Below are 112564 nucleotides of genomic sequence, written 5' to 3'. Positions count from 1 at the left end.
CGTGCAATGCATCCAGGCTTCGGCCAAAGACCTGGGCTTGCCTGTTCCTGGCGATTTGCTTGCTTCCCATGTGATCGGCCTGGGCTTGCAGGAAGCCATGCAGGCGGTGATGCCCGATGTTGAGCCGAAATACCATGCGCGCATGGCGGAACGCTACCGCTATCACTATCTGTCGAGCGACCATCAGTTGAGCTTGTTTCCTGGCGTGCATGCAATGCTGGAAGATTTGTCGCAGCAAGCCTATTTCCTGGCGGTCGCCACCGGCAAGAGCCGCGTGGGCCTGAACCGTTCGTTGAATGCCGTTAAGTTATTGTCCCTGTTTGATGCAACGCGTTGTGCCGATGAAACGTTTTCCAAGCCGCACCCTGCCATGTTGCAGGAATTGACGCGCGAATTGGGGCAGGATATCCGCCGTACCGTGATGATCGGCGATACTAGCCACGATCTGCAGATGGCCAACAATGCTGGCGCGGCGGGGGTAGCAGTGCAGTATGGCGCCCATCCCATGGAGCAATTGCAAGCTTGCAACCCTTTGTATTCGGCCGCCAGCGTAGCCGAGCTGCATCAATGGCTGAACGAGAACGCATGATGAGCGAAGTTGTCGATATGTTGATCTGCGCCGCCGAGGCGGTGCAAGAGGGCGGCAAGGGCGTGCGTTTCCCTGTTTCTGCTGGCGGCGAAGCGACCACCGGTTTTGTCGTGCGCTATGACGGCAAGGCTTATGGTTATCTGAACCGCTGCGCCCACGTGCCGATCGAACTCGATTGGGCCGAAGGCGAGTTTTTCGAATCGAGCGGCTTGTACCTGATGTGTTCCACGCATGGCGCTGTCTACGTGCCCGATAGCGGTGTGTGCGCTGGCGGACCCTGCAAGGGGGGGCGTTTGCGTCCGATACCGGTGGCCGAGCGCGACGGCCAGTTGTACTGGCAGCCCGACGATTATGTCAGGCCACGCCAGGCATGATGCCTGGCGCTGGTCTTTATTTAAGCAAAGTGAATTATGAGCGATAACACGAATGACACGCCGGTTTCTGCCGCCGCCGGTCCTGGCGCCAACGGCAACTGGGAGCGCGAGGTGCTGGAAAAGCTGGTGTTTGCCACCTTGCAGGAACAGCGCGCACACCGGCGCTGGAGCGTGTTTTTCAAGGTGACAAGCTTGCTGGTCGTGTTGTTTGCCCTGTGGGTGTTTTATGACTACAACAATACCGACGATAGCGAAACCTTGGGGCGTCACACGGCCCTGATCGATATCACGGGCACCATCGATGCCGACGGCAGCGGTTCGGCTGGCGTGGTGATCCCTGCACTGGACAAGGCATTTTCAGATAGCGGTTCGGTCGCAGTGATACTGCATATTAATAGTCCGGGCGGCAGTCCCGTGCAGGCCGGCATGATCGTCGATGAAATGCAGCGCTTGCGCAAAGGGTATCCCGACAAGCCCCTGTATGTGGTGGTCGATGAAATGTGCGCCTCCGGTGGTTATTACATTGCCGCTGCGGCCGACAAGATTTTCGTCAACAAGGCCAGCGTGGTCGGCTCCATCGGCGTGCTGATGGATGGCTTCGGTTTCACGGGGGTGATGGAAAAGGTCGGCGTCGAGCGCCGCTTGCTGACGGCCGGTGAAAACAAAGGTTTCATGGACCCGTTCAGCCCGCTGTCCGAGAAACACAAGGCCTATGCCCAGGGCATGCTCAATGAAATCCACCAGCAATTCATCGACGTGGTGCGCGCCGGGCGCGGCAAGCGCCTGAAAGAAACGCCAGAGATGTTCTCGGGCTTGTTCTGGACCGGCGCCAAAGCCGTCGAAATGGGCCTGGCCGATGATTTCGGCACGGTCGACAGCGTGGCGCGCGATGTCGTCAAGGCCGAAGACATCGTCGATTACACGCAACGCGAAGGCTTGCCTGAACGCGTGCTGAAAAAATTCGGTGCTTCCCTGGGCTCCGGCGCCATGAAGGCGGCCATGGACGACGTCAAGCCGATGTTGCGGTGAAGGAAATGACGCTGTCATTCTGATAGCGTCAGCAAGTATGCCCATGCTAAAAGAGGGTAAATCGCCTTGAAAATGACAGGCTGTGGTCTATATTGACACTGTAGTTCATGTCAAGGGAGGGGCGATACATCATCTATGTTATCGGAAGGCTGGCGGTAATTTGTCAGTACGAACTTGAGCCAGGTTAGTCTTGGAACTACTTGCTGCATCGACGATGCGGTTTTGAGTGAATTTACATTCCTCACTAAAGTCCCGATGGGGCTTGGTAACGGCGGCGCAATGCCGCCGTTACCTTTTGTGCGAATACTGTGTTCAGGGCGGGCAGTGCAGGCTGGAGCTTGCCTGACTGCCATGCTCTTCCGGGCTGCTTCCTGCAGCGATGTTCTCTTGCGCCGCGTCCTGGGCAAAGCCGCCCGCTTCCAGCCAGCACATGAAATGGCATTGCGTCTGTGCATGCCAGCGCGACTGGCAAGGGAGGGGCGGGCAATTATCATGGCAGGATGGGCTCTCCTGCTTTGCCTGCAGGGCTTGCGCTGGCGGCGCGCCTCGCCAGCGCGCCACGGCTAGCCGTACTTTATGCATCGCGCTCTGTTCGATGGCGAGACGCAGCCGCATCTCGTGGATGCTGCCCTCCAGGGCAATATGGTCTATATCATGCATACGAAGCTCTTCTTGGTTCTACCGTTATTCCTAAAGGTCGTTAGGCGGATTCCTAACGTGATTTCAGTCTAGCAATCCAATATTCCGAGCGCTTGATATATCTCAAATGAATTTGCCGCCTGGCTAAAAAAGATGCCTTGAATTTTGCCTGTTTTTTTGCTTTACCCGCGTGTTGAGGGCCGCAGCCCTGCTTCCCGCTGCAGATGCGCGGCGTCTTCACGCTGCAAGCGCCATCTGTTAAAGTCACGCCCATGAGTAAATTATCCCTAGACCGCATCCTGCAATCGCAGGGCTTTGGTACCCGCAAGTATTGCCGCTCCCTCATCGACGATGGCGATGTCGTCATCGATGGCGTGACCCAGACCAATTACCGCACCACCGTCGAAACCGAAGGCCTGGTGCTGCACGTGTTTGAAGAAGAGTGGGTGTATCACGCACACCTGTATCTGGCGCTGCACAAGCCGGCCAACTTCGAATGCTCGCGCAAACCCAGCCACCACCCTGGCGTGCTGACCCTGCTGCCGGAACAGTTCAGCTGGCGCGAAGTGCAGCCGGTCGGCCGGCTCGACCATGATACGACCGGTATGCTGCTGATGTCCGACGATGGCCCGTTTATCCATGCGCAATCGTCGCCGAAACGCCATGTCCCCAAGATTTACCAGGCCACCACCCAAGAACCCGTGACCGATGAGCTGGTGGCGCTGCTGCTGGCTGGCGTGCAATTGCACGACGAGCCTGCGCCGCTGGCCGCCTTGACTTGCGTCAAGCGCGGTGAGCACCAGCTGGAAATCGTGCTGGAACAGGGTAAATACCACCAGGTCAAGCGCATGCTGGCTGCCGCAGGCAACCATTGCAGCGCCTTGCACCGTTCCGCCATCGGCAGCCTGACCCTGGAATCGCTGGGCATCGCCGAAGGCGAGTGGTGTTATCTGACAGCCGAGCAACTGGCGCTGCTGGCCTGATTTCTTCCTGATAATAAAAGCCGGGAATTCCCGGCTTTTTGGCGTCTGATTGGCGCCTATAGCCTGCATCTGACAAATTCCACACATGAAATTAGCCACCTTGAATGACGGCACGCGCGATGGTCAGCTGGCCGTCGTCTCGCGCGACCTGAAAACCGCCCATCTGGCCGACGGCATCGCCTCGACCCTGCAGCGGGCGCTCGACGACTGGACCTTTATCGCGCCGCAACTCGATTTGCTGTACCAGACCCTCAATAGCGGACGCGGCCATCGCGCCTTCGAGTTCGACCCTGCCAACTGCATGGCGCCGCTGCCGCGCAGCCACCTGCGCGTGGCGGGGGTATCTTATTTGCAGCAGGTCGAGCGCGCCTGCAAGGCGGCGGGCCGCGACGTGCCGGCCAATTTGCGCGACACGCCGCTGATGTACCAGGGCGCCAGCGACCGTTTCCTGGGCGCCCAGGATCCCATCGTGCTCGCTTACGAACAGTGGGGCATCGATTATGAAGCGGGGATTGCCGCCATCACGGACGACGTTGCCATGGGCTCGACGGCGGATCAAGCCCACATGGGCATCAAGCTGCTGATGCTGGTCAATGACATCACCCTGCGCAACCTGGCGCCAGATGAGCTGGCCAGCGGCCATGGTTATCTGCAAGCTAAGCCTGCCATGGCTTGCTCGCCGGTGGCGATTACGCCCGACGAGCTGGGGGACGCCTGGCGTGGCGGCAAAGTGTGTTTGCCGCTGCGTTCCAGTCTGAATGGCAAGTTGACGGGCCAGCCTGCCGCAGGCGCCGACATGACTTTTAACTATCCGCAATTGCTGGCCCATCTGTGCCAGACCCGTTCTGCCGGCGCCGGCAGCGTGGTCAGTGCGGGCGGAGTGGCGAATAAGGAGATGAAGAAGGGTTTTTCCAGCATTGTTGAGCGACGTAATCAGGAGATCATGGTCGATGGCGTGGCCATCACGCCGTTCATGTTGTTTGGCGATACCATCCGCATCGAGATGCTGGCAGATGATGGCAAGTCGCTGTTTGGCGCCATCGAACAGAAGGTGGAGCAGGCGGAAGCACGAAAAGGCCGCTAGGTCTTATCGAGATTTGAAAAGCAGGGCATTTACTGCCCTGTTCCGCCGATGGCATGTGGGCTGCAGACTCGATAATGTCTCATGCCCAGTCCCTCATGCGCCTAGCCAGGCCGCAGGACACCACCGGAGTTGATTGATGTCGGAAGACAGCGACGCAGAAAAGACCGAAGCCGCGTCACCGAAGCGCCTCGAGCAGGCGCGTGAGGAAGGCGACGTTCCGCGATCGCGTGAAGTGGCCACGTTTACGGTGCTGATGGCGTCTGGCTGCTGCCTGTGGTTTGCCGGCGATTCCATCGTGCGGCGGCTGTCTGCCGTGATGGTGTCCGGGCTGTCGATGGACCGGGAACAGATAGTGAATCCCAATGCGATGATCTTGCGCATCGCTTACGACATAGGCGCGGTGCTGCTCACCTGCCTGCCGTATGCGGTGGTGATCATGATCGTGGCGCTGGCGTCGCCCTTGCTGGTGGGCGGCTGGCTGTTCAGCTCGAAAGCGTTTACGCCGAATTTCGGCAAGCTCAACCCGATCAAGGGCCTGGGCAATATGTTTTCCAAGAATGCCCTGGTGGAGTTGCTCAAGGCGATAGCCAAGACCATCGTGGTCGGCATCGTCGCCTGGCTGGTGATGCAGCATCACAAGGAAGCGGTGCTGGGGCTGACGGTGGAATCCTTGCGTGTCGGCACGGCGCATCTGGTCAGCCTGCTGATCAGCGCTTTCCTGATCATCGTTGGCGCGCTGGGCTTGATCGCCGCCATCGATGGCCCGTACCAGATGTGGCACTACGCCAATAAAATGAAAATGACCCTGCAGGAAGTCAAGCAGGAGTCGAAGGAATCGGACGGTAATCCGCAGATCAAGGCAAAGATCCGCCAACTGCAGCGCGAAGCCTCGCGCCGCCGCATGATGGCCGATGTGCCGACCGCCGACGTGGTGGTGACCAACCCGACTCACTACGCGGTGGCGCTCAAGTATGGCGCCAATTCGCGCGGCGCGCCGCAAGTGGTGGCCAAGGGCGTCGATGAGGTGGCGGCCAAGATCCGCGAACTGGCTGGCGAACACAAGGTCGCCATCCTGGAAGCGCCGGCCCTGGCGCGTGCCCTGTACAAGCACACGGATATCGGCGACGAGATACCGGAAGCGCTGTACGGCGCCGTGGCCGAAGTGCTGGCCTACGTGTTCCAGTTGCGCTCGTATGGCAATGGCCACGGCCAGCGCCCCGACAAGCCCAGGCAGTTCGATGTGCCGCCCGAGCTTGATCCGCTCAATCCTGCATCACAGAATCAGACTCCACCCGCGCCCGGCGCGGACGACAAGAATAAAGGAAACACACCATGAACGGCGTCACCATGCCAGCCTGGCTGAGCGGATTGAAGGGCAGTGCCAGCAAGGGCCTCGCCGCGCCTGTGATCATCATCATGCTGCTGGCGATGATGGTGCTGCCGCTGCCGGCCTTTATCCTCGACATTTTCTTCAGCTTTAATATTGCCCTGTCCATCATCGTGCTGCTGACGGCGCTGTACACCGTCAAGCCGCTCGATTTCATGGCTTTCCCGACGATTTTGCTGGTATCGACCATGCTGCGGCTGTCGCTGAACGTGGCCTCCACGCGCGTGGTGCTGACGGAAGGCCATACGGGCGCGGATGCGGCCGGTAAGGTGATCGAGGCTTTCGGCCACTTCCTGATCGGCGGCAACTACACGGTCGGTATCGTCGTGTTCATCATCTTGACCATCATCAACTTTACGGTGGTCACCAAGGGTGCGGGCCGTATCGCCGAGGTGGGCGCCCGCTTCGCGCTGGACGCCATGCCCGGTAAGCAGATGGCGATCGATGCCGACTTGAATGCGGGCCTGATCGGCGAAGACGAAGCGCGCCGCCGCCGCACGGAAGTGGCGCAGGAAGCGGAATTCTATGGCGCCATGGACGGCGCCAGTAAATATGTGCGCGGCGATGCCATCGCCGGCATCATGGTTACCGTGATTAACATCGTCGGTGGCCTGATTGTCGGCCTGGTGCAGCACGACATGGGTTTTGCCGATGCATTGAAGAACTACACCTTGCTGGCCATCGGTGATGGTCTGGTGGCGCAGATTCCTTCGCTGATCATTTCCACGGCGGCCGGTATCGTCGTCTCGCGCGTGGCCAGTGAGCAAGATATTGGCACCCAGCTGGTAGGGCAGTTGTTTGCCAAGCCGCAAGTGCTGTACATCACGGCCGGCATCATCGGCGGCATGGGTTTGATACCCGGCATGCCCAACCTGGTGTTTTTGCTGCTGGCTGCCTTGCTCGGTGGTTCGGCCTATATGATTACCAAGGCGGCGGCGAAGAAGAAATCCGATGCCGAGAAGCCTGCCGATGTGCCGCAAGCCACCGTCGCGCCCGAGCAGGAAGAAGCCAGCTGGCAAGACATCATGCCGGTCGACACTCTGGGCCTGGAAGTGGGTTATCGCTTGATACCGCTGGTGGATAAAACGCAGGGCGGCGAATTGCTCAAGCGCATCAAAGGCATCCGCAAGAAATTTGCCCAGGAAGTCGGTTTCCTGGCGCCGCCGGTACACATCCGCGACAACCTGGAATTGAAACCGTCGGCTTACCGCATCACGCTCAAGGGTGTGGAAGTGGGTGTTGGCGAAGCCTATAACGGCCAGTTCCTGGCGATCAATCCCGGCATGGCCAGCGGCACCTTGCCCGGTATTTCCACCAACGATCCGGCTTTCGGCCTGCCTGCCACCTGGATCGAGGCCAGCTTGCGCGACCAGGCGCAATCGATGGGCTATACGGTGGTCGATGCGGGTACGGTGGTCGCCACGCACCTGAATCACTTGATCACCTCGCATGCCTCCGAATTGCTGGGCCGGGCGGAAGTGCAGTCCTTGCTCGATCACCTGGGCAAGGAGTCGCCGCGCCTGGTGGAAGACCTGGTGCCGAAGATGCTGTCGCTGTCGACCCTGCAAAAAGTGCTGCAGAACCTGCTGATGGAAGGCGTGCACATCCGCGACATGCGCACCATTATCGAATCCTTGGCCGAGCACACCGTACATACGCAAGACCCCAACGACTTGACGGCGCTGGTGCGCGTGGCGCTGGGCCGCGCAATCGTGCAGCAATTGTTCCCTGGCGCGGCCGAGTTGTCCGTGATGACCCTGGACAACCGCCTGGAACGGCTGCTGATGCAAGCCATGGGCAATGGTGGCGATGGCGCGGGCATCGAGCCCGGCCTGGCCGATACCATCGCCCAGCAGGCGGGACTGGCTGCCCAGCAACAGGAAGCGATGGGATTGACTCCCGTGCTGCTGGTGCCTGCGCCCTTGCGTGCGCTGCTGTCGCGCTTCCTGCGCCGCGCCTTGCCACAGCTGAAAGTGCTGTCGCATGCCGAAGTGCCGGAAACCAAGACCATCCGCGTGACGAATCTGGTTGGTGCCCAATAATTGTTCAATTTCCCCATGGCAAACTGAATAACGGGTACTTTCCCATCCTGTTCCTTCGATCATTTGCCCATGAGATGGACAATAATCGACACTGTCCGAGTGATCCGTGTCTCATATTGAAGACTGCACTCAAGCAACAGGAGTCGATGATGGTCACACAGTCCAGTCCAGCGCGTGTTATCCCGATGATGGGAGGCCGGCCATGAATGTGAAAAAATTTACCGCCGCGACCTCGCGCGATGCCTTGCGCCGTGTGCGCGAAGCGCTGGGCCCGGATGCCGTGATCCTGTCGAACCGCCAGGGCGACGGCGTGGTGGAAATCCTCGCACTGGCCAATGATGACGCCGCTTCGCTGGCCTCGCCGCCGGCCGCCTCGGAAATGGCCCAGCCGCGTCCCCAGTTGCAAACCCAGTTTACAACGCCGCAGCGCCCGGCTGCCAGTGCAGCCCATCATGCGCCGCGCCATGCACCGGCCAGCGAGCCCATGGACATGGCCCGCATGCAGCAGATGATGGCCAGCGCCCTGGCGCACGTCAAAGAGAACGCGGCCGCCGAAATGAGCGGCATGATGAATGAAATCCGCGCCATGCGCGGCATGATGGAAACCCAGCTGGCAGAAATCTCCTGGGGTTCCACCCAGCAGCGCCAACCGCAAAAAGCCGTGGTGCTGCGTGAAATGCTGGCGGCCGGTTTCTCGGCCAGCCTGGCGCGCTACCTGATCGACAAGCTGCCGGCCAACCTCGATGGCGCGCAAAGCATGCGCTGGATCAAAACGGTGTTGAACCGCAACCTGAACACCATGGCCAATGAAGACGCCATGCTGGAACAGGGCGGCGTGTTTGCCCTGGTCGGCCCGACCGGCGTCGGCAAGACCACCAGCACGGCCAAGCTGGCGGCCCGCTGCGTGATGCGCCACGGTCCTGAAAAGCTGGCCCTGATCACCACCGACGCCTATCGTATCGGCGCCCATGAGCAATTGCGCATCTACGGCAAGATCCTCGGCGTGATGGTGCATTCGGTCAAGGACGAGGCCGACTTGCGCATCGCCCTGAAAGAATTGAAGAACAAGCACACGGTGCTGATCGATACCGTGGGCGTGAGCCAGCGCGACCAGATGGTGACCGAACAGGTGGCCATGCTGTCGGGCGCCGGCGCCGACGTCAAGCGTTTGCTGTGCCTGAACGCCACCGCCACCCAGGAAACCCTGAACGAAGTGGTGCGCGCCTATCAGGGCAGCGGCCTGGCCGGCTGCATCATGACCAAGCTCGATGAAGCGGCCTCGATCGGCAATGTGCTCGACGTGGTGATACGCCAGAAGCTCAATCTGTTTTATGTCTCGAATGGCCAGCGCGTGCCGGAAGACCTGCACCTGGGCGACCGTGGCTATCTGGTCGACCGCGCCTTCAAGCTCAAGCGTGACGCCGCCGCCACCCAGTTTTCCGACGCCGAACTGCCGCTGCTGATGGCGCAGGCAGTCGCCCGCAACCATGAAGCGCGCGGGGCCCACCTTGGCTAATTTTGATTTCGATCAGGCAGAAGGCTTGCGCCGCATGCTGGGCGGCCCGCAGCCGCGCGTGCTGACGGTATTATCGGCCACGCCGCAGGACGACAAGGGGGCCATGCTGATCAACCTGGGCGCCTCGCTGGCCTACACGGGCAATGAAGTGCTGCTGCTGGACGCCTGTGGCAGCAGCGAAGGCGTGGCTGCGCGCCTGGGCCTGGCGCACGGCGCCAGCCTGCTTGACGTGGCGCGCCAGCAGTGCGGCTTGAACCAGGTGATACACCAGGTGCCGCAGGGGTTTGGCGTAGCCACCCTGGGTGCGCGCAACTATCAGATGGATAGCCCCGACTTTGCCACCAATGACGAGTCGCGCCGGCTGGCCAAGACCTTCGAGGTGATGGCGCGCCAGACCGGCATCGTGCTGGTCGACGGCGTGGTCGGCGAGAGCGGCGCCTGCTTTCCCGTGCCGTTGATGGCCACCTCCGATATCGTGGTGCAGGTGTCGAGCAGCGCCGCCTCGATCACGGCGGCGTATAGCCTGATCAAGCGATTGAGCCAGGAACTGGGGCGCCGTCCATTCGGCATCCTGGTGACCGGTGCTTCCGAACTCGAGGCAAAAGTGGTATACGATAATATGGCGCAGGCGGCGAACCGCTACCTGGCCGTGAAACTGACATCGATGGGCTCGGTACCGGCCGATGAATACCTGCATCGCGCGGCGCGGCTGGGCCGCAGCGTGATCGACGCGTTTCCGCTGGCTGGCGCGTCGGTGGCGTTTCGCGCACTGGCCGAACGGCTGGCCCGTTCTGCGGCGCCCGTGCTGGGTTCCACTTTGTGTCAGACGGGGAGTGCACACCATTTCAGCGCCTGAATCGATTAGCAGCACATATATAGAACAATAAGCAGCCTATGTACACGGTTAAAGGAAAATCGAACAAAGACTACTTGCTGACGGAGCATATTCCGCTGGTGAAGCGTCTGGCGCACCATATGAAGGCCAAGCTGCCTCCATCGGTCGAGGTCGACGATCTGATCCAGGCGGGCATGATCGGGCTGCTCGATGCGATCAGCCGCTATGAAGAAACCCATGGCGCGCAGTTCGAGACCTATGCCGTGCTGCGCATCCGCGGCGCCATGCTCGATGAGCTGCGCACCAGCGACTGGCTGCCGCGCAGCATGCGCCAGAACATGCGCAAGATCGAAGAAGCGATGAGCACTTTGCAGCAGCGCCTGGGCCATCCGCCGACCGAGTCGGAAGTGGCCAAGCTGCTGAAAATGCCGCTGGCCGATTACCAGGAAATGCTGGGCGAGGGCGGTGGCCACCAACTGGTGTACTACGAAGATTTTCATGACCCGGACGGCAATGACAGCTTCCTCGACCGCCATTGCGTGGACGAAGACAGCGACCCCTTGCGTTCCCTGCTCGATACCGATTTCCGGCAGTCCGTGATCGACGCCATCGACGCGCTGCCGCCACGCGAGAAAATACTCATGGGCCTGTACTACGAAGAAGAGCTGAACCTGAAGGAGATCGGCGCGGTGATGGGCGTATCGGAATCGCGCGTCTCGCAGCTGCATACCCAGGCCGTCGCGCGCCTGCGCGCAACCTTACGGGAGCAGGCGTGGACTGGTCCAGCGTAATCGGGCTGCTGCTGGCCGTCGCCGGCCTCCTGGTCGGCCAGGCGCTCGAAGGCGGCAAGATGGCCTCCTTGCTGCAGCCGGCCGCTTTCGCCATCGTGGTGATCGGCACCTTCGGCGCCGTGCTGCTGCAAACGCGCTTGCGCACCTTCGTGCGAGGCCTGGAAATGCTGCGCTGGGTCTTCATGCCGCCGCCTGATACGCGCGCTGCGCTGTCGCGCGACATCGGTATATGGAGCTTGACGGCGCGCCGCGACGGCCCGCTGGCGCTGGAGCGCCTGATGGAAAACACCTCTGACCGTTTCAACGCCAAGGGCCTGCGCATGATCGTCGACGGTATCGCGCCCGACAAGCTGCGCCAGCTGCTCGACGTGGAAATCACCGCCTATGAACTGGCCGAGCGCCAGGCCGTCAAGGTGTGGGAATCGGCGGCCGGCTATTCGCCCACCATCGGCATCCTGGGCGCCGTGCTGGGCCTGATACACGTGATGGAAAACCTCACCGACCCGAGTAAACTCGGTGGCGGCATTGCGGTGGCTTTTGTTTCCACCATCTATGGCGTGGGCCTGGCTAATCTGCTGTTCTTGCCGGTAGCCAACAAGCTCAAGGCCATCGTCACGCGCCGCGTCACCCAGTATGAAGTCACCGCTGCCGTGTTTTACGACATCGCCACCGGCGACCATACGCGCATCATCGAAGAGCGCGTATCGAGCCTGCTGCACGAGCACTGACCATGATGCGGCGCGCGCGCAGGAAGTATGACGAAGAGCCGGACAACCAGGACCGCTGGCTAATTTCCTACGCCGACTTCATCACCTTGCTGTTTGCCTTCTTTGTCGTCATGTATGCGCTCTCCCTGGTCAACGAGGGTCGATACCGCGTTTTTTCGGACGCCATCGGCGAGGCCTTCGGCTTGAACAAGGGCGCGCCGCCCCTCATCATGGAAGCGCCGCAGGCGGTCGCCCTGCCGAACCCTGCCTTGAAACGCCGCGCCGAAGCGATACGCCGCGAACGCGAACACATGACGCGGTTGGCGCAGGACCTGACGTCTACCCTGGCGCCGCTGGTGAAAGAGGGAAAAGTGCGCGTGACGCAGACCAGCCGTGGCGTCAGCGTGGAAATCAATGCCAGCGTGCTGTTTGATCCGGGTGCGGCTGCCCTGACGCCGGAATCGGACCAGGCCCTGCGCGCCGTGGCGGTGCTGCTGAAAGACGACACGCACGATGTACAGGTGGAAGGCCATACGGACGTTCAGCCTATCAGCAATTCCAACTTTGCCTCGAACTGGGAACTGTCGGCCGCCCGCTCCAGCGCCGTGGTGCGCCTGTTTATCGCCAGCGGCGTGCAGGCCTCACGCCTGACGGCGGTCGGTCACGCCGACAATATCCCCGTCGCGCCGAACGATACGCCGGAAGGGCGCGCCCGCAACCGCCGGGTCGCCGTGACGATCTTGTCGGGCATCCCGGAAACCGTGACGGAAGTGCCGACGCCGCCAGCTGCACCAGTACCTGCACCGCTGCCCGCCAACCAAGTCCGCTAGCTTGCTACAATCGCGGCCTTTCCCTTTATCTCCATTCATTATGAAAAGCAGTTCCCTGGGCGGCCTCGTCTATTCCACTGAAACGGGCCGCATGTGCCCCGTCTGCCGTCAATCTGTAGCGCAATGCACGTGCAAGGGCGCCGCCAAGGCCGCTCCTGTTGGCGATGGCCAGGTGCGTGTCTCGCGCCAGACCAAGGGCCGGGGCGGCAAGAGCGTCACGGTGGTGAAAGGCCTGGCGCTGGACGCCGTCGCGCTGGCCTTGCTGGGCAAGCAGTTGCGCACCCAGTGCGGCTCGGGGGGCACGGTCAAGGAGGGTGTGATCGAAGTGCAGGGCGACCATGTGGATACCATCATGGCGGCACTGACGTCACTGGGACACAAGCCGAAAAAAGCTGGCGGCTGAGGCCTAATTGAAATGCAGTTTTACGGTGTCAACCAATAACGACTCTGCGGCTGACGGTATTGCTGGTGGCCTGGCCGCTGGGGCCATAGAAATTGCCGCTTTGGGCGGGAGGGCGTACGGCGTTCAGTGCGCCCTGGGTGTGCAGCATGTGCTTGTTGACAAGCAGGCTGTTCAATCGATTTTGTTCCTTGGCCTCGCGCGTGGTGGCCAGCAATTCTGCCCACAGCGCTGCCGCTTCGGGGTTGCCGGCCTGGGCCAGCCAGCCATCCATGCCTTGTTCGGCGGCGGCAAAACCGGCTGCCGCCAGCGCCTGGTGGCGTTGCGCCGCCAGCTGGCTCAACTGGCCGACCAGCGCCGTCTTGCGTGTCGTGATCTCCGTGATGGCATCGATTTCAGCTGCAACCAGATGCAGCTGTTCTTCTTTCATCAATGCCAGCAATGTGCTCATGCGCTCTTGTTCATCGCGCAGGCTGGAAAACGGCGTCACTGATTGCATGGGGAAACCTATCTATTTCGTGAGTGCAGCAAGTCCTTGACTGTGTCCAAAAGACCGTCCGCCACTTTTTCAGAATTGACCTGGAACTGGCCGTCGGCGATGGCGAGCTTGATGCGTTCCACTTTTTTAGTGTCGAACACGCCACCGCTGCCGGCAGTTGCACTGGCCGCTAATGCCTGTCCTTGCGAGGACAGGCGTACATTGTCCGACGTCGTCGGTGCTGCTTGTGCTTTCTCTGCAGTGCGGGCGCCTGAAGTAGTGGTCGGCGCGACCGGCAAAGCGGGATTGCTCTTGATGGTATCGGTAATTTTCACAACATGATCCTCGTCTGGTCGAAGTCAAAAAACTCCGGGATATGTCTTATTATCGGCACTGTATCTTGAAACTTTAGTGCCCCAGACGACAATATCGCTGTCCAGCCCGCTTTAAAAAGCCACCTCCACCATGCCGCCCGCGCGCGCCACACCGCTGATTTGCTGGCCGCTTTGCGTACGTACCTGCACTACCTGGCCATCGCCTGCATTGCCGATGGCGCGCCCTTCAGATGCCACCTGGAAACCATTGCCACTCGACACGACCCGCACCAGCTGGCCCTGGATCACCACCGGTTTGCGGCGCAGGGTGTCCAGGCGCATCGGCGTGCCCGGTGGCAACGATACATTGGCGCTGGCGCCGACTACCTGGGCCATGTCGGTGGCTATGCCGGCCGGCAAGGCGGCCAGGTCGCCCTGCATGGTTAGCAGCTGGGTAGCGTCTATCGTTTGTCCTTGCGCCAGCGGCGCGGCGCTGGCGATGTAATCGCCGACCACTGCCACATTGGCTTGCAAATAAATAGTCCAGTTGGCGGGCTGGGTGCAGCGCACGCCGACCGTGGTTTTGCCCCAGGCGCGCGCACCGGGCGCCATGAAGGCTTGCGGCGCAGGGCAGGGCGCCAGGTTCAGGCGCGGATCGACAGCGCCGACGGTGACCGTCACTTTGCCGGGCAAGCCATTGCTTTGCACCAGCAGGAATTGTTCCACGCTTTGCCGCAGCGCTTCCGGCGACTGGCGCCCGGCAGCCGCGTTTTGCGCCTGTGCCAGCGGCGCCAATGCAGCCAGTGCCAGCAGCAGGGAGAGAGCGGAAGAAAGCGGTTTTTTCATGGTGATAGGCCTCTGGAATAGTGCCATGATAGTCCGCGCCAGCGTGATCGAAGCGAGGATTAAGGGGTAAAAGTGCGGTCTGATCCAGCGATGGCTGGTTGGGGCGCCGCCGTACTATCTTTCCTGTCATCACTAAACCGCCATCTTCCGCCATGCTCACGTCAAACCGGGCGCCAGCGGCGACTTTTTCCGGAGCCTGAAATGATAGGTAAACTCGACGATTACATGCGTTTCAATGAGACGGCGCTGAGCTTGCGTTCGACGCGCCAGGAAGTGCTCGCTTCGAATATCGCCAATGCCGATACGCCCAATTACAAGGCGCGCGATGTCGATTTCGCCAGTGCCCTGAAAGGCGCGCTGGCCAAGGCCGGTGGCGCGGCGCCGGCATTGAAGGGTACTTCGCCCCAGCATATGGCGGGCAAGGGTGTGGCGGGCGCGGCGGGTAGCAAGGCGGCCGGCAGCCTGGCCGATGGCACGCCGCTGCTGTACCGCGCGCCGGCCCAGGGCGCGGTCGATGGCAATACGGTCGATATGGATCTGGAGCGTAACGCCTTTGCCGACAACGCCATCCGTTATGAAACAGCCATCACGCTGCTCAATGGCCAGATCAAGGGCATGCTCACGGCCATCCAGGGAGGACAATAATCATGTCGCTATTTAATATTTTTAATGTTTCCGGTTCGGCCATGAGCGCCCAGGCGCAGCGGCTCAACACGGTGGCCAGCAACCTCGCCAATGCCGACAGCGCCACCAGCGCCAGTGGCGAAGCGTACCGGGCCAAGCAGGTGGTATTCGAAGCCGTACCCATGGCCAATGGCGCCACCGCCGTCAAGGTGCAAAAAGTCATCGACGACCCGTCGCCGATGAAGCTGGTGTATGACCCGAAAAACCCGCTGGCCGACGACAAGGGCTATGTCACCATGCCCAACGTGAATACGGTCGATGAAATGGTCAACATGCTGTCGGCTTCGCGCTCGTACCAGACGAACGTGGAAACCATGAACGCGGCCAAGTCGCTGCTCCTGAAAACCCTCACTCTTGGCCAATAAGGCTCATTACTATGGCTACCGTTGATACCAGTTCCTCCATCTCGAATGACTTGATGGCGACGATGAATCCGAAGAAGACCGTCGTCGATCCCAACAGTGTCGAGGCGCAAACCAATAAATTCCTGACCCTGCTGGTGACCCAGCTGCAAAATCAGGATCCGATGAATCCGCTCGACAATGCACAGCTGACTAGCCAGCTGGCGCAGCTGTCGACGGTGACGGGCATTAACAATCTCAACACGACCCTGGACAGCTTGAAATCGAGCTATCAGCAAGCTGAATCGATGCAGGCAGCCAATATCATCGGTCACGGCGTCTTGACGGCGGGCAATAGTATCAACCTGAGCAAGAGTGCCGCGCTGCTGGGCGTGGATCTGACGACGGCGGCCGACAAGGTCAAGGTGGACATTTACGACAAGTCCGGCAAGCTGGTGCATTCCATCGACCTGGGCGCGCAAGATCCTGGCACCTTGCCGCTGGGCTGGAACGGCACTACCGGTGATCTCGATGCGGATGGCAAGCCGGTGGTGCTGCCTGATGGTGCTTACACCTTCAAGGTAGTGGCGACGCGCGGCGGTACCGAGTTGAAAGACGCGACTGCCCTGATGTTCGGTTCGGTGGCCAGCGTGTCGACGGGCGCCAGCGGCGTGAAATTGAATGTGCCGGGTGTGGGCAGTATCACCATGGCGGATGTAAAGCAGATTCTGTAACTCAGGCCGATCCGGTCTCCCTACCTCATTTCATCAGGAGAACACAATGTCTTTCCAACAAGGCCTGAGCGGCTTGAATGGCGCCGCCAAATCGCTGGACGTCATCGGTAACAATATCGCCAACTCGTCTACCGTGGGTTTCAAGCAGTCGCAGGCGCAGTTTGCCGACATCTATGCCAACTCGCTGTATGGCGTGGCGGGTAACCAGGCAGGCATTGGCGTGTCGGTCTCGCAAATTGCTCAGCAATTTACGCAAGGTAACATTGAAACCTCGTCGAATCCGCTCGATATCGCCATCAATGGCAGCGGCTTCTTCCGTACCAGCGTCAACGGCGCCATCCAGTATTCGCGCAACGGCCAGTTTCAGGTCGACAAGAGCGGTTTTATCGTCAACGCCCAGCTGGCCCAGCTGACCGGTTATCCGGCCGATGTCAACGGCAAGATCATGGCCGGTGCGGCCGTGCCGCTGCAAATCGATCCTTCCGACATGAAGCCGCAGGCCACGACCAAGGTCGATACCCAGGTCAACCTCGATTCGACTTCGACCATGCCGACCACGGTGCCGTTCAGCATGACCGATCAGAGTTCGTTTAACAAGCAGTTCCCGGTCGAGGTCTACGATACGCTGGGTAATCCCCACACCATGTCCAACTTTTATGTCAAGACGGGTACCAATACCTGGGACGTCTATACCTCCAATGACACGATGGAAGTGACCAGCATGAAAGCGGCGGCCGCCTTGCAGACGGACCCGGCTGCCCTGGCTGCGCGCGCCGCCTATCAAACTGCAGTGACGACCGTCCCCGTCAACGCCGCCAACGTGGCCGCTGCTGCTGTCGCCTATGGCAATGCCGCTGGCGCTGCTGTGTCCGCTGCCGCCGCCGCCGCCGGCGCATCGCCTGGCCAACTGGCAGCGATTGCCGCCACCTATGGCAGTGCCGTGCCCAACGGCATCAACTCGAGCCGCACGCCGGACCAGATCGATGCCGCCATCGCCGCCGTCACCGTGGTGCCTGCCGTCAAGACGGCTTCGCTGGTGTTCAATAGCACCGGTAGCCTGGACAAGGTCGCCATGCTGGCGCTGACGCCGCCGCAATCCTTGCCGATCACCGTCAATCTGCCTATCTTCCCTGCTACGGGGGCCAATCCCACCTTGTCCATCAAGGTCGATTTCAGCAACTCAAGCCAGCTGAGTCTGGCCACCAGTGAAAAGAAAACCACGGCCGATGGTTACAAGGCGGGCCAACTGAGCCGCTTCGTGGTGGGCGACGACGGCATCATCCAGGGCCAGTACAGCAACGGCCAGACGCGCAGCCTGGGTCAGGTGATCCTGAGTAACTTCTCCAATCCTAACGGTTTGGTACCGCTGGGTAACAATGCCTGGGCAGAAAGTTCGGCCTCGGGCGCACCCATCACGGGCGAACCGAAGACCGGCAGCCTGGGCAATTTGCGCGCCTCGGCAGTCGAAGTGTCGAACGTCGACCTGACGGCTGAACTGGTCAACATGATCACCGCCCAGCGCGCCTACCAGGCCAATGCGCAGACGATCAAGACGCAAGACTCGGTATTGCAAACCATCGTCAATCTGCGTTAATCGTACCGGGCTCAGTCCGTCAGGGCTGAGCCCAGCTTTCGGAGAAATCAATGGACCGTCTTATCTACACTGCCAGTTCCGGCGCCAAGCACATCATGGAGAAGCAGGCGACGACCGCCAACAATCTGGCGAACGCGACCAGTACGGGTTTTCGTGCCCAGCTGGACTCTTTCCGCGCCGTGCCGGTGGTGGCCGACGGCATGATGCCGACGCGCGCCTTCGTGGTCGATTCGACGGTCGGTTCCGATTTTACGCAAGGCCCCATGCAGCACACGGGGCGTCCGCTCGATGTGGCGGTGGAAAACGGCGGCTGGATCGCGGTGCAGTCCACCGATGGTTCGGAAGCCTATACGCGCAACGGCAGCTTGAAGATCAATGAAAACGGCATGCTGCAAACCCAGTCCGGGCTGATGGTGCAGGGCGATACGGGGCCGCTGGCGATACCGCCTGGCGTGACGGTATCGATCGCCAGCGATGGCACGGTGGGCACGATTTCCACCGATATCCCGCCCGGTCCGTCGACCGTGCTGGGACGCATCAAGCTGGTCAATCCACCCGAGCAGCAACTGGTGCGCGGCGATGATGGCCTGTTCCGCCTGAAAGACGGCACGCCGGCGCAAGCCGATCAAGCCGTGAAACTGACCACGGAAGCGCTGGAAGGCAGCAATGTCAGCCCGGTCGACGCCATGGTCAGCATGATTTCGCTGGCGCGCCAGTTCGAAACGCAAATGAGCTTGTTGAAGAATGCCGAGAATAACGCCGCGAAAGCAACCCAGATCCTCGCTTTGAATTGATAGGGACCACCGCATAATGGTCACATAGAAATTGTTCACAGGCCTGCCGGCGCTGTTACTGGAGAAAAAACATGATACGTTCACTTTGGATCGCGAAGACGGGGCTGGAAGCGCAGCAGACGCAGATGGACGTGATTGCCAATAATCTGGCCAACGTCAGCACCACCGGCTTCAAGAAGTCGCGCGCCGTGTTCGAAGACTTGTTGTACCAAAACGTGCGCCAGCCTGGCGCGCAATCGTCGCAGCAGACCCAGTTGCCGTCGGGCTTACAGATCGGCACCGGCGTGCGCACCGTGGCCACCGAACGCATCCATACCCAGGGCAACCCCCAGGCTTCCGGCAATTCGCGCGACCTGATGATCAATGGCACGGGTTTTTTCCAGGTACTGATGCCGGATGGCGCCACCGCTTATACCCGCGACGGCTCCTTCCAGACCGACAGCAATGGCCAGCTGGTCACTTCCGAAGGTTTCGTGATCCAGCCGGCGATTACCGTGCCGACCAATGCGCTGAGCATTACCGTGGCGCGCGACGGCACCGTCTCCGTCACTTTGCCCGACACCGTCGCACCGGCCCAGATCGGTTCCTTGCAACTGACCACTTTTGTCAACTCGGCGGGGCTGGAATCGAAAGGCGAAAACCTCTACATGGAAACGGGCGCCTCCGGCGTGGCCCAGACCAATACGCCGGGCACCAATGGCGCCGGCTTTCTGATGCAGGGTTATATCGAAACCTCGAACGTCAACGTGGCCGAGGAAATGGTCAACATGATACAGACGCAGCGCGCCTACGAGATCAACAGCAAGGCCATCACCACGTCCGACCAGATGCTGCAGAAACTGTCTCAGCTTTAATTTTTTTAGTCGTCATGCCGTCCCTTGCCGGATGGCAGCGGAGGTAAGCCATGCAATATCCTATATTCGCCCTGTGCGCCGCAGCCTTGCTGTCGGGCTGCGCCGTCACCCCCACCTCGATCGTGCCCTACCCAACCACCACGCGCGCGCCCATGCCAGAACCGGTGGCGGCCAACAACGGTTCCATCTACCAGCCATCGACCTATCGCCCGGCCTTCGAAGACCGCCGCGCGCGCCACGTGGGCGACACCATGACGATCGCCATCACCGAACGCACCAATGCCGTCAAGGCCGGCGCCAGTTCGGGCAACAAGAGCGGCAGCGTGGGCTTCAGCACGCCAGGCTTTGCCCAGGGCCGCTTGGGCGGCACCGTGTCGGCCAATGGCTCGACCAAGTTTGCCGATGGCGACAACCAGTCGGCCAGCAATACTTTTTCCGGCACCATCGGCGTGACGGTCATCGAAGAATTGCCTAACGGTAACTTGATCGTGGCCGGCGAAAAACAGATCGCCATGAACAAGGGCACGGAATTCATCCGCTTCTCGGGCATGGTCAATCCCGACACCATCGGCATCGGCAACGTCGTGCCATCGACCCAGGTGGCCGACGCGCGTGTGGAATACCGCACCAATAGCCAGATCGACCGGGCCGAACTGTCGTCGATGTTTTCGCGTTTCTTCCTCAGCCTGATGCCATTCTGATCATGGCGACCCTGACCTTATCCCGTTTGCTCGCCACCTGCGGCTTGGCTGTCGCCATGCTGGCGCCGCTGGCCCATGCCGAGCGCCTGAAAGACCTGGCCAGCATCGCCGGCGTGCGGCAAAACCAATTGATGGGCTATGGCCTGGTCGTCGGCCTCGACGGCAGCGGCGACCAGACCACGCAAACCCCGTTTACCATCCAGAGCATCGCGGCCATGCTGCAGCAGCAAGGCATCAACATGCCGCAAGGCACCAGTTTGCAATTGAAAAACGTCGCTGCCGTGATGGTGACGACGGCCTTGCCCGCGTTTGCCCAGCCGGGTCAGTTGCTCGATGTGACGGTCTCGTCGATGGGCAATGCCAAGAGCTTGCGCGGCGGCACTTTGCTGATGACGCCGCTCAAGGGCGCCGATGGCCAGGTGTATGGCATGGCGCAGGGCAATGTGCTGGTGAGCGGCGTAGGCGCCCAGGCCCCTGGCAGTTCGGTGGTCGTGAACCACTTGAGCGTGGGGCGCATCTCGGGCGGCGCCACCGTCGAGCGTAGCGTGCCATCAGTGCTGGGCGCCAACGATATGGTGCGATTGGAACTGAACGCCACCGATTTTTCTACCGCCAGCCGCGTGGTGGATGCCATCAACAGCCGTTACGGTCCCGGCACGGCTGCCGCGCTCGACGGCCGCGTGATCCAGGTGCGCTCGCCCGGCAATAGCGATCAGCGCGTGACTTTCCTGGGCCAGCTGGAAAATATCGAAGTCAATCCGGCCAGGCTGGCCGCCAAGGTGATTTTGAACGCGCGCACCGGTTCGGTGGTGATGAACCAGTCGGTGACCCTGGATACTTGCGCTATTTCGCACGGCAACTTGTCTGTCACCATCAATACCGAGCCGCAAGTGAGCCAGCCGCCGCCGCTGTCGGGTGGGCGCACGGTGGTCACGCAGACTTCCCAGATCGATATCAAGTCGGATCCGGGCAAGGTCATCATGGTCAAGGGCGGCGCCTCGCTGTCCGACGTGGTCAAGGCGCTCAATGCGATTGGTGCTTCACCGCAAGACCTGCTGGCCATCTTGCAGGCGATGAAGGCGGCAGGTTCGCTGCGCGCCGAACTTGAAATCATTTGATGGGGGCGCCATGATCAGCCAAACCGACCTCAACAATAACGCTGCCTACGACGTCAAGGGCATGGATGGCTTGCGCCAGTCCGCCAAGGCGCAAGATCCTGGCGCCTTGAAAGAAGCGGCCACGCAGTTTGAAGCCATGTTCATCAATATGATGATGAAAACCATGCGCGACGCCACGCCGCAAGACGGCATCATGGATAGCCAGCAAAGCAAGATGTACACCTCCATGCTGGACCAGCAAACCAGCCAGAGCCTGGCCAAGCGCGGCACCGGCCTGGCCGACGCGCTGCTGCGTCAGTTGTCGGCCAGCCAGCCGCTCGCTACCGACCCTACGGAAGTGCCATCGCCCCGTTCTTCGAGCATGGCGCAGGCGCTGGCCGCCTTCCGCCAGCAGCAGAACGCCGTCAGCGATGGCGCCACGAGCAATACAAACGCTAAAACCAGCGCCACGCAAGCGCCGCACGTGCGCGCCTTCCAGGAAAAACTGGGCGCCCATGCGGAAGAAGCCAGCCGCGCCACCGGTATCCCGGCCAAGTTCATGCTGGGCCAGGCAGCGCTGGAAACAGGCTGGGGCAAGCGCGAAATCATCGGCCGCGACGGCAGCAGCAGCCACAACCTGTTCGGCATCAAGGCCAGCGCCGACTGGAAAGGCAAGGTCACGCAAGCCGTCACCACCGAATATGTGAATGGCAAGCCGCAGACCAGGGTGGAAAATTTCCGCGCCTATGACAGCTACGCCGATAGCTTCAAGGATTATGCACAGTTGATTACTGGCAACAAACGCTATGAAAAAGTGCTGGCCAGCGCCGGTGACGCTGCCAGTTTCGCGCAGGGCCTGCAAAAAGCCGGTTATGCGACCGATCCTAATTATGCTGCCAAATTGACAAAAATTATCAAGCATTCCCTGGTGGGTTAAGTCCCTCCGGGCACTGCCTGCTTGCCAAAGCACGGCTGATTTTTCAAGTTTTCGCGCTGCGTGCCGTAAATAATCTGGACAGGAACTTATAAGACATCATGACTTCGAATCTACTCAGTATCGGCAAAAGCGGTTTGCTTGCAGCGCAGGTGGGCCTGGCCACGACTGGGCATAACATTACCAATGCCAATGTGGACGGCTACAACCGCCAGGTCGTGCTGCAGCAGACCTCGCAGGCCAATAACGCCGGTTATGGTTTTGTTGGTACGGGTACCGAAGTGTCGCAGATCAAGCGCCAGTACGACAGTTTCATGTCGACCCAGGTCAATAGCGCGCAAGCCACCACCAGTTCCTTCGACGCGTATTACACGCAGATCAGCCAGATCGATAACCTGATGGCCGATACCACGGCCGGCCTGTCGCCGGCCTTGCAGGATTTTTTCAAGGGCGTGCAGGATTTCAGTTCCAATCCCACCTCCGTGGCGTCGCGCCAGGCCTTGTTGTCGAGCGCCAATTCGCTGGCCGCGCGTTTCCAGAGCCTCAGCGGTCGCCTGACGGAAATCGGCGATGGCGTCAATTCCCAGATCACCTCTAACGTGACGGTGATCAATTCCTATGCCAAGCAGATCGCGGCGCTCAATAGCTCGATCTCGCAATTGACGACCAACGCCAGCAACCAGCCCAACGACTTGCTGGATCAGCGCGACCAGCTGGTCGCCGAGCTGAACAAATACGTCAAGACCACCTCGCAGCCGGGTTCCAATAACACGATCACCGTCTCCATCGGTTCGGGCCAGCCGCTGGTGGTGGGCGACCGTAACTTCGAACTGGCGGCCACGCCATCGCTGACCGATCCGAGCCGTGTCGAAGTGGGTTATGTCACGGGCAGCACGGTGACGGTGTTGCCGAAAAATTCACTCACCGGCGGCTCCCTGGGCGGCTTGCTGGATTTCCGTAGCGAAACCTTGGACACCGTGCAAAATTCCCTGGGCAAGGTCGCCATTGCGCTGGCCACTACCTTCAACGACCAGCACAAGCTGGGCCAGGACTTGAATGGCGCCATGGGCACGGACTTTTTCAAGGTGCCGGACCCTGTCATCGGCGCCGATCGCCGCAACAGCTCGTCGAGCACCACCGTGCTGTCGGCCAAGGTCAGCGATCCGACCCAGCTGACGGCCAGTGATTACAGCCTGAAGTTTGACGGCAGCAATTATGTGGTGACCCGCCAGAGCGATGGCGCGCACACCATCATCAATCCGTATCCGCAAACCAAGCCGCAAACCATCGACGGCGTGGATTTCTCCATCTCCGGCACGGCGACCGAGGGCGATAACTATGTGATCAAGCCGACCGCCAACGGCGCCTCCGGCCTGGCCGTGCTGACGACCGATGTCAACAAGCTGGCCGCGGGTTCGCCGATCACCACGAGCGCGCCGGTGGCCAACACGGGTAATGCCAAGCTCAGCCCAGGTAGCGTGGATAGTGCTTATCTGAATCCCGGCAATGCACTGAGCAGCACGGTAACCTTGACGTACGACAAGACTAGCGGCGCGCTGTCAGGCTTTCCGGCCGGCCAGGCCGTGACCGTCAAGGGCCTCGATGGCGCCAGCACCACGTATCCGGCCGGCACGGCAAATATTCCGTACAAGGAAGGCGACAGCTTCAATTTTGGCGGCGTCAACATCAGCATGACGGGCGCGCCGGCGCAGGGCGATACCTTTACCATCGCGCCGAACTCGGGCGGCGTGGGCGACAACCGCAACGCGGCCGCGCTGGCCAGCTTGCAAACCAAGAATATTCTCGATGGCGGCAAAGCCACCTTCCAGGGGTCTTATGCGCAAACGGTCAGCTATGTGGGGAACAAAACGCGCGAAGTGCAAGTGAGCGGCCTGGCCAGCATGGCCTTGTTGCAACAAAATACCACCCAGCAGCAATCCGTATCGGGCGTCAACCTCGATGAAGAGGCGGCCAACCTGCTGCGTTACCAGCAAGCGTATCAGGCGTGCGGCAAGGTGATGCAAATCGCCAGCACCCTGTTCGACGTCGTGATCGGTATCGCACGTTAATTATTTGCGCGGTGGCCCGAGAGGCCGCCGCCACCAGGAGGGACAGCATGCGTATCAGTACCAGGATGATTTATGACGCGGGCAGCTCACAGCTGAACACCTTGCAGGGTGCGCTGAACCGCACGCAGATGCAATTGTCGGCCAACCGCCGCAACCTGACGCCGGCCGATGATCCGATCGCCTCGGCGCGCGCGCTGGAAGTGACGCAGTCGCAATCGATCAATACCCAGTTTGTCACGAACCGCTCGAACGCCAAGAATTTCCTGTCCCAGGAAGACCTGGCGCTGGGCAGTACCACTTCGCTGATTGCCGACGTGCAGGAACTGGTGGTCAAGGCCGGTAATCCTGCTCTCAAGGATGTCGACCGCCAAAGCCTGGCGACCGAACTGCAAGGACGGCTGACCGATTTGATGGGCATCGCCAACACATCGGACAATGCCGGCGGTTATCTGTTCGGCGGCTACAAGTCGAGCACCCAGCCTTTCAGCCAGACCGCCGCCGGCGCGATCTATGTCGGCGACCAGGGCCAGCGCCAATTGCAGGTGGGTTCCTCGCGCTATCTGCCGACCAGCGATTCGGGCGCAGCCGTGTTTGAAAATAATTTGACGGGCAATGGCAAGTTCACCACGGCGGCCGACACCGGCAACTTCACGCGTGGCGGCGCCGGCATCATTTCCGGCGGCACCGTGACGGACCCGACCAAGTTGACGGGCCATAAATATTCCATCGATTTCCAGGTCACGGGCACGGGCACCGACGCCGTGACGACCTACACCGTGACCGATGTGACTCTGGGCCAGACGATACCGAACCCGGCCGTGCCAGTGGCTTACAAGGCGGGCGACGCCATCAATTTTGACGGCCAGCAAGTATCGATCTCGGGCAAACCGGCCGACCAGGACAAGTTCACCCTGGCGCCCAGCGGCAAGGAATCGATCTTTACCACCCTGACCAATCTGATCGGCGCGCTCAACCAGCCGGCCAGCGGCGAGGCAGGCCAGGCGCGGCTGACGGGTGCACTGAACGCAGCCCACAACACCCTCGACACCGCCTACGACAATGTGCTGTCGGTGCGTGCCGAAGTCGGTTCGCGCCTGAAGGAACTCGACACGCTAGACAGCGCGGGCGATGATCTCGATCTGCAATACGCCAGCACTTTGTCGGGCTTGCAGGACCTGGACGTGGTGAAAGCCATTTCCCAGTTCAGCCAGCAACAAACGACGTTGCAGGCGGCGCAAAAAACGTTTACGGCCATGTCGGGTCTGTCGCTGTTCAACTACATCAGCTAGCGCTCAGGCGCTGGGCACTACCGGCAAGCCGGGGCTCGGAGATGATCTCCGGCCCCGGCTTTTTTGCGTCTGGACTCTTGATTTTCAAGCAATCTATACAGGCAAACTGTGCAGGCTACCTGTATACCTGTTACAGTAGCGCCTATCGAATCATCCGGCTTTCCCCATGCATTCCAACAACGACGAACAGAAACACGAGCAGGTGCTGCAGCTGGCCAGCGAATTGCGCATCCTGGTCGGCAAGCTGCGCCGCCGCCTGCGTGAAGAAGGGCATATGGGCGACATCAGCATGTCGCAGGCATCGGTATTGGGCTGGCTGGAGCGCGATGGCCCGGCCACCGTCAGCAGCCTGGCGCGCGCCGACGGCATGCGGCCGCAATCGATGAGCGCCATCGTGCTGGCCTTGAGCGAGGCGCAGATGGTGACGGGGTCGCCCGACCCGCAAGATGGCCGGCAAACGATCTGGTCGCTGACCGATACCTGCCGCGCCTGGATACGGGAAAGCCGCGCCGCGCGCGAAGACTGGCTGGCGCACAACATCGAAAGCCGGTTGACGGCAGACGAGATCACTGAATTGAACAGGGCTATCGAACTGTTAAAACGTTTGGCGCAATGAGGCGCCGCTAAACAAATTTACCCCGGCAAGGAGTCCCCCCAGGCAGATGCGCAATACTTTCCGTTCGCTAAGCAATCCCAATTACCGTATCTGGGCCGGTGGCGCCCTGGTGTCCAATGTCGGCACCTGGATGCAGCGCACGGCGCAAGATTGGCTGGTGCTGAGCGAACTGACGCACCACAACGCCAGCGCCGTCGGCATCGTCATGGCCTTGCAGTTCGGCCCGCAATTATTGCTGTTGCCCTTGACGGGCATGGCGGCCGACTTGCTGGACCGGCGCAAGCTGCTGCTGTGCACGCAGGCGGCCATGGGCTTGTTGGCGCTGGGATTGGGCCTGCTGTGCATCAGCGGCGCCGTGCAACTGTGGCAAGTGTATGTGTTTGCTTTCCTGCTGGGCTGCGTGACAGCCTTCGATTCGCCCGTGCGCCAGACCTTTGTCTCTGAAATTGTCGGAGAAGAAGATCTGACGAATGCGGTGGCGCTCAATTCCACCTCCTTCAATGCGGCGCGCATGCTGGGCCCGGCCGTGGCAGGTTTGCTGATCAGCAGCGTGGGCAGCGGCTGGGTCTTCATCATCAATGCGGCCTCGTTCGCCGCCGTGATCGCTTCACTGTTGCTGCTGCGCGTGCAATTGCTGCGCCGCGCACCCCGCATCGCCGCGACCAGGGCCAGCCTGGGCGAAGGTTTCCGTTATGTACGCCAGCGGCCGGACCTGATGGCCATCTTGCTGATGCTGTTCCTGATCGGCACCTTCGGCTTGAATTTCCCCATCTTCCTGTCGACCATGTCGGTCACCGCCTTCCATGCAGGGCCGGGCCAGTATGGCTTGCTCAGTTCCATCATGGCTTGCGGTTCGGTGGCAGGCGCCTTGATGGCGGCTGGCCGCGCGCAGCCGCGCATGCCGCTGCTGCTGGGCGCCGCCGCCCTGTTCGGCGTGGGCTGTGCGCTGGCCGCCCTGATGCCCAATTACTGGCTGTTCGGTTTGTTGCTGGTGCCGGTTGGCATTGCCGCGCAAACTTTCACCACCAGCGTCAACAGCAGCGTGCAATTGTCCACCACGCCCGCCATGCGGGGCCGGGTGATGGCGATATTGCTGGCGATCATGGCCGGTGGCACGCCGCTCGGCGCCCCCATCGTGGGCTGGGTGGCCGACACCTTCGGTCCCCGCTGGGCGTTGGGCATCGCTGCCGTCTCTGGCGTGGCGGCGGCCCTGGTGGGGCTGCGCTATCTGGTGAAATACCAGCAATGGCAGCTGCATGTCGATGTGCGGCGCTGGCGCTCAGGCAGCTAGCGCTGCGCCATGCGTTGGCAGGTTTTAATCCTGGCTCAACGACTCAGGGCGTGGCTGGCTTCGGCGGAGCCGGGCGCAGCGGATTGGGTGGCAAGGGCGGTGGCGGGCGCTCGCGGGTGGCGAAGCTGCGCGGCAGCAGCCTTACCGTTTCTATGCCGCGCATAAACATGTTCTGGAATGGCGTGGACAGATACGGCAGCACCATGCCGATTACCAGCAAGCCGACGCCCAGTGTCACGGGGAAACCGATACCGAAGATATTGAGCTGCGGCGCGGCGCGCGTCAGGATGCCCAGCGCCACGTTGGTCAGCAGCAGGGCGGCGACCACGGGCAAGGCGATCTGCAAGCCGGTGCGGAAGATTTCTCCGCCCCAGAGTGCCAATTGCTGGAAACCGCCGCCGCTGATGGGCGAGGCGGAAATCGGCAGGCTGACGAAGCTTTCGGCCAGCGCCGCCAGCAAGACCAGGTGGCCGTTGATGGTCAAAAACATCAGGGTGGCCAGCATCACCAGAAACTGGCTGATGGCCGACGAGCGGCCCTTGGTTTGCGGATCGAAGAAGGAAGCAAAGCCCAGGCCCATCGTCAGGCTGCTGATCTCGCCCGCCATTTCGATGGAGGAAAACACGATGCGGACGGTAAAGCCCATCGCCAGGCCCACCAGCATTTCCTGCGTGAGTATCAATAAACCTGCCAGCGACATCGGGTCGGTGGCGGGCAGGGCGGGCACGGTGGGGGCGATGATCATGGCCAGCAGCGCGCCCAGCGAGACTTTCACGGTGATGGGCACGGCCGCGTTGCCAAACAGCGGGGCGGCCGCCAGCAAGCCGAGGATGCGGCTAAGCGGCCACAGCAGTGCTGCGATCCAGGTATTGAGTTCGATGCTCGATAAGGTCAACATGCTGGCGGCTGTTGCGGCAAGCTAGCCCACCAGACTGGGGATGCCGGACAGTATCTGGCGCATGTAGTCGACCAGCACGGACAGCATCCACGGACCTGCCACGATCATGGCGATGAAGATGCCGACCAGCTTGGGGATGAAGGACAGGGTCGCTTCGTTGATCTGCGTGGCCGCCTGGAAAATACTCACCAGCAAACCGATAATCAGGGCCACCAGCAGCATGGGCGCGGCCACCATCAGGGTGATTTCCATGGCCTGGCGGCCCATCGTCATGACGCTTTCGGGTGTCATTTCATGTCCCCTAGTAAAAACTTTGCGACAGGGAACCCAGCAGCAGCTGCCAGCCATCGACCAGCACGAACAGCATCAGCTTGAACGGCAGCGAAATGGTCGCCGGCGACATCATCATCATGCCCATCGACATCAGCACGCTGGCTACCACCATGTCGATAATCAAAAAGGGTATGAAAATCGCAAAGCCGATCTGGAACGCCGTCTTCAATTCGCTGGTTACAAAGGCAGGCACCAGTATGCGCAGCGGCACGTCTTCCGGGCCTTGCAGGGCGGGCGAGCGCGACATCTTGGCGAACAGCGCCAAGTCAGTCTGGCGCGTCTGCTTGAGCATAAAGGTTTTCAGCGGATCGACGCCCTTGTCGAGCGCCGTCTGCATGCTGATCTTGTTTTCCTGGTAGGGCAAATAAGCGTCCGTATAAATCTTGTCGAACACGGGGCCCATCACGAACAGGGTGAGGAACAGGGCCAGGCCCACCATCACCTGGTTGGGCGGCGCCGATTGCGTGCCGATGGCCTGGCGCAGCAGGGACAGCACGATGATGATGCGCGTAAAGCAGGTCATCATCAGCAGGGCGGCCGGTAAAAAGGTGAGCGACGTCATCAGGATGAGCGTCTGCACCGGCAGCGAATAATTCTGGCCGCCGCCCGGCGCCGGCGTGCTGCTGAACGCCGGGATGCCCGGTTCGGCCAGCGCCCACAGCGGCAAGGCCAAGGCAGCGCCTGCCAGCAGCCACATCATCCAATGACGTTTTTGTACGGTGTTCGAGGCCATCGTCTGCTTATTTCCCATTGCGCTTTTCGATGGTCTGCTTCAGCCATTCGGAAAAACTGGCTGCGGCCGGGCCATTTTGTGCGGCTGCCAGCTGGGGCAAATCGCCTTCCTGGCGGGGCAGGGTAGCCAGCGCATTGACGCGCCCTGGCGAAGCGCCGACGACGATCCACTGGTCGGCCACTTCGATCAGCACCACGCGCTCGCGTCCGCCCAGGCTGAGCGAACTGACGACGCGCATCTTGGCATTGCTGCCCATGGCTTTGGCGCCGTAGCGTTTCATGAACCAGGCCAGGCCCATCAGCAGGGCCAGCACGAAGATCAGGGCGAAGATGGTTTGCAGCAAGCTGCCGGCCGAACTGGCGGGCGCCGCCAGCGTCATCGGCGGGCCGGCCGGCATGGCGGGCAGGGGCGCTGCTGCAACAACTGGTGTGCTCGCTTCAGGCGCTGTCGCAGCGGCGGCTTCAGGGGCGCTGGCGCTGATCGAGGCGGCGGCAGTTTCGGCAGCTGCCGGCGTGGCCGCAGGAGCAGGGGCAGGCGCAGCATGGGCGATGGAACATGCGGCCGCCAGCGGCAGCAGCACGGTAGAAATCAACAGGCCAGGCTTCATTTATTCAGTTTTCGGATGCGTTCGGACGGCGTGATGATGTCGGTCAGGCGGATGCCGAACTTGTCGTTCACCACCACCACTTCGCCCTGGGCGATCAGGCAGCCGTTGACCAGCACGTCCATCGGTTCGCCGGCCAGGCCGTCGAGTTCCACCACGGAACCTTGTGCCAGTTGCAGCAAGTTCTTGATGGCGATCTTGGTGCGGCCCAGTTCCACGGTCAGTTGCACCGGAATATCGAGGATGAAATCGATATCGTTATGCGTCTCGGACTTCGAGGCTTGCTTGGAAAAGTCCTTGAATACGGCGGCGCTGGCCGCGCTGGCGGTATTGGCGGCCTGATTTTGCAAGGCTTCGGCTTCCGCCTTGGCTTGCTCGGCAATGGCCGCGCCCCAGTCGTCGTCTAGGCTTTGATCGTCTTGGTTGTCGGACATGTCACTCTCCTGTTTTTTACGTCTGCTGCTTATTTGATGTTATCGGCATTGGCGAGCAATTTCTCGACCTTCAATGCATATTGTCCGTTCAATACCCCGTAAGTGCAATCCATCACGGGCACGCCGTCGACGGTAGCGGCGATCAGTTCGGGGATATTGAGCGGAATGATGTCGCCCACCTTCATGTTCAGGATTTCGTCGAACGAGACGCGCGCCGTGCCCAATGACGCCACCAGTTCCACTTCGGCGATCTGGATCTGCTGCGTCATCAAGCGGATCCAGCGCTTGTCCACTTCCAGCGCCTCGCCCTGCAGGCTCGAGGTGAGCGAATCGCGGATAGGCTCGATCATCGAATATGGCATGCAGAAGTGGATCTGGCCCGACACCGAGCCCAGCTCCACCGTGAAGGTCGAGGCCACCACCACCTCGTTCGGCGTGGCGATGTTGGCGAACTGCGTGTTCATTTCAGAACGAATATATTCGAACTCGACGGGGAAGACCGGCTCCCACGACTTGGTATAGGCTTCGAACACGATGTCGAGGATGCGCAAGATGATGCGCTGCTCGGTTTGCGTAAAGTCGCGTCCCTCGACGCGCGTGTGGAAACGGCCATCGCCGCCGAACAGATTGTCGACCAGCAAGAACACCAGGCCCGGATCGAACACCATCAGGGCCGTGCCGCGCAGCGGCTTCATGTGCACCAGGTTCAAATTGGTGGGCACCACCAGGTTGCGGATGAATTCGCTGTATTTCGATACCCGCACGGAACCGACCGACACTTCGGCGCTACGGCGCAGGAAGTTGAACAGGCCCACGCGCAATAGCCGTGCGAAACGCTCGTTGATAATCTCCAGCGTAGGCATCCGGCCGCGCACGATGCGCTCCTGGGTTGCCAGGTTGTAGGTACGAACTCCCGTGACGTCTTCCGGCGCCTGCGCGTCGTCCTGGTCTCCGTTGACGCCCTTGAGTAGGGCATCGACTTCTTCCTGGGAGAGGAAATTATCGGCCATGGCTGCTTATTGAATGATGAATGCGGTGAATAAGACGTCTGATACTTCTTGCTCTGGCCCTTTGTCCACGAAGGGCTGGTTCACTTGGGCAATGATTTCTGCCGCCAGTTGCTGCTTGCCTTCCACGGTATTGAGTTCCGAGGCTTTTTTGCCCGACAGCAGCAACAGCAAGCGGCTGCGCACCTTGGGCATGTTCAGCTTGATGTTATCCATCTCTTCCGGATTAGGCACTTGCAGCGTAAAAGCGATCTGCAGGTATTGCTCGCCATTTTCCGGCTGCAAGTTCACGGTAAATGAATCGATGGGCACGAAAACGGGCGGGCCGGCCTTGGACACTTTTTTCTTGGCCGGTGCGCCATCTTCCTTGTCAGCCTTGCCATGCAGGAAATACCAGGCCGCACCGCCACCTATGCCGCCGGCCAGCAGTACCGAGGCCAGCACGATGATCAGAAGCTTCTTTTTTGACGCGCCAGCCGGTGCCAGGCTTGCATCTGCTTTCGGATCTGCTTTCATTTTTGGATTTGCTTTCAATGGTACTCGAGTGCATGGAAGTGGATCACGACGCCATTATGTCATTATCGGCAAATTCTGCGCAGAAGGATGCGTTGAAAAGAGGGCCTAAGCGCGCTCAACTCGATGTTTCTGCATGAAAAATTCGAAACCAGGGTCCGCCAGCGGCCAGCGGCTGGCGGTTTTAGCTCAGGCAAAGGTATCGACGGCGCTCAAGGAGGCGCGGCCCCGGCTGCCAGTGGCTGCGGCAATCGCGATTTCGCCGCCCGTCACCTTGCTGTCCGAGCTGCCATTGCCATGGCCGCCACGGCGGCCATCGGAGGCCATGTCACGGTTGCCCTGGTTCTGCTGTTCCTGCGTGCCGGCCGAAACGGTGGCGTTGCCAAACGCAATCCCTGCTTCGCTCATCATTTCGCGCAAGCGGGGCATGGCCGCTTCCAGCGCCTGGCGTACTTCGGGCTGGGCCGACATGAAGGCGGCGTTGGCCTGGTCGTTGGTGACGGTCAACACCACTTTCAGCGGGCCCAGGTCCGGTGGATTCAGGGTCAATGTAGCGCTCTGGTCGCCGCCGGCCGCCATCCAGACGACTTTCTGTCCCAGTTGCTGGTCCCAGGCGGGCGTGCCCACCCGTCCTGCCAGCTTGTCGGCCGGCACGGCGGCTGCGGCGGCCGCCTGTTGCAGCGCGGCTGGCTGCAGCTGCGCCGCCAGTTTGCCGATATCGGTGGGCGCTTCCTTCAGCAGCGGTTCGGCCAGCGGGGCGGCGTTTTTAGCCGTGGCCGCCACTTGCAGATCGATAGCCAGCTTGCCGGCATCGGCTTTTCCTGCCTGTACGCTGCTACCTTGCAGCGCGGCGGCAGCCTTGCCTTGCGCCTGCTCCAGGCTGTCGGCAAAGTCGCCGGCCGGGGCCGCACCCTTGCTGACGCCTCGCCCTGCATCGACCGCTACCTTGCCGCTGGCGAGCAATTGCGCCGCCGTGACCGCTTTGCCCTCACTTTTGCCCGTCAAGGCGCTGCCCGGCGTATCGGCGACGGTTTTGCTGGCCGCTGCCGGTTGCTGCATGGCCAGCTTGATGCTGCCCACCAGGGCCAGCATGGCGGCGGCGGGATCTTCAGGCGGCAGTGCAGGCGTCGCGACGCTCGCTGCGACTGTCTCTGTCTCGGCGCCGTCCTTGGTCTGCGTTGCTGCCTCTGTCGCCGGCTGTGCCGCTTGCTCTGCCGGTGCGGCATCGGCTGCCGGCGCCTTGCCGGCCGGCTGCGGCGTTTGACTCTGCTGAGCCTGTTGCGGCTGCGCTGCCTGCGGTGGCTGCGGTGCCTGCTGTGGCGGGAGGTTGCGGGGCGCCGGCGCTGCAGCCTGTGCCTGCGCCGCATTGCTGTTCAGCTGGCGTTGTTCTATCTGCCTATCCAGGGCGCGCTGGAAATCGCCATCGGCGGCCGGCGGCAAGCTGCGGTTGGCCGGGCCAGGCGTGGCGTTGGGCGATACTATCTGTGAAATCGGTGTCGGCTGGGTTTGCATGATCTTGCCTTAATGCTTGAGCGGTGATGAGCGTCTGTTTTTAGCGTTTATAGTAGGCTTGTCTGGCGGCGTGCTCATCCATTGCCTTCTGGTCGCGCTTGCTTTCCAGCTTCAGCGCCTGTTCCTGGGCCCGCTTGTCCAGCGTGGTGTAGGACATGCGCTTGCGTTCGGCGTCTTGCCAGCGCACTTTTTCCGCCTCGCTGCGCGCCTGCGCGTGGTTGACGACTTGCTGCTGGCCCAGGATGGCGCTGTCGAGCTTATGCATGAAGGCCTGGAAGTTGCGGTAGGCCATGGGCGTGATGCCATTCGCCATGCTGGCCTCAAAACGTTGCGCATAGTCATCGCGGTAGCCGGACAGCATCTCCAGCTTTTCCTTGCAATCGTCGAGCGCTTTCAGGGCTGCGCCCAGGCGCTTGGCGCAATCGTCTGTCTCGCGCTGGGCAAGGTCGATCAGGGTCGCTAATTGGGAGGGAGAGGCCATGATGAATTATATTCCCGGCATGCTCCGCTTGATCACTCGAATAGAGCGGTAAGTTGCCCCAAGCTCTCGTCCATGCTGACACGCTCGGTAATTTGCTGTTGCAAAAAGGCTTCAATTCTTTCGTGCAGGGCGATGGCCTGGTCCAGTACCGGGTCGGTGCCGGCACTGTAGGCGCCCACGCTGATCAGGTCGCGGCTGCGCTCGTAGCGCGAATACAATTGCTTCAGACGCCGCGCCCGCTGCTGGTGTTCAGGCGTGGTGATCGAGTGGGCCGCGCGCGAGATCGATTGTTCTATATCGATAGCGGGGTAGTGGCCGGCCTCGGCCAGGCGACGGTTGAGCACGATATGGCCATCCAGAATCGCCCGTGCCGAGTCGGCGATCGGATCTTGCTGGTCGTCACCCTCGGTCAGCACGGTATAAAAAGCGGTGATGGAGCCGCCGCCTTCTTCGCCATTGCCGGCCCGCTCCACCAGCACGGGCAGCTTGGCAAACACGGATGGTGGATAACCCTTGGTGGCAGGCGGCTCGCCGATGGCCAGCGCGATTTCACGCTGGGCCATGGCGTAGCGGGTCAGCGAATCCATGATCAGCAGCACGTTCTGGCCCTGGTCGCGGAAATATTCGGCTATCGCCGTCGCGTACGCCGCGCCTTGCAAGCGCATCAGCGGCGGCGTATCGGCCGGCGCGGCCACCACCACCGAGCGGGCCAGGCCTTCCGGCCCCAGGATTTGCTCGATGAATTCTTTTACTTCGCGGCCCCGTTCGCCGATCAGGCCGACCACGATCACGTCCGCCTCCGTGTAGCGGGCCATCATGCCCAGCAGCACGCTTTTACCGACACCGGAACCGGCAAACAAGCCCATGCGCTGGCCACGGCCCACGGTCAGCATGGCGTTGATCGAGCGCACGCCCACGTCCAGGGTATCGACGATGGGTGCGCGGCCCAGCGGATTGGCGGGGCGCACATTGATGGGAGCGCTATCGACCGTGTGCAGCGGCCCCAGCTGGTCTAGCGGGCGGCCCGCGCCATCGAGCACGCGGCCCAGCAGTTGCGGCCCGACCGGCAAGTGGCGCGCGCGGTCGCTGGGGCGGCGGCGCGGGTGCGCCACGCTGCCGGGGCGGGGAATCGCCGGTTCGACGGAAAACACACGCGTGCCGGGCACGATGCCTTCGACGTCGCTTTGCGGCATCAAAAACAGGCGCTCGCCTTCGAAACCGACCACTTCCGCCTCGACCCGGCCGCCGTTGGGCAGCGGCACGGTACAGGCGGCGCCCACGGCCAGGCGCAAACCCACCGCTTCCATCACCAGGCCGGCCACGCGCGTGACCCTGCCCGAAACTTGCATGGGTTCCACGAAGCCGACTACGGCCGCGCAGTCGTGCAGGTAGGCGCGCCAGTGCGCCGCATGCTTGCTGGCGGAGGTGGGCGCCTGCTCGCTCACGGCGCCAGCCAGTCCAGGTCTTTGCCCAGCGCATGCGTCAGGCGCTGCCAGCGGGTGGACGTCTGCGCATCGATCTGGTTGCTGGCCGTATCGATCTTGCAGCCGCCGCGTTCAACCGTCGGGTCTTCGATGATGCGCCAGCCGCCCTTGTCGATTTCATCGCCGATGCCGTCGCGCACGACTTGCGCATCGTCAGGATTGAGCATCAAGAGGGCAGGTTGTTGCAAGACGGGTAAATATTCGATGGCTTCGCGCACCAGCGGCAACATCAGTTCAGGGCGCACGGGCAGGGCGGTTTTCAGCATGCCCTTGGCCAGTTGCAAGGCCAGTTCCATCACATCGTTGGCGATCAATTCGTCGGCATTGCCGACGGCGCTGCCGAACTCGACAGCGATGGTTTGCAAATGCGCCAGTTCCACCGCCGAGGCTTGCTTGCCTTCCGCATACGCTTGCGCATGGCCATCGGCATGCCCGGCCGCATGGCCCTCGGCATAACCGGCGGCGCGGCCTTCCTCGAAAGCGCTGGTCCGCGCCTGTTCGCGGATGGCGTCTATTTCTTCCTGGGTGGGGGCGACCAATGCTTCGGCCTGTTCTTCTGCCTGCAGCTCGGCGTAGGCGTCGATTTCTACCGGATCTGGTTCGAGCAGCTTGCGCGCGGCCACCACGCTGGGACGATCGTCGCCGAACGACGTCATCTCCCAGCGCTGGTACGCTGTTTGTTGCTCTTTGGGAATAAAGTTAGACAAACGAATCCTCGCCTTTTCCACCCAGTACTATCTGCCCTTCGTCCGCCAGGCGGCGCACGATTTGCAGTATCTGTTTCTGCTGCGACTCCACTTCCGACAGGCGCACAGGGCCTTTCGACTCCAGGTCTTCGCGCATCATTTCGCCGGCCCGCTGCGACATATTCTTGAAAATCTTGTCGCGCAGCTCTTGCGACGCGCCTTTCAGGGCGATGATCAGCATTTCCGACTGCACTTCGCGCAGCAGTAGCTGGATGCCGCGGTCGTCGATATCGATCAGGTTGTCGAACACGAACATTTCGTCCATGATCTTTTGCGCCATGTCGTTGTCGTAGTTCTTGATGTTGTCCATTACCGAACCTTCTTGCTCGCCGCTCATGAAGTTGAGAATCTCGGCCGCCGCGCGCACGCCGCCCAGCGACGATTTCTTGATGTTTTCATTGCCCGACAGCAATTTCGTCAGCACGTCATTCAATTCGCGCAAGGCCGCTGGCTGTACCCCGTCCAGGGTGGCGATGCGCAGCACCACGTCATTGCGCAAGCGGTCAGTGAAGTGGCCGAGGATTTCGCAAGCCTGGTCGCGCTCCAGATGGACCAAAATGGTGGCGATGATTTGCGGGTGTTCGTTGCGGATCAGCTCGGATACCGATTGCGAATCCATCCATTTCAGCGATTCGATGCCGGACGCATCCTTGCCGCCCAGGATGCGCGACAGCAGCACGGAAGCCTTGTCGTCGCCCAGCGCCTTGGTCAGCACCTGGCGGATATATTCGTCCGAATCGAGGCCGACGGTGGAATTGAGTTCGGTCTGCGAACGGAAGTCGTCGAGCACCTCGACCACCTGTTCGTGGGCGATAGCCTTCATGGTGGCCATGGCCGCGCCCAGTTTGAGCACTTCGCGCGGGCCCAGAAATTTCATTACCTCGGCCGCTTCGCTCTCGCCCAGGGCCAGCATCAGGATGGCCGCTTTTTGCAGTCCCGTTGATTCAGTCATTATTACCTACCCATGCTTTGATCACGTTGGCCACGACCCGTGGATCTTCCTGCGCCAGTTTCCTGGCCATCGCCAGGTTTTCGCGGTAGCCGCGGGCCGTATCTTCTTCCAGTTCTTCCAGCTCTGCTTCGCTGAGCAGGATCTCGTTTTCTTCGCCGGGCTTGGCCAGCGCCGGTTCGACCACCGGCGGCGGGGCGCCGAAATCGTCGATCTTGCGCATCACAGGGCGCAGCATAGGCCGCACGATCTTGATGAAAAGATACAGCAAGATCAGGGCGGTGATCAGGAACTTCGCCAATTCCTTGGCCAGCGGCAAGTTAGCCGGATCGCGCCACCACTCCAGCTTGCCTTCGGGCGCGCGCTCGATGCCGTCAAATGGCGAATTGGCCACGCTGAAGCTGTCGCCGCGTTCCTTGTTGTAACCCATGGCCTCTTTGACGAGGTTGTTGATCTGCACCATTTCGGCTGGCGAAATCGGCGTCACCGTGACCTTGCCATCCTTGTCGAAGCTGCGGCGGTAGTTGACGACCACGGCCACCGACAGCCGGCGCAAGCCGCCCATCGATTTCTGTTCATAGCGCACGGTCTTGTCGACTTCATAATTGGTGGTCGATTCCTTTTGCGTGGGCGCCGCTGGCGTGCCAGCGGCCGCGCCTGGCGCTTCGGCCGTCAATGGCGCTGTGGCAACGCCAGGCGGCTGGTTCGACAGCGCACCGGGCACGCCCGATGGATTGGCATTGCCGGCGCCCGTCGATTCGCTGGTTTGCTGGCTGCGGATGGTCGACGCTTCCGGCGGCGAGTTCGGCTTGTAGGTTTCAGCGGCCTGTTCGCTTTGCGAGAAATCCACATCCGCCGTCGCTTCGGCGCGCACATTGCCTTCGCCTACGATGGGCAGCAAGATCGATTCGACTTGCTTGATCACGCTTTGCTGCAATTGCTGCACATATTTCAGCTGGTTCGGGTCCAGGTTCTTGACGCCATTGGCGCGGTCGCGGTCCTTGTCCTGGTTCGACAGCAGATTGCCGGCCTGGTCCACCACCGTCACATTGACTGGCAGTAATTCAGGCACGCTGGACGCCACCAGGTGCACGATGGCGCTCACTTGCAACTGGTCCAGGCCACGGCCGGGGTGCAGGTTGAGGAATACCGACGCGGTCGGTTTTTGCTGGTCGCGCACGAAAACCTGCGGCTTGGGCAGGGCCAGGTGGACCCGCGCCGTATCGACGGCCGATACCGCTTCGATCGTCTTGGCCAGTTCGCCTTCCAGTGCGCGCTGGAAATTGACCTGTTCCAGGAACTGCGACACGCCCAGTTTCTGGTTTTCCATCAATTCAAAACCCACGTTGCCGCCCTTGGGCAAGCCTTGCGCCGCCAGTTTCAGGCGCGCATCGTGGACTTGGGCCGATGGCACCAGGATGGCGCCGCCGCCTTCGGAAAACTTGTGCTTGATGCCCAGCTGGTCCAGCGAAGCGGTGATGGCGCCGCCGTCGCGGTCTGTAAAATTGGAAAACAGCACTTTGTATTCAGGCGGCTGGTTCCACATATACAGGGCCGCGCCGATGGCGACCAGGGCCGCCACGCCCAGGCCGCGCAGGAAATTCTTGCCCATCGGCGTCTTGGCGAAGGCTTGTACGGATTCCACGGGCGAGCGGGCGGGCGCCGGCGCCGGTGGTGGTTGATTCAATTCGATGTCTTCCGCTACAGCCATGATGGGTTTCCGGGCGCTGGTATTTGCTGGTGGGTGGATTGCCGCCTCGGATGAAGAGGGAGCGATAGTCAGGATTATCCGCCACTGTCACGCGCTTCAATTGCCCAAACAGAAGGCGCTTTCGCCGCCTGCTCGGCCGAGCGACTGGCCTTGACGCTGGTATTGTGTAACCCTGGCAACACGTGGTGTAAGTCATTGTACCCGGCGTTGCCTTGCTGGCCAGAGTTTTGTTCTTTGGAAGCAACACGCACAATCAGACGGTAATAGACATCAAGCGGGGGGCAAAGTGAAAACAGGCGGTATCGATAGCAGCAAGATCGAGGCGATGATCGCGCAACTGAAGTCGGCGGCCACGCGGCCGGACGCCAAAGTGCCGATGATCCAGACGGAAATGCCGGCGGGCAAGGTCAATTTTGCCGATGCCCTGAAGGGCGCGCTCGATTCCGTGAGCGCCTCGCAAACGGCATCGGCAGAGCTGGGCAAGCGCTTTACCATGGGCGACGACAGCGTCAGCCTGTCCGATGTGATGGTATCGATGCAAAAGTCCAGCATCGAGTTCCAGGCGTCAGTGCAGGTGCGCAATAAATTAGTGTCGGCGTATCACGAAATCATGAATATGCAGGTCTGATTAACTCAGCCCTGCCAATCGCGCGTTGCGCTCGCGCTCCAGGCGCGTGATGTAGCGCTGCACGTGCGCCAGCATGCTGCGCGGCAAGTCGATGAACTGGCAGCCCAGGCGGCGGTTCAGTTTGTTGTTGAGCAGTGTCATGTCCAGCGAATTGCGTATCTGCAGGGTGGTCGTGACGATGCCGACGTCGGGCAAGTCGATGCGGCAGCCCGGATAATTCTTGCCGATGGTTTCGCCCAGCATCAATTTATTGTCCATCATGGCAATGCCGCCGCAGCTGATGTCGGCCAGCGGGAACAGGGTGTCCAAGCCGCCCAGTTCAGCCGGCAGGGGAATCGAGACGCGCACGGGATTGCTGACGGGTGTGTTCATGCGGTAATACTCGCGCCGCTGCAAACGGATCAGGGTTTCCGGCACGGCGATCTTCAAAGCTTGCCTGCCCTCATGCTGGCACTCTTGCACCAGTTCGCTGGAAAACAGGATGCGTATCTTGTCGAGCGTGGTTTCAAACGAGATGCCGGTAGCGGCCACCATGCGCCGGTTCTGGTCGGCATTCACGGAACGGTCGAGAATGACGGTATTGCGCTCTGCATCGACTTCCAGGATGGACGTGACGCAGACATCGGATTCGCCATGGATCAGCATGCGGATCAGCTGGTTCTTTTCGCCTATGCTGCGCAACAGGGCGATGATTTCCCGCCGCGATTCCACTTCAAAGTCATGCCAGTTTTCAAGGCCGGAATCCATAATATGAGCTTGCATTGATGCCTGTCTATCTGTCTAGGAGTCTATCTATCGGTGCTAAGGTGGCTGGTATCGGGCGCAGGAGGGATGGGTCCGCCATCTGGCCCGCCATTTGCCGATTCGATATGATATAACCAGGCCAGCAGTTCCGCAATCGCCCGATACAGGCCAGGCGGGATCTGGCGGTCCAGGTCGACATCCATCAACAAAGCCACCAATTCCTTGGATTCATGCACGAACACGCCATGCTCGCGCGCCGTGCTGATGATTTTCTCGGCGATCAGGCCGCTACCCTTGGCCACGACCTTGGGCGCTGGCGTGCCGCTCTGGTACGCCAGGGCGACGGCGGTTTGCGGCACCTTGCGCTTGGTGTCATCAAGCATCGCCGCTCCCGCTGCTGCCATCGTCATTTGCCGGCTTGATGCCGATATTGAGCGCAGACAAGGGCCAGCCAGCCGCATCGAGCGACGCTTCCAGCTGCGCCGCGTGGCGGCGCAAGGTCTCTGCGCTATCGGCGCTGCCGGCCTGCATCTGGATGTGCACCTTGCCGCCATGCAGCACGACTTGCGCGCTGATGTCGCCCAGCAAGGGAAACTGGAAACGCACGCCGCTGCGCCAGGTGGCGGCCTCTTCATCGTCCCCGCTACCCTGTGCGCCGCCTTCGGGCGCATCTTTGGTGACATCCCACTGCATTTGCTGGCCCGGCCACGCTTCGCCCTGCCATTGCACGCGTGATTGCTCATGCGTATGCAGCTGCAAATTGATCAGTTGGGCCGAGGCCAGGTCGGTGCCGCTCCTGGCCACCTCGCCCTGCAAGGCTTTCTGCATTTGCGGTTCCAGCAGCAGCGAGGCCAGCGGGCGCTTGCCTTCGGCCCATTCGGCCACATGCGATTCATAAAACAGGCCGCTGCTGCTTACGGCGTCGCGCAGGTTTTGCGCCAGTTGCGCCGGGTTGGCCTGGCCCTGGCCGTTCATCAGGGGCGTCTTGCCGAGCAGGGCCAAAGGCGTGCCGGGCGCGCTTTCGGCCTGGCGCAGCACGCTGGTGATGGCGCGCGCCGTGGTGCTCAGTTCAGGTGCGGGCGTGTCGCCGCCTAAAGTGGGCAGTAGATTGGCTGGCGTCAGGGGCGCGCGGCTGAGCAGGGTGGCGGCCGTGCTGGCCGTGCGTGCGCCGGCCTGGGCGCCGGTGGCCACGGCCGATTCGGGTTCGCCCTCCGCTTCCGCATAGGTGAGCAAAGGGCCGGTGTCGCGGCCGGCGCCGGCCTGGAAGGAGGGGCGGGGATTGATGCCGAGCAAGGTGAGGGGAATTTCCGTGCCCGGCTGCGCGCCGGCGGGCAGCTGCATGCGCGCTGGCGTACCGGCCACGCGTACCAGAAAGCTGCCGTCGGTGAGCCGCGCCAGCACCTGGCCCTGCATCGATTTGCCGACCAGCCCCTGCAAGGAACGCTGGAAATCCGCCTGGCGCGGATCGGCCACCGTATCGGCAGGCCGCGTGGCCTTGACCGGGGTCAAGGGCGTCATGCCGATGGCATCCATCTTCGGCAACATGCCGCCCCCGCCCGTCTTTAAACGCCGTAGGCGTTGGCCAGGCGTCGTTCCGTGCCGGTGCTATTGATCAGCTTAGACAGTTGCGCCATCCAGGGCATGGTCAGATCGCGGATCTTGCGGTCGTCTTCCAGCATCTGCTTGATCATGGCCACCTTACGCTGGCGGCCTGTGCTTTCCAGCACCACCTGTTCTTCATTCGCCTTCAGCGCCGCCACGTGCGCGGTGACGCGCTGTTCCAGCACTTCCAGTTGGTCCCAGTCGGCGTTGCCGGCGGCGGCCACCATCTGGCCTGTCAGGGTTTGCATGGCTTCGTAGGTGTTCAACACTTCTTGATTCGTCATCATGGATCAGGCGCTCGCAAGGCTAGGCATACGTTTCAAATCGGCGCCGGGGGCGGCGGCAGCGGCAGGGGCAGGGCCGATGGCATTCCAGGTTTCCCGCAGGTCGGACAACAATCGCTGCACTTCTTCCAGCATGCCCAGGTCGTTATTCAGATTGGCAGTCAGCAGGCGCGCGCTCATGTATTCATACAGCGAGTCCAGGCCTTCGGCTATTTGGCCGCCCACTTTTTTGTCCAGGCTGGCGCGCAAGCCATTGTCGATGATCTGGATGGCTTTCGAGATGGACTTGCCTTTTTCCGGCACATTGCCCGATTTCATGTGCATCTGCGCGCTGAGCACGGCCACCAGGGCGCCGTCGAACAGCATCACGATCAACTTGTGCGGCGAGGCCGAGCTGATGCCCGTCTCCAGGCCGACCTTGGCGTAGGCATTCACGCCGCGTTGTTGGGTTCCAAACATGTGTTTCTCCTGATGATGGGGCTTAGCGGTTGGCGGCTATCGATGCCAACTGCTGGGTCAGATAGTTTTGTGTCGACTGCAGGCTGCTCAGGGTCACGTCCAGGCGCGTGAACTGGGCACGGTAGCGCGCTTCGATATCGGTCAGCTTGGCGCTGAACTTGTCGCGCTGGGTCGCCACATTCTTGATGCTGTCATTGATGCTCTTGCTGCGGTTGGTGATCATGCCATCCGTGCCCAGGAAGGACGTGGCCAGATTGTTCAGCTGGTAGGCATAACCTTGCGAAAAGCTCACCGTGCCGCGCGAGCCGGTGGTGCCGCCCGTGACTTCAATCTTCAAGCCGTCGGCGTCTGAGCCCGGTGCGCCGGTCAGTGTCTGACCCGAGCCCACCACGGGCTGGCCACCGAGGGTGCCGGCCACGTCGGCGCCCTTGACGGGAGTTGCCGTGCCGAACAGGGTATTGAAGCCGGTGCCGGTACCGCTGGAGAGCGCGATATTGGAGACCGAACCGTAGCGTGCCGAGGCCAGCACCAGATGGCCGCTGCCATCGATCGAGGCTGAGACGGTGGAGCCGACGTCGGAAAACGCCTTGACGCCGTTGATGGACGACTGGATCAGCGAGGCCATCTGTGCTGGCGTGTAGGTGCCGGCTGGAATGGTGACGGTGGCCGTATTCTTGGCCACGCTGGGCACCGTATCGTTGAGCGTCACGTTCCAGGTGGTATCGCTGGCGATGGTGGTGGTGGCCGGCAGCACGCCCGTCGAGGTCAGCGAACCCTGGCTGGCCATGGTGGTGATGGTCAGGTCATAGCTGCCCGGCTTGGTGGCGGCAGTGGAACTGGTGAAGGCGACGTTGCTGTCAGTGGCCTTGCCCAAGGCCGAGAACAATCCGCCAATATCGGTAAAGTTGCCACTGATGGCAGCATCGAGCTTGTTGCTGTCGAGCGCCAGGCTGCCGTCTTTTTGGAAGGAAATGCCGACCTGGCTCAGGGTGCTCAAATTGCTGTTCAAACCCGTGATCGGTGCGCCCAGTTGCCGGCGCAACTGGCTCTGTATCGATTGCACGGTCGAGTCGCCGAGCAGCACGCCGCCTTTCTTGGTATCCGGGTCGTACGAGGTCATCTTGCTGATCGCCGTATTGAGATCGTTGTATGCCTTGACGAAGGCATTGATGCTGGTCTTGACAGTCGAAGTGTCTTTGGCAACCGACAGGCTGGTACTGCCGATCTTGGCAATGTTCAGGGTCACGCCTTCGATGGCGGTGTCGACGCTGTTCGAGGTGCTGGTGATGGGAATGCCATTGACGCTGAAGGCGGTGTTTTGCGCCGCACTGTTCTGTTTCAGGTTTTGCGCACCTGCCACATCGTAGGACAGCAAATCGTTCAGCGCGCTATCGGCCGGTTGGCCATCGCTGCCGCTGAGGGAAATTTTCATGGCCGAGCTGGCGCCGGTTTTTGAGGACGCGAGCACCAGGTGGAACGGCTTGTCGCTGCCGTCCGAGACGATGCTGGCGGTCACGCCCAGGCCCGCGTTATTGATGGCGTCGCGTATGCCTTGCAAGGTATTGTTGGTCGAATCGATCACCACCGTGCCCGTCGCTTGCGTGCCGTCCTGGGTAAAGCTGGTATTCATGTAAGCGCCGCCGGAGCCGGCCGTCAAGCCCGCCGCTGCCGGATTGCTGCCGCCTACCGTGATCGGGCTGGCATTGCTCGACGCCAGGTTGATGGTGCTGGTGAGGGTGAGGTTCGAGCCATCGTTGGTCGCCGTGGCGCTATGGCCGATGCCGCCAGTCACGCCGCCCGTCACGACTTCTTCGATATTCAGGTTGGAGCCATCGGCACGCGTAAACTGCAAGGTGCCGTCGGCAGCCTTGCCTGTCACCGTGATATTGGCGGCGGCCAGGGCATTCGACACGGCATTCGGACCTTCCAGCGTGGTGTCGAGCGAGGCCGCCGTGATGCCGTTACCGGCGGCGACGCCATTGCCTTGGGTGACGATTTCGATGCCACCCACAGACAATGAATAACTGCCGTCCGCACCGGTCGAGACATTGCCAAAACCGTTGAACATGGTGGCGCTGCTGGCGGTTGGCTGGGCCGTGGCCGTCACGCCGGTGGTGCTGCTCTTGGCATTGATGGCGTCGGCCAGCGCGCGTGCGCTCTTGGTGGTCGCATCGGTAGGAATGGCCGTGCCATTGATGGTCAGGGAGCCATTGCTGACGCCCGTCAGTGCGGTGGTATTGCTGAGCGCGGTACCGGCCAGGCCGAAGGTGCCGCCAGCAACTGAACCGAGCTGGAATGAAATAGTGGTCTTGGCGCCCAGGCCGATGGTCGACAGCTTGCTGGCCATGCCGCCCGAGGTCAGGGTCTGCGACTGCGCCAGCTGGGTCACATTGATATTGTAGTTGCTGGGGACAGCCTTGGCGCCGGCCGTGGCGGTCAATACCAGCGGATCGGCAGGGGTGGCGCTGACGGCGCGGAAATTGTTGGCATTCGTCAGTCCCGACAATGAACTCTGGAAGGTGCCGACTGCGCCGCCCAGGGTGCCCATGGCGCTGAGGGTTGCCTGGTAGGAAGCGGTTTTTTTATCGTAGGTATTGAGTGGCTGCGATTCCGCCGCCATCAACTTATCGATGATGGCGTTGATGTCCAGACCGTTGGTGCCGATACCGGGGGATGACAAGGTTGGAGTGATGGCCACAGAATGCTCCTAGGAAAACGCTAATATAAGCTGTTATCGGCAGAATCAATCAGGACTTGAGAGGGGGATTTACCGCGCTGTTTTCAGTTCGGTGAAGAATTCAGGAAATTACTGCGCGGAAATTGCCAAAAATATAAAAGAAGCCAGGTAATCGTGTTACCTGGCTATCTGGACTTAGCTTGCTCGCAGCGCTGGGGTTCCCGTACCGTAGCAAAAACATCGATCAGGCACTCTGGTCTATCAGCTGGCCTTTGGCCATTTCAAAGGACCTGGCAATTTCCAGCGCTTCCTTGGTAGGGATTTGCCGCAGCACTTCCTTGGTTTCCTGGTCGACCACCTTGACCACCGTGCGCTTGCTGTCTTCATCGATGGAAAACTGCAGGTTCTGGTTTTTGATGCGCGGAGATTGATTCAGTTCCGACACCGCCTGATTCAGTTGGTCACGGCTGGGTTCGCCACTTTTCTGCTGTTGCGTAACAGCATCGGTCGTTGCCGCCCTGGCTGCCGGGCGTGCGGCAGGTGTATCCGAGGCGTAACTCTTGTCTATCCTGGCCGTGGTAGCGGCCGCTATCATATCGATAGTCATGGTGCTCTCCTATTGAAAATTCCCCTGCCGAATACATCCGGCAGGGGAACTGAGTCCAGCGCTATGACAGGATGGCTCCCGTCATCAAGCCTGATTAACCACGCAGCAGGCTCAACACGCCGTTAGGCAGCGAGTTTGCTTGCGCCAGCATGGCGGTGCCAGCTTGTTGCAGGATCTGGCCACGGGTCAGGTTGGCCGTTTCCGACGCAAAGTCGGTATCGACGATGCGGCTGCGCGATGCGGACAGGTTTTCCGTGGTCGACGCCAGATTGGAAATCGCCGACGAGAAGCGCGATTGCAAGGCGCCGTACTGGGCGCGTTGGCCGTTGACCGTCGACAGGGCAGCGTCGGTAATCTTCAGTGCCAATTGCGCGCCATCGAAGGTGGTGACGTCGATGTCCGCTACCGATTTCAACTTCGATGCCGGGCCAGCTGCGGCCGTGAGCAGGCCGGAACCGGCGTCGTTAACGGAGAAGCTGCTGTCCGAATCGTAAGTGATGGTGCCGTTTGCAACAGCTGTGCCGCCGGTTGCCGTGAAGGCTGCCGTTGTGCTGCCATTGGCTTTATACGTGCTGACGCTCAGTGCTGGTCCGGTAGTCACGGCGGCGGTATCTGTGATGTTGATATCGGAGCCGTTGGCGTTGGTCAGCTTGATACCACCGTTGGTAGCATCGAACTGGGCGGTCACGCCGGTCTTGGCCGATTGTGCATTGATGGCATTGATGCCGGCGGCAAAATCGGTTGCGGCGCTACCGGTACCGACCGAGAACGAGACGGTAACAGGATCAGTGGCTGCGTTATCCGAAGCGATCTTGAGCGAATAGGCACCGCTGGAGGCCAGACCCAGGTTGGCTTCGGTCTTGGCGGTTGCTGTCACGCCGGTCGAACCGGTTTTTTGATTGATGGCAGCGGCGATCGATTTTGCCGTATCTTTTGTTGCGTCGGTGGCAATGCTTGCCGAACCCAGCTTGCCGTTGACCGTGATCGCGCTGGCGGTTGTGGTTGTAACCTTGGTGGCTGAACCAGCTGCGACAGCATCGCTTTGAACGCGGTTGTTGCCATAGGTATTGGTCAGGAAGTTCGCGCCATTGGCCGAGATCAATTGGTTGGCATCGGCGCCAACCTGGAAGTTGGCCGTACCCATGGTACCGTCCAGCAGCGCCTGGCCGTTGAACGAGGTGGTTTGGGCGATGCGGTTCAGTTCCGAGCTCAGTTGGCCTACCTCGGTTTGCAGCGCCTGGCGGTCGCTCGACGAGTTGGTGGCGTTCGACGATTGTACGGCCAGTTCGCGGATACGTTGCAGGATGTCGCCCGAGCTCGACAGTGCGCCCTCGGCCGTCTGGGCCAGCGAAACGCCGTCGTTTGCATTGCGGGTCGCTTGGGTCATGCCGCGGATTTGCGACGTCATACGGTCTGAAATCGCCAGACCAGCAGCATCATCCTTGGCACTGTTAATGCGCAAGCCGGAGGACAGGCGTTGCAGCGAAGTGTTCAGGGACGTTTGCGAGCTCGACAGATTGCGTTGTGCGTTCAGGGAAGCGATGTTGGTGTTAATTACTGCAGCCATGTTAATTCTCCAGACAGGTACTACATTGCGCTATGTGCTATTCACGTTGGTCTGCCTCTCTCTTTTGAAGCAATCAAACCGTCGTTGTAATGTTTATCGGAGTAAGGCTAAAAAAGTTGATAGGAGAAAACGTTCTTTATTTTATTTTTTTACCCTGATTTCTCAATATTGTTTTCCGTTAAGCGACAGTTTTTCAGGAAACTTGAGGGTGGAAATGAAATATTTTTCAGGTCCCGGCGTTTCGTTTTTGCTCCATTTCGCCTGTGCGCAGCAAGAAGATAAGCTGTTAAGATCATTGTCACCATACTTGATTGACAGGCATTGCTTGTCAATCACGCCTCTTGATTCGATAATCGGCTGTAGCAAACCTTCTTATTTATAATATGACTATGCATCTGGGCGCCGCTGAAGCGGCGAATTTGCCTGCTTCAGACGAAATCGGGCAGGCCGTGGAGGAAGCCATGCGTGTTGCAGATGCACATGTGCGCGATGAGCAATTTGCCGAGGCCGAGCAGTTGTATCTGGCGGTGCTGCAATTGCTACCCGCCCAAGCTGATGCCAACCGCCAGCTTGGCTTGCTTGCCTTACGTGCTGGCAATGCTCATGCCAGCCTGCCTTTCTTTGCCACCGCGTTGGAGGTCCGGCCTGACCAGGCTGCCAGTTGGCTCGACTATATAGAAGCATTGCTACTTGCAGGGAAGCAGGCATTGGCGCAGCAGATCCTGGCGCTTGGGCGACAGCATGGCCTCGATAACATCTGGGCTGACCAGCTACAGCGCAAAATCGATGGTGTCGAGGTCGTCTCGACCATCGCCACTGAGAAACCCGTCAACGATACATCGGACGAGGAGCAGAAACTGGAGCGGCTGATTGCTCTGTTCGGACAAGGGCGCTATGCGGAGGTAGAGCAAGAGGCGCGCCTGATAACCAGGAAACAGCCGCGTCACGGCTATGGATGGAAACTGCTGGGCGCAACCTTGCTGCAACAGCGTCGTGCGCGCGAAGCCTTGCCCTGCATGCAAAAGGCGGCGCGCTATTTCCCCGGTGATCCTAGCGTGCAGCACAATCTGGCGGTGATCCTGCAAGAATTGGGCAATATGAGTGCGGCTGAAACGGCGTGCCGCAATGCCATGGCCATGGAGCCAGGATATTTGCTTGCTCATAGCAATTTATTATTGATGCAAAACTACCATGCACGCGCCACGAAGGCAAAGCGTTTTGCCGACGCATTGCGTTTTGGGAAGGCTGCCAGCAGCAAGGCGAGTACGCCGTTTACACACTGGTCGTGCAGTGCGCAGCCGCGGCGCCTGCGTATCGGCATGGTGTCTGGCGACTTGAGCAACCATCCGGTCGGCCATTTCCTGGAAGCCTTGTTGGGCCAGCTTGATCCACAGCGTGTGGAATTGATTGCCTATCCCACCGTCGTGCATGTTGATACCGTGACGGCGCGCTTGGTACCCTATTTCGCCGCCTGGCGGCCGATTGCCGGCATGGATGATTACTCAGCGGCAAAACTGATTGAAAACGATGGCGTGCACATGCTGTTGGATCTGGCCGGCCATACCGGTAACAACGGTTTGCCCGTGTTTGCCTGGCGCCCGGCTCCCGTGCAGATCAGCTGGCTAGGTTATTTTGCGACAACGGGCATGCAGGAAATGGATTATCTGCTGGCCGATACCTATGTCGCGCCATTCACTGAAACAGAACATTTTGTCGAAAAAATATGGCGTATGCCTGATAGCTATTTATGCTTTACGGAGCCGCGCTTCCAGGTCGATGTTACCGCGTTGCCGGCGCTGGAAAATGGTTATGTGACATTTGCCTGTCTCAATAACCTGACGAAAATGAATGATGCTGTCGTGGCTGCCTGGTCGCGCATCCTGCATGCCGTACCCCAGTCACGCCTGTTCCTCAAGACCAAGCAGCTGGACGATGCCGCCGTACGGGCGCGTACCGCGGCGCGCTTTGCCAGCCACGGCATCGAGGTTCAGCGCTTGCGCATGGAAGGCACTGGTACGCGACAGCAGATGCTGGAGTCTTATCAGCAGGCCGACATCGTGCTCGACCCCTTTCCCTATCCAGGTGGCACCACCAGCATGGAGGCGCTATGGATGGGGGTGCCAATCGTGACGCGCCGCGGCAGCGATTTTCTTTCCCACCTGGGCGAATCCATCCTGCACAATGCCGGTTTGCCGAACTGGATCGCCAGTGATGACGCTGACTATGTGGCGAAGGCCTGCCAGTTTGCGAGAAATCTGGAGGCGCTGTCTGCCTTGCGCCAGCGTTTGCGCCAGCAGGTGCTGGCTTCGCCGCTGTATGACGCTGCCCGCTTTGCGCGCCATTTTGAAGAGGCGCTTTGGGGTATGTGGCATGAGAAAATGGCGACGCTTGCCCTGAAAGGAGCGCAATAATGTCAAGAACGACACTGATTACCGGCGGTGCAGGTTTCCTTGGCTCCCACCTGTGCGACCGCATGATTGCCGATGGACACGATGTGCTATGCGTGGATAATTTTTACACAGGCAGCAAGGATAATATCCGCCACCTGCTGGGGCATAAACGCTTCGAACTGCTGCGTCACGACGTCTGGCTCCCTCTGTATGTGGAAGTGGACCGTATCTACAACCTGGCCTGCCCCGCCAGCCCTGTGCATTATCAGAATGATCCTACCTCGACCACCAAGACGTCCGTGCTGGGGGCCATCAATATGCTGGGCCTGGCCAAGCGCAAGCGTGCGCGCATCCTGCAGGCGTCCACCTCGGAAGTGTACGGTGACCCGCAAGTGCATCCGCAACGCGAAGACTATTGGGGACATGTCAATCCCATCGGACCGCGCGCCTGCTATGACGAGGGAAAACGCTGCGCCGAAACCCTGTTTTTCGATTACCATCGCCAGTCGGCCGTGGATATCCGTGTGGTGCGCATCTTTAATACCTATGGTCCGCGCATGCATCCAAACGACGGCCGTGTGGTCAGCAACTTCATCGTGCAAGCCCTGCGTGGCGAACCGATCACCCTGTATGGCGATGGCCAGCAGACGCGCTCGTTCTGCTATGTCGATGACTTGATCGAGGGCATGGTGCGCATGATGAACCAGACGCAGGAAATCGGCCCCATGAACCTGGGCAATCCAGCCGAGTTCACCATACGCGAGTTGGCCGAACTGGTGCTGCGCCTGACGGACTCAAAAAGTGAACTGGTGTTTCGCCCCTTGCCCGCCGACGATCCCGTGCGCCGCCAGCCCGATATCGGCAAGGCGCGTGCCGCGCTGGAATGGGAGCCCAAAGTCAGCCTGCATGATGGCTTGAAAGAAACTATCGCCTATTTCAAGAAAGTGATCTTTGCATGAAACAGCAATTACTCCCAGCAGTCTGCCCTGTGTGTGCCCATACCGTGGCGGCGGCATTTTTTGACGGCGGCCATCAGGCGCTGGCAACCCTGGGCTGGCCAGCGAGCGCGGCTGAAGCGCAGGCGATGGCTCCCCAGCCGCATGATTTCGTGCAGTGTCCGCAATGTACGCATGTGTGGAACCGCGCTTTTTCCTATGACGCCATTCCCTATCAGGACAACCCCAACCGAATGTTCAACATGGGAGGGATATGGAAAGGGCATTTGGCCGATACGCGCGATGTGCTGCTGGCACAGTTGCCGTCATCGCCCACTGTCATCGATATCGGTTGCGGCGAAGGCCATTTCGTGCGTGCGCTGGCTGATGCGCGCGGAGAGCAGGGGCGTTTCATCGGCTTCGACCCGAATGCCACGCCGGAAACAGGACGCGGCGTGGAGTTTCACGCGCGCTACTTCCAGCCGCTGCAGGACTTGCCCGAGTTCGCTCCCGATGCGTTGGTGATACGCCATGTGCTGGAACACCTGACTGATCCAGCCGCGCTGGTCGAGCAGATGTCATGGGCCGCCTCGCGCTCGGATAAAGAGTGCTGGCTGTTTGCCGAAGTGCCTTGCATTGACCGTGTTTTTGCCACCGGCCGCCTGGCCGATTTTTTCTATGAGCATATGTCGCATTTCACCACGAAATCGTTCCGTAGCTTGATGCAGCGGGCGGGCGAGGTGGTGCAACTGGCGCATGGTTATGACGGTGAGGTGGTGTATGCGCTGGTGCGCCTGCAGATGCCCAATGCCCTGCGCGAGCAGGCGCGCCGCAGCAACGCCTTTGCGGCTGCCGCCCAGCGCAGCCGGAAAGCCATTGCCGCCCAACTCGATTCCCTGGCTGCCAGCGGTCAACGCGTGGCCATCTGGGGCGGCACGGGCAAGGCCGCCGCTTTCATGCACCAGTTCGGCGCCGACGCCCTGCGTTTCCCGCTGGTGGTCGACTCAGATCCGGATAAGGCTGGTACTTTCGTGCCGGGCCTGGGCCAGGAAATCGTTTACCGCGACGTGCTCAAGGCGCAGCCGGTCGACGTGGTCATCATCCCCACGCAATGGCGCGCCCGCGATATCGCCGCAGAAATGGCGCGCGAAGGCATTGTCGCCAAGTCCATCCTGATTGAGCACGAGGGAGGCTTGATCGATTTCTTTGCCGATGAGCATCCTTATCGCTGAAGTGGCAATCCTTCGCCAATCAGGTATAAAACATTAAATATACATAGAGAAACATTATGCGCGCAAGGCGCTGGTGCGGACGCTGTCAATTGGACCGTCAGATCGCCAGCGCCTTGTCTGTTACTGGCGCTTCAGTTGTCTGGCTGCCAGACGAAATGGTCGCCCACCGCCTTGATCGTGCCGATGCCCGGGAAGGGGAAGTGCGGCGCGAAGATGATTTCGTGGTCGGCCGCCAGCTTGGCCAGCTCGGCGCGGCGGGTGGTGGCGCCTTGCGTGCGGTCCTTGTCGAAGCTGATGATCCAGCCGGGTTTGGCCAGCGACAGAATCGGGTTGTGGACCAGGTCGCCCACGTCGAGCAGCCGGGCCTTGCCCGAGACGATCTGGTAACCGACGTGGCCAGGCGTGTGTCCCTTCAGCGACAGCGAGCGGATGGAGGGCGCCACCTGGTCGCCGGGCGCGAATGTCACCACTTGGGGCGAGATGACCTTGACCAGCGCCGCCATGTTCGCTTGTTCCTGCAGCCATGCCCAGTCGGGCGCCGAGATATGCACGATGGCTTTCGCGAAAGCCTGCGTGCCGTCGGATGTGACCAGGCCGCCGACGTGGTCGCCGTGCACATGGGTGATCAGCACGTCGGTGATTTGTTCCGGCGTGTAGCTGGTCTGCTTCAGGCTGGCTAGCAGCAAGCCCTGCGCGGCGGGGCCGAGGCCGGTGTCGAGCAGGATGGTTTTTGCACCGTCCTTGACCAGCAGTGCGTCGACGCTCAGGTCGATGTGGTCGGTGGCTGCCCCGGCCTCTGCCAGCACGGCGGCCACGGCGGCGGTGCCGTTCTCGGCGCCGAAGACTTTGCCGTCGTTGGGGATGGTGCGCACCTTGTCGCGCAGTGCAATCACTTCAAGCGCGCCGACGTGGAAAGTGCGCGCGACGGGGCCGTCTGGCACGGCGTCGGGTGTGACGGTGGTGCTGGCGGCACTGGCGGCGGTGCTGACCGCCAGCCAGGCAGCAAATGCCAGGGCTTTTTTCATGGTTTTATTTCCTTTGGATCAATGGTTGGATGGCCGGCACGGAGCGCAAATGCCTGCTCTGCCATAGCATCATATGGCGAAATAAAAAATGCCGCCCAGCCTGACGGCGGGACGGCATCTTGCTGGCGCCAGTAGACTGTATTCAGTCCGCCACCACCACCCGGTTCTTGCCCGATTGCTTGGCCTGGTACATGGCGCGGTCGGCGCGTTTGACCAGTTCATTTTGATCTTCATTCGGGTGGCGCAGGGCCACGCCGGCCGAAAAAGTGATCAAGACTTTTTCGTTTTCATGCAGGAAGAAATGGCGCGTCAGTTCGCGCTGCAGCCGGGTCATGGTCGAGGATGCGGCCTCGACCGTCGTTTCTGGCAGCAGGATCAGGAATTCCTCGCCGCCGAAACGGGCGATGACATCCATCGAGCGCAGGGTTTCCTTGACGATTTTTACCAGGTGTTTCAGAGCGGCATCGCCGGCCAGGTGGCCGTAGGTATCGTTGAGGCGCTTGAAATCGTCCAGGTCCAGGATGGCGATGCACAGCGGCGTGCCGCGCCGGTCGGAGCGGGCCGTCTCGCGCTCAAACACGTCTTCCAGGCCGCGCCGGTTCAGGCTACCAGTCAACTGGTCTTCACGCACCAGCTCGCTCATATGCTGCAGTTTTGCTTCCAGCGTGTGGATGCGTTGTTCCGCATCCTGCACTTCCTGGCGTGCCAGCACCATCTTGTCGCGCGCCAGCAATGCTTCGTTCTGCACCAGCCGCGTTTCACGCAGCACTTCGTCCAGCACCAGGTTCAGGTCGCTGATATTTTCTGCCTGGCTGATCTTGTCTGAATAACTGCCGATTTTTTCATGGAAGTCGCCCGTGCTGGCCGCCACCTGGCCCAGGCGGTCGATAAAGGTCATCATCATGTTCTTGACCGTCAGCTTGACGTCCGACAAGCTATGTTTGAGCTGGCCTTGCTTGTAGATGACTTCCTTCAGGCTGCGCGTGGCGTCTTCCAGCGCGCGCTGGTCCAGCGGTCCGGCGATCAGGTTTTGCACGGCATCGACCTGGCCGCGCAGCCAGCTGTCATCGTCCAGCAACTGGCTGACATTGTCTAACAGCAACTTGAACAGGCGCAGCAGCAGTTCCTGCTGTTCCGCCGTATCGCCGCTTTTCAATTCGATCTGGTAACACAGCTGCTTCAGGCGCACGGCCGCTTCGTTCAGCGCATCTTCCGTATGGGCTTGCTTGATGGCGGTGCCCAGCGATTCGGCTTCGTCCACCAGGGCCGGCGTGCCTGTCAGCAAGGTGGCGACGGCAAAGCTCAGGGTGCGGCTCAGCAATTCGCGCAGGGTGCGCGTCTGTTCACCATCTGGCAGTGGCGGCAACTCGATGCCGCCGCCTTTCCTGGTCTGTTTTTCAGCCAGTTGCGCCAGCGCGCGTGCATAACTGTCCCAGTCGCGGGCCTTCAGCGCACGCTGGAAGCGCTTGCCAAAATCGCCCAGTTCGCCCGCCGATTCGCTTAGCTTGGTGGCAAATTGCGTCAACACGTGTTCCGCGCCGATCTCGCTCGGTGCGCTGGCTGCCAGCACGGCGGCAGGAGCAGCCTCGGCCGCTTCACTGATGCCGGCGATTTCATTGTAGATATCGCGGTAGGCGCCGGGCGTGGGCGCGATGCGCCGCGTCGCCAGGCGGCGAAATGCTTCGCGCGCGATGTCAACCGGATTCATTGCAGTTGCACCTGCAGCTGAATTCGTGGACGTGGCGCCAGCGGTAGCGTTTGCTGGCGGGGAAGGCAATTTACTGGACATGTAGGCACAGCCTTTTTTGGGTATTTGCTAATTGTCCCCATGATATGCTAGTTGGCAAAGAACTTATAGTGCGAGTAGCGCTGAGAAGTCCATCCAATTCGCCCGATACCGTTGCCAAAGCTAGTCTACTAATTCGTTTCGTATTGCGTAATGGGTCAGTTCGGCACTGTTTTTCAGCTTCATCTTGACCAGCAGCCGCGCGCGGTATTCGCTGACGGTCTTCACGGACAACTTCAGCTCTTCGGCAATCGCGCCCACCGTCTTGCCTGTGGCGATCATGATCAAGGTCTGGTATTCGCGGTCCGACAAGGTTTCGTGCGGCGCTGTTTCATGGTCTTCGCCCACCGTGTTGGCCAGCGCCTGGGCCAGCGAGGCGCTGATGTATTTCAAGCCGCCGGCCACCTGGCGGATGGCGGTGACCAGTTCGCGCGGCGCGCTCTGCTTGGTCAGGTAGCCGGCCGCGCCCGCCTTGAGCGAACGGATCGCATACTGGTCTTCGCGGTGCATGGACAGCATCAGCACGGCCAGTTCCGGTTTTTCCTTCTTGATTTGCTTGAGCACATCGATACCACTGCGGTCGGGCAGGGAAATGTCGAGCAGCATCACCTGGCACTTGGAACCACGGAACAGCTTGACAGCGTCATGCGCGCTTTCCGCTTCGCCAGCCACGATGATGTCTTTGGTATCGGCCAGGATTTGCTTCAGGCCTTCGCGCACGATCGCATGATCGTCAGCAATAAATACCCGGATAGTGGCTTTTTCTTTCATAACTGCATTGTTTCTTTTCAAGTTAGCCTAGGCCAGGCCGTGTCCGTCCTGGTCTTGCTGCGAGCCGGCACGCGTAGGGCCATGGTCTGCAGCCGCTATTATCGCCTCTCGCGGCGCAGATAGCCTGACTTTTATGCTCAGGATAGTGCCGCCGCCGGGCGCGTCCGTCAGGCTCATGCTGCCACCGAGGGCATTCGCACGCTCGGCCATGCCGCGGATGCCGAAAGAGAGCGGTTTGGCGCGGTCGCTGGTGCGCAGTCCCACGCCATTGTCGCTGATCTTCAGGCTCAAATGCTGGCGCTGCAGGCCCAGGCGCACGCTGACACGGCTCGCCTGCGCATGCTTGGCGATGTTCGTCAGCGCCTCCTGGGCGATGCGGAACAGGCTGGTCGCCTGGTCCAGTTCCAGTGCGATATCCGGGTGGCTGGCCGTAAAATTGCATTCGATGCCGGCCTGGCGCGCGAATTCCTGCACTTGCCAGTCGAGCGCGGCGACCAGGCCCAGGTCCAGCATGGACGGGCGCAAGTCCAGCGAAATGCGGTGCACGGCGTCGATGGTGCGGTCCACCAGGGCATCGACATAGTCGGCTTTTTCCTGCAGCACAGGGTTGTCGGGTGGCAAGCGCCGCGCCAGCATGGCCATGGCCATCTTGATGGCCGTCAAGTTGCCGCCCAGGTCGTCATGCAATTCACGCGCGATGCGCGTGCGCTCATGTTCCTTGACCTTGTCGATATGCGCCGTCAGCTCGGCCAGGCGGGCCCGCGACAAACGCACTTCGATCTGCTCGAGCCGGCTTTCCGTGATGTTGCTCATGATGCCTTCCCACTGCACCGTGCCGTCCAGCAGGGCGCGTGGTGTGGCGCGCAGGTTGATCCATTTCACGTCTTTCCAGGCATCCACCCAGATGCGGCCTTCCCAGTTCCAGCTCCACAAGCTGCGTTTCGATATCTGCATGGCCTCCAGATAGGAGCTCCGGTCGTCGGCCAAAATCAGCTCTAAAAACAGCTCAGGCTGTGCGTGCAGCTGCACCGGGTTCAAGCCCAGCAGCGCCTGGCAGCCATCGCTGAGATAGGGAAAGGCGGTCTGTCCATCTGCGTGCAGGCAAAACTGGTACACCAGTCCCGGCGTATTGGACACGATGGCGTTGAAGCGCGATTGCACCTGGGCCAGGGCGCTGGCCGCCGTTTGCTGCGTGGGCAGTTCGTCGGCGACGGCCAGCAGCAGCGCGCGGCCATGGCGGTCGGCGCGCGACAGGCGCAAGCTCAAGGGGTACAAGCTGGCGTCACGGCGCCGCTGCTGCACCTGCAGCGTGGCCTGCGCGCCGATGGTGTCGTCCAGCGTGTCGATGACTGCGGCCAGTTGCTCTGCTGATAGCTGCGGCGCCAGGCTCAAGGCAGTCTGCGCGGCCAGTTCTTGCTGGCTATAGCCCAGATTGTCGCGCGCGGCCTGGCTCGTATCGAGCAACTGCAGGGTAGTGGCGTCGTACAGATAGATTTCTGCTGGCGACGCTTGCATGGCCGGGGCCAGCCGGGGCAGCTTGTTGTTCATCAGCGCCGCGCCCGCCAAAAAGCCGTGAAGCGGCGCAGTACGCGGGCCGGGCGCAAATCATGGCGGCTAGGCACTGTTGCCCGCAGGCGTGCCCACCAGGCGCGCCGTGCGCGGCCCAGCGCGGCAGAGAAACGGCTGACCCGGCGCCACGGGCGCGTGGCGCGCAAGCGGGCGATCCAGCGGTCCTTGGTTTGCATGAACAGGCCGTGCCAGCGCGCAAACCATGGCAGACTGAGCAGGGTAGGGCGGGTGAGGCTGTACAGGCGCGCCACGGCAGCGGCGCCACCGAGCTTGGCGGCGACGATTACGCCGATGCCGGAAAAAGCATGGCCGCGCGCAATCGCCAGCAAGGCCAGCAGCTTGACGGGGAACAACAAGATGGCCGGCAACACAAACACGGCCAACGCCCAGTAGGGCGGCAAACGCTTGATCCACGCTTCCAGCGCGTGTAATGGCGGAAACTGCGCCACCACCTGCATGATGCGCGCACCGGTAGCCCACAGCCATTCCTCGATCAGCAGGAAAATGGCGGCCAGGTAGACCAGCGGCGCGAACAGCCAGCGCCTGAATCTGTAGAATTTTTTCATCCGTCTCCAAACCGGGGTTGATGCCTGGCACGATGATACGTCAAAAAAGCTGGCGCATGCCCTTTCCGGGCGTGACAGTCTGGCCAGACGGGCTACAATAGGCAGATGAACAAAGCCTTTGTAAAAGAATCGGACCACGACGACGATGAAGAAGCGGCCGCGCTGGCGCTGGCCATTCCTGCTGGCGCCAAGAATTACATCACGCCCGCCGGCTACCAGCGCATCAAGGATGAGCTGCTGCAACTGATCGACGTGGACCGCCCTGAAGTCGTGCGTATCGTCCATTGGGCGGCGTCGAATGGCGACCGCTCGGAAAATGGCGACTATATCTACGGCAAGCGGCGCTTGCGTGAAATCGACCGCCGCATCCGCTTCCTGACGAAGCGCATGGACCTGGCCGCCATCGTCGACCCCAGTGTGCATTATGGCAACGACCAGGTCTTCTTCGGCGCCACCGTCACCTACCTGACCAGCGACGGCGAAACGCACACCATCACCATCGTCGGCATCGACGAATTCGACCCTTTGAACGGCAAGATCAGCTGGATCTCGCCCATGGCCCGCACCATCACCAAGGCCCGGGAAGGCGACCTCGTGACCCTGAACACGCCGCAAGGCCCGCAGGAGCTGGAATTGCTGGAAGTGACGTACCCGGCGCCGGCAGAGGCTTAGTTTGCGTTGAGGCAGGGCTGGTTTTGACAGTTCTGCCAGGCTGGAGCCTTCCTGGATGGGGGAGTTGCCATGGCCCGTATCGCTCGCTTGTTCCTGCCTGGCATGCCTTTGCATGTAATACAGCGCGGGGCAGACAGGCAGCTTTGTTTTTTCGAAACAGCCAATTATCTGTGGTATCTGCAGCAATTGCAGCGTCAAGCCATGCTGCATGGATGTCTGCTGCATGCCTATGTTCTGATGAGTAACCACGTCCATCTATTGTTATCCGCAGAGAGCATCGGGGCTGTTTCGGGAATGATGAAGGCGCTGGGGCAGGAATATGCCCATTACATCAATTGGCGCCGCCGTCGCACCGGACCGCTTTGGGACGGGCGCTATAAATCCTGCGTCGTGCAGGATGTGACGTATTTACTGATTTGCCAGCGCTATATCGAGCTCAATCCCGTACGTGCCAGGATGGTGAATTATGCTGGTCACTACAGATGGTCCAGTTATCGGTGCAATGCGGAAGGGCGGGATGATGCCTTGATACATCCGCATCCACTTTATCTAAGCATGGGAAGTACTCCTGGCGAGCGGCAGCAGGCGTATGCGGCTTTGTTCCAGGCAGATGAAGAAATGGCGCTGCAAGCCTTGCGTGCCGCCAGCCGCAGCAATGCAGTTGTCGGTAGTGCGGAATTCGTGAGAAAAATGCAAAACCCGTAAAGCGTAAAGGCTGGGGTCGGACCCTGAGGGTCCGACCCCAGTCTCTGCTTTAGGGTTTTAATTGCGTTCGCGCAGGATGCGGTTCACACCGGCCACGCGACGCACATTGCGCAGCAGCGCCGCCAGGTGGACCCGGTCCTTGACTTGCACGGTGAAGCGCAGCTGGTCGAGGACGTTGTCCTTGTCTTCGTCCATGCCGACGTAGATGATGTTGGCGTCCGATTCGCCGATTTCGGCGGCGACGCGGGCCAGGATGCCGCGTTCGCTATTGATCAGGACCTTGATGCGGCAGTCGAAGCGGCGGTTCAGTTCGGTGCCCCAGCGCACTGCGATCCAGCGGTCCGGTTCCTTGGTGCGTTGGCGTTTGGCTTGCGAACAGTCGCTGGTGTGCACCAGCAAGCCCTGGTCGCGGCGCAATTGACCGATGATCTGGTCGCCAGGAATCGGCAGGCAACAGGGCGCCAGTTGCACCGACACGCCTTCGGTGCCGCAGATGGTGACCGGGTCCAGCTCGCTGCCGCTATTGTGTTCCACCGGCATGCTGGCCGCTTCGCCGCCGATCAGGCCAAAGATATGGCGCGCCACCAGGGTCGCCATGCGCTTGCCGATGCCGATGTCCGCATACAGCTCGTCCATGGAATTGGCGCTCGACTCATTGAGCAGGCGTTCGACCAGCGGCTGCGGCAGTTCGGCGTCGATATTGAGCGTTTGCAGCGCCTGCGACAGCAATTGCTGGCCCAGGGCGATCGATTCGGGCAGGTTGATCGTGCGCAAATGGTGGCGGATGGCCGAACGGGCCTTGCCGGTGCGTACGAACGACAGCCAGGTCGGGCTGGGCCGCGACGAGGAATCGGTGATGATTTCCACGATGTCACCATTGTGCAGCTCGGTGCGCAGCGGCGAGGTTTCGTTATTGATTTTCACGGCCACCGTCTGGTCGCCGATGCCCGTGTGGATGGAATAGGCAAAGTCGATGGCGGTAGCGCCGCGCGGCAGGGCGATGATCTTCGATTTCGGCGTAAACACGTACACGGAATCGGGGAACAGGTCGACCTTGACGTGTTCCAGGAACTCGGCCGAGTCGCCCGTCTGCTGCTGGATGTCGAGCAAGGATTGCAGCCAGGCATGCGTGCGCTGCTGCAAGTCGGACGGATTCGTCTCGCCGCTCTTGTACAGCCAATGCGCCGCCACGCCGGACTCGGCCGTGCGGTGCATTTCCTGCGTGCGGATCTGGAATTCGACCGGCGTGCCGTAAGGGCCGATGACGGTGGTGTGCAGCGACTGGTAGCCGTTCAGCTTGCGAATCGCGATGTAATCCTTGAACTTGCCCGGCATCGGTTTGTACAGGCTGTGCAAGGTGCCCAGCGAGACATAACACTCCGAGAAGCTGTCGACGACCACGCGGAAGCCGTACACATCCAGTACTTGCGAGAACGACAAATGCTTGCTGCGCATCTTTTTATAGATGTCGTACAGGGTTTTTTCGCGCCCCGTCACTTCGGCATCGATTTCCGCCATGGAAAACGTGCTTTTTACCGCTTCCATGATCTTGTTGACCACTTCGCGCCGGTTGCCGCGCGCCGCCTTGACGGCTTTCGCCAGGGTGCGGTAGCGCATGGGATACAGGTGCGAGAACGACAGGTCTTGCAGCTCGTGGTAAATATTGTTCAGGCCGAGGCGGTGCGCAATCGGCACGTACACTTCCATGGTTTCGCTGGCGATGCGGCGTTTTTTGGCCGCCGTCATGAAGTCCAGGGTGCGCATATTGTGCAGGCGGTCGGCCAGCTTGATCAGGATCACGCGCACGTCGGAAGCCATGGCCAGCAGCATCTTGCGGAAGTTTTCCGCCTGCGCTTCGATCTGGCTCTGGAACTCGATTTTTTCCAGTTTCGACAGGCCATCGACCAGCTGGGCGACGGGCGAACCGAAACGCTCGATCAGCTCGTCTTTCTTGACGTCCTGGTCTTCCATCACGTCATGCAGCAGGGCCGCCATGATGGCTTGCGCGTCGAGTTTCCAGTCGGCGCAGATTTCGGCGACGGCGATCGGGTGCGAGATATACGGTTCGCCCGAACGGCGCATCTGGCCCAGGTGCATTTCGTCAGAAAAACGATAGGCTTCCTTGACCTTTTTCAGGTCGGCGGGCGAGAGGTATTCGGCGAGCTTGTCGGCCAGATGGCTGACGGAGGCAACCCCAAAGGCGGGAGCAGGCGCCGGCCCGGCGGCAGGCGTGATCGTGCCGGACGCGCTGGCGCCCTGGGGTTTTGCCGCCTGGCGCGGGGCCAGGGGCGGCAGTGCTGCAGAAGTCGTGTCGGCTGGGGTCAGACTCATAAAACGTTGCGTTACGTCGCAGTGTGAAGATAAAGGGTAGGGTAGAACCAGGGATCAGCACTGTTCCGTCACGCGGGTTCCAATTACATCGGAACCTTTTTCAGCATCTCGATGCCGACTTTGCCAGCAGCGATTTCGCGCAGTGCGACGACGGTAGGCTTGTCCTTGGCTTCGACTTTAGGCGTATGGCCTTGCAGCAATTGACGTGCGCGATAGGTCGCTGCCAGGGTCAGCTGAAAACGGTTAGGGATCTGTTTCAGGCAATCTTCAATGGTAATACGGGCCATAGTAACTCCAATAGTGGTGCGTGGTGCTGTGTGAACGGGCGTGCGCGCGGGCGGCTTGTTGAAGGCTTATTCTGCGTGCAGGCCGAGTTGGGCGAAAAGCGAGGCGTTGCGGGCCGCTTGTTGCGCAAACCGGCTGCGGGCCGCTCTCACGATCGCGCTCAGTTCGGACAAAGCGACCGTAAACTCTTCATTGATAATAACATATTCGAACTCGGGAGCGTGTGCGATTTCACCGCCAGCGGCCAGCAGGCGGCGCGTAATCACGTGCGGCGCATCCTGGCCACGCTTGTTCAGGCGCTCTTCCAGTGCATCGATCGATGGCGGCAAGATGAAAATGCCGGCCGCGCGCGGAAACTGCTTGCGCACCTGGCGCGCGCCCTGCCAGTCGATTTCCAGCAAGATATCGGTGCCGGCCAGCATTTGCTGTTCCACCATGATGCGTGAAGTGCCGTAGTAATTGCCGTGCACTTCCGCCCATTCCAGGAACTCGCCCTTGTCGGCGCGGGCGACAAAGTCTTCCGCGGTCGTGAAGTAATACTCGCGGCCATGCTCTTCGCCCGGACGCGGCGCGCGCGTGGTGGTCGAGATCGACAGTTTGATACCAGGTTCCTGCGCCAGCAGCGCATTGACCAGGGTCGACTTGCCGGCGCCGGAAGGCGCAGCAACCACGAACAGGCTGCCGGAGAAGGCGGTAGAGTGACTCATGCGGTGTTTTCCATATTCTGTATTGTTGGCGTTTTACCCAGGCAAATGACGCCCAAAGACGTATTTTACCAAGAGGCAAGACGGCTAGCCACCCTTTGTGACAGTCCGGCATATAGTGCCTGTTATCTTGATGGGATAGTTATTTAATTGAGATGCAATTTCTTCAATTTCCATTCCGGCAAAATATGTGCGCATGAAGAGTTTCCCGTTTCTCAGTGTGCCACGGGCCATGCTGTTGATGCGCGTGGTCATAGCCGTGCTGTTCATGGCATACGCCATCCCCCGTATTGCGAATGGCACGATCCCTCGTTTTGCCGGGTTCCTGGAAGGTAGGGGTTTATCTATGGCATCGCCGTGGTGTGGGCGATTAATGCCGTCGAGATCGTCTGCGGCAGTTTGCTGATCGCCGGCAAGTACACGCGCCGGGCGGCTGCCGGGCTGATGGTGATCTGTGCCGGCGGCATCGTCATCGTGCATGCGGCCAAGGGCTGGTTCGTGGGCGAACATGGGGCCGGCGGCGTCGAATACAGCATCGTGCTGTTCTTTGCCTGTGTCGTCATCGCCGCCAGCGCCAGCCGACGCGCCGAAGCGCGCCTGGTTTGACAGAGGCTGGCAATTTCCTCCACTATTATTGATGCCGGCTTCAAAAAAGAACCCGGCCACTTGCTGGTTTAATGTCGCTGCTTCGATCATTCGGCAATGACGAACATCTTCCAACGGCGTGCGCGGGCGTCTCCGATGGCCCCGCTCCAGCGGCTCAGGAAAGCCTGCAGTTCCGGCTGGCCCTGGCACAGCGGCAGCAATCGGCCGATGTCAGCTTGCAGTTTGAGCAAGCCGGCGCCGGACAACGCCATTTCCGCTTCGGTGCCATATTGATGTTGCCAGAAGCGGCGCAGCCCGGCGCCGACCGGTGCGGCCATCACGAAGCCATAGGCTTGTTCCCAGAGCGCTGTATCGAGCTGCAGTGCCGGAATGCTCAGCGGGGTGACCGCGTCAGGCGTAAAGTAGATGCGTCGCATGGCGTTTCATTTTACTGCAGCGTGAAACGCATGCGGCGCGATTGTCATCACAAGCAAGGGGCGGGCGCATTGTTTGTTTCCGGAAACTCGGTCACTACCGCGCCATCGGTCGGACTGGTCATGATCAGGCGGCCACACTTCTCGCCGGCGGTACCAACCACCTTACCCAGATTTGCATCGTAGCGCACACGTCCATCCGCTTGTACGACGCGGTTTTTGTTGGGAGCGTTCTGGACCATACGGCAAAAAGACTGGGCCGCTGCGGCGTCGGTGCAATATTCGGGCAAGAGTTGATTTACGCCGGGTAGCGGTGCTGCTGCACAATGGCGCGGCTTGATATGGTTGCTAAAGACTGTCGCAGATACGGTGCAGGCTGCGTCCACCGCTGGTGCAGTTGCGGCGGTCAGTGGCTGTTCTGGCTGGGTAGTGGTGCAACCATACAGCATACTGCACGCAATCAGGCTGAACAATATTGGTAATATAGTATTTTTCATGGTGCTTTCTATCCTATATGGGTTTGATTTTGGATGTTGGCGAAAGATGGGATAACTTGGCAAACCAGGCGAGCGGCAATGCATGCGGATTCCACGAGCCCGGATCGTTTTGATACGCCATGAAGCAGGCCGGTTGCGCGGCCTGCTTATTCACGGTCAAGGTGTATTTCTGTGCCATGTTGTACTCACCGAATAGGTCAGTTAATTGACGTTAGTTCCTTGCCGCAATGGCAGGAACTACAGGTACTGTATAAGCTTGAAAATAATGTCGCCATTACGTTTGATTACACGCCATTACACAATATGGCCAGGTATTGGACTTGATATGCCGCAAACATGAGATCCCTCTCCAATGTGGGGCCGCGGACGATACGAAACCAGCATATTTCCAGCCGCACTTCGCCGTGGCGGCACTCGATCGCGGCTGTCATGACACGTTCTCCGGTTGAGTGCCCGGCATTTCATGCGGAGAAATGGTATTAAAATAGTAATTTTAAATAATAAAAATCCAGTCGGTAATAATGTGAAATTAATAAAATATACTTTAGTATAGATTGGAAATTTTCACCTTTTGAAGACCATCCGATAGCTAAGTAGCTGTTTTCAAATAGCTTAATTCGTTCCACCATGGGGATGAACATTGTTTGCTGCGACGCTGGAACGAATGAGGTTTTTCATTTTTTTGGAATTGCCTCGTTTATTCGGCAACGAATTCCATGGCTTTTAAGGCGCGGCAGAGGGGCTGCGCGCCATGGATAGCGACGATATGTAAACGCGCTTATCGCAACGTGGCTGAGCTGATATTTGGTGAGGATTCGCCGCGCGTGATGGTCGATAGGAAATGGCGAAAGGAATCGTCATTTGTGAATGACAGGCATACGACGAAGCGCATGCTCATGTCTTTCGGCTGGATTGGTTTCAATCCCTTTCATATTCGGCCGGCGAGCCGATCCGCAGGATTCAGGGCGCCCTGCCGATGCCTGCGCTCAGCCGGACCCTCTGTTTTTTCTGAAGCAATTAAAATCAATTGCTTAACTGGCTTTTGATGACGGCGTGATCTCCCTGACACCTTACTCCAGATTCTGCACCTGCTCGCGCATCTGCTCGATCAGCAGTTTCAAGTCCATCGAGGCGTCGGCCAGTTCCTTGACAGAGGCCTTGGCGCCCAGGGTGTTGGCTTCGCGGTTGAGTTCCTGCATCATGAAATCGAGGCGCTTGCCGACCTGGCCGCCCTTGGTCAGGATGTGGCGTGTTTCGCCCAGGTGGGCGGACAGGCGTGCCAGTTCTTCGGAAACGTCGATGCGTATGCCGTACAGAATCACTTCCTGGCGGATGCGTTCCATTGCGTCCTGGCGCGACATGGCGGAATTCGAACCCTGGCTGGCCAGGCCCAGCGCGTCCTGCATGCGCTCGACGGCTTTTTGCTGGAAGGCGGCGACCACTTGCGGGATCAGGGGGGTGATGCGCTTGACGATGGCTTCCATCGCTTCGATACGCGAGACCAGCACGGCTTCGAGGGCGGCGCCTTCGCGTTTGCGGCTGTCGACAAAGGCGGCAATCGTGCGTTTGGTCAGTGCGCCCACGTCGGCCTGCAGGGATTCCTGTCCGATTTGGGCTTCTTCGATGACGCCAGGCCAGCGCAGCAGTTCAGCGACCGTCATCACCGGGGCGGAGACGAAATGCTGGCCTACTTCCGATTGCATGCGCGCCAGTTCGACCAGCAGGGGCAGGTTCAGCGCCTGGCTGCCGGTAGTGGCAGCCTTGCGGCCAAAGCTCAGGCGGACTTCCACCTTGCCGCGCGTGATGGCGGACATGACAGCGGCGCGCAAGTCAGGCTCGAGCGTGCGCAAATCGTCATTGATACGAAATTGCAGGTCGAGAAAGCGTGAGTTGACGCTCTTGATTTCAATTGTCAGCGTGCCTGCAGCACCTTCGCTGGTGGCAACCGCGTAGCCTGTCATGCTTGAAATGCTCAAAGGATTCCCCGATTTGGTCTTGTATACAATCACTTATACACTTAATCAGCTGGCGCAGGCAAGACCCGCCAGCACCTTCAAACAGGGCCGGATTACAAGATGGCCTGGCAATTGCTGAATAGTGTGCGTTTTACGGCATTGTAAAGAAAATTGTGTACGGCGGGTCAGGATTGTCGGGATCATGTGTGGATGCGGCATGCATGCTGGCCTGCAGGTGTTGCATGGCTGCAAATGAGGGCCGCGCGCAGTGTTAAAATCGCTGCTGTAAGCTCCACCGCATCCCCCCCACACAAGAACACAGGACATTCCATGACATTTGTATCCCGACCCAGCGGCCGCGCCGTCGACGCGCTGCGCGCCATCCGCATCACCCGCCAGTACACCAGGCATGCCGAAGGCTCGGTACTGATCGAGTGCGGCGACACCAAGGTCATCTGCACCGCCAGCATCGAAGACAAGGTGCCGGGCTTTTTGAAAGGCAAGGGCCAGGGCTGGTTGACGGCTGAGTACGGCATGCTGCCCCGCTCGACCCACACGCGCATGGACCGCGAAGCGGCGCGCGGCAAGCAGTCTGGCCGCACCCAGGAAATCCAGCGCCTGATCGGCCGTTCGCTGCGCGCCGCCTTCGATCTGCAGGCCTTCGGCGAACGCACCTTGCACCTCGATTGCGACGTGATCCAGGCCGACGGCGGCACGCGCACGGCATCGATCACGGGCGCCATGGTGGCAGCGTATGACGCGTTTGCGCAATTGCAGGCGCGCGGCGCGATTAGCGCCATCCCCGTGAAAAGCTTCGTGGCCGCCATCTCGGTCGGCGTCTACCAGGGCGAGCCGGTGCTGGACCTGGACTACGTGGAAGACTCGGGCTGCGACACCGACATGAACGTGGTAATGACGGAAGCGGGCCACTTCATCGAAGTGCAGGGCACGGCCGAAGGCGCCGCATTCGACCGCAACGGCATGAACCGTTTGCTGGACCTGGCGCAGGGCGGTATCGCCGACTTGATCAAGCTGCAGAAGCAGGCGCTGGGTATTTGATCACCTTTGATCTTTACATGGATTGACATCGGGGGCGGCGCCTGGCGTGATTGCCGCCCCCTCGTCCACGATGATGCGGCAGGTGTAAAAGGTTTACAATGTCGGCATTGAAGATGGCCCCCAACGGGGCCAGCCTAACCCGGATATTGTCACATGACCCAACGCCTGATCCTCGCATCAAACAACGCCGGCAAGCTCAAGGAATTCAACGAGCTGCTGTCGACCATCGGTTTTTCCGTGCACGCCCAGGGCGAGTACGAGGTCCCCGAAGCGGACGAGCCATTCCATACCTTTGTTGAAAACGCCTTGCACAAGGCCCGCCATGCGGCGCGCCTGACGGGGCTGCCGGCGCTGGCCGACGATTCCGGCGTGTGCGTCAATGCGCTCGGCGGCGCGCCGGGCGTGTATTCGGCCCGCTATGTGGGCGAGCCAAAATCTGACGCGGCCAACAGCGCCAAACTGATCGCCGACCTGGCGCCGCATGCCGACAAGTCCGCGTATTACTATTGCGTGCTGGTGTACGTGCGCCATGCCGACGACCCGCAGCCGGTGATTGCCGATGGCCGCTGGCACGGTGAAATGATAGACGCGCCGCGCGGCAATGGCGGCTTCGGCTACGACCCGCATTTCTATATCCCTGCGCTGGGCAAGTGCGCGGCCGAACTGACGTCCGATGAAAAGAACGCGCTGTCGCACCGTGGCCAGGCCCTGCGCGCACTGGTAGAGAAACTGCGATGATCCCGATCAAACTGGTGGGCTCTACCGCTAAATCCGCTGCCAAGCCGGGCGCCTCTCCTGCACCGCAGGAAGGCATTTCCGGCGCAGCTGGCGCGGCCCTGAAATACCTGCAGCCGGGCGCCCTGAACCTGACGGCCTTGCCGCCACTGTCGCTGTATATTCACTTTCCCTGGTGCGTGAAAAAATGCCCGTACTGCGATTTCAATTCGCATGAAGTGCGCGGCAGCTTCCCGGAAGAACAATACCTGGCGGCCTTGCGGCTGGACCTGGAAATGGCGCTGCCGCTGATCTGGGGCCGCAAGATCCACACCATCTTCATCGGCGGCGGCACGCCCAGCCTGATGTCGGCGGCGGGGCTGGACCGCTTGATGTCGGATGTGCGCACCTTGCTGCCGCTGGAACCCGATTGCGAAATCACCATGGAAGCCAATCCGGGCACCTTCGAGACAGAGAAATTCAAGTCTTACCGGGCCAGCGGCATCAACCGCCTGTCGATCGGCATCCAGAGTTTCAATGGCCGCCATCTGCAGGCGCTGGGACGCATCCACGACGACAATGAAGCGCGCCGCGCGGTAGACATCGCCCAGACCCACTTTGATAATTTCAACCTCGACCTGATGTATGCGCTGCCCTCGCAAACCCTGGACGAGGCCAGGCAAGACCTGGAAACGGCGCTGGCCTTCGCTCCGCCGCACCTGTCGCTATACCATTTGACCCTGGAGCCGAACACCCTGTTCGCCAAGTATCCGCCAGCGCTGCCCGACGATGACGAGAGCGCCGATATCGCCGACATGGTGGCCGAGCGTTCGGCGCAAGCCGGTTATGGCCGTTATGAAGTGTCGGCCTATGCCCAGCCGGGACGGCGCGCGCGCCACAATCTCAATTACTGGGAGTTTGGCGACTATATCGGCATCGGCGCGGGCGCCCATAGCAAGATCTCGTTCCCGCACCGCGTGCTGCGCCAGGCCCGCTACAAGCAGCCCAAGGCGTATATGGAAGCGGTGCAAGCTGGCGCACCGGTGCAGGAAGAGCGCGAACTGGCGCGCGAGGAAATGGGTTTTGAATTCATGCTCAATACCCTGCGGCTGACGGGCGGCTTTGCACCGAACCTGTTTGCCGAGCGCACGGGCCTGGCCATCAACGCCATCGACAAGGCGCTGAACGCAGCCGAAGCCAAGGGCTTGCTGTACCGCGATCACCAGATCATCCGTCCGACGCAGCTGGGCCAGCATTTCCTGAACGATTTGCAGCAGATGTTTTTGGAGGATTAAGGCGGCGACAGCGCGTGCAGCCGCTGCAGTTTCGCCGCATACAGGCTGTGCTCATTGTGCGTGAGGCTGTTATCCATCGCCAGCGTGAGTTGCTGCCCCGCCTGCGGCAACTGGCCCAGGCGTGCATAGGCTTGCGCCAGCCAGAAATGGAACTCGTGGTAATACGGGTCGCGTGCGATTTCTTTTGTAAACAGGCCTACCGCTTGCGCGTAGTCGCCCCGTTCCATGGCGGCACGGCCCAGGTTAAAGTAGTGGAAGGGCGGCTCCGGCTGCAGTGCCAGCAGGCGCTGGCGCAGTGGCCGCGCCTGTTCCAGCAAGCCCGACGTTTCCAGTAGCTGCGCCAGGTTGGCCAGCAACACCGTATTGTCGGGCATGCGCGTCAAGCCATAGGTCAATGTCTGGCGTGCCTCTGCCAGGTCGCCATGGCGGAGCTGGATCACGCCCAGGGTGTTGTAGGCGCCGCTGAATCCAGGGTCTTGCACGATGGCAGCCCGGGCCCACCAGTAAGCCTGCTGCAGCTGGCCTGCGCTCATGGTTTCGGCGGCGCGGTTATTCATGTACATGGCGAGGATGGTTGCCTCGCTGATGTCATGCGTGCGATAGCCTGCCACCTCGCTCGATGGCAGGAAATCGATCACCAGCATGCCCCTGGCATCGTAATTGCCGGGATTGTCGTCCATGCGCGGGCCCAGCACGATATTGACGTGGCCGGCGACAAAATACATGTCGCCGCTGCGGCTCCAGTTTTCTTCTCCCAGCACTTCCTGATAGCGCACTTGCAAGTTCATTTCATGCGCCAGCGCCGCCGTCATGATCACCAGCGACAGGCAATTGCCGCTGCGCGCGTCAAACGTTTCCCTGGCATTGCGGGTCATGCTGGCGTCGTATTCGAGTTTCAGCTGCCTTTTGTCGTACAGGGCGTCGTACAAGGCCACGCGGGGATTGCCATTGCGCGCCGCACGGCTGACGTCGGTTTGCAGATACTGCCGCATGCTCTCGCTGAGGGCAAATACCTGCCCTGCATCGATGGGAATGGCGGGCGCGAAAGCACGGTCGTTGAAGACGGGCGGCAGGCTGGCGGGCGGCGCCGTGGCGCAGGCAGCCAGGGTGGCGCATAGCAATAGGGTGGCAAGGCGGTGGGCGCTGACTAAATAGGGATGCATGGTTTTCCCCTGAAGGCGCCGACTGACGATGTCCCCGGTGGCGCGCCTGTCCCGCCCGGAACCCTGAACCCTGTCAAACCAGTATCGGCGCTTGCCGGGGCGCTGTCAAATACGCCGTGCCACGATGGCTTAAAACTCTTCCCAGTCTTGATCCTTGGCAATATGCGCCGGGATCTTGCGGGTGTTGCTGGTGCTGGCGGCTGGCGGCTTGTTTAGGGGCCTGCTTGCCGCCTGAAGTTTGCGTTGCGGCGCCAACCGTGTGACGGCCGCGCGCACGGGCGCCGCCATCGCTGCATGGTCGAGCTGGAAGCCGGCGGCCACTTGCGCCAGCCGCGTCGCCTGGTCTTGCAGGCTTTCGGCGGCGGCCGCCGCTTCTTCCACCAGCGCCGCGTTTTGCTGCGTCACCTGGTCCATTTGCGCAATGGCCTGGTTGACCTGGTCGATGCCCGCGCTTTGCTCGGCGCTGGCGGCCGTGATCTCGGCCATGATATCGGTGACGCGGCGCACGCTGTCGACCACTTCGCCCATGGTGCTACCGGCCTGCTGCACCAGCCGCGTGCCGTTGTTGACCTGTTCCACCGAGTCGCCGATCAAGGCCTTGATTTCACGCGCTGCGGCGGCGGAGCGCTGCGCCAGGTTGCGCACTTCGGTGGCGACGACGGCAAAGCCGCGCCCCTGTTCGCCGGCCCGGGCCGCTTCGACGGCCGCGTTCAGGGCCAGGATATTGGTCTGAAAGGCGATGCCGTCGATCACGCCGATGATGTCGACGATTTTCGTCGACGCTGTATCGATGGCGCCCATGGTGTCGACCACCTGGCTGACGATGCTGCCGCCCCGTTCGGCCACGCCAGAGGCCGTTACCGCCATCTGGTTGGCCTGGCGCGCATTGTCGGCATTCTGCTTGACGGTTGAAGTCAGTTCTTCCATCGATGAAGCCGTTTCTTCCAGCGAACTGGCCTGCTGTTCCGTGCGAGCCGACAGGTCGGCATTGCCGGCGGCAATTTCACCGGACGCCGTGGCGATGGCGCCCGTGCCCGCCTGGACTTCCGACACCACCTTGCGCAGCGCCTCGTTCATGCCCTGCAGGGCGCGCATCAGGTCGCCGATTTCATCGCGTGCGGGCGGGCCAAAGCTGGTGCGCAAATCGCCCTGGGCCACCGTTTCAGCCACTTTTACGGCCGCTTGCAGGGGCTTGGTGATCGAGTGCGTGATCAGCCAGGCGCACAGGCTGCCCAGCGCCACGGCCAGCGCGCACAGCACTAATAACAGGGTGAAACTGCGCCCGTTGGCCGCTTCGATGGAATGTGCTGTGGCGTCGATGGCCTTGCGCTGCTGGGCCAGCAGCGCCTTCACATTGGCCTGGTAGCTAGTGGCGGCCGGCGCGAAACTGTCGCGGTAAACGGCTTCGGCCTTGGCCGGATCGCCCGCCTTGCGCGCATTCATGACCAGGGTCTTGGCATCCTGGTATTTCACGCGCTCCTCTATCGAGGCCTTGAAAATGGCTTTTTCTTCGTCGCTGTCGAGCAGCTCCTCGATCTTCTTCAGCAGTTCGCCACCCTGGCGGGTACTCTCGGCTATCGGTTCGGCAAACACGGTCGCCAGGGTTTCATCGCTACTCTTGGTGATCATCGAGGTACGCGCGATGGCCGAGTAGATCAGCACATACCAGTCCGATACCAGGCGTTCCTTGGCCAGCGGTTTTTGCATCATTTGCCGGGTCGCCTCGGCATTGACATGGGCGCTGAACAGGGCGTAGGCGGTCGAAATGACGGATAGCAGCAACACCAGTGCGAAGCCGGCCGCCAGGCGGCTGCCGATGCGAAGATGGGAGAGAGCGTGCATGGTCGGACTCCTGTCGCGGGAAGAAAAAAATTGCCTGTACACCATAGTATGCGCTGATTGGTAAGCAATAGTTAAGTAAACAGCGCACTTCTCTGGCATCTGTTGCTGGCTTGCTGCGGCGCTCTTACCTGGTCTGCAGACGGTACTGCTGCAGCGCCTTTACCGCTGTCGGCGTAAAGTCAGTGAATACGCCATCGATACCCGCACGGAAAAAGTCTTGCAGTTCGGCCTCTGGCGCGCCGTGATACATGCCCGCCAGGTATTTGCCTTCATTGCGGAAGGTGAAGCTGTGCACGAACAGACCGGCATGGTGGGCGTCGGCGATGACGGCAGTCGGCGTGGCCGTATTGACATCGGCCAGCGCGCCATGGCCCTGGCCGTGGAAGGGAGCGATGGTCCAGGACATCAGCTGCGGTTTCCAGGGGCCGATGCCGTCGGCATAGGTCTTGATCTCGGCCAGCCCGGCCGGCGTCAGCATGGCGCCGAAAAAGCGGCCATCGCCCGCCAGCGTCCAGCTATAGGGGCGGGCGCTGACGAAATTGCTGGACTCCGGCGTGGCGTAAATCACGGCGCCCGTGTGGAAGTCGATCGCATTGCCGTCGATCAGCTGCACCACCTTGCTGTGCAAGCCGATGCTGCGCATATATTTCAGGCTGGCCGGATCAAAGCTTTGCACGAACAGCGGCGACTGTTTGTTATTCATGCCATTGTCCTTGACCAGCTTGACGAAGGCGTCTTCGAAAGGGTGCTCGCCGCTGCCGCAACCGTTGGCAATCGCCTGCGCATTGTTCCAGTAGGGGTTCTTCGATTCCGGATACACGGCGATGCTGCGGCCCAGCGCCGCGCTCCTGGCGCGCGCGATGTCGAACACTTCCTGCATCGTCAGGATGGGGAACTTGCCATTCATTTCAGTTGGCCGTAGTTCGCGCGCATCGTAGGTGGAGCCGCCCAGCCATTGCTTCAGTTCCGCCACCGTAAAGTCGCTGATGGCCCAGTCGCCGGTATGGTCTTCGCCATCGACTACCAGCGATTTGAGCACGGATGTCGGGTCGGCCGGGTCCGTGCGGTCGCTCAAATACGTCGCGGGGCCACCGATGGCGGCGCTGTCATAGGCGACTTTGCGCAGCACGCCAGGCACCGTGCGCTTGCGCGCGGCGACGGCCGGCTTGTGTTCGGCCACCTTGGCGATATTGGTGTTGTCGCTGAGCCAGGGGTTGTGGCGCACCACCAGCACGCAGTCGCGGCTCATGTGCACGTCCATTTCCAGCACATCGGCGCCAGCGTCGGCAGCTGCCTCGTAGGACGGCCGCGTACTTTCGGGATACAGGCCGGGCAAGCCGCGATGGCCGATCACCAGCGGCGCCTTGCCGTCGAGGGTCAAAAAACTGCTCTGTGCAGCTGCGGCGCCGACACCGGCGGCCAGGCTTAAAGTGATAGCAATTTTCAGTGCAACAGTGGTCATGACAACTTTCTTCAGATGGATGGGGCCACCGGCAGATGGCTGGCGCGCCATCAATATACCGGTTTGCCATGACCCGCTGATGACAGGCACTTCATTACAAGTGCATTACAAATAGCCTGTGCTGGAAAAAAGGTTTCCATAGTCCTGTAAAGTTCCTTTAGGCAACTTTTTAAAACCGCTGCTTATCCATACAAGAACAGGAAAAAAATGCAAAACAAAATAATTGCAGGTCTGATCAGTACCTTGTTTATCGGCATGCTGACGGCATGTGGCGGTGGCGGCGTTAGCGCTGATGCGAATACGCAAGTGCTGAGCAGCGGCACATCGACCGCGCAAAGCTTGAATCCAGGCCGGCCGCCTGGATCGAATTTCAAGCTGGCGCCGTTTACCCTGCAGTTGCCGAGCGGTTCGTCCGGCAATGTCGACACCGTCAGCGGTTCCAGCCTTGCCGCCGGTTATACCAATCAATATTATTTCTATACCGACAGTGCGGACGGTGCGCTGGTCATGGTCGACCCGACGCAGGGCTGGACCACGTCCGGCTCGCAGCATCCACGCACGGAAATGCGTGAGAATGCGACCTGGTCCACCAATGGCCAAAACAAGCTCGATGCGACAGTGGCGGTGACACAGGTGCCGAGCAAAACCACGGTCGGCCAGATTTTCCAGGGTAGCGGACCGAGCAAGCCGTTGTGCGAATTGCAAGTGACGACTAACGGTGCGGTGAATCTTTTGCTTGAGAGCACCAATCAGGGCGGCAACGCCCAGACCTATCCCATCACCAGCATAACCGCAGGTAGCCGCTTCAATTATGAGCTGAGCCTGACTGGCTCCACCATTACCGTCACGGTCAATGGCACGGTCAAGACGTTTACGATGGATGCCAGCTTTAATGGAGAAAGTTTCTACTTCAAGGCCGGCAACTACGATCAAAGCGCCGTCTCCGGCCCGCCGTTGACGACGCCCGGCACCATCGTCAAGTTCTATGCCTTGACGCTGACGCACCAGTAACTGACACAATCAAGCCCTGTTGAGAAATCATAGGGGCTTTTACTTATCAGTAAAATGTTGTTAAAAGTGGAATTGAAGAGTAATGTCAAATGCCTATCGTAAACAACCGGGATAAAAATGGGCACCACACGCATAAAAACTTTGATGACAACCGTACTGGCTGGCATGCTTGCGGCATGCGGCGGTAGCAGTAATCCAGACACACAATTACTGGCCAGTGTAGAGGCAGTGACGCAGGCCTTGAGTCCCTCCAGGGCGCCGGGGGCGAATTTCAACCTGGCGCCATTTACGCTGCAGTTGCCGACCGGTTCATCTGGCAAGGTCGACACCGTCAGTGGCGCCAGTCTTGCCGGCGGGTACACGAGTCAATATTATTTTTATACCGATAGTAGCGATGGGGCGATGGTGATGATGGACCCGGCGCAGGGCTGGACCACCTCCGGCTCCAAGCATCCGCGTACGGAATTGCGTGAAAACGCCATCTGGACCACCAATGGGCAAAACCGGCTCAATGCGACGGTGGCGGTGACCAGGGTGCCGAGCAATACGGCAATCGCCCAGATTTTCCAGGGGACCGGGCCGAGCAAGCCGCTATGCGAATTGCAGGTCACGTCTGGCGGTGCGGTCAAGTTGTTCCTTGAAGATACGAATCAGGGCGGCAGCGGCAAGACCTACACGATCACCAGCGTGCCACTGGGAACCCGCTTCAATTATGAGCTGAGCCTGACCGGCTCCACCATTACCGTCACGGTCAATGGCACGGTCAAGACGTTTACGATGGATTCCAGCTTTAATGGAGAAAGTTTTTACTTCAAGGCTGGCAACTATGATCAAAGCGCTGTTTCCGGTCCGCCGCTGACCACCCCTGGCACCATCGTCAAGTTCTATGCCTTGACCTTGACGCACCAGTAAAGCGGGCGTGGCCCCTGTGTTTCTGCGCAGGGGTGTTTAGCCGAACGTTGCGCGATAAGCGTACAGGCCCGGCGTGCCGCCCGTCATCACAAACAGGATGGACTGGCCAGGCGCGTAGCGGCCGGCTGCGATATCGGCCAGCATGCCGGCAAAGGCCTTGCCCGAATAGACAGGATCGAGCAGCAAACCCTGGGTGCGCGCCAGCAGGCGCACGGCGTCCAGCATGGCCGGTGTAGTTGCGCCGTAGCCAGCGCCGCGCTGCGCGCCATCGACGTCGATTTCTTCCAGCGCGATGTTTGCCTCGCTACCGAGCAGGGCCAGCGCCTGCTGCGCCAGTTCCCAGGTACGCTGCCGGCTCACGGGCGCATCGGCCAGCACCGCGTGCGAGCGCACCAGGCTGGCGGACAGGCCCAGCGCGGCAAAGCCGGCAGACAAGCCCGCATGCGTGCCAGCGCTGCCATTCGGCACGATCACCTGCTGGAAAGCCAATCCCATCTGCTGCGACTGCTGAACGATTTCCTGCGCGCAGACGGCGTAACCGAGACTGCCCAGCGGCGTCGAGCCACCGGTCGGCAGCACGGCTACCTTGCGGCCCTGGGCGCGCAGGGCATCGGCCCGTTCGTTCGCCCAGGCCAGGCCATGCACGCTGCCAGGCAAGGCGTGCACGCGCGCGCCGAACAAGCCGTCCAGCAGCACATTGCCGCTGTATTCATAGTCGGCATCATCGCGCTGCACCTGGCGCGTCAGCACCAGTTCGCACTGCAAGCCGGCCAGCGCGGCGGCGGCGGCCGTCAGGCGCGCATGGTTCGATTGCAGGCCGCCCACCGTGATGACGGTATCGGCGCCATCGGCCAGCGCCTGGCCGAGCAAGAATTCCAGCTTGCGCAGCTTGTTGCCGCCTCCGCCCAGACGCATATGGTCGTCGCGTTTGACATACAGCTGCACACCGTTCAGGGCGGGCGCCAGATGCTGTTCCAGCCGCGCCAGCCGTTCGATCGGCGTGGCTTCGTGCAGCAGGGGGAAACGGGGGTAGCGGGCAAGGCCGGCAAGTATGCATGTCGTCATCGAGACTCCTGGCGAAATCGACCAGTCTAGCGGGCAGGCGCCGGGGCAAACAGTGGCGAGTCCTTGAAACAGTTTCTTGCCTGGCCAGATAATCATTGTTAATTAAATGATATGCGTGCGACGCCATGGATGAAAATTGCATAGTATCCGAAAGGCACAGGCAAGCCGTAGGCGTGAGCGTCGGACTGGCTTGCTGTTTTTTTACGTGGATACGAGATACATAACGAGATACATGAGCACACCCAATTTTTCACTGCGTTTTTCCCCTGGCATTCTTTTGTTGGCCTGCGCCCTGAGCGCCTGCGGCGGAGGCTCCTCTTCTTCCGATACGCCGGCTGTTGTCAATCCTCCCCCGCCGGTGACGCCACCTGCTAGCGGCGATACGGGCAGCGTCAGCGCCGCCTACGTGCAGGGCGCCAGTCCGCGCTACATGCTGCTCAATGTCGCGCGTCAGAGTTCCGGCATACTGACGCGCGTCACACAAGGCAGCAACGGCGCCCTCAGTGTGATTGCGGATAACACCTTCAGCGGCACGCCTGCCGTCACGCGCGAGATCAGCGGCGACGCCAGCTTTGCACAAGGCCGCTGGTTCAGCGGCACCATGACGGATGCTTCCGGCACGACTATTCTGAGCGGCAATAACGCCAGCGCCCACTACAGCGTGTACAACGCCGTGGCATCCTTGCCCACCAGCGGCAGCCTGCAATGCGACGCAGGTACTTATACGGCGCCCAGCTACACGGGCGGCGCCAATGTGCAGCCGGCTGCGTATTTCGGCACGGCCAGCGGCAGCGCCAGCGTGGTCTTTGGCCCTTCGGGCGCAGTGCTGACGATGACGGTCGACGCCACGGCCGGCGGCAGCACGGGCCAGATCAGCGGTACGGGCACCATGTCCCGGCCAGACATGAGCCTGATCGGCGGCGGCTTCCTGGGCGGCGATTCCGGCACCTTGCTGGCGCTGGGCGATGCTGGTGCAGGCCGCTACCTGGTCATCGGCGGCTATAAGGTGTTGCTGGCCAATGGCGCCAACTACCAGGGCATCGCCACCTTCCACTGTTCCTGAGTTTTGCAGGCATGAAAAAAGCGGCGCCGTGCAGTGCACGGACGCCGCTTTTTATCGCCAGGACAGGGGCGGGATTAGCGCAGTGCGGCGATCATCTGTTTCAGCTTGCCCGAATCGACGCAGAAGGCGCGTATGCCTTCCGCCAGTTTTTCGGTCGCCATCGCATCTTCATTGAGCATGAAGCGGAAGTCTTTTTCATCGAGCGAAATCTTGACGATGCTGGCGCCGGGCGCCGTATCGGCGCTCAGCTTGCGCGCCACGGGCGCATCGCTGTCGGCCAGCTTTTGCAGCAGGTCGGGGCTGATGGTCAGCAGGTCGCAGCCGGCCAGTTCCAGGATTTGCGAGGTGTTGCGGAAGCTCGCGCCCATCACTTCCGTGTCGTAGCCGAACTTGCGGTAGTAGTTGTAGATGCGCTTGACCGATTGCACGCCCGGATCTTCCGCGCCCTCGTAATCGATGCCGGTCGATTTCTTGTACCAGTCGTAGATGCGGCCGACGAAAGGCGAGATCAGCTTGGCGCCCGCCTCGGCGCAGGCGATGGCCTGGGCCAGCGAGAACAGCAGCGTCATATTGCAGTGTATGCCGTCCTTTTCCAGGATTTCGGCGGCGCGTATGCCTTCCCAGGTGGCGGCAATCTTGATCAGCACGCGCTCGCGCGCCACGCCGGCCTGTTCATACAGGGCGATCAGCTGGCGGCCCTTGGCCACGGTGGCTACCGTGTCGAAGGACAGGCGCGCATCGACTTCGGTCGACACGCGGCCAGGGATGGTCTTCAGGATTTCCTGGCCAAAAGCGATCAGCAAATGGTCGATGATATCGCCGGTGGAAGCGTCAGGACGGTCGCGCACGGCCTTTTCCAGCAGCGGCTTGTACTCATCCTTTTGCACTGCTTTCAAAATCAGCGAAGGATTCGTCGTCGCATCGCGCGGCGTGTAGGCCTGGATAGACTGGAAGTCGCCGGTGTCGGCCACCACGGTAGTGAATTGTTTGAGCTGTTCTAATTGATTCATGGCTGCGCTAAAAAGAGTGTAAGGGCTTGCCGGGGTATTGTACATAATCCCGGCAACTGCCCGTGCTCTTTTGTCATGCCCTAGCCAATAAAGGAATCGAACTGCATATCAAATTCCTGCAGCGCTTTTTGCGCATTCTGCATCTTCTTGCGGAATTCCGGTCCCCGTTGCAGGGCCAGGCCCACGGCCAGCACGTCGATCACCACCAGGTAGGCCAGGCGGGCCGAGATGGGGGTGTAGGGATCGGTATTGAAGATCAGGTCGATCGGGATCAGCACGGTGGCCAGGTCGGCCAGCGGCGTGCCCGAAGGGGCCAGCACGATGACGTCGGCGCCGCCGCGGCGCGCCAGTTTCACGGAGCGCACCAGGGCAGGGCTGTTGCCGCGCTGCGAGATGGCCACCAGCGCGTCGCCGCCGCGCAGCAGGGCCGCAGCGATGCTGTGGATATTCGGGTCGCTATAGGCCACCGTCGGCACGCCCGAGCGGAAGAACTTGTGCTGCGCGTCGGCCGCCACGATGCCCGAGGTGCCCTGGCCATAGAATTCGATCTTGTTGGCGCGCGACAGGATGTCGAGCGCGCGCTGTATCGCTTCCGGGTTCAGGTTGTTGCGCAGGTCGAGCAGGGTATTGATGGAACGGCTGCAGATCTTGTTGACCAGGTCTGCCGCCAGGTCGTCCTGCGCCGGCTGTTCGTTCGCGCCCGGCATGGCCAACGCCAGACCCTGCGCCAGCTTCAGCTTGAATTCGTGCCAGCCGTCATAGCCGAGCGTGCGGCAAAAGCGCACCACTGTCGGTTCCGACACCTGCGCGCTTTTCGCCAGCGCCGTGATGTTCTGGCTGACCGTCTGGTTAGGCTGGTCTAGCACGGCCAGCGCGACCTTTTTCTCCGACTTGGAGAGCGAATCGAGCTGGGTGCGGATGGAGTCAAGTAGCATGCGTGCTTGGTCTTGTGGATGGAGTGAGGAATGCAATTCGCCGAGCATGGATCGCGTCTGCGAAATGATGGAACAGTGCCAGGCCATGGAAGGCCTGGCACTGTATTAGCTACTAGTCTTCAGGTAAGGCTTCTTCACGCCACTGCAGCCCATCGCGGCCGATCAGGGCGCTGGCCGCTGCCGGGCCCCAGGTGCCGGAGGTGTAGGGCAGTGGAGCGCTTTCGTTCTGCTCCCAGTTTTCGAGGATAGGCTCGACCCATTCCCAGGCCGCTTCCAGTTCGTCGCCGCGCATGAACAGGGTCAGCTGGCCGCGCAAGACGTCCAGCAGCAGGCGCTCGTAGGCGTCCATGCGCGGGCTCTTGAACGATTCGCGGAAATCGAGTTCCAGTTCGGCCGGTTTCAAGCGCATGGCGTCGCCCGGCGTTTTGGCCATCAGGTTCAGGCTCAGGCCTTCGTCCGGCTGCAAGCGGATCACCAGGCAGTTCGGCTGGAAGCTCGACGTCGGCTGGTTGAAGATCGAGTGCGGAATCTGCTTGAAGCGCACGACGATTTCAGCCAGGCTGTCGGCCATGCGTTTGCCGGTGCGCAGGTAAAACGGCACGCCGGCCCAGCGCCAGGTATCGATTTCCGCCTTCATGGCGACAAAGGTTTCGGTGCGCGACTGGGCCGGTGCATCGGGTTCGTCGCGGTAGCTCGGCACGGCCGCGCCATCGACGTGGCCGGCGCGGTATTGGCCGCGCACGATGTTTTGCGACAGGGTGGTCGGCGTGAATTTTTTCAGCGAACGCAGCACTTGCAGTTTTTCATCGCGGACGGCATCCGGTGCGATCGAAGTCGGCGGTTCCATGGCGACGATACACAGCAGTTGCAGCAAGTGGTTTTGCAACATGTCGCGCAGCGCGCCGGACGTGTCGTAATACCCCATGCGGTTGCCCACGCCGAGTTTTTCGGCGATGGTGATTTGCACGTCGGAAATCCATTCACGGCGCCACAGCGGTTCGAACAGGATATTGCCGAAGCGCAAAGCCAGCAAGTTCTGTACGGTTTCCTTGCCCAGGTAATGGTCGATACGGTAGATCTGCGATTCCTGGAATACCTTGCCCACTTCGGCATTGATCTGCTTGGCGCTGGCCAGGTCGCGGCCCAGCGGTTTTTCCAGCACCACGCGCGAGTTAGGCGTGACCAGGCCGTTTTCTTCCAGGTTGTCGCAAATCAATGCAAACAGATGCGGCGGCGTCGCCAGATAGTAAACGCGGGTCAGGTCGCTGCCATCGCGCAGCGCTTCGACCAGCGGGGCATAGGTCTTGGCGTCGCTGGCGTTGAGCGACACGTAGACGATGCGCGCGCAAAAGCGGCTCCAGGTGGCTGCATTCAGGGTGCTGGCCTTGATGTGCGGGCGGGAATTGGTTTCCACCATTTTCAGGAAAGCGTCCTGGCCGCTGTCCTGGCGGCCGACGCAGATGATGCGCGCCGTCGGCGGTAAATCGTTGGCGACGTCGCGCGCATACATGGCAGGCAGTAATTTACGCATTGCTAAATCGCCGCTGCCGCCAAACAGGACCAGGTCAAAATCGGTAAGAGCCATAAGTGAGTATCGTCGCAAAAGTAAGAGAGCCGGAGCGGGGGAGGGGCCGACCGGAAGTGCCAGTCTGTTGCTGCTACCAAGTGAGTGAACAATTCAGTGGTGTAAATTTACTACGTAGAAGTGGCAATTGCAAGAAATTTTACTACATTATGGCCACTCTGTGGAAGCGTGCCGCATAGTCATTATAGGCGCTTCGCCAGGCCTGCGGGTCTGGCGTGCACGAAGTCTGCTTTTCAAGGAAATCATGCTTGTTCGGGAATTTTTCTGATGCGCGCTGCAACGATTTGCGTTGCAGCAACAAGCAGGTCAGGAAATGCAGACACGGAACAAGGCCTGTGCGTAAAGTGTCTTTTCAGAAAGTAAAAATCCGTATAATCAAAACACCTCATCCAGCGCCGGCTCCACTCAAGGGGATACCATGAATTCAATGCAGCAAGATGTCGATGAACGCACCAGCCTGACCGGCAATAATAAATTCGAACTCTTCCTGTTCAAACTGGGCACCAGCGAGAACTCCAGCAGCCGCGAGTTGTTCGGCATCAACGTCTTCAAAGTGCGCGAGATCATGGAAATGCCGGTCATTACGGCCGTGGCCGGCTCGCATCCGCACATGCTGGGCGTGGTCAATATCCGTGGCCAGATCGTGCCCGTGATCGACTTGCCGATGGCGGTAGGCTGCAAGAGCAATGGCTTGAAGATATTGATGGTGACGGAATTTGCCCGCTCGACGCAGGCCTTTGCCGTGGAAGAGGTCGATGAAATCGTACGCCTGGAATGGAATCAGGTGCTGTCGGCCGAATCGACGGTGGGCGGCGGCCTGATCACCAGCATCGCGCGCCTGGACGGCGATACCGACAAGACACGGCTGGCGCAAGTGCTGGACGTGGAGCAAATCCTGCGCAATGTCTTGCCCTCGAGCGAACCGGACGTGGATCAGCACAGCATCGGTCCGCAAGTGCGCTTGCCGGCCGGCGCCGTGATCCTGGCCGCCGACGATTCCCTGCTGGCCCGCTCCCTGATCGAAAAAGGCCTGGAAGCGATGGGCGTGCCCTTCATCATGACCAAGACGGGCAAGGAAGCCTGGGACCGTTTGCAAGCGATCTCGACACAGGCAGCCCAGGAAGGCAAGACGGCCGCCGACAAGGTCGCGCTGGTGCTGACCGACCTGGAAATGCCGGAAATGGATGGTTTTACCCTGACCCGCAATATCAAGAACGATGGCCGCTTTGCCAGCATTCCGGTGGTGATCCACTCTTCGCTGACAGGCTCGACCAACGAAGACCACGTCAAGGGCGTGGGCGCCGATGGCTATGTGGCGAAATTCGTGGCGGCGGAACTGGCCGAGACGATACGCAAAGTTCTAGCACGCTGAGTTTGCGCTTTTGCTGAAGGGTGGAGCTATACGTTGTACCCCAAGGGCAAAAACTGGGGTCGCACCCTCAGGGTACGACCCCGGCACTTTTGCTGTCGGGGGTATCACTCAACTTATTTACGCCTGGTAAGCCGTTTCCAGCTGGCCTGCCACATCCACGCGCACGGACAGCACATGGCCCGTCAGGGGGTGTTCGGCGATTTCTTCTGCCGAGCGCTTGTGGCTGGCGCTGGTGATGTAGAGGGTGCGCAAGTCGGGGCCGCCGAAGGTGACCATGGTCGGGCAGCGCACGGGCAGGGTGATTTCATCGAGCAATTCACCATCGGGTGCGAAACGCAAGATCTTGCCGCCTTCAAACATGGCTGACCAATAATTACCTTCGCTATCGACCGCCGCGCCATCGGGGCGTCCGCCATAGTCCGCCGCTTTTTTATCGGTGGAAAAACGCTGGAAGGCGTGCGGTTCGGAAATGGCGCCCGTGGCGGCATCGAAATCAAAGCGGTCGATGCGGTGCGTGGTGGTGTCGGCGTGGTACATGGTGTGCTGGTCCGGGCTGAAGCCCAGGCCGTTCGAGACCGTCATGCCGCCCGACCACACTTTACGCACAGCGCCTTTTTCCAGCACGAACATTTCTGCCGACGCCGCGCTGCGCGGTTCAAAGATCGTGCCGACCCAGAAGCGTCCCGCCGGATCGACCTTGCCATCGTTGAAGCGGGTGGTGGCCATGTCGAACGGCGCCGGGGCGATTTCCGCCAGGCTGCCCGTCTTGGTGTCGAGGTGGGCAAAGCCACTGCGCAAGGCCACGATCAAGCCGCCGCCAGCGTTAATCGCCAGCGCCGACGGTTCGGTCGGCATGTCCCAGCGTTGCTGCTGGCCACTGGCGGGATGCAAGCGGTGCACGGCGCGCCCGTCGATATCGACCCAGTACAGGGCCGCTTCTTTCGCATGCCACAGCGGGCATTCGCCCACTTGCATGGCGTTATCGCTGACGACTTTGATCTCGTAAATATTCATAGACTCCTTGCTTTAATATGCTGCTTTTGCCGCCCGTGCCAGTGCAATCAAGCCATTGGTCGAGCTGTCATGCTGTTCCGGATGGGCGGAGCCCGTCAGTTCAGCCTGGATTTTCTTGGTCAGTACCTTGCCCAGTTCCACGCCCCACTGGTCGAAGCTGTTGACGTTCCACAACACGCCTTGCACAAAGGTTTTATGCTCGTACAGGGCGATCAGGGCGCCCAGCGTCAAAGGCGTCAATTGATCCATCAGGATGGTGTTGCTGGGGCGGTTGCCAGGAAAAGTCTTGTGCGGCACCAGCGCTTCGATTTCGCTCTCTGGCAAGCCTTGCGCCTGCAAGTCAGCCCGCACTTCCTCGCCCGTCTTGCCGGTCATGAAGGCTTCGGACTGGGCAAAGCAGTTGGCCAGCAGGGCGTCGTGGTGGCCAGGCAAGTCGTGGGTGGAACGCAGGGCGGCGATGAAATCGATAGGCGTGATATCCGTGCCCTGGTGCAGCAGCTGGAAGTAGGCGTGCTGGGCGTTCGTGCCGCAATCGCCCCAGATCACCGGGCCGGTCGGCACGTCCACCGGCTGGCCATCCTTGGTGACGCGCTTGCCATTGCTTTCCATGTCCAGCTGTTGCAGGTAGGCAGCAAAGCGGCTCAAGTCCTGGTGGTAAGGGGCGATAGAGACGGAGCCGCAATCGAGGAACTGGCGGTTCCAGAAACCCACCATGGCCAGCACCACCGGCATGTTCTGTTCCAGTGGCGCGCTGCGGAAATGCTGGTCCATCGCATGTGCGCCAGCGAGGAAGTCGCTGAAGTATTCAAAGCCGACGGACAGCGCCACGGCCAGGCCGATTGACGACCAGACGGAATAGCGGCCGCCCACCCAGTCCCAGAACGGAAACATGTTTTCCGGGGAAATGCCGAAGTCAACGATGGCTTGCGTATTGGTCGAGACAGCCACAAAATGTTGCGCCAGATCCTTTTCTTCGCCTTCGAGCAAGAACCAGGCGCGCGCCGTATTGGCGTTGAGCATGGTTTCGGCCGTGACGAAGGTTTTCGAGGCGACGATGAACAAGGTGGTTTCCGGATCGACCTTGGACAAGGTCGCTTCCATGTCATGGCCATCCACATTGGACACAAAATGCATTTCCAGTCCCGGATTGGCGTAGGAGCGCAGCGCCAGGCAAGCCATTTTCGGGCCCAGGTCCGAGCCGCCGATGCCGATATTGACGATGTCGCAGATCGGTTTGCCGGTGTAGCCCAGCCAGCTGCCATTGCGTACCTTGTCCGTGAAGACCTTGACGCGTTGCAATACATCCTGCACGTCCGCATCGATATCCTGGCCGTCGACCACCAGCCTGGTGCCGCGCGGGGCGCGCAAGGCAGTATGCAGAACGGCCCGATGTTCGGTAAGATTGATTTTTTCGCCGGTGAACATGGCTTCGCGCTGCGCTTCCACGCCGCGTTCGCGGGCCAGGTCCATCAGCAGCGACAGCGCGGTGGCGTCGACCCGGTTCTTCGAATAATCGAGCAGCAGGCCGGCCGCATCGACCGTCATGCTGGAAAAGCGTTGTGGGTCAGCCGCAAACAACTGGCGCATATGCACGTCGCGCAGGCTGGCGCTATGCGTTTGCAAGGATTGAAAGCTGGCGGTGGCGGTGATGGCGGGAGTAGGGGCGGGCTGGCGCATGGCGGTCGGCTTGGGTGGCGTGAGTAAGTACTAGTCTCGGTTAAATGGGGTGTGGTCAGCGTTGCCGCGAACGGCGATGACGGCACGGGTGTGAGAATAATACATCAGAAAAAGGTAATTTCACTACAGATTGTTCTGCATGCGTCGTCTTTGCCAGCCTTTTCCCGTATTTTCGCAGTAGCGTCAAGGCCGCAGGGGAAAGATGCGCAAAGATAATGTTTTGTGTTTTTATCCAGTATAGATGCCATCCCATCGATTATTTCTCTTGTTGAACCCAGCAAGAGTGCTTCTTCTTTACCATTTTGTAGTAAAATTTCACAAAATACTTTTTTAAGGAAATCCATCATGGCGCTGCATCCAGTAGTCGAATCCGTAACAGCGCGCATCATCGCGCGCAGCCGGCCGTCGCGCGGCGCCTATCTGGCGCATCTGGACGCGGCCCGCATCCAGGGCGTGCAGCGCGGCGCCTTGTCGTGCACCAACCTGGCCCACGGCTTTGCCGCCTTCCCCACCAACGACAAGCTGTCGCTGAAAGAATACAAGAAGCCGTCGGTGGCCATCGTGTCCTCGTACAACGACATGCTGTCGGCACACCAGCCCTTCGAGCGTTTCCCGCAGATTATCAAGGAAGCCGTGCGCGAAGTGGGCGCCGTGGCCCAGTTCGCCGGCGGCGTGCCTGCCATGTGCGATGGCGTGACGCAAGGCCAGCCGGGCATGGAATTGTCGCTGTTTTCGCGCGACACCATCGCCATGTCGACCGCTGTTGCGCTGTCACACAATATGTTCGACTCGGCCCTGTACCTGGGCGTGTGCGACAAGATCGTGCCGGGCCTGCTGATCGGCGCCTTGCATTTTGGCCATTTGCCGGCCGTGTTCGTGCCGGCCGGTCCGATGACGTCGGGCCTGTCGAACCAGGAAAAAGCCAAGGTGCGCCAGTTGTATGCGCAAGGCAAGGCCACGCGTGAAGACTTGCTGGAAGGCGAATCCAAGGCTTACCACGGCGCCGGCACATGTACCTTTTATGGTACAGCCAACAGCAACCAGATGCTGATGGAAGTGATGGGCCTGCATTTGCCGGGCGCCGCCTTCATTACGCCGAACACGCCATTGCGCGATGCATTGACGACCGCCGCCGCCCAGCGCGCAGCAGTCATCACGGCGCAAAGCGGCAGCTACTTGCCGGTCGGCCATATCGTCGATGAAAAATGTATCGTCAACGCCGTCGTGGGCTTGCTGGCCACGGGCGGTTCGACCAACCACACCCTGCATCTGGTGGCGATCGCCAAGGCGGCCGGCATCGTGATCGACTGGAACGACTTCAATGAATTGTCGGCCATCGTGCCGATGCTGACGCGCATCTACCCGAACGGCGACGCCGACGTGAACCATTTCCACGCCGCTGGCGGCACCGGTTACCTGATCCGCGAATTGCTGGACGCCGGCTTGCTGCACGAAGACGTCAACACCATTCTGGGCCACGGCTTGCGCGCGCACTGCACCGAGCCTTTCCTGGGTGAAGATGGCAAAGTGTTCTGGAAAGATGCGCCGAAGACCAGCGCCGACGAAAACGTGCTGCGTCCGGCATCGAACCCGTTCGCACCGGACGGCGGCATGGTCTTGGTGGCCGGCAACCTGGGCCGCGCCGTGATGAAGGTCTCGGCCGTCAAGCCGCAGCACCGCACGGTGGAAGCGCCTGCCATCGTCTTTAACTCGCAGGAAGATTTCATGGCCGCCTACAAGGCTGGCAAGCTGGACCGCGATTTCGTCGCCGTGCTGCGCTTCCAGGGTCCGCGCGCCAACGGCATGCCGGAATTGCATGCGCTGACGCCAGCGCTGGCCAACTTGCAGGATGCCGGCCGCCACGTGGCGCTGGTCACCGATGGCCGCATGTCGGGCGCGTCGGGCAAGGTGCCTGCAGCGATCCACGTGTCGCCTGAAATTTTGGCTGGCGGCCCGCTGGGCCTGGTGCGCGATGGCGATGTCATCCGCCTCGACGCCTTCACGGGCGTGCTCGAAGCGCTGGTGCCGCTTGACGTCTGGCATGCGCGCACCCTGGTGCACGCCGACCTGTCGCCGAATCATGTCGGCATGGGCCGCGAGCTGTTTTCCATGTTCCGTTCCACCGTCAGCGCGGCAGAAGAGGGTGCCACCACCTTCAGCCTGCCGTCGCCGATTCCCACCACGGTTGCCTTGCACGAAGCCGACAATGTCGGCGATACTGTGCCAGGTTCCGATGAAGACTTTTTGGCAAGGAAATAAAGATGACCATGACATTACTGGAAATTATGCGCACCTCGAGCGTGATCCCCGTGATCGCGATCGACGACCCTGACCATGCCGTACCGCTGGCGCGCGCGCTGGTGGCGGGCGGCATCCGCGTGCTGGAAGTCACCCTGCGCACCAAACACGGCCTGGAAGCGATACGCGCCATGTCCGAAGTGCCGGGCGCCATCGTCGGCGTGGGCACCCTGACCCGTCCCGAGGAATTTGCCCAGGCGCGCGATGCAGGCGCCGTGTTTGGCGTCTCGCCAGGCTTGACGGCAGCGCTGGTGGCGGCGGCGAAAAGCAGCGGCTTGCCACTGTTGCCAGGCGTAATGACGCCAGGCGAAGTGATGGCGGCGCGTGAAAACGGCTTTCAGCAGCTGAAACTGTTCCCGGCCGTGCCAGCCGGCGGCATCGGCATGCTCAACGCCATCTACGGCCCTCTGCCTGACGTGACCTTCTGCCCGACGGGCGGCATTTCGCAAGAGACGGCCTCGCAATTCCTGGCCCTGAAAAACGTCGCCTGCGTAGGCGGTTCGTGGCTGACGCCGAAAGACGCGATCGCGGCCGGCAACTGGGACCGCATCACGGAAATCGCCAAGGCAGCCAGCGGCTTGCGCTCTGCCTAAGTATTTGCATGACTGTGCGGCAAGCGATAAAGCTTGCCGCGCTGACTCTTTAAAGCGGCCATGCACAGATTGCGCCGTCCCCTGACGCCTGGCGAAATCGCCATGGCCCGTAGCGTCTTTCAGGGCGCCATCGACTATGCGCGCGTGCGCGTGGTGCGCGGCTCCTTCCTTCCCTTCGGCTTGCAAGACCAGAACACGGCCATGACGCCGCGTGGCAGCCTGCATTTCATGCCGGCCCAGTACCGCGACGATTTTTCACACGAGGGCAATGGCGGCAAGCTGTTCTTTATCCATGAAATGGTGCATGTCTGGCAGTACCAGCGCGGTTATCACGTCTTGCTGCACGGTCTGTTGCTGGCCTTGCGTGGCGGCTATAGTGGCCAGCGCGCCTACCGCTACACGGCCAGCGCGGGCGGGGTATTGTCTGATTTCAATATGGAGCAGCAGGGCGATATCATCGCCCACTATTTTGGCGCACGCCAGCTGGGTATTCCCGCGTATGTAGCGCAGTTGCCGCAGCTGCAAGAGATACTGCAAGGTTTCTTGCTGAACCCGGCCGACCGTGCCTTGCTGCCACGCTAGCCTACTCCTTCCGCTACTGTCGCCAGACGCGCATCTCTTCTATTCAGGCCTTGACTTCCGGCTCCGAATTACCTAAATTAAATTATTGAAAGCACAATTTATTTGTCTTTCACGCAACTCCGGCATGCGACCGGAAGCGACCTGTCCAAGCGAGTAAATCATGCAGACTAGAAGCGGCTGTAAGGGGGAGTTGCGCCTGAAACGGCGCTCAGGCGGCGCGGCGCTGCTGGAATTTGCCTTGATCGCTCCCATCCTTTTTTTCCTCATGGCCATGATCATGGAGTTGGGGATCATGTTCTGGGTTAACCTGACGATGCAATATGCGGTGCGCGAAGGCGCGCGCTATTCCATCACCGGGCAAAACAACCTCGATCCTGCCACCGCGAACAAACAGCGTTACGAGGCGGTGCTGCAAAAAATCAGCGATAGCTCGGTTGGCCTGTATGCCATGGTCAGTCCGGTGATCGTGGTCAATGGAGTGTCTCAGGCGCAAGCCTCTTACAACAACAATATGTTTGGCGCCGCTGGCGATATTGTGGTGCTACAGGTCAATTGTAGCTGGCCCATCATCACACCGGCCTGGCGTTTGATGGCCTTGCTTAATCCCAGCAAGCAAAATCACGTTACCGGCCAGTACACCTTCAGCGTCGCCGCCACCATGCGCAATGAGGCCTTCTGATGACGCCATCCAAGCTCCCCCGCGGCGCAGGCCGGCAGCAAGGCCTGGCCGCCGTGGAATTCGCCCTGGTCTTGCCCTTCATGCTGATGTTGGCCATCCCGATCTTCGACCTTGCGCGCGTCGTGCAGGGCGACATGATACTGACCAATCTGAGCCGTGAAGGCGCCAATCTGGCATCGCGTTCATCGCAAGACCCGCAAACCATCATGACAGCGCTGGCCATGACCACGCCGCCGCTGGACATGCCCAACAACGGCAGCATCTACATCAACAAGATCATGGGCAATGGTCCTGGCAAGCAAGATGTCATCCTGGCGCAATACCGCTGGACCCAGGGCTTGCATCAGCCCAGCAAGGTATGGAGCTGCAGCAGCTGGACCAGCGATGGCACCGGCACTTGCAGCAGCATACCCAGCGCGGGTTCACCCATCAACGACGCCATGAGCAACCAGCTGGCCAATGGTGAAGTCATTTATGTCGTGGAAAGCATGTATCACTCGACGATACTGTTTTCCGGCATCAACCTGGGTTTTGGGGCACATACGCCAACGCTGAGCGGCGACCTGTACGCCAAGACTATATTTTGACCCGGACAGTCTTGTCCGGTACCTGGAGAAGATCATGAAAAAACAGACCAGGCCTGTACGCCAGGCCAGGGGACAGGTATTGATAGTCGTGGCTTTGTCGCTGCTGGTGCTGATCGGCGCCGTGGGGCTGGCCGTCGATTCCGGGCTGGGCTTTATCGTGCGCGCCAAGCTCAATGCGGCGGTCGATTCGGCCAGCATCGCGGCCGCGCGCGCCGTGACGCAGGGCGTGGGCCAGGATGCGCAGCGGGCCAGCGCACAGGCAGCGGCGCAGAAATTTTTTGCGGTCAATTTTCCCACTGGCTATTTGGGCGCCACGCCCACTTTCAACAATCCCACCATCACCTTTGACGGCGGCAAGGTGACCGTCGATGCGGCGGCCACCGCTACGGTGCCGGTCACCCTGATGCGCGTGCTGGGCTTTAATGTGCTCAATGTCAGCGCTTCGGCAGAAACCATCCGCAAGGATCTGGATCTGGCCTTCGTGATGGATACCTCGGGCTCCATGTCTTCTGTCGGGCCGACCGTGATCAGCAGCGCCCAATTATTCCTGACCCAATTTAATCCCTCGCAGGACCGCATGGCGCTGATCCATTTTTCGTATGGCGCCGAGGTCGATACGCCGATTAACACGGTGGCGCGGGGCTTTAACCAGGCAGCAATGAGTACGGCCATCGGCAAGTACAGCTTTAGCGGCTTGACGAATTCCTCCGAAGGCGTATGGAATGCGCGCGACCAGTTGAACAGCATTGCGCTGGCCAACCGCTCCAGCTTGCGCGTCATCGTGTTTTTCTCCGATGGCTCACCGAATACCATCTCATCCGTCTTCAAGTTCAAGACGCCGGCCGACTGCACCACGCCAGGCGCGCTGGTGACGGGCGATGGTACGACGACGGGCACGCCAGCCGGCTTGTGGCTGATCAACAAGCAGGGCACCACGGCCGCTGGCAAGTGCAACCAGAATACGAATATCGTCAAGGACCTCGACCCGGCTGCCTTGCCTCTATGGTACAACGCCCACAATCCGACGAATCTGCCTGCCTTGCAAGAGTTTCCCGTGATTACCGGCACGCCCCGCTCGGTCACCAACGATACCAGCAGCAATGCCGCCACCTGGACCAATGTCAACCGTGCCTCGCGTAACTTGCTCGAAGCGATGGCGGCCAAGTCGCGCGCCGAAGGCATGTATGTATTTACCCTGGGCCTGGGCAGCGAATTGACGGCGGCCAATGGCCCGCCGCCCAGCGACAAGGGCGAGGATATCCTCAAATGCATGGCCAATACGCCGGACGCCCTGTCGCGCTGCGTGACGGCAGGTGCCGGCCAGCCGGTGGGTATCTATTGCCACGCGGCCACTGCCGATGAATTGAAACCATGCTTCGCCAAACTGGCGTCAGCAATATTGCGAATCAGCATGTAAGCCGCTGAAATAAAAAAGCTCTGTTCTCGATAAATAGGGGAATCTTCCTGCAAGACTGAGGTCTGACTGATCAGACGACTCAAACAGGGAGACCACCATGCTGCAAATGCAATGGAAGGCATTGATCGCACAGTTCGCCGAACTTTCTCGACATCAGCGCCAGCAGGGGATGAAACTGTTATGTGGCGCGCCGCCCGGGCAGGCGAGTGTCGCGCTGATCGAACGCACGGCACAGGCACGGCTGTGCTGTTCTGTTTGTCGCTCCCTGCATTTTCACCGGCATGGTCACGCCAACGACTTGCAGCGCTATCGCTGCGTGTCTTGCGGCAAGACTTTCAATGCACTGACGGGTACGCCTCTGGCTCATCTGCGCCATAAGGCCTTATGGCTGGACTATGCCGATTGCCTGCTGAACTCGGATTCGGTGCGCAAGGCAGCGCAACAACTGGGGATACACCGCAATACCAGCTTTCGCTGGCGCCACCGTTTTCTGGCGTTGGCGAAAACCGACCGTCCGCGATGCCTGCACGGCATAACCGAGGCCGATGAAATGTATCTGCTGGAATCAGAAAAAGGTGCCCGCCATTTGCGGCGCCCTGCACGACGGCGCGGTGGACATGCTCTGCAGCACGGTATTTCCAGTGAGCAGGTCTGCATCCTGGTGGCACGCGACCGCACGGGGCAAACCCTTGATTTCGTGACAGGCAAGGGTCAGCTGAGCAAGCAACACTTGCTGCATTGCTTGCCGCCCGTGATCGACCGCGATATCCTGCTGGTCAGCGATGGCCATGCTGCTTATGCGGCCTTTGCCCGAGAGGCCGGCATCAGCCATCAAGCTGTCAACTTGCGTGCCGGCATCCGTGTGCGCGGTGCTGCCCACGTGCAGAACGTGAATGCGTATCACAGCCGCTTGCGCGGATGGCTGAGCATCTTTCATGGCGTGGCGACGCGCTATCTGCCCAGTTACCTGGGCTGGCGCTGGATACTCGACGCCAGGCGTATCCTGTCGGCTGAAACATTATTAAAAGCAACGCTGGGAGAGTTCCCACATCTGACGGTGACATAGCGGAAAAAAGAGCCGGACGCGATGTCCGGCTCTTGGTGTATGGAAAGCCTGCTTTAATTTCCGCCAGCCATGCCAGGCAGCAGCACGCGGTAGATTTGCAAGAAGGCGGGGCCCATCAGCACCACCAGCAGCGAAGGAAAGATGAAGAAGATCAGGGGGAACAGTAGCTTGAGGGAAATTTTCGCCGCCTGTTCTTCTGCCAGCTGGCGCCGCTTGGTGCGCAGCTGATCCGATTGCACGCGCAGCGAAGCGGCGATGCTGGTGCCGAAACGTTCGGCCTGGATCAGCATGGCGACCAGGGCGTCGACATCGTCCACGCCGGTGCGCAGCGCCAGGTTGCGCAAGGCCCGCTCTTTTGAATTGCCGGCCCGCAGTTCCAGCGTCAGCAGATGCAATTCCTCGGCCAGTACGCGGCTTTTCAAGGCAATTTCCGAGGCGACCCTGGCCAGCGCCGCGTCCATCGCCAGGCCGGCTTCGACGCAGACCGTCATCAGGTCTAGCGCGTCGGGAAAGCTTTCAAAGATATCGCGCTGGCGCAGGCGGATGCGGCGGTTCAGCCAGCCGTTGGGCAGGTAATAACCCAGGCCTGCCGTCAGCAATAGCGCCAGCAGCAGCCAGGTCACATCGTTGTAGCCGCCGGCGACGCTCAAGCCGAGAAACAGCAGCACGGGCAAACCTACGGCGAGCGCTGTCTTGGCGCCGAAATACAGCAAGGGCGCCGATGGGTGGCGCAAGCCCGCATGCATGAAGCGCAGGCGCGTGGCCGATTTTTCCCAGCCTTCTTCCGGCAGGGACAAGCGCGCCAGCGGTCTGCTCAGCTTGACGAAATGCGCCCGCCATGCGCGCGTGCCGCCGGCCCCTGTCACGCCTGCGCTGTCGAGGCGCTGGCGTAGCGGATCGGGCATGGCGATCAGCAGCACCAGCATGGCGCCGCCAAACACGGCAATGAAGAGCAGGCCCAGAAAACTGATTTGCAGCGTGGTCATGGTGATTCTCCTACTGCCCGGATGCCAGGCATCAGACATGGATATGGATGATCTTGCGCATGATTCCTATGCCGATCAGCATCAGCACCAGCGCGCCGGCCAGCATTTTCTGGCCGCTGGGATCGTGGTACAGCAAATCGAGGAAGGTGGGATTGGTCAGCTGTATCACCGCTGCCGCCGCAAACGGCAGCAGCGACAAGATCCAGGCCGACAGGCGCGCTTCGGCCGACAGCACGCGTACCTGGCCCAGCAGTTTCATGCGTTCACGGATGATCCTGGCGATGCTGTCGAGCAGCTCGGACAGATTGCCCCCTGTTTCGCGCTGGATCAGCACGGCAATCACGAAGTAGCGTACGTCCGTGCTGGGCACGCGGGTGGCCAGGTTCATCAGCGCATCCTGCATGGCGATGCCGAAATTGACTTCGTCGAAGGCGATGCGGAACTCGTCGGCCAGCGGCGCATTCATTTCGTCGCCGACCATTTTCAGCGACGTGGGGAAAGCATGGCCTGCCCGCAGCGCCCGGCTCATCAGGTCCAGTGCATCGGGCAGCTGCATGCCGATACGCTCCAGGCGGCGTGTCCTGGCCCGTTCGATGTAATACAGGGGCAGCGTGGTGCACAGGGCAGCGACCAGCAGGTGCAACCACCAGGGCATGTCGAAAAAGCTGCTGGCAAGCAGGGCCACGAGAAAAGTCAGCAGCACCAGCATCAGCCACTGCGCCACGCTCCACGCCAGTCCCGATTGTTCCAGCAGGCGGTCGAGTGCATGGACGCGCGGCACTTCCAGCAGCATGCGTTGCAGCGCCGGTGTATCGCTCAGCAGACGCTGCTTGATCATGGTGGTGTTTTGTTCGCCGGAGTGCGCTCCTGCCGACATCATGCGCAGGCGGCGCGCCACCCTTTCCGATTCCGGACCGCGCGCCGTGTTCCAGCTTTGATACAGGCCCGTCAGGAACAGCATCACGGCGATGAAAATCAGTGCGCCGAACACATAATAAAGGTAGTTCATGGCGCTTCCCCTCAATGGTATTGGCGGCTGGGATCGAACAGGCTTTCCGGCACGCTCACGCCAAACGCGCGCAGGCGTTCAAGGAAGTGCGGCCGCACGCCGCTGGCCTGAAAGTGGCCGTTGACCGTGCCATCCTGGGCGATGCCCGTCTGCTGGAAGGTGAAAATTTCCTGCATCGTGATCATCTCCCCCTCCATGCCGGTGATTTCCTGGATCGCCACTACCTTGCGCTTGCCGTCCGTCAGCCGCGCCACTTGTATGACGACGCTGATGGCGGCACTGATCTGCTGGCGCATGGCTTTGCCTGGCAGCATGGCCGCCGCCATGCTGATCATGTTTTCCAGGCGTGTCAGCGCGTCGCGCGCGGTGTTGGCGTGGATGGTGGCCATCGACCCTTCGTGGCCGGTATTCATCGCTTGCAGCATGTCGAGCGCTTCGGCGCCGCGCACCTCGCCCAGGATGATGCGGTCCGGCCGCATGCGCAGCGCATTGCGCACCAGCGCGCGCTGCGTCACTTCGCCCTTGCCCTCGATATTGGCGGGGCGCGTTTCCAGCCGTACCACGTGCGGCTGCTGCATCTGCAGTTCGGCCGCGTCTTCGATGGTGACGATGCGCTCGCTGGCGCTGACGAAGCCTGAAATCGCATTGAGCATGGTGGTCTTGCCGCTGCCGGTGCCGCCCGAGATCAGGATATTGATCTTGGCCTTGCCCAGGCCTTGCAGTATCTGCGCCATTTCGGCCGTCAGGCTGTGCAGTTCGACCAGGTCGGCCAGGCGCAGCGGCTGGGCCGAGAAGCGCCGTATCGACATCACAGGGCCATCGATGGCCAGCGGCGGAATGATGGCGTTCACGCGCGAACCGTCGGGCAGGCGCGCATCGACCATGGGGCTGGACTCGTCGATACGCCGGCCCACGCGCGAGACGATCTTGTCGATGATCTTCATCAGATGCGCATCGTCGGTAAAGCGGATATCGCTCAGCTCGAGCTGGCCATTGCGTTCGACATACACCTGGCGGTAGCTGTTGACGAGGATATCGGACACGCTGGGATCGTTCAGCAGCGGCTCCAGCGGTCCCAGGCCCAGTACCTCATCCTGGATATCGCGCACCAGCGTGCGCCGTTCCAGATCGTTGATCACCACATTGTCTTCTTCCAGCAGGCGGCCGACCAGGATTTTCAAGTCTTCGCGTATTTGTTCCTGCGACAGCCGCTGCATGCCTTCCAGGTCGATCCGGTCGAGCAGTGCCTGGTGCACATGCTGCTTGAGTTCCTGGTAGGCGGGATTGTCGCCGGCGCCGGTGCCGGCGCGCGTGGCGCTGAAAGACGGTACGTGCCCGTTGGGCAGGCTGGCGCTGCCCAGCCGTTCGCGCAGGCTGGGGTTGCCGTTGCCGCTATTGATATCGGTGCTCATGCTGTTTCCCCTCGAAGTTGTATGGACTGTTTGCGCTGGAATAAACGCGTCAGCAGTCCCGGTGCGCTGTTGGCGCGCGTGCCGCTCAAGGTGCGCGCACACGCTTTCAGTGATTTGGACAGGGGACTGCCTGGCGCCAGTTTCAGCACCGGCACGCCCTGGTTCACCGAGGCCGCCGCCGCCGCATAGTGGTTCGGCATGGTGTGGAAGATGCGCTGCCCATAGGCATCCTCCAGGTCGCGCCCGCGGATTTCATCGCTGCCCGTATAGCGGTTCAGGATCAGCCGGATCTTGCTGTCCGGGTATTCCAGCGCCGCGAATGCCTGCAGCAGGCGCTTGCCATCGCGGATGTAGGGCAGGGTCGCCTGCATCACGGGGCAGATGATGTCGGCCTGGTCCAGTGCGCGCACGCTGATCGCATCGAGGCCGCGGCCCAGGTCGAGCACGATGAAGTCATAGTGCTGGCGTGCCAGATGCAGCAGCTGGTCGATATGTTCCGGCTTGACGTCGCTGGCATGGGCCGGATCTTCCGGCGCTGCCAGGATGCTGAAGTTCGGCGTCACCTGCAGCATGCTGGCGGCCAGGAAGGAAATATCGAGCCGGTGTATCTGCTGCGCTACGTGCGACAGGGTGGCTGCCGGTTTTTGATCCGAGACAAATAGCGCGGCGTCGCCAAATTGCAGGTTCAGGTCGAACAGCGCCACGCGCTGGTTTTCCTGCGCCAGCGCATAGGCCAGGTTGGCCGCGATGAACGTGGCGCCGCTGCCACCCTTGCATGACGCCAGGGCGATCACCTGGCCCTTGCTTTGCCTCTGTTGCGCACTCTTGTCCACCATGCGCTGCAGCGCCGCGTCGAGCGCCGCGCCGGGATGATGGGATGGCAGTACTTCACGCACGCCGGCACGCATGGCCAGCCGCAGGAAATCGGCGCCCTGCTGCTGGCATTGCACAATGATGGCCATGCCGGGCAGGCGGCTGGCGAGGCGCTCGATGCGTGCCAGGTCTGCCTCGCTGATCTCCGCTTGGGCCAGCAGCAGCACGTCGGGCGCTGCCATTTCTGCCGTACCGGACAGCCGTTCCAGGCTGCCGATGGCGCTGTCGATATCGTCGCCGGCGTGGCGCTCGTGCAGCAGCGCCGCGATGCCGGACAGTTCTTTTTCGTTACTGGAGATAATAAAGATTTTCACGGCATGCTCCGGCTGTGGATGGGGAAGGCGAACGATCAGTTTTTGCTCACGCCTATCGTCAGCACGTCAGGCAAAGGGTCGGGCGCGTTATACGATTTTTGATACAGCTTGTAGCCGCTGATGGCGGCCTTGCCATCGAGACCGAGTACCGGGTTGGGGTTGTAGGCGGCATTCGGATACAGGATCTGCTGTTGCCGCAGCAGCGCGACGGTTTCGCCGAAATGGCTGTCGAGCACCGGCGTGGTGGTGGCGGCACAGCCAGCGAGCACGGCGATGGACAAGGCGCCCAGCAAGCAGCGGGCAAGGGGGATGAACGGGGTTTTCATGGTGGAGCTCCTATTTGAGGTCGTCGACGACGTTGAGCGGTGGCGTGGCCATATCGGCTTTGGGAACGGCGCGGTATTGCGGCACGCTGTCTGCCATCACCGCGGGGCTAGGCGCAGCTGCTGGCGCTGCCGTTGGCACCGGCATGGCGGGTGCGGTGGCAGGCGCCAGCGAGACAGGCACTGGCGCTGGCATGGGCATCGGTGCTGGTGCAGGAGCCGAGGCTGGCGCTGGCGCCGGTGCGGTGGCCACTGCCTTGCCTTCCATTTTTCCTCCCAGCATCATGTCGCCGCGCGTGGGTTCCACATAGGGATCGGTGGGCAGCTTGTAGTCGGGCGGCAGGGGTTTTACCAGGTGCGGCGTAATGATGAAGACCAGTTCCGTGCGGTCCGTCTGGAAGTCCGTGCTGCGGAACAGGGCGCCCAGCACGGGCACTTCGCCCAGGCCAGGCAAGGCCTTGATATTGCTGGTCACATTGTTCTTGATCAGGCCGCCGATGGCGAAGCTCTGGCCATCGAGCAGCTGCACCGTGGTGGTGGCGCGCCGGGTGGTAAACGAAGGCAGGATGGCGGTGGCCGTGCTGCCTGTGGCGGTGATGCCTATGCCTTCCTTGTTCAGGTCGGACACTTCCGGCGCCACCTTCAGGTTGATGCGCCCGCCATCGAGCACGGTGGGCGTGAATTTCACGGCGATGCCGAATTCTTTTTCTTCCAGCGTAATCGTGGGCGCGCCACCCGTGTTGGTCTGGCTGACCGGAATGAAGATTTTTCCACCGGCCAGGAAACTGGCTTCCTGGCCGCTGATGGCCATGATGTTCGGTTCGGCCAGCACCTTGATCAGGCCATCGTGCTTCTGCGCATCGAGGCCGAGGAAGTTGCCGTTGCGGTTATTGGTGGCGCCTATGCTGCTGGGGTTATTACTGAGCAGGTTGGACAGGATGGAATAGGTCCAGCTACCGATGGTCTTGTTCAGGCCCAGGTTGGCGCCCAGTTGGTCGACCAGGGTTTTCGATACTTCCGCCACTTTGACTTCCAGCATCACCTGCTGCGGTGCGGCGATCGACAGCAGATTGATCACGCGCGGCGAAGCCGATGGCCCGCCGGAAGGATCGGGCGCGGCGCTGGCCGTGACGGCGGCAGGCGGCGCACCCATGGTGGCGCCAGCGGCCGGCCGCGAACCACGCTGGGCATAGGCATTTGCCAGCGAGACGGCCTGGTCGGCCTTGACGACATCGCTGACCATACCCGTCAGTATCAGGGTGTCGCCCGCCACCGTCACGTGCAAGTCTTTTTCAGTCGGCAGCAGTTCGGCCAGGCGCGCCTGCAGCAGGCTGCAATCGATGCTGACGGCCAGGTCGATGATGGTCGCCTCATTGCTGCGGTTCCAGACGATCAGATTGGTCGTGCCCACGGATTTGCCCAGCAAATACACATCGGTGGTATTGAGCAGGATCACGTCGGCGATGCGTGGATCGCCCACCGAGACGCGCGCCACGGGAAAGGGCAGGTGCATCAGGGTCGACTTGCCCTCGGCCAGGGCCATGTTCCTGGCCATGTCGGCATGACCGCCGGCATTGTCCAGCATGGCTTGCTGCGGCATGGCTTTCATGCGCGGCGCGCGGCGCACCATTCTGGGCGGTGCTGCCGCCGGCGCTGCCGCCGGTGTGCTGGCACCGGGCGGTGTCGGCGACAGCCCAGGCGAGGTGGCCGGCGCGGCCGTGTCGGCATAGGCTGCCGGGACCAGTACGCCGATGGCGGCGATGGCGAGGGCCATGCGCAGGATGCGGCTCGCGTTTGCTGTGCTCTGATTGCTCATGGTACTCATGGCATGCTCCTCGTAATACGGATCGGGTTATTCAGAATTGTTGGGAACTGCGTTCCAGTCCCTTGATGACATCGACTTGCGGTCCGGCTGGCGCTTGCGCCACACGGCGGTGCATGACAGGGCGGGCGACGGGGGCCAGGTGGGGCACCACCAGTTTGGCGTCGAGCAGGCTGGTCTTGGTCGCACCGTCCGTGTTGACCGGCTTGTCCTCGATCTGGTTGCGCAGCACCAGCGAGAGCGTGCCCACGCTGCGCGCCAGGTCCAGTTTTTCGGCCTGTTCCGGCGTCAGTTCCAGGGTGACGGCATTGACCACCTTGGGCTTGGTGTCGTCACGGTTCGACTCCTGGGCGATGGCCAGCACCAGTATGCGTTCGAGCACGATTTTTGAAATACTGGGATCGCGCCCGCTGCCGTTCTTGGCCATTTCATCCTGGGTATTGACCAGGATGTCGACGTAATTGCCGGGCAGGGCGAAACCGGCCACGCCCACCACGTCGTTGACGCGCACCGTCATGGCCCGCTTGCCTTCGCCGACGACCGCCGACAAGCCACCCTGCGTGCCCGGTGGCGCCAGCTTGCTTTCCATGATGGCTTCGCCGTGCTGGATGCTGGTGCGCGTGACGCGCGCGTCGAGCAGCTTGGCGTCATTGATGGCGCCGGGCGGCAAGGCGTTGGCAGGCCAGTCCACCATGCGCACCATCTCGGGCGAGATGCGCGCGCCCAGGCTGATATCGACCAGCGCGACTGCCACCTTGTTGGTATTGCCCGATGCCTGGGCATTGATCCAGCGCGCGGCCACGATGACAGCCACGAACGCCAGGATGACCGCAAAGGCCATCATCGTTATAGCGCGTGTGTTTCTCATTTTGATACTCCTTCATGCTGGACCACAGCCGGTCCGTTCTGGATGCCGTCGCTGCCATCGGCGGTGCCGAAATAGTTATCCCACGCCCAGCGCAGGGTCTTGATCTCCAGCCGCGGCGTACGGCTGTCATAGCGCGCGACATCACATAACTGGGCCAGGATGTCGCGTGGGTAGCAGGCCAGCAACTGGCGTCCCTGCTGGCCGTGCAGCTGCAGCAGGGAGTCGTAGACGGCATGGTTGAATTCCATGCCGAATTGCTGGCAGACATGGCGGAACACGGTTTCGTACTGCTGGCCGCTCAATGCGCCGACATGGATCTTGTAGCCTATCCTGCGCAAAAAGGAGTCATCGGCCAGGTGCTGCGGCGCCATGTTCGAGGAAAACACCACGATCACGTCGAAGGGCACGGGGAACTTGTAACCTGTATGCAGCGACAGGTAATCGACGCGGCGCGCCATCGGCACGATCCAGCGGTTCATCAGTTCTACCGGTGAGCAGCGCTGGCGGCCCAGGTCATCGATGATGAAGATGCCGTTGTTGGCTTTTAAGTGCGGCGGCGCCTGGTACAGGCGCGAGCCGGGATCGAATTGCAGGTCCAGCATGTCGAGCGTCAGTTCGCCGCCTGTCAGCACGGTGGGGCGCAGGGCGCGCACCCAGCGCGGATCGGGCGGCAGGGGCGCATTGCTGGCCAGGGTATGCAGCATGGGATCGAGAAAGGGCAGCACTTCGCCATCGACCATCACTGCATACGGCAGGGCGATGGCGCCGCTGAGCAAACCGTGCAGGCGTTCAGCCAGATAGGTCTTGCCGCTGCCGGCCGGGCCATGCAGGAATAGCGCGCGGCCGGAATTCATGGCGCAGCCCAGCTGCTCCAATATCTGTGGGTCGACGACCACCTCGGCGAACTGCAGTTGCACGATGTCGCGCGTGACCTGCATGCGCGCCACGCTTTGTGCCTGGACCTGGGCGCTGTAGTCGGCCAGGGTAACGGGCGCAGGGCCGCTGTAGGCATTGCGCCGCAGGTAGTCGGCAGCGCGCAGCCTTCCCTGGTCGACCAGGTGGTAATGCAGGTCGGCGTCGGTGCCGCTGTTGCCGTTGCGCTGGACCTCGCACAGCTTTTCGGCGCGCATGAAGGCCAGCAGCGGTTCGAGCACGCCGGCTCCCAGCTTGACGTGGGCCGACAGTGCGGGCAGGCCGATCTGGCCGCGCTGGAAGATCACCTTCATCAGCAATTCCACGAGAAACAGGAACGGCAGGCCGGTGTCGGCCACGTTGCGCGGTGCGCGCATGGCGGCGGGCATGACGCTGCCGTCCGCTGGCGCTTCTGGATAATTGTCGGGCATGATGGTTGCTCCTTGTTCCCGGGCTGGTGGCGAATTTAGAAAATCAAGGGCAGCAAGCGGTATTTCACTTGCCGCATATACACGCGGTAGCGCACGTCGGCCGCCAGGAAGCGTTCTTCACGCAGCAGCCGTGCTACCAGCATCAGCATGGCCAGCGTGTACACCACGCCATTGCTCGGCGAAGCATTGGTCAGCAGGTAGGCGCTCGACGACACCAGGTAACTGGCATACACGGGATGGCGTACCAGGCGGTACATGCCGCCCGTCTTGATGGTGCGCTGCGCTGCCACCAGGCCGAAGCTGCGGTTCAGCGACAGCAGGCCCGCCATCTGCAGCAGGCTGCCGATGGCCAGCAGATAGCGTGCCCCTGGCCAGATCGCCATGTCGGACGGCGCGAAGAAAAACGGCGCGAAGGTGGCGCCGATGGCCAGTAGCCAGTCGCGGCTATCGGCCGAGACGCTCACGGGTGGCGAGCGTACGATGAAGAACAGGGCGGCCAGGGTTTCTGCGCCGCAGAACAGCAGGTAGCTCCAGTCGCCGCCGCGCAGGAAGGCGAGCACGTGGGCGCTGGCGAAGATGCCCCACAGGCAGGCCATGGCGATGCCGGTGAGGAGGCTGGCGCGCCGTGAGGCTAGCAGATTGGCGAAGGTTTCCATGATCGTTCCCTTGTCGATGGGTGCTTGGGCGTGTCAGCGCCAGAGCCACAGGTGGTGGTAGTTGAGCAGCAGCTGCAGGCCGGTGCCGCTGGCGATGGCGAAGGCATAGGCCAGCCTGCCAGTGGCGGCCGGTGGCTCGGTGATGCTGGCAGGGCCACCGGCCATGCTGGTCAGCAGGGCGGACAACAGCATGTAATAAGTATTTTTCAAGACCAGGCGCAAGCGGCGTCCGGCCAGCGCGGCGGCAAGGGCCAGCACGCCGCCGCTGAGCAAGGTCAGCAGGACGGCTTCCAGCGTGGCTTGCGGTCCGAGGAAGGCGCCGCACATGGCCATCAGCTTGACGTCGCCGGCGCCCAGTGCGCGCAGCAGATACATGGGCAGCAGCAGGCTCAGTCCGATGGCGCTGCCGGCCAGCGACGGCAAGAAACCCAGGCCGCCAAACGGCACTTCGAACAGTCCGGCGCCAGGAGACAGGCTGGCATGCAGGGCGATGCCAGCCAGGGTGCCCAGCAGCACCAGGCGATTCGGGATGCGGCGCGTGCGCAAGTCGTGCCACAGGGCGGTGCCCAGCAGCGCTGCCAGCATGGACAGGCACAGCAGCATGGGCAGAGGGGCATTCATGATGGCAGCCTGTTCATCGCTGGCGCTGCATGCATGGGCACGGGCGCGGCGCTGCGGCGCGCGCCCAGCGCCAGACCGACCAGTTGCCAGATCAGCGCCGCACCGGCCGCACCCACATAGCCGTCCAGCGCATAGTGCCAGCCCAGGTGGATGGAGCCGAGCATGATCAGCACGGCGAAGAGGGAGAAAGCGATGCCAGTGGCGCGGTTGACGCGCCAGCCCAGCAGCGTCATCAGCATGGCCGTGGCGACATGGATGCTGGGCATGGCCGAGATGCCCAGTTCGCCCCTGGCGCCCTGGCTTTGATAGCCTTGCCACAGCATGTCTTGCACCGGCAGCGCCCAGACGGGTAGCTGCTGATTGGCCGTGTGCAGATAAGCCATCAGGGGGGCATAGGGATTGCTACTGTACAGATGGCCGTAATAGCACGGACCGACGGAAGAGAACAGCACGGCCACGACGCTGCCCAGCACGATGCAGCTGAGGACAAAGCTGAGCAGGAATTGCATGCGCAGCTGGGGCCGGCGGATGTCGAGGAACTGCCAGTACAGCACGCTGTACAGCAATAGAAACCACAGGTGATACGTGAAATTGAGCAGACAGGTGATCCAGGGGTGGCCCAGTAGTGGTTGCAGCCACAGCCAGGGTGCATGGCCGCCGTGCAGGGCGATATCCCAGGCAGAGAGGCGGCTGTCCCAGGTGTAGGGATGCAGGCGGGGAATGGCGGCTTTGACGATGGTGAAGCTGGCCGTAAACAAGGGTGTGAGCAATAGCACCGGCAGGGCGCGCAGCAAGCGTCCCTGGCCCAGGTAGCGGCATAGTTGCTGGTACAGGAAATGGCTCAGGCGCGCCGGGCGCAGCATGGCCATGACATAGATGACGTAGCCGCACAGCATCAGCACGGGGCCAATCAGCAGGGCGACGATGAAGCCACCGACTACATTGAGGATCTCAAATGGCGTCGGCAGGCGGCCTGTCAGTGCGGCGGCCACGGCGGCGTAGGGCAATACGATCAGCAGCAGGGCGCGGTGCGCGCGCAGCGGGGCGGCAACGGTGTTCATGACAGTGCCAGGACCATCTGGTCCTTGACGTAAAGAAAAAGCTGTCCGACCTGCACACCCAGCAGGCTGATGCTGATCACCAGCACGATCGCCAGCAGGCCGGCCAGCAGCGCATATTCGATCGCTGTCACGGCGCAGTCTTCATGCAGGCAGGCGAACAGGGTTTTCATGATGGGTTCCGGTCGGTAGGGAGCGGTGGTGGCAGCCGGGCCGGCAAATCGCCAGCCCGGCGTTCCGCGACGTCAGGCGTTGGCGGTGGTCAAGGCGGCACCGATCTTGCTGAAGGTCGTATTCAACTGCGTACCGACAATTTTCACGGAGGCAATGATCACGACGGCGATCAGGGCGGCGATCAGGCCGTATTCAATGGCGGTAACACCATCTTCTTCACGGATAAATTTCTTGATGAGGTTCATGACTACTCCTAGAGGTGGTTGAGGTGCAGCGGTGGGTACAACGGTATTGCTGTCATGGTCACGGACTTTCCCCCAGTGCCAGCAGCCCGATGATGCAAACCACCGCGATCAGTGCCGCGACCAGCGCATAGCGGTAGAACGTGGCCCTTTTCTTGCTCTGCAAATAAGCGGACAGTGATGCAGGAAGAAACTTGTCAGGGCGCATGCCGTGCTCCGTGTCGTGGTGGACCGTGGCGCGTAATCTGCACTTCGGTAGTTCCACTATAGAGTTCGGTGTGTTGATCTACATCAGATGAACCTCCTCTTTTGACAAGGAGGATTAGTTCGTTTTTGTCATGACAATTGTCATGGGACGAGCAGGAGGGAAGGCAGGGAAGGCAGGCAGGGAAGGACGGCGGGGACGAGGAGGCGCTTCAGGCCGTGGGCGGCATCTCGCCCAGCCTGTGCTTGGTGGCGTAGGCGTACAGTTCCAAACGGTTGTAGAGACCCAGTTTGCGGTATATCGCGGTCAGGTGATTGCGCAGGGTATGCTCGGAAATGAACAGCTGTTCGGCCAGCTGCCGGGCCGGCGTGCCGCTGCCGTAGACCAGGGCGGCGATGACTTTTCTTTCTTTCGACGTCAGCGTGCCGATCGCAGTCGCTTGCGCCGCGCCGCCGCCCGGCTGGGTCAGCTGGGTCAGCATGCGTCCCAGCATGGCTTGCTCCAGCCACAACTCGCCGTGGTACACCTTTTCGATGGCCTTGAGCACCATGTCGGCCGGCGCATCCTTGCTGATCACGCCGCGCGCGCCTTTTAATACGGCGTCGTCCAGGGTGGCCTGGTCATGGCTGGCCGTCAGCACCAGGATGCGCGCGTTGCTGCGCTGGACCAGCAGCGGCAGGATGGCCAGCGAACTGACGCCGCCCAGGTCGAGGTCCAGCACGATGACGTCAGGCGAGAATGCCGCCGCCAGTGTCAGCGCCTCGGCGCTGTCCGAGGCCATGGCAACGACCCGCATGCCGGTCTGTTCACCGCCGATCAGCCGTTCCAGGCCCCACAGCATGGTCTTGTGGTCGTCCACCAGCATCACGCTGATGGCTGGGCGGGCGGAAGTCATGGCATGCGCTGGATTCATATCGGGATCTCGATCTGCACGGAAGTGTGGCCCAGGGTGTTGTGGGTGACGCGCGCGCCGCCCCCCAGCGCGGCAGCCCGTTCGGCCAGCGAGTCGGGCAGGAAGTCGGGTACATGGGTGGCCGCGCATTCATTGTTGATGCTGATATGCAGCGCGCCGCGTATGCAGGCCAGGGTGATGATGCCGTGGCGCGCACTGGTATGTTTGCGGATATTGCTCATGCCTTCGTTGACGATCTGAAACACTTCAGCCGCCAGGCGGTCGTTGATATGCAACTCGCCCTCTACTTGCAACACAATATCGATGCCATAGAACTCGCGGATCTGGCTGGCCTGGCGCCGCAAGGCGAGCAGCAGTTCCGGTTCGCTTTGCACCAGGCCATTCTTGAACGTGCGCGCATAGCTGCGCAAGTCGGCGATCACCTGGCCCGACATGCCGATCAGCTTTTCCAGCGCCGGCAAGAGCGGGTTGTCCGCTCCGGCTTCATTGCGCAGGGCGGCCAGGCCGTGGCGCAGGCCGATATATGGCTGGATGGCCGTGTCATGCAAGTCGCGGGCGATTTTTTCGCGTTCGCGCGAGGCGGCCTGCGATGCCAGCCTGTCGAGCAGGTCGATGTTTTCAATCACGGGAAAGGCCTGCGCCCCGATGTGGCTGAGGAAAAGGGCGTCGGTTTTGCTCAGGCTGGTAGCGGAAACCAGATACAAACGGCCTTTTCCGTTGCGCAAAGGCAAAGGAGCACTGATGAAGGAGTGCGCTTCCAGCAGCTCTGCCAGGCTGGCGCCAGCTACCGCTTCATGCCGCAGCCAACGTCCGCTGTCCGTGTCCAGCACGCGTGCGCCGCCCATCCAGGGCAACCATGAGAACAAAGGCTGGTTGTATAGCACGATTTTGTCTGGCGGAAACCCCAGCAGTGGACTGGCCGCCTCGTTGTTCAGGATCGCATGGGTGTTGACGACTTCCTTTCCTGTGCACAAGGTGCTACGTAGCGACCAGTGCGCTTGACCCTTGTCCTGCATCACCAGCAGGCAACTGCGGCCGTTGAAATAGCTGCGTGTTTTTTCCAGTACCGAATTGATAGTTTGTTCGACGCCAAAGCGGGGATTCGATAGCAAGCTGACGTCGCGCAGCAGAGCCAGGTGGCTGCGCTGGGTGATGGCAGAGCCGCCCCAGTAGGCGATCATGTAGCCGAGCGCCAGCAAAAAAGTGGTGCGCAGCATCAGACGCGACAGTTCTACCTCCGTCTCGCCCAGCAGCGCCGTGGCGGCGAACAGGCCTGCCGACGCCAGCGTGATGCGGGCGCCTTCCTCGAAGCCGCGCTGGAAGGAAGAAGTCAGAATGGCAAAGAAGAAAAACAGGAAGAACAGGTTGCTGTGCCGGGTGGTGGAAAAGACGATCAGCGCGTACCACCCCACATCGAGCCAGTACAGCAGCATGTCTTGCGGCAAGGTGACGCCCAGCAAGGCAAGGACGTAGAGCAGCAGACTGTGCAAGGTGTAGGCGGAAAAGATGAGCCAGGTGACTTTGCTCAGGTTGCCAGCGCTTTCCGGATCGACGAACAGTGTCAGCAAGGTTGCGCCGGACAGCAGCAAGCGCATGCCATTGACCATGGTGGTATCCATGCCAGCGCCAGGCAAGCCGGACTTGAGAGGAGGATCGAGGTTCACAAGCACTCCTGGCGGCCTCCGCGCCTAGATGGAACAGGCGCATGAATGGATACCGCAGATAAATTCTTGTTGTTCTTATTCCAATATATGAAGTCTACGCACCTGCCGCCAGTATGTCTACTGGAATTAAATGCGGCTGTTGCTGGCTGCGGCCTGGGGAAAGGTGGAGATACTTCAGGTGGTTTGCACCGTCACCCGGTTGCGCCCTGAGCGCTTGGCCAGGTAGAGCGCGCGGTCGGCGCCGCCGATCAGGGCGGCGATATCGAGCGGCTGGTGCGGCAGATGGGTATGCTGGGTGGCGACACCGATGCTGACCGTAATGTGCTTGAGGTCATTGCCCGTCTTTTCATGCGGGATGCGCAGCTCGGCTACCCTCTGGCGCATTGCTTCCGCCATTTGCAGTGCTTGCGCGGCATCGCTGTCGGGCAGGATGGCGGCAAATTCTTCGCCGCCATAGCGGGCCAGCAAGTCGGTCGGGCGCTGCAGCATGGCCGCCAGTTCGGCGGCGACCTGGATCAGGCAGCCATCGCCCTGCTGGTGGCCGTAATGGTCGTTATAGTCCTTGAAATGATCGATATCGATCATCAGCAGCGACAGCGGGCTGCTGTTGCGCATGGCGCGCCGCATTTCCCGCTCGATGGCCACGTCGAAATGGCGGCGGTTGGCGATGCCCGTCAAACCGTCCGAGAAGGTTTGCGAGCGCAGCACCATCGTCTGCTCGCGCAGCAATTTTTCGCGGCCCACGGCGATGGTGACATCGTTGATCTGGATCAGACAATGACGTGGCGAGTCGCTCAGGTTGATGGGCGTGACGGCGATCGCCTGCTGCATGCGTTCCTGTGCTGCGTTTTCGATAGCCGCTGCGCCGTGCGTGTACAGGGCAAATGGCGCTTTGTGCAGGGTTTGCGACAGCAGCGACTGGAAATTGTCGCGCAGGGCCTGGCGGATGGCCGAGTCTATGCGCTTGTGCTGCAGCTCGGGAAAGACCTCGAAAAAGTCGCGCCCCAGCACGGCGTCGGCCGACCATGCGGAATGGCGCGACATCCATTGGTTCCACAGCACGATGCGGCCCGTCTCGTCGAGCACGATGGCGCCCAGGTTCACGGCGCCGATGATGCTTTCAAGCAAACTCAATCGATGTACGGCATCTGGCATGGTGTGTACGCCTGTCACGCCTGTCCCAAGGCCTTGGCCAGATAGCGGTTAACCTGTTCTTTCAGGTCATGCAGGGCGGACAGGTCGAGCACAAAAGCGACATAACCGTGGATCTGGTGTTTGGCGAGTACGAAATCGATATGCAGCATCAGCACCACGGCGTCGTCCGGGCCGCTGAACGAGGACATGATCTGCGCGCTGGTGCCCACATGGTACAAGGGCAGCGAGCCATGCAGTTCGCTGTCGAACAGGTTGGCCAAAGTTCCTACGCAGGAATTGAGGATGATGTTGCCGATCTCGCTCATCGCCTCCTGTTCCATCTCCGTCAGCTCTTGCAGCGGCACGCTGTCGCCTACCATCAGGCGCACGATTTCCAGGCTCTTGTCTTCCGGGAACATCAAGATGGCTTCGGTGGCGAAGGCGCCATCGTAATGCTGGCTGACGCCGCAGATGCGTTCGCCATCTTTCTTGCTGCCCAGCAGGGCGGCCGCATCGGCGCGGTTCAGGAAAGTGATGGAAGGCACCGACATGATGACTTCTTCATTGACGATTTCACTCATCGCGGCCGCCGCATGGCCGACCCCGATGTTGAAGATCTCTACCAGCGCATCATTCTCGAGTTCGGAGAGATTGACCATACTAAGCTTCCAGCGAGTCGATCAGCTGGTGTATGCGTGTTTCGGTGATGGGTTTTTCCATGAAGCCGACTTTCAGCTCGCTGGCGCGGTTGCGGATGGCGTTTTGCACATTGGCGGTGACGAGGAAGATGTGCGTGTGCGGATACAGCGCGCGCAATTGTTCCGCCGTCGCCACGCCGCCCATGCCGGGCATGTTGACATCGAGCAAAATCAGGTAAGGGGTGAGCGCCCTGGCCTTTTCCAGTGCTTCTTCCCCGGTTGCCGCTTCAGTGACCTGCCAGTGGGCATGTTTGCTGAGGATGAACTGATGTGCCATCAAACGTGAAACCCGGCTGTCATCGACAACAAGTACCTGTTTACTGTGATCCATGTGGTGTTCCTGAAGCGTCATATGCTGTGAATAGTGGCATTTTCGCATATTTTGACGTGCATCTAGGGGAATTGGCTAATAAATTGCTTCAAAGCAAATTATTCAAACATTTCTTGTTGGTCAAAATACATGCTGTGGCTGGACTACGCGGCCAAGGACGGTTTACCGTGCTGCCCATGCTTTAAAATAGCGGCATTCCCACCTCAGCCTTTTATGCCATGACCCAAGACGAATTGAAGCAAGCCGTAGCCCGCGCCGCCATCCAGCATGTAGTGGCCGGTGAAATCATCGGTGTCGGCACCGGTTCCACCGCCAATTTTTTCATCGATGAGCTGGCCAAGATCAAAGACAGCATCAAGGGCGCAGTCGCCTCGTCCGAAGCCACCGCTGCCCGCCTGGCCGGCCACGGCATACCCGTGTTCGACCTGAACGACGTGGCCTCGATCGCTGTCTACATCGACGGCGCCGACGAAATCACGGCCAGCGGTGCCATGATCAAGGGCGGCGGCGCGGCATTGACGCGTGAAAAAATCGTCGCGTCGGTAGCCAAGCAGTTCGTCTGCATCGCCGACGGCTCCAAGCTGGTCGATACCCTGGGCGCCTTCCCGCTGCCGGTAGAAGTGGTGCCGATGGCGCGCGCCGCCGTCTCGCGCCAGCTGGCCGCGCTGGGCGGCACGCCGCGTCTGCGCCTGAAGCCAGGCAGCGATGCCGCCTTTTTGACCGACAACGGCGGCGAAATCATCGACGTGCTGGGCCTCAAAATTGCCGATCCGGTGGCGCTGGAACAGCAGATCAACCAGATCGTCGGCGTGATCGCCGTCGGCCTGTTCGCCGTGCGCGGCGCCAATGTGTGCCTGCTGGGTACGCCTGAAGGCGTGCGCACGCTGAGCTACTAAAAAAAGCCGGCCTCCGTGCCGGCTGATGTATTTCAGACAGCGGCCCCTTGTGGGCCGCTATGCATTTGGGCCTGGCGATAAAAGGCCACGGTGCGCAGCAAGCCGCCGATAAAGATGCCGCTGAACAAACCATACACGGCGCAGACGGGCAGCACGAAGCCACTCGCGTGGGCGTAGGCCGGGACGATGGCCAGGCTGACGGCCACCGTATATTTCATGCAGAAAATCCCCATCATCAGTATCAAGGGCGTCCAGCTGCCGGGACGCTGCACGCTGCCCCGTTCAGGGTAGGCGGTCAGCTTGCGGGTATTGGTCAGCGACCAGGCCAGCGCGCCGCCAGCGACTGCGCCTGCCAGCCAGGCGACCGGTGCGGCGCCGTCAAGGCCGAAACTGCCGCCCACGCCGCTCAGGGACAGGGCCAGCATCACCAGCGGAATGATGGACAGCTTGCGCAAAGTCACTTCGCGCGCACGGCTGGCCAGCACGCCGCGATACACCAGGAAGCCCAGGATGGCCCAGACATAGAGGGGAGTGTGGCTGAAGATTTGCTGCAACATGGTGTCCGCCGTGTGATGTGGTTGTCGATGGACGTACTTTGCCTGCCAGCGGCGACCAGGGCGAGCGGACTGCGACGAAACGGGGAAGGTGTGCCGTGAAACAGCTGGCGGCGGCGTGAAACGAGGAGCAGGAGAGGCGAACTACCCGTGGCGCGGCGGCCACGGGCAGGAAAGCAAAAAACTTATTCCGTAGGAGGAACATATCCCATGGCGGCATCGGCGCCATCGCCGAAGAAATGCTTTTCCATTTGCGTGGCCAGGTATTTGCGGGCGCGCGCGTCGGCCAGGTTCAAGCGGTTTTCATTGACCAGCATGGTTTGATGCTTGAGCCAGGCAGCCCAGGCTTCTTTCGACACCGATTCATAGATTTTCTTGCCCAGTTCACCTGGGTACGGCGGGAAGTCCAGTCCTTCGGCTTCCTTGTTGAGTTTGATGCAATGGATAGTGCGGGCCATCTGTGCTCCTGAATCGGTGTAGAGATAAAGCGTGATTATAAGGCACTTTGCGCGTCCGCCTGCGGGGGCTGCTGCTGATGGCTTGCGGGCTTTTGGCAGGCCCTTGCGCAGGATCAAATTTGATCTGCGTGGGCCGAGCTAGTAAGATGGCTTATCACGCAGGCAGCTCTCTCCCTCTCTGCACAGTCAACCGTTGTAATTAACCAATTGGAATCCCCTATGGCCTCAGTCAAAGTCAATGGCATCAATGTCAGCAATGAAGGCAGCTTTACGCTGTTTGGCGGCATCAACGTGCTTGAGTCGCGCGATCTCGCCCTGCGCAGCTGCGAAGAATATGTGCGCGTGACGCAAAAACTGGGCATTCCCTATGTCTTCAAGGCCAGTTTCGACAAGGCCAACCGCTCGTCCATTCATTCCTACCGTGGCCCCGGCCTGGAAGAAGGTTTGCGGATCTTCCAGGATGTGAAGGCTGCCTTCGGCGTGCCCATCATCACCGACGTGCATGAGCCATGGCAGGCGGCCCAGGTGGCTGAAGTGGTTGATGTACTGCAACTGCCGGCCTTTTTGGCGCGCCAGACAGACCTGGTAGTGGCCCTGGCCAAGACTGGCAAGGTGATCAACATCAAGAAGCCGCAATTTCTGAGCCCTGGCCAGATGGCCAATATTGTTGAAAAGTTCAAGGAAGCGGGCAACGATCAACTGATTTTGTGCGACCGCGGCACTTGCTTAGGTTACGACAACCTGGTGGTCGACATGCTGGGCTTTGGCGTGATGAAGCAGACTTGCGACGGCTTGCCGATCATTTTCGACGTGACGCACGCCCTGCAGCAGCGCGATCCGGGCGGTGCTGCCTCGGGCGGCCGCCGCCAGCAAGTGGCCGACCTGGCCCGCGCCGGCCTGGCCGTCGGCATCGCCGGCCTGTTCCTGGAAGCCCATCCTGACCCGGACAACGCCCGCTGCGACGGCCCTAGCGCCTTGCCATTGGATCAGCTGGAACCATTCTTGACGCAACTGAAAGCGCTGGATGATCTGGTCAAGTCGTTTGCGCCGCTGAATATTAAATAAGAATATTCGTGTAAAAAGCCCGCCTTGTGCGTAATGCCGTTCAGTTAAGACTGAACGGCATTTTTATTTGGGTCTTGTAAACGGCAAGTTCAGCTGTTAACCTGCCGAGCATGCTCGATGACCCTCTTCATTTCCTTGCTCACCACCTTGAAACGCCTGACTGGCGCCGCTTGGGCGAACATTTACCGGTCGACTGGATCGAACAAGCTGTACAGCGTACCGAGGCCACCAGCATCCGCCACCGGCGCCTGCCGGCCGAGCAAGTCGTCTGGTTGATGGTGGCATTG

General features: G+C 60.8%; 118 protein-coding genes (1 of these 118 cut by a window edge). 50 read left to right on the top strand and 68 right to left on the bottom strand.

The features are described 5' to 3' along the window. The 3 genes in view from HDE72_RS16080 to HDE72_RS16070 are tightly spaced (at most 36 nt apart) and all read left to right on the top strand, a layout consistent with a single transcriptional unit that may run on beyond the window. On the top strand, positions 1–589 hold the 3' portion of the coding sequence (locus HDE72_RS16080) for an HAD-IIIA family hydrolase (RefSeq protein WP_183742700.1). It extends 71 nt beyond the left edge of the window; 589 of the gene's 660 nt are visible here — the last part of the coding sequence; its start codon lies off the left edge, out of view; it ends in the stop codon at positions 587–589. Continuing rightward, a complete protein-coding gene (locus HDE72_RS16075) occupies positions 589–963 on the top strand; it encodes a Rieske (2Fe-2S) protein (protein WP_465053038.1) in 375 nt (124 codons plus the stop codon). The genes HDE72_RS16080 and HDE72_RS16075 overlap by 1 nt, the downstream gene beginning before the upstream one ends. A 36-nt stretch (positions 964–999) precedes the next feature. Then, on the top strand, positions 1000–1992 hold the full coding sequence (locus tag HDE72_RS16070) for a S49 family peptidase (RefSeq protein ID WP_183742696.1): 993 nt from the start codon (positions 1000–1002) through the stop codon (positions 1990–1992). A gap of 312 nt (positions 1993–2304) precedes the next feature. Here HDE72_RS16070 and HDE72_RS16065 read toward each other — a convergent pair whose 3' ends face one another. Next, positions 2305–2652 (bottom strand): hypothetical protein, encoded by a 348-nt coding sequence (locus HDE72_RS16065; protein WP_183742694.1) that lies wholly within the window; start codon positions 2650–2652, stop codon positions 2305–2307. A 251-nt stretch (positions 2653–2903) separates the two neighbouring features. On the opposite strand from HDE72_RS16065, the gene HDE72_RS16060 reads away from it, so the two are divergent. The 10 genes from HDE72_RS16060 to HDE72_RS16015 all read left to right on the top strand — a co-directional run bounded on the left by HDE72_RS16060 (position 2904) and on the right by HDE72_RS16015 (position 13209). Next, on the top strand, positions 2904–3614 hold the full coding sequence (locus HDE72_RS16060) for a pseudouridine synthase (RefSeq protein WP_183742693.1): 711 nt from the start codon (positions 2904–2906) through the stop codon (positions 3612–3614). Between the two features lie 85 nt (positions 3615–3699). Then, positions 3700–4698 (top strand): fumarylacetoacetate hydrolase family protein, encoded by a 999-nt coding sequence (locus HDE72_RS16055; RefSeq protein WP_183742691.1) that lies wholly within the window; start codon positions 3700–3702, stop codon positions 4696–4698. A 136-nt stretch (positions 4699–4834) separates the two neighbouring features. Next, entirely contained in the window at positions 4835–6034 is a 1200-nt protein-coding gene (gene flhB / locus HDE72_RS16050) for a flagellar biosynthesis protein FlhB (RefSeq protein ID WP_183742681.1), read from the top strand. Next, a complete protein-coding gene (gene flhA, locus HDE72_RS16045) occupies positions 6031–8127 on the top strand; it encodes a flagellar biosynthesis protein FlhA (RefSeq protein ID WP_183742679.1) in 2097 nt (698 codons plus the stop codon). The genes flhB and flhA overlap by 4 nt, the downstream gene beginning before the upstream one ends. Positions 8128–8329: 202 nt before the next feature. Continuing rightward, complete coding sequence (flhF, locus tag HDE72_RS16040) at positions 8330–9643, top strand: flagellar biosynthesis protein FlhF (RefSeq protein ID WP_183742677.1); 1314 nt, start codon at positions 8330–8332, stop codon at positions 9641–9643. Further along, positions 9636–10499 (top strand): MinD/ParA family ATP-binding protein, encoded by an 864-nt coding sequence (locus tag HDE72_RS16035; RefSeq protein WP_183742675.1) that lies wholly within the window; start codon positions 9636–9638, stop codon positions 10497–10499. The genes flhF and HDE72_RS16035 overlap by 8 nt, the downstream gene beginning before the upstream one ends. A gap of 38 nt (positions 10500–10537) precedes the next feature. Next, positions 10538–11269 carry an RNA polymerase sigma factor FliA gene (locus HDE72_RS16030; RefSeq protein ID WP_183742673.1) on the top strand — a complete coding sequence of 244 codons (732 nt, stop codon included), beginning with the start codon at positions 10538–10540 and terminating at the stop codon, positions 11267–11269. Further along, entirely contained in the window at positions 11251–11997 is a 747-nt protein-coding gene (locus HDE72_RS16025; RefSeq protein WP_183742671.1) for a flagellar motor protein, read from the top strand. Before HDE72_RS16030 ends, HDE72_RS16025 begins: the two co-directional genes overlap by 19 nt. A 5-nt stretch (positions 11998–12002) precedes the next feature. Continuing rightward, positions 12003–12806 (top strand): flagellar motor protein MotD, encoded by an 804-nt coding sequence (gene motD / locus HDE72_RS16020; RefSeq protein WP_183742852.1) that lies wholly within the window; start codon positions 12003–12005, stop codon positions 12804–12806. 40 nt (positions 12807–12846) lie between these two features. Next, complete coding sequence (locus HDE72_RS16015; RefSeq protein WP_183742669.1) at positions 12847–13209, top strand: translation initiation factor Sui1; 363 nt, start codon at positions 12847–12849, stop codon at positions 13207–13209. A 28-nt stretch (positions 13210–13237) separates the two neighbouring features. Here HDE72_RS16015 and HDE72_RS16010 read toward each other — a convergent pair whose 3' ends face one another. From HDE72_RS16010 to flgA, 3 genes are all read right to left on the bottom strand, one after another. Beyond that, entirely contained in the window at positions 13238–13705 is a 468-nt protein-coding gene (locus HDE72_RS16010) for a flagella synthesis protein FlgN (protein WP_183742667.1), read from the bottom strand. Positions 13706–13713: 8 nt separating this feature from the next. After that, complete coding sequence (gene flgM, locus HDE72_RS16005; protein ID WP_183742665.1) at positions 13714–14019, bottom strand: flagellar biosynthesis anti-sigma factor FlgM; 306 nt, start codon at positions 14017–14019, stop codon at positions 13714–13716. Between the two features lie 111 nt (positions 14020–14130). After that, complete coding sequence (gene flgA, locus HDE72_RS16000; RefSeq protein WP_183742660.1) at positions 14131–14844, bottom strand: flagellar basal body P-ring formation chaperone FlgA; 714 nt, start codon at positions 14842–14844, stop codon at positions 14131–14133. A gap of 201 nt (positions 14845–15045) precedes the next feature. Between flgA and flgB the strand changes: the two genes are divergently transcribed. The 13 genes from flgB to HDE72_RS15935 all read left to right on the top strand — a co-directional run bounded on the left by flgB (position 15046) and on the right by HDE72_RS15935 (position 27842). Further along, positions 15046–15489, top strand: a complete 444-nt coding sequence (flgB, locus tag HDE72_RS15995) for a flagellar basal body rod protein FlgB (RefSeq protein ID WP_183742659.1) — start codon at positions 15046–15048, stop codon at positions 15487–15489. Between the two features lie 2 nt (positions 15490–15491). Then, positions 15492–15893 (top strand): flagellar basal body rod protein FlgC, encoded by a 402-nt coding sequence (gene flgC, locus HDE72_RS15990; RefSeq protein WP_183675666.1) that lies wholly within the window; start codon positions 15492–15494, stop codon positions 15891–15893. 11 nt (positions 15894–15904) lie between these two features. After that, on the top strand, positions 15905–16603 hold the full coding sequence (locus HDE72_RS15985; protein WP_183742658.1) for a flagellar hook assembly protein FlgD: 699 nt from the start codon (positions 15905–15907) through the stop codon (positions 16601–16603). A gap of 46 nt (positions 16604–16649) precedes the next feature. Beyond that, on the top strand, positions 16650–18197 hold the full coding sequence (locus HDE72_RS15980) for a flagellar hook protein FlgE (RefSeq protein ID WP_183742656.1): 1548 nt from the start codon (positions 16650–16652) through the stop codon (positions 18195–18197). Between the two features lie 50 nt (positions 18198–18247). Next, positions 18248–18991: a flagellar basal body rod protein FlgF gene (locus HDE72_RS15975; protein ID WP_183742654.1), complete on the top strand. Its 744-nt coding sequence runs from the start codon at positions 18248–18250 to the stop codon at positions 18989–18991. A 71-nt stretch (positions 18992–19062) separates the two neighbouring features. Next, entirely contained in the window at positions 19063–19845 is a 783-nt protein-coding gene (flgG, locus tag HDE72_RS15970) for a flagellar basal-body rod protein FlgG (protein WP_183742652.1), read from the top strand. A 50-nt stretch (positions 19846–19895) separates the two neighbouring features. Continuing rightward, positions 19896–20546 carry a flagellar basal body L-ring protein FlgH gene (locus tag HDE72_RS15965; protein ID WP_183742650.1) on the top strand — a complete coding sequence of 217 codons (651 nt, stop codon included), beginning with the start codon at positions 19896–19898 and terminating at the stop codon, positions 20544–20546. 2 nt (positions 20547–20548) lie between these two features. Continuing rightward, the gene (locus HDE72_RS15960; protein ID WP_183742648.1) at positions 20549–21664 is read left to right on the top strand and encodes a flagellar basal body P-ring protein FlgI; all 1116 of its coding nucleotides are present in this window, start codon (positions 20549–20551) and stop codon (positions 21662–21664) included. A gap of 10 nt (positions 21665–21674) precedes the next feature. Then, entirely contained in the window at positions 21675–22580 is a 906-nt protein-coding gene (gene flgJ / locus HDE72_RS15955; RefSeq protein WP_183742646.1) for a flagellar assembly peptidoglycan hydrolase FlgJ, read from the top strand. A gap of 98 nt (positions 22581–22678) precedes the next feature. Further along, a complete protein-coding gene (flgK, locus tag HDE72_RS15950; protein WP_183742638.1) occupies positions 22679–24646 on the top strand; it encodes a flagellar hook-associated protein FlgK in 1968 nt (655 codons plus the stop codon). A 47-nt stretch (positions 24647–24693) separates the two neighbouring features. After that, entirely contained in the window at positions 24694–25935 is a 1242-nt protein-coding gene (gene flgL / locus HDE72_RS15945) for a flagellar hook-associated protein FlgL (RefSeq protein ID WP_183742636.1), read from the top strand. A 166-nt stretch (positions 25936–26101) separates the two neighbouring features. Then, positions 26102–26551 carry a MarR family winged helix-turn-helix transcriptional regulator gene (locus HDE72_RS15940; protein WP_183742634.1) on the top strand — a complete coding sequence of 150 codons (450 nt, stop codon included), beginning with the start codon at positions 26102–26104 and terminating at the stop codon, positions 26549–26551. 46 nt (positions 26552–26597) lie between these two features. After that, positions 26598–27842, top strand: coding sequence for an MFS transporter (locus HDE72_RS15935; RefSeq protein ID WP_183742632.1), 1245 nt, complete (start codon positions 26598–26600; stop codon positions 27840–27842). A gap of 43 nt (positions 27843–27885) precedes the next feature. Here the strand turns inward: HDE72_RS15935 and fliR are convergent, their stop codons facing one another. The 13 genes from fliR to fliF all read right to left on the bottom strand — a co-directional run bounded on the left by fliR (position 27886) and on the right by fliF (position 39247). Beyond that, the gene (gene fliR / locus HDE72_RS15930; protein WP_183742630.1) at positions 27886–28740 is read right to left on the bottom strand and encodes a flagellar biosynthetic protein FliR; all 855 of its coding nucleotides are present in this window, start codon (positions 28738–28740) and stop codon (positions 27886–27888) included. Positions 28741–28761: 21 nt separating this feature from the next. After that, positions 28762–29031 (bottom strand): flagellar biosynthesis protein FliQ, encoded by a 270-nt coding sequence (fliQ, locus tag HDE72_RS15925; protein WP_183742628.1) that lies wholly within the window; start codon positions 29029–29031, stop codon positions 28762–28764. Positions 29032–29041: 10 nt separating this feature from the next. After that, positions 29042–29773: a flagellar type III secretion system pore protein FliP gene (fliP, locus tag HDE72_RS15920; protein WP_409254972.1), complete on the bottom strand. Its 732-nt coding sequence runs from the start codon at positions 29771–29773 to the stop codon at positions 29042–29044. Positions 29774–29813: 40 nt separating this feature from the next. After that, positions 29814–30413: a flagellar biosynthetic protein FliO gene (gene fliO / locus HDE72_RS15915; protein WP_183742624.1), complete on the bottom strand. Its 600-nt coding sequence runs from the start codon at positions 30411–30413 to the stop codon at positions 29814–29816. Then, the gene (fliN, locus tag HDE72_RS15910; RefSeq protein ID WP_183675686.1) at positions 30410–30844 is read right to left on the bottom strand and encodes a flagellar motor switch protein FliN; all 435 of its coding nucleotides are present in this window, start codon (positions 30842–30844) and stop codon (positions 30410–30412) included. Before fliN ends, fliO begins: the two co-directional genes overlap by 4 nt. Positions 30845–30873: 29 nt before the next feature. Beyond that, positions 30874–31854: a flagellar motor switch protein FliM gene (gene fliM, locus HDE72_RS15905; protein WP_152248580.1), complete on the bottom strand. Its 981-nt coding sequence runs from the start codon at positions 31852–31854 to the stop codon at positions 30874–30876. Positions 31855–31860: 6 nt separating this feature from the next. Next, complete coding sequence (fliL, locus tag HDE72_RS15900) at positions 31861–32367, bottom strand: flagellar basal body-associated protein FliL (protein WP_183742622.1); 507 nt, start codon at positions 32365–32367, stop codon at positions 31861–31863. 186 nt (positions 32368–32553) lie between these two features. Further along, complete coding sequence (locus tag HDE72_RS15895; protein WP_260176732.1) at positions 32554–33876, bottom strand: flagellar hook-length control protein FliK; 1323 nt, start codon at positions 33874–33876, stop codon at positions 32554–32556. 40 nt (positions 33877–33916) lie between these two features. Further along, positions 33917–34357, bottom strand: a complete 441-nt coding sequence (fliJ, locus tag HDE72_RS15890; RefSeq protein WP_183742620.1) for a flagellar export protein FliJ — start codon at positions 34355–34357, stop codon at positions 33917–33919. Positions 34358–34389: 32 nt separating this feature from the next. Then, positions 34390–35706 carry a flagellar protein export ATPase FliI gene (fliI, locus tag HDE72_RS15885; RefSeq protein ID WP_260176751.1) on the bottom strand — a complete coding sequence of 439 codons (1317 nt, stop codon included), beginning with the start codon at positions 35704–35706 and terminating at the stop codon, positions 34390–34392. 92 nt (positions 35707–35798) lie between these two features. Continuing rightward, complete coding sequence (locus HDE72_RS15880) at positions 35799–36497, bottom strand: flagellar assembly protein FliH (RefSeq protein WP_183742846.1); 699 nt, start codon at positions 36495–36497, stop codon at positions 35799–35801. 43 nt (positions 36498–36540) lie between these two features. Then, complete coding sequence (gene fliG, locus HDE72_RS15875; RefSeq protein WP_183742616.1) at positions 36541–37539, bottom strand: flagellar motor switch protein FliG; 999 nt, start codon at positions 37537–37539, stop codon at positions 36541–36543. Then, complete coding sequence (gene fliF / locus HDE72_RS15870) at positions 37532–39247, bottom strand: flagellar basal-body MS-ring/collar protein FliF (RefSeq protein WP_183742614.1); 1716 nt, start codon at positions 39245–39247, stop codon at positions 37532–37534. Before fliF ends, fliG begins: the two co-directional genes overlap by 8 nt. A gap of 286 nt (positions 39248–39533) precedes the next feature. Between fliF and fliE the strand changes: the two genes are divergently transcribed. Next, positions 39534–39875, top strand: a complete 342-nt coding sequence (gene fliE, locus HDE72_RS15865; protein ID WP_183742612.1) for a flagellar hook-basal body complex protein FliE — start codon at positions 39534–39536, stop codon at positions 39873–39875. Here the strand turns inward: fliE and HDE72_RS15860 are convergent, their stop codons facing one another. The 8 genes from HDE72_RS15860 to HDE72_RS15825 form a co-directional block, all read right to left on the bottom strand. Continuing rightward, positions 39876–40637: a flagellar brake protein gene (locus tag HDE72_RS15860; protein WP_183742610.1), complete on the bottom strand. Its 762-nt coding sequence runs from the start codon at positions 40635–40637 to the stop codon at positions 39876–39878. It lies immediately after the preceding gene. Between the two features lie 26 nt (positions 40638–40663). Then, entirely contained in the window at positions 40664–41002 is a 339-nt protein-coding gene (locus tag HDE72_RS15855; RefSeq protein ID WP_183742608.1) for an EscU/YscU/HrcU family type III secretion system export apparatus switch protein, read from the bottom strand. After that, positions 40995–42164, bottom strand: a complete 1170-nt coding sequence (gene fliK, locus HDE72_RS15850) for a flagellar hook-length control protein FliK (RefSeq protein WP_183742606.1) — start codon at positions 42162–42164, stop codon at positions 40995–40997. The genes HDE72_RS15855 and fliK overlap by 8 nt, the downstream gene beginning before the upstream one ends. A gap of 17 nt (positions 42165–42181) precedes the next feature. Continuing rightward, positions 42182–42508: a flagellar protein FliT gene (locus HDE72_RS15845; protein ID WP_183742604.1), complete on the bottom strand. Its 327-nt coding sequence runs from the start codon at positions 42506–42508 to the stop codon at positions 42182–42184. Between the two features lie 3 nt (positions 42509–42511). Then, complete coding sequence (gene fliS / locus HDE72_RS15840; RefSeq protein ID WP_183742602.1) at positions 42512–42964, bottom strand: flagellar export chaperone FliS; 453 nt, start codon at positions 42962–42964, stop codon at positions 42512–42514. 22 nt (positions 42965–42986) lie between these two features. Further along, complete coding sequence (fliD, locus tag HDE72_RS15835; RefSeq protein ID WP_311735239.1) at positions 42987–45662, bottom strand: flagellar filament capping protein FliD; 2676 nt, start codon at positions 45660–45662, stop codon at positions 42987–42989. 223 nt (positions 45663–45885) lie between these two features. After that, complete coding sequence (locus HDE72_RS15830; protein WP_183742599.1) at positions 45886–46248, bottom strand: flagellar protein FlaG; 363 nt, start codon at positions 46246–46248, stop codon at positions 45886–45888. Between the two features lie 94 nt (positions 46249–46342). Next, a complete protein-coding gene (locus HDE72_RS15825; protein ID WP_183742597.1) occupies positions 46343–47815 on the bottom strand; it encodes a flagellin N-terminal helical domain-containing protein in 1473 nt (490 codons plus the stop codon). Positions 47816–48204: 389 nt separating this feature from the next. Between HDE72_RS15825 and HDE72_RS15820 the strand changes: the two genes are divergently transcribed. Genes HDE72_RS15820 through HDE72_RS15810 form a run of 3 tightly spaced genes read left to right on the top strand, consistent with a single transcriptional unit; the run spans position 48205 to position 52372 of the window. After that, positions 48205–50226 (top strand): O-linked N-acetylglucosamine transferase, SPINDLY family protein, encoded by a 2022-nt coding sequence (locus HDE72_RS15820; protein ID WP_183742595.1) that lies wholly within the window; start codon positions 48205–48207, stop codon positions 50224–50226. Next, the gene (locus HDE72_RS15815) at positions 50226–51164 is read left to right on the top strand and encodes a UDP-glucuronic acid decarboxylase family protein (protein WP_183742593.1); all 939 of its coding nucleotides are present in this window, start codon (positions 50226–50228) and stop codon (positions 51162–51164) included. The genes HDE72_RS15820 and HDE72_RS15815 overlap by 1 nt, the downstream gene beginning before the upstream one ends. Beyond that, positions 51161–52372: a class I SAM-dependent methyltransferase gene (locus HDE72_RS15810; protein WP_183742591.1), complete on the top strand. Its 1212-nt coding sequence runs from the start codon at positions 51161–51163 to the stop codon at positions 52370–52372. Before HDE72_RS15815 ends, HDE72_RS15810 begins: the two co-directional genes overlap by 4 nt. Before the next feature lie 131 nt (positions 52373–52503). Here the strand turns inward: HDE72_RS15810 and HDE72_RS15805 are convergent, their stop codons facing one another. The 5 genes from HDE72_RS15805 to HDE72_RS15785 all read right to left on the bottom strand — a co-directional run bounded on the left by HDE72_RS15805 (position 52504) and on the right by HDE72_RS15785 (position 58089). After that, a complete protein-coding gene (locus HDE72_RS15805) occupies positions 52504–53397 on the bottom strand; it encodes an MBL fold metallo-hydrolase (RefSeq protein WP_183742589.1) in 894 nt (297 codons plus the stop codon). A 142-nt stretch (positions 53398–53539) separates the two neighbouring features. Continuing rightward, a complete protein-coding gene (locus tag HDE72_RS15800) occupies positions 53540–55105 on the bottom strand; it encodes a GGDEF domain-containing protein (protein ID WP_183742587.1) in 1566 nt (521 codons plus the stop codon). Positions 55106–55306: 201 nt separating this feature from the next. Next, the gene (locus HDE72_RS15795; RefSeq protein ID WP_183742585.1) at positions 55307–55954 is read right to left on the bottom strand and encodes a response regulator; all 648 of its coding nucleotides are present in this window, start codon (positions 55952–55954) and stop codon (positions 55307–55309) included. A gap of 27 nt (positions 55955–55981) precedes the next feature. Beyond that, on the bottom strand, positions 55982–57502 hold the full coding sequence (locus HDE72_RS15790; protein ID WP_260176730.1) for a sensor histidine kinase: 1521 nt from the start codon (positions 57500–57502) through the stop codon (positions 55982–55984). Then, positions 57502–58089 carry a hypothetical protein gene (locus tag HDE72_RS15785; protein WP_183742583.1) on the bottom strand — a complete coding sequence of 196 codons (588 nt, stop codon included), beginning with the start codon at positions 58087–58089 and terminating at the stop codon, positions 57502–57504. The genes HDE72_RS15790 and HDE72_RS15785 overlap by 1 nt, the downstream gene beginning before the upstream one ends. A 105-nt stretch (positions 58090–58194) precedes the next feature. Here HDE72_RS15785 and greB point away from each other — a divergent pair, with 105 nt between their 5' ends. Together greB and HDE72_RS15775 are read left to right on the top strand one after the other, a co-directional pair. Beyond that, positions 58195–58761, top strand: a complete 567-nt coding sequence (greB, locus tag HDE72_RS15780; protein WP_183742581.1) for a transcription elongation factor GreB — start codon at positions 58195–58197, stop codon at positions 58759–58761. A 69-nt stretch (positions 58762–58830) separates the two neighbouring features. Next, positions 58831–59466 (top strand): transposase, encoded by a 636-nt coding sequence (locus tag HDE72_RS15775; protein WP_183742578.1) that lies wholly within the window; start codon positions 58831–58833, stop codon positions 59464–59466. A gap of 57 nt (positions 59467–59523) precedes the next feature. On the opposite strand, the gene HDE72_RS15770 is transcribed toward HDE72_RS15775, so the two are convergent. From HDE72_RS15770 to HDE72_RS15755, 4 genes are all read right to left on the bottom strand, one after another. After that, positions 59524–61797 carry a RelA/SpoT family protein gene (locus HDE72_RS15770; protein ID WP_183742575.1) on the bottom strand — a complete coding sequence of 758 codons (2274 nt, stop codon included), beginning with the start codon at positions 61795–61797 and terminating at the stop codon, positions 59524–59526. Between the two features lie 83 nt (positions 61798–61880). Next, the gene (gene rpoZ, locus HDE72_RS15765) at positions 61881–62084 is read right to left on the bottom strand and encodes a DNA-directed RNA polymerase subunit omega (protein WP_010400723.1); all 204 of its coding nucleotides are present in this window, start codon (positions 62082–62084) and stop codon (positions 61881–61883) included. Positions 62085–62150: 66 nt separating this feature from the next. Beyond that, a complete protein-coding gene (gene gmk, locus HDE72_RS15760) occupies positions 62151–62789 on the bottom strand; it encodes a guanylate kinase (protein WP_183742573.1) in 639 nt (212 codons plus the stop codon). An 84-nt stretch (positions 62790–62873) separates the two neighbouring features. Further along, positions 62874–63056, bottom strand: coding sequence for a hypothetical protein (locus tag HDE72_RS15755; RefSeq protein WP_183742571.1), 183 nt, complete (start codon positions 63054–63056; stop codon positions 62874–62876). A gap of 87 nt (positions 63057–63143) precedes the next feature. Here HDE72_RS15755 and HDE72_RS15750 point away from each other — a divergent pair, with 87 nt between their 5' ends. Beyond that, complete coding sequence (locus HDE72_RS15750; RefSeq protein ID WP_183742569.1) at positions 63144–63392, top strand: DoxX family protein; 249 nt, start codon at positions 63144–63146, stop codon at positions 63390–63392. An 86-nt stretch (positions 63393–63478) separates the two neighbouring features. Here HDE72_RS15750 and HDE72_RS15745 read toward each other — a convergent pair whose 3' ends face one another. From HDE72_RS15745 to HDE72_RS15735, 3 genes are all read right to left on the bottom strand, one after another. Next, complete coding sequence (locus HDE72_RS15745; RefSeq protein WP_183742567.1) at positions 63479–63808, bottom strand: hypothetical protein; 330 nt, start codon at positions 63806–63808, stop codon at positions 63479–63481. A 47-nt stretch (positions 63809–63855) separates the two neighbouring features. Then, the gene (locus HDE72_RS15740) at positions 63856–64302 is read right to left on the bottom strand and encodes a hypothetical protein (protein WP_183742564.1); all 447 of its coding nucleotides are present in this window, start codon (positions 64300–64302) and stop codon (positions 63856–63858) included. A gap of 1070 nt (positions 64303–65372) precedes the next feature. Next, entirely contained in the window at positions 65373–66263 is an 891-nt protein-coding gene (locus HDE72_RS15735; protein WP_183742561.1) for a YicC/YloC family endoribonuclease, read from the bottom strand. A gap of 324 nt (positions 66264–66587) precedes the next feature. Between HDE72_RS15735 and rph the strand changes: the two genes are divergently transcribed. The 3 genes from rph (at position 66588) to hemW (ending at position 69325) form a co-directional block, all read left to right on the top strand. Beyond that, positions 66588–67316, top strand: a complete 729-nt coding sequence (rph, locus tag HDE72_RS15730) for a ribonuclease PH (protein ID WP_183742559.1) — start codon at positions 66588–66590, stop codon at positions 67314–67316. A gap of 153 nt (positions 67317–67469) precedes the next feature. After that, positions 67470–68054, top strand: coding sequence for an RdgB/HAM1 family non-canonical purine NTP pyrophosphatase (gene rdgB, locus HDE72_RS15725; protein WP_183742557.1), 585 nt, complete (start codon positions 67470–67472; stop codon positions 68052–68054). Beyond that, complete coding sequence (hemW, locus tag HDE72_RS15720; protein WP_183742555.1) at positions 68051–69325, top strand: radical SAM family heme chaperone HemW; 1275 nt, start codon at positions 68051–68053, stop codon at positions 69323–69325. The genes rdgB and hemW overlap by 4 nt, the downstream gene beginning before the upstream one ends. On the opposite strand, the gene HDE72_RS15715 is transcribed toward hemW, so the two are convergent. From HDE72_RS15715 to HDE72_RS15705, 3 genes are all read right to left on the bottom strand, one after another. After that, positions 69322–70488, bottom strand: coding sequence for a tetratricopeptide repeat protein (locus tag HDE72_RS15715; RefSeq protein ID WP_183742553.1), 1167 nt, complete (start codon positions 70486–70488; stop codon positions 69322–69324). The two genes, hemW and HDE72_RS15715, sit on opposite strands and share 4 nt — an antisense overlap. Before the next feature lie 129 nt (positions 70489–70617). Next, positions 70618–72330, bottom strand: a complete 1713-nt coding sequence (locus HDE72_RS15710; RefSeq protein WP_183742552.1) for a methyl-accepting chemotaxis protein — start codon at positions 72328–72330, stop codon at positions 70618–70620. A 124-nt stretch (positions 72331–72454) separates the two neighbouring features. After that, positions 72455–73792 carry a glycerophosphodiester phosphodiesterase family protein gene (locus tag HDE72_RS15705; protein WP_183742550.1) on the bottom strand — a complete coding sequence of 446 codons (1338 nt, stop codon included), beginning with the start codon at positions 73790–73792 and terminating at the stop codon, positions 72455–72457. Between the two features lie 207 nt (positions 73793–73999). Between HDE72_RS15705 and HDE72_RS15700 the strand changes: the two genes are divergently transcribed. Further along, positions 74000–74803 carry a polysaccharide lyase family 7 protein gene (locus tag HDE72_RS15700; RefSeq protein WP_183742548.1) on the top strand — a complete coding sequence of 268 codons (804 nt, stop codon included), beginning with the start codon at positions 74000–74002 and terminating at the stop codon, positions 74801–74803. A 144-nt stretch (positions 74804–74947) separates the two neighbouring features. Continuing rightward, entirely contained in the window at positions 74948–75715 is a 768-nt protein-coding gene (locus HDE72_RS15695; protein WP_260176728.1) for a polysaccharide lyase family 7 protein, read from the top strand. A gap of 36 nt (positions 75716–75751) precedes the next feature. Here HDE72_RS15695 and HDE72_RS15690 read toward each other — a convergent pair whose 3' ends face one another. After that, positions 75752–76780, bottom strand: coding sequence for a D-cysteine desulfhydrase family protein (locus HDE72_RS15690; RefSeq protein ID WP_183742544.1), 1029 nt, complete (start codon positions 76778–76780; stop codon positions 75752–75754). A gap of 232 nt (positions 76781–77012) precedes the next feature. Between HDE72_RS15690 and HDE72_RS15685 the strand changes: the two genes are divergently transcribed. Then, positions 77013–77843: a hypothetical protein gene (locus HDE72_RS15685; protein WP_183742542.1), complete on the top strand. Its 831-nt coding sequence runs from the start codon at positions 77013–77015 to the stop codon at positions 77841–77843. Positions 77844–77917: 74 nt separating this feature from the next. Here the strand turns inward: HDE72_RS15685 and tal are convergent, their stop codons facing one another. From tal to zwf, 3 genes are all read right to left on the bottom strand, one after another. Next, a complete protein-coding gene (tal, locus tag HDE72_RS15680; protein ID WP_183742540.1) occupies positions 77918–78853 on the bottom strand; it encodes a transaldolase in 936 nt (311 codons plus the stop codon). An 80-nt stretch (positions 78854–78933) separates the two neighbouring features. Further along, positions 78934–79788 (bottom strand): SIS domain-containing protein, encoded by an 855-nt coding sequence (locus HDE72_RS15675; protein WP_183742538.1) that lies wholly within the window; start codon positions 79786–79788, stop codon positions 78934–78936. A gap of 112 nt (positions 79789–79900) precedes the next feature. Continuing rightward, complete coding sequence (gene zwf, locus HDE72_RS15670; RefSeq protein WP_183742537.1) at positions 79901–81373, bottom strand: glucose-6-phosphate dehydrogenase; 1473 nt, start codon at positions 81371–81373, stop codon at positions 79901–79903. Positions 81374–81791: 418 nt separating this feature from the next. Between zwf and HDE72_RS15665 the strand changes: the two genes are divergently transcribed. After that, positions 81792–82745: a chemotaxis protein gene (locus HDE72_RS15665; protein ID WP_183742535.1), complete on the top strand. Its 954-nt coding sequence runs from the start codon at positions 81792–81794 to the stop codon at positions 82743–82745. 117 nt (positions 82746–82862) lie between these two features. Here HDE72_RS15665 and HDE72_RS15660 read toward each other — a convergent pair whose 3' ends face one another. The 3 genes from HDE72_RS15660 to HDE72_RS15650 form a co-directional block, all read right to left on the bottom strand. Further along, positions 82863–83759 (bottom strand): SMP-30/gluconolactonase/LRE family protein, encoded by an 897-nt coding sequence (locus HDE72_RS15660; protein WP_183742532.1) that lies wholly within the window; start codon positions 83757–83759, stop codon positions 82863–82865. A 12-nt stretch (positions 83760–83771) separates the two neighbouring features. Further along, the gene (pgi, locus tag HDE72_RS15655; RefSeq protein WP_183742529.1) at positions 83772–85436 is read right to left on the bottom strand and encodes a glucose-6-phosphate isomerase; all 1665 of its coding nucleotides are present in this window, start codon (positions 85434–85436) and stop codon (positions 83772–83774) included. A gap of 104 nt (positions 85437–85540) precedes the next feature. After that, positions 85541–85783 (bottom strand): hypothetical protein, encoded by a 243-nt coding sequence (locus tag HDE72_RS15650; RefSeq protein WP_183742527.1) that lies wholly within the window; start codon positions 85781–85783, stop codon positions 85541–85543. Here HDE72_RS15650 and edd point away from each other — a divergent pair. The 7 genes from edd to HDE72_RS15615 all read left to right on the top strand — a co-directional run bounded on the left by edd (position 85782) and on the right by HDE72_RS15615 (position 92658). Then, positions 85782–87695 (top strand): phosphogluconate dehydratase, encoded by a 1914-nt coding sequence (gene edd, locus HDE72_RS15645; protein ID WP_183742525.1) that lies wholly within the window; start codon positions 85782–85784, stop codon positions 87693–87695. The two genes, HDE72_RS15650 and edd, sit on opposite strands and share 2 nt — an antisense overlap. Positions 87696–87697: 2 nt before the next feature. Next, positions 87698–88327: a bifunctional 4-hydroxy-2-oxoglutarate aldolase/2-dehydro-3-deoxy-phosphogluconate aldolase gene (gene eda, locus HDE72_RS15640; protein WP_183742522.1), complete on the top strand. Its 630-nt coding sequence runs from the start codon at positions 87698–87700 to the stop codon at positions 88325–88327. Positions 88328–88387: 60 nt separating this feature from the next. Next, positions 88388–88909 (top strand): hypothetical protein, encoded by a 522-nt coding sequence (locus HDE72_RS15635; RefSeq protein ID WP_183742520.1) that lies wholly within the window; start codon positions 88388–88390, stop codon positions 88907–88909. A gap of 160 nt (positions 88910–89069) precedes the next feature. Next, positions 89070–89588, top strand: a complete 519-nt coding sequence (locus HDE72_RS15630) for a TadE/TadG family type IV pilus assembly protein (RefSeq protein WP_183742518.1) — start codon at positions 89070–89072, stop codon at positions 89586–89588. Next, positions 89588–90175, top strand: coding sequence for a TadE/TadG family type IV pilus assembly protein (locus HDE72_RS15625; RefSeq protein WP_183742516.1), 588 nt, complete (start codon positions 89588–89590; stop codon positions 90173–90175). Before HDE72_RS15630 ends, HDE72_RS15625 begins: the two co-directional genes overlap by 1 nt. Before the next feature lie 34 nt (positions 90176–90209). Further along, entirely contained in the window at positions 90210–91592 is a 1383-nt protein-coding gene (locus HDE72_RS15620) for a TadE/TadG family type IV pilus assembly protein (protein WP_183742514.1), read from the top strand. A gap of 97 nt (positions 91593–91689) precedes the next feature. Further along, positions 91690–92658: an IS1595 family transposase gene (locus tag HDE72_RS15615; protein WP_183742512.1), complete on the top strand. Its 969-nt coding sequence runs from the start codon at positions 91690–91692 to the stop codon at positions 92656–92658. A 53-nt stretch (positions 92659–92711) separates the two neighbouring features. On the opposite strand, the gene HDE72_RS15610 is transcribed toward HDE72_RS15615, so the two are convergent. The 19 genes from HDE72_RS15610 to HDE72_RS15520 all read right to left on the bottom strand — a co-directional run bounded on the left by HDE72_RS15610 (position 92712) and on the right by HDE72_RS15520 (position 109304). Further along, positions 92712–93644, bottom strand: coding sequence for a type II secretion system F family protein (locus HDE72_RS15610; RefSeq protein ID WP_183742510.1), 933 nt, complete (start codon positions 93642–93644; stop codon positions 92712–92714). A 31-nt stretch (positions 93645–93675) separates the two neighbouring features. Beyond that, positions 93676–94653, bottom strand: coding sequence for a type II secretion system F family protein (locus HDE72_RS15605; RefSeq protein WP_183742508.1), 978 nt, complete (start codon positions 94651–94653; stop codon positions 93676–93678). An 11-nt stretch (positions 94654–94664) separates the two neighbouring features. Then, positions 94665–96065, bottom strand: coding sequence for a CpaF family protein (locus HDE72_RS15600; RefSeq protein ID WP_183742506.1), 1401 nt, complete (start codon positions 96063–96065; stop codon positions 94665–94667). Then, positions 96062–97252, bottom strand: a complete 1191-nt coding sequence (locus tag HDE72_RS15595) for an AAA family ATPase (RefSeq protein ID WP_183742504.1) — start codon at positions 97250–97252, stop codon at positions 96062–96064. The genes HDE72_RS15600 and HDE72_RS15595 overlap by 4 nt, the downstream gene beginning before the upstream one ends. Positions 97253–97287: 35 nt before the next feature. Next, the gene (locus tag HDE72_RS15590; RefSeq protein WP_183742502.1) at positions 97288–97578 is read right to left on the bottom strand and encodes a pilus assembly protein; all 291 of its coding nucleotides are present in this window, start codon (positions 97576–97578) and stop codon (positions 97288–97290) included. Between the two features lie 10 nt (positions 97579–97588). Next, positions 97589–99400 (bottom strand): type II and III secretion system protein family protein, encoded by a 1812-nt coding sequence (locus tag HDE72_RS15585; protein WP_260176726.1) that lies wholly within the window; start codon positions 99398–99400, stop codon positions 97589–97591. A gap of 31 nt (positions 99401–99431) precedes the next feature. Then, entirely contained in the window at positions 99432–100265 is an 834-nt protein-coding gene (gene cpaB, locus HDE72_RS15580) for a Flp pilus assembly protein CpaB (protein WP_183742500.1), read from the bottom strand. Continuing rightward, complete coding sequence (locus tag HDE72_RS15575; RefSeq protein WP_183742498.1) at positions 100262–101608, bottom strand: ATP-binding protein; 1347 nt, start codon at positions 101606–101608, stop codon at positions 100262–100264. Before HDE72_RS15575 ends, cpaB begins: the two co-directional genes overlap by 4 nt. Positions 101609–101643: 35 nt before the next feature. Then, the gene (locus HDE72_RS15570) at positions 101644–102264 is read right to left on the bottom strand and encodes a methyltransferase family protein (protein ID WP_183742496.1); all 621 of its coding nucleotides are present in this window, start codon (positions 102262–102264) and stop codon (positions 101644–101646) included. 33 nt (positions 102265–102297) lie between these two features. Next, positions 102298–102885 (bottom strand): A24 family peptidase, encoded by a 588-nt coding sequence (locus tag HDE72_RS15565; RefSeq protein ID WP_221291288.1) that lies wholly within the window; start codon positions 102883–102885, stop codon positions 102298–102300. Continuing rightward, the gene (locus tag HDE72_RS15560) at positions 102882–103946 is read right to left on the bottom strand and encodes a phosphatase PAP2 family protein (RefSeq protein ID WP_183742494.1); all 1065 of its coding nucleotides are present in this window, start codon (positions 103944–103946) and stop codon (positions 102882–102884) included. The genes HDE72_RS15565 and HDE72_RS15560 overlap by 4 nt, the downstream gene beginning before the upstream one ends. Next, a complete protein-coding gene (locus tag HDE72_RS15555; RefSeq protein WP_183742492.1) occupies positions 103943–104116 on the bottom strand; it encodes a Flp family type IVb pilin in 174 nt (57 codons plus the stop codon). Before HDE72_RS15555 ends, HDE72_RS15560 begins: the two co-directional genes overlap by 4 nt. Before the next feature lie 72 nt (positions 104117–104188). Next, positions 104189–104362, bottom strand: a complete 174-nt coding sequence (locus tag HDE72_RS15550) for a Flp family type IVb pilin (RefSeq protein WP_183742490.1) — start codon at positions 104360–104362, stop codon at positions 104189–104191. Between the two features lie 58 nt (positions 104363–104420). Continuing rightward, positions 104421–104567 carry a hypothetical protein gene (locus tag HDE72_RS15545; RefSeq protein WP_183742488.1) on the bottom strand — a complete coding sequence of 49 codons (147 nt, stop codon included), beginning with the start codon at positions 104565–104567 and terminating at the stop codon, positions 104421–104423. Positions 104568–104775: 208 nt separating this feature from the next. Further along, on the bottom strand, positions 104776–105459 hold the full coding sequence (locus HDE72_RS15540) for a response regulator (RefSeq protein WP_260176725.1): 684 nt from the start codon (positions 105457–105459) through the stop codon (positions 104776–104778). Positions 105460–105473: 14 nt separating this feature from the next. Continuing rightward, entirely contained in the window at positions 105474–107141 is a 1668-nt protein-coding gene (locus HDE72_RS27990; protein ID WP_183742486.1) for a sensor histidine kinase, read from the bottom strand. Positions 107142–107315: 174 nt separating this feature from the next. Next, positions 107316–108296 carry a sensor domain-containing diguanylate cyclase gene (locus HDE72_RS15530; RefSeq protein WP_183742484.1) on the bottom strand — a complete coding sequence of 327 codons (981 nt, stop codon included), beginning with the start codon at positions 108294–108296 and terminating at the stop codon, positions 107316–107318. 14 nt (positions 108297–108310) lie between these two features. Continuing rightward, entirely contained in the window at positions 108311–108934 is a 624-nt protein-coding gene (locus tag HDE72_RS15525; protein ID WP_183742482.1) for a chemotaxis protein CheC, read from the bottom strand. A gap of 1 nt (position 108935) precedes the next feature. Continuing rightward, positions 108936–109304, bottom strand: coding sequence for a response regulator (locus HDE72_RS15520; RefSeq protein ID WP_183742480.1), 369 nt, complete (start codon positions 109302–109304; stop codon positions 108936–108938). Positions 109305–109522: 218 nt separating this feature from the next. Here HDE72_RS15520 and rpiA point away from each other — a divergent pair, with 218 nt between their 5' ends. Then, a complete protein-coding gene (gene rpiA, locus HDE72_RS15515; protein ID WP_183742478.1) occupies positions 109523–110200 on the top strand; it encodes a ribose-5-phosphate isomerase RpiA in 678 nt (225 codons plus the stop codon). Positions 110201–110232: 32 nt separating this feature from the next. Here rpiA and HDE72_RS15510 read toward each other — a convergent pair whose 3' ends face one another. Both HDE72_RS15510 and HDE72_RS15505 read right to left on the bottom strand, forming a co-directional pair. Beyond that, the gene (locus HDE72_RS15510) at positions 110233–110757 is read right to left on the bottom strand and encodes a DUF6622 family protein (RefSeq protein ID WP_183742476.1); all 525 of its coding nucleotides are present in this window, start codon (positions 110755–110757) and stop codon (positions 110233–110235) included. A gap of 182 nt (positions 110758–110939) precedes the next feature. Then, the gene (locus tag HDE72_RS15505) at positions 110940–111212 is read right to left on the bottom strand and encodes an oxidative damage protection protein (RefSeq protein WP_034750797.1); all 273 of its coding nucleotides are present in this window, start codon (positions 111210–111212) and stop codon (positions 110940–110942) included. Between the two features lie 219 nt (positions 111213–111431). On the opposite strand from HDE72_RS15505, the gene kdsA reads away from it, so the two are divergent. Next, positions 111432–112277, top strand: coding sequence for a 3-deoxy-8-phosphooctulonate synthase (gene kdsA / locus HDE72_RS15500; protein ID WP_183742474.1), 846 nt, complete (start codon positions 111432–111434; stop codon positions 112275–112277). 110 nt (positions 112278–112387) lie between these two features. Further along, positions 112388–112564: transposase domain-containing protein (locus HDE72_RS15495; RefSeq protein ID WP_183742472.1), on the top strand; the 177-nt coding region annotated here is incomplete at its 3' end.

Origin of the sequence: Janthinobacterium saanense, assembly GCF_014200675.1 — a bacterium.
Classification (GTDB): domain Bacteria; phylum Pseudomonadota; class Gammaproteobacteria; order Burkholderiales; family Burkholderiaceae_D; genus Janthinobacterium.
The sequence above is the reverse complement of the archived record's forward strand: the minus strand, read 5'-3'. Positions and strand labels throughout refer to the sequence as shown.

Bases quoted from the DNA above. Each gene is read 5' to 3' on its own strand.
- kdsA (WP_183742474.1), top strand. From the start codon at position 111,432: ATGGCCTCAGTCAAAGTCAATGGCATCAATGTCAGCAATGAAGGCAGC.
- HDE72_RS15935 (WP_183742632.1), top strand. From the start codon at position 26,598: ATGCGCAATACTTTCCGTTCGCTAAGCAATCCCAATTACCGTATCTGG.
- HDE72_RS15575 (WP_183742498.1), bottom strand. From the start codon at position 101,608: ATGCCCGACAATTATCCAGAAGCGCCAGCGGACGGCAGCGTCATGCCC.
- HDE72_RS15525 (WP_183742482.1), bottom strand. From the start codon at position 108,934: ATGGTCAATCTCTCCGAACTCGAGAATGATGCGCTGGTAGAGATCTTC.
- HDE72_RS15620 (WP_183742514.1), top strand. From the start codon at position 90,210: ATGAAAAAACAGACCAGGCCTGTACGCCAGGCCAGGGGACAGGTATTG.
- HDE72_RS15815 (WP_183742593.1), top strand. From the start codon at position 50,226: ATGTCAAGAACGACACTGATTACCGGCGGTGCAGGTTTCCTTGGCTCC.
- HDE72_RS15795 (WP_183742585.1), bottom strand. From the start codon at position 55,954: ATGAAAGAAAAAGCCACTATCCGGGTATTTATTGCTGACGATCATGCG.
- flgB (WP_183742659.1), top strand. From the start codon at position 15,046: ATGATAGGTAAACTCGACGATTACATGCGTTTCAATGAGACGGCGCTG.
- HDE72_RS15570 (WP_183742496.1), bottom strand. From the start codon at position 102,264: ATGGAAACCTTCGCCAATCTGCTAGCCTCACGGCGCGCCAGCCTCCTC.
- fliI (WP_260176751.1), bottom strand. From the start codon at position 35,706: ATGCAAGTTTCGGGCAGGGTCACGCGCGTGGCCGGCCTGGTGATGGAA.
- HDE72_RS15545 (WP_183742488.1), bottom strand. From the start codon at position 104,567: ATGCGCCCTGACAAGTTTCTTCCTGCATCACTGTCCGCTTATTTGCAG.
- HDE72_RS15965 (WP_183742650.1), top strand. From the start codon at position 19,896: ATGCAATATCCTATATTCGCCCTGTGCGCCGCAGCCTTGCTGTCGGGC.
- flhA (WP_183742679.1), top strand. From the start codon at position 6,031: ATGAACGGCGTCACCATGCCAGCCTGGCTGAGCGGATTGAAGGGCAGT.
- HDE72_RS15690 (WP_183742544.1), bottom strand. From the start codon at position 76,780: ATGACGACATGCATACTTGCCGGCCTTGCCCGCTACCCCCGTTTCCCC.
- HDE72_RS15555 (WP_183742492.1), bottom strand. From the start codon at position 104,116: ATGAAAACCCTGTTCGCCTGCCTGCATGAAGACTGCGCCGTGACAGCG.
- HDE72_RS15635 (WP_183742520.1), top strand. From the start codon at position 88,388: ATGCACAGATTGCGCCGTCCCCTGACGCCTGGCGAAATCGCCATGGCC.
- fliS (WP_183742602.1), bottom strand. From the start codon at position 42,964: ATGTTTGGAACCCAACAACGCGGCGTGAATGCCTACGCCAAGGTCGGC.
- fliQ (WP_183742628.1), bottom strand. From the start codon at position 29,031: ATGACACCCGAAAGCGTCATGACGATGGGCCGCCAGGCCATGGAAATC.
- HDE72_RS15960 (WP_183742648.1), top strand. From the start codon at position 20,549: ATGGCGACCCTGACCTTATCCCGTTTGCTCGCCACCTGCGGCTTGGCT.
- HDE72_RS15625 (WP_183742516.1), top strand. From the start codon at position 89,588: ATGACGCCATCCAAGCTCCCCCGCGGCGCAGGCCGGCAGCAAGGCCTG.
- HDE72_RS15975 (WP_183742654.1), top strand. From the start codon at position 18,248: ATGGACCGTCTTATCTACACTGCCAGTTCCGGCGCCAAGCACATCATG.
- HDE72_RS15980 (WP_183742656.1), top strand. From the start codon at position 16,650: ATGTCTTTCCAACAAGGCCTGAGCGGCTTGAATGGCGCCGCCAAATCG.
- HDE72_RS15775 (WP_183742578.1), top strand. From the start codon at position 58,831: ATGGCCCGTATCGCTCGCTTGTTCCTGCCTGGCATGCCTTTGCATGTA.
- fliJ (WP_183742620.1), bottom strand. From the start codon at position 34,357: ATGGCCTCTCCCTCCCAATTAGCGACCCTGATCGACCTTGCCCAGCGC.
- HDE72_RS15825 (WP_183742597.1), bottom strand. From the start codon at position 47,815: ATGGCTGCAGTAATTAACACCAACATCGCTTCCCTGAACGCACAACGC.
- flgC (WP_183675666.1), top strand. From the start codon at position 15,492: ATGTCGCTATTTAATATTTTTAATGTTTCCGGTTCGGCCATGAGCGCC.
- HDE72_RS15985 (WP_183742658.1), top strand. From the start codon at position 15,905: ATGGCTACCGTTGATACCAGTTCCTCCATCTCGAATGACTTGATGGCG.
- edd (WP_183742525.1), top strand. From the start codon at position 85,782: ATGGCGCTGCATCCAGTAGTCGAATCCGTAACAGCGCGCATCATCGCG.
- HDE72_RS15665 (WP_183742535.1), top strand. From the start codon at position 81,792: ATGAATTCAATGCAGCAAGATGTCGATGAACGCACCAGCCTGACCGGC.
- HDE72_RS15530 (WP_183742484.1), bottom strand. From the start codon at position 108,296: ATGCCAGATGCCGTACATCGATTGAGTTTGCTTGAAAGCATCATCGGC.
- HDE72_RS15675 (WP_183742538.1), bottom strand. From the start codon at position 79,788: ATGCTACTTGACTCCATCCGCACCCAGCTCGATTCGCTCTCCAAGTCG.
- HDE72_RS15755 (WP_183742571.1), bottom strand. From the start codon at position 63,056: ATGAACAGCACGGCTATGACCACGCGCATCAACAGCATGGCCCGTGGC.
- HDE72_RS15695 (WP_260176728.1), top strand. From the start codon at position 74,948: ATGACAACCGTACTGGCTGGCATGCTTGCGGCATGCGGCGGTAGCAGT.
- HDE72_RS15940 (WP_183742634.1), top strand. From the start codon at position 26,102: ATGCATTCCAACAACGACGAACAGAAACACGAGCAGGTGCTGCAGCTG.
- HDE72_RS15715 (WP_183742553.1), bottom strand. From the start codon at position 70,488: ATGCATCCCTATTTAGTCAGCGCCCACCGCCTTGCCACCCTATTGCTA.
- HDE72_RS15585 (WP_260176726.1), bottom strand. From the start codon at position 99,400: ATGAGTACCATGAGCAATCAGAGCACAGCAAACGCGAGCCGCATCCTG.
- HDE72_RS15600 (WP_183742506.1), bottom strand. From the start codon at position 96,065: ATGAGCACCGATATCAATAGCGGCAACGGCAACCCCAGCCTGCGCGAA.
- HDE72_RS15790 (WP_260176730.1), bottom strand. From the start codon at position 57,502: ATGAACAACAAGCTGCCCCGGCTGGCCCCGGCCATGCAAGCGTCGCCA.
- HDE72_RS15510 (WP_183742476.1), bottom strand. From the start codon at position 110,757: ATGTTGCAGCAAATCTTCAGCCACACTCCCCTCTATGTCTGGGCCATC.
- flgJ (WP_183742646.1), top strand. From the start codon at position 21,675: ATGATCAGCCAAACCGACCTCAACAATAACGCTGCCTACGACGTCAAG.
- HDE72_RS15705 (WP_183742550.1), bottom strand. From the start codon at position 73,792: ATGACCACTGTTGCACTGAAAATTGCTATCACTTTAAGCCTGGCCGCC.
- HDE72_RS16055 (WP_183742691.1), top strand. From the start codon at position 3,700: ATGAAATTAGCCACCTTGAATGACGGCACGCGCGATGGTCAGCTGGCC.
- fliP (WP_409254972.1), bottom strand. From the start codon at position 29,773: ATGATGTGGCTGCTGGCAGGCGCTGCCTTGGCCTTGCCGCTGTGGGCG.
- flgG (WP_183742652.1), top strand. From the start codon at position 19,063: ATGATACGTTCACTTTGGATCGCGAAGACGGGGCTGGAAGCGCAGCAG.
- HDE72_RS15615 (WP_183742512.1), top strand. From the start codon at position 91,690: ATGCTGCAAATGCAATGGAAGGCATTGATCGCACAGTTCGCCGAACTT.
- HDE72_RS15630 (WP_183742518.1), top strand. From the start codon at position 89,070: ATGCAGACTAGAAGCGGCTGTAAGGGGGAGTTGCGCCTGAAACGGCGC.
- HDE72_RS15770 (WP_183742575.1), bottom strand. From the start codon at position 61,797: ATGAGTCTGACCCCAGCCGACACGACTTCTGCAGCACTGCCGCCCCTG.
- pgi (WP_183742529.1), bottom strand. From the start codon at position 85,436: ATGCGCCAGCCCGCCCCTACTCCCGCCATCACCGCCACCGCCAGCTTT.
- HDE72_RS15520 (WP_183742480.1), bottom strand. From the start codon at position 109,304: ATGGATCACAGTAAACAGGTACTTGTTGTCGATGACAGCCGGGTTTCA.
- rpoZ (WP_010400723.1), bottom strand. From the start codon at position 62,084: ATGGCCCGTATTACCATTGAAGATTGCCTGAAACAGATCCCTAACCGT.
- HDE72_RS15810 (WP_183742591.1), top strand. From the start codon at position 51,161: ATGAAACAGCAATTACTCCCAGCAGTCTGCCCTGTGTGTGCCCATACC.
- HDE72_RS15710 (WP_183742552.1), bottom strand. From the start codon at position 72,330: ATGCACGCTCTCTCCCATCTTCGCATCGGCAGCCGCCTGGCGGCCGGC.
- HDE72_RS15735 (WP_183742561.1), bottom strand. From the start codon at position 66,263: ATGACAGGCTACGCGGTTGCCACCAGCGAAGGTGCTGCAGGCACGCTG.
- cpaB (WP_183742500.1), bottom strand. From the start codon at position 100,265: ATGAGAAACACACGCGCTATAACGATGATGGCCTTTGCGGTCATCCTG.
- HDE72_RS15505 (WP_034750797.1), bottom strand. From the start codon at position 111,212: ATGGCCCGCACTATCCATTGCATCAAACTCAACAAGGAAGCCGAAGGA.
- fliO (WP_183742624.1), bottom strand. From the start codon at position 30,413: ATGAAGCCTGGCCTGTTGATTTCTACCGTGCTGCTGCCGCTGGCGGCC.
- HDE72_RS15880 (WP_183742846.1), bottom strand. From the start codon at position 36,497: ATGACGTCGTTCGGCGACGATCGTCCCAGCGTGGTGGCCGCGCGCAAG.
- HDE72_RS15740 (WP_183742564.1), bottom strand. From the start codon at position 64,302: ATGAAAAATACTATATTACCAATATTGTTCAGCCTGATTGCGTGCAGT.
- HDE72_RS15610 (WP_183742510.1), bottom strand. From the start codon at position 93,644: ATGACCACGCTGCAAATCAGTTTTCTGGGCCTGCTCTTCATTGCCGTG.
- HDE72_RS15685 (WP_183742542.1), top strand. From the start codon at position 77,013: ATGAGCACACCCAATTTTTCACTGCGTTTTTCCCCTGGCATTCTTTTG.
- HDE72_RS15660 (WP_183742532.1), bottom strand. From the start codon at position 83,759: ATGAATATTTACGAGATCAAAGTCGTCAGCGATAACGCCATGCAAGTG.
- HDE72_RS15700 (WP_183742548.1), top strand. From the start codon at position 74,000: ATGCAAAACAAAATAATTGCAGGTCTGATCAGTACCTTGTTTATCGGC.
- rdgB (WP_183742557.1), top strand. From the start codon at position 67,470: ATGACCCAACGCCTGATCCTCGCATCAAACAACGCCGGCAAGCTCAAG.
- greB (WP_183742581.1), top strand. From the start codon at position 58,195: ATGAACAAAGCCTTTGTAAAAGAATCGGACCACGACGACGATGAAGAA.
- fliG (WP_183742616.1), bottom strand. From the start codon at position 37,539: ATGACTGAATCAACGGGACTGCAAAAAGCGGCCATCCTGATGCTGGCC.
- HDE72_RS15590 (WP_183742502.1), bottom strand. From the start codon at position 97,578: ATGAAAACCCCGTTCATCCCCCTTGCCCGCTGCTTGCTGGGCGCCTTG.
- HDE72_RS15605 (WP_183742508.1), bottom strand. From the start codon at position 94,653: ATGAACTACCTTTATTATGTGTTCGGCGCACTGATTTTCATCGCCGTG.
- HDE72_RS16075 (WP_465053038.1), top strand. From the start codon at position 589: ATGAGCGAAGTTGTCGATATGTTGATCTGCGCCGCCGAGGCGGTGCAA.
- HDE72_RS15805 (WP_183742589.1), bottom strand. From the start codon at position 53,397: ATGAAAAAAGCCCTGGCATTTGCTGCCTGGCTGGCGGTCAGCACCGCC.
- HDE72_RS16010 (WP_183742667.1), bottom strand. From the start codon at position 13,705: ATGCAATCAGTGACGCCGTTTTCCAGCCTGCGCGATGAACAAGAGCGC.
- HDE72_RS15785 (WP_183742583.1), bottom strand. From the start codon at position 58,089: ATGAAAAAATTCTACAGATTCAGGCGCTGGCTGTTCGCGCCGCTGGTC.
- rpiA (WP_183742478.1), top strand. From the start codon at position 109,523: ATGACCCAAGACGAATTGAAGCAAGCCGTAGCCCGCGCCGCCATCCAG.
- HDE72_RS16015 (WP_183742669.1), top strand. From the start codon at position 12,847: ATGAAAAGCAGTTCCCTGGGCGGCCTCGTCTATTCCACTGAAACGGGC.
- HDE72_RS15565 (WP_221291288.1), bottom strand. From the start codon at position 102,885: ATGAATGCCCCTCTGCCCATGCTGCTGTGCCTGTCCATGCTGGCAGCG.
- HDE72_RS15895 (WP_260176732.1), bottom strand. From the start codon at position 33,876: ATGCAAACCCAGCCGACACCGATTTCACAGATAGTATCGCCCAACGCC.
- motD (WP_183742852.1), top strand. From the start codon at position 12,003: ATGCGGCGCGCGCGCAGGAAGTATGACGAAGAGCCGGACAACCAGGAC.
- flhB (WP_183742681.1), top strand. From the start codon at position 4,835: ATGTCGGAAGACAGCGACGCAGAAAAGACCGAAGCCGCGTCACCGAAG.
- hemW (WP_183742555.1), top strand. From the start codon at position 68,051: ATGATCCCGATCAAACTGGTGGGCTCTACCGCTAAATCCGCTGCCAAG.
- HDE72_RS15650 (WP_183742527.1), bottom strand. From the start codon at position 85,783: ATGATGGATTTCCTTAAAAAAGTATTTTGTGAAATTTTACTACAAAAT.
- tal (WP_183742540.1), bottom strand. From the start codon at position 78,853: ATGAATCAATTAGAACAGCTCAAACAATTCACTACCGTGGTGGCCGAC.
- fliM (WP_152248580.1), bottom strand. From the start codon at position 31,854: ATGGCCGATAATTTCCTCTCCCAGGAAGAAGTCGATGCCCTACTCAAG.
- HDE72_RS16060 (WP_183742693.1), top strand. From the start codon at position 2,904: ATGAGTAAATTATCCCTAGACCGCATCCTGCAATCGCAGGGCTTTGGT.
- flgL (WP_183742636.1), top strand. From the start codon at position 24,694: ATGCGTATCAGTACCAGGATGATTTATGACGCGGGCAGCTCACAGCTG.
- HDE72_RS15820 (WP_183742595.1), top strand. From the start codon at position 48,205: ATGCATCTGGGCGCCGCTGAAGCGGCGAATTTGCCTGCTTCAGACGAA.
- HDE72_RS15855 (WP_183742608.1), bottom strand. From the start codon at position 41,002: ATGCTTGATGACACCAAGCGCAAGGTGCCGCAAACCGCCGTCGCCCTG.
- flgK (WP_183742638.1), top strand. From the start codon at position 22,679: ATGACTTCGAATCTACTCAGTATCGGCAAAAGCGGTTTGCTTGCAGCG.
- HDE72_RS16070 (WP_183742696.1), top strand. From the start codon at position 1,000: ATGAGCGATAACACGAATGACACGCCGGTTTCTGCCGCCGCCGGTCCT.
- fliL (WP_183742622.1), bottom strand. From the start codon at position 32,367: ATGAAAGCAGATCCGAAAGCAGATGCAAGCCTGGCACCGGCTGGCGCG.
- fliN (WP_183675686.1), bottom strand. From the start codon at position 30,844: ATGTCCGACAACCAAGACGATCAAAGCCTAGACGACGACTGGGGCGCG.
- HDE72_RS15540 (WP_260176725.1), bottom strand. From the start codon at position 105,459: ATGACTTCCGCCCGCCCAGCCATCAGCGTGATGCTGGTGGACGACCAC.
- fliK (WP_183742606.1), bottom strand. From the start codon at position 42,164: ATGTTGCCGAAGATGGATGCCATCGGCATGACGCCCTTGACCCCGGTC.
- HDE72_RS15845 (WP_183742604.1), bottom strand. From the start codon at position 42,508: ATGATGACGAATCAAGAAGTGTTGAACACCTACGAAGCCATGCAAACC.
- HDE72_RS15800 (WP_183742587.1), bottom strand. From the start codon at position 55,105: ATGAATCCGGTTGACATCGCGCGCGAAGCATTTCGCCGCCTGGCGACG.
- HDE72_RS15745 (WP_183742567.1), bottom strand. From the start codon at position 63,808: ATGCGACGCATCTACTTTACGCCTGACGCGGTCACCCCGCTGAGCATT.
- HDE72_RS15560 (WP_183742494.1), bottom strand. From the start codon at position 103,946: ATGAACACCGTTGCCGCCCCGCTGCGCGCGCACCGCGCCCTGCTGCTG.
- HDE72_RS15550 (WP_183742490.1), bottom strand. From the start codon at position 104,362: ATGAACCTCATCAAGAAATTTATCCGTGAAGAAGATGGTGTTACCGCC.
- gmk (WP_183742573.1), bottom strand. From the start codon at position 62,789: ATGAGTCACTCTACCGCCTTCTCCGGCAGCCTGTTCGTGGTTGCTGCG.
- zwf (WP_183742537.1), bottom strand. From the start codon at position 81,373: ATGGCTCTTACCGATTTTGACCTGGTCCTGTTTGGCGGCAGCGGCGAT.
- flgA (WP_183742660.1), bottom strand. From the start codon at position 14,844: ATGAAAAAACCGCTTTCTTCCGCTCTCTCCCTGCTGCTGGCACTGGCT.
- HDE72_RS16065 (WP_183742694.1), bottom strand. From the start codon at position 2,652: ATGCATGATATAGACCATATTGCCCTGGAGGGCAGCATCCACGAGATG.
- HDE72_RS15830 (WP_183742599.1), bottom strand. From the start codon at position 46,248: ATGACTATCGATATGATAGCGGCCGCTACCACGGCCAGGATAGACAAG.
- fliR (WP_183742630.1), bottom strand. From the start codon at position 28,740: ATGTTGACCTTATCGAGCATCGAACTCAATACCTGGATCGCAGCACTG.
- rph (WP_183742559.1), top strand. From the start codon at position 66,588: ATGACATTTGTATCCCGACCCAGCGGCCGCGCCGTCGACGCGCTGCGC.
- HDE72_RS15860 (WP_183742610.1), bottom strand. From the start codon at position 40,637: ATGCAAGCTCATATTATGGATTCCGGCCTTGAAAACTGGCATGACTTT.
- eda (WP_183742522.1), top strand. From the start codon at position 87,698: ATGACCATGACATTACTGGAAATTATGCGCACCTCGAGCGTGATCCCC.
- HDE72_RS16030 (WP_183742673.1), top strand. From the start codon at position 10,538: ATGTACACGGTTAAAGGAAAATCGAACAAAGACTACTTGCTGACGGAG.
- fliF (WP_183742614.1), bottom strand. From the start codon at position 39,247: ATGGCTGTAGCGGAAGACATCGAATTGAATCAACCACCACCGGCGCCG.
- flhF (WP_183742677.1), top strand. From the start codon at position 8,330: ATGAATGTGAAAAAATTTACCGCCGCGACCTCGCGCGATGCCTTGCGC.